Source organism: Phycicoccus sp. Soil803 (assembly GCF_001429685.1).
GTDB lineage: Bacteria > Actinomycetota > Actinomycetes > Actinomycetales > Dermatophilaceae > Pedococcus.
Genome location: NZ_LMST01000001.1, coordinates 230154 through 343471, shown reverse-complemented (window position 1 = coordinate 343471; position 113318 = coordinate 230154). Strand labels below are relative to the sequence as shown.

Annotated in this window: 106 protein-coding genes and 2 pseudogenes (1 of these 108 only partly in view); 56 read left to right on the top strand and 52 right to left on the bottom strand. The window is 72.2% G+C overall.

Annotated elements, in window-relative coordinates:
* Window positions 1-65: 65 nt before the first annotated feature.
* Complete coding sequence (locus ASG95_RS01570) at window positions 66-443, top strand: hypothetical protein (RefSeq protein ID WP_157581678.1); 378 nt, start codon at window positions 66-68, stop codon at window positions 441-443.
* An 88-nt stretch (window positions 444-531) separates the two neighbouring features.
* On the opposite strand, the gene ASG95_RS01565 is transcribed toward ASG95_RS01570, so the two are convergent.
* From ASG95_RS01565 to paaN, 8 genes are all read right to left on the bottom strand, one after another.
* The gene (locus tag ASG95_RS01565; protein WP_057376311.1) at window positions 532-1977 is read right to left on the bottom strand and encodes a dihydrolipoamide acetyltransferase family protein; all 1446 of its coding nucleotides are present in this window, start codon (window positions 1975-1977) and stop codon (window positions 532-534) included.
* Window positions 1978-1994: 17 nt separating this feature from the next.
* On the bottom strand, window positions 1995-2969 hold the full coding sequence (locus tag ASG95_RS01560; RefSeq protein WP_056921883.1) for an alpha-ketoacid dehydrogenase subunit beta: 975 nt from the start codon (window positions 2967-2969) through the stop codon (window positions 1995-1997).
* Window positions 2969-4168: a pyruvate dehydrogenase (acetyl-transferring) E1 component subunit alpha gene (pdhA, locus tag ASG95_RS01555; RefSeq protein ID WP_057376310.1), complete on the bottom strand. Its 1200-nt coding sequence runs from the start codon at window positions 4166-4168 to the stop codon at window positions 2969-2971. The genes ASG95_RS01560 and pdhA overlap by 1 nt, the downstream gene beginning before the upstream one ends.
* 316 nt (window positions 4169-4484) lie before the next feature.
* Entirely contained in the window at window positions 4485-5531 is a 1047-nt protein-coding gene (gene mgrA, locus ASG95_RS01550) for an L-glyceraldehyde 3-phosphate reductase (protein WP_057376309.1), read from the bottom strand.
* A gap of 79 nt (window positions 5532-5610) precedes the next feature.
* Window positions 5611-6996, bottom strand: a complete 1386-nt coding sequence (locus ASG95_RS01545; protein WP_057376308.1) for an FAD-binding oxidoreductase — start codon at window positions 6994-6996, stop codon at window positions 5611-5613.
* 87 nt (window positions 6997-7083) lie between these two features.
* On the bottom strand, window positions 7084-8229 hold the full coding sequence (hisC, locus tag ASG95_RS01540) for a histidinol-phosphate transaminase (protein ID WP_369820346.1): 1146 nt from the start codon (window positions 8227-8229) through the stop codon (window positions 7084-7086).
* 19 nt (window positions 8230-8248) lie between these two features.
* The gene (locus ASG95_RS01535) at window positions 8249-8632 is read right to left on the bottom strand and encodes a phage holin family protein (protein ID WP_057376306.1); all 384 of its coding nucleotides are present in this window, start codon (window positions 8630-8632) and stop codon (window positions 8249-8251) included.
* Between the two features lie 54 nt (window positions 8633-8686).
* On the bottom strand, window positions 8687-10426 hold the full coding sequence (gene paaN, locus ASG95_RS01530) for a phenylacetic acid degradation protein PaaN (protein ID WP_235543242.1): 1740 nt from the start codon (window positions 10424-10426) through the stop codon (window positions 8687-8689).
* Window positions 10427-10488: 62 nt separating this feature from the next.
* Here paaN and ASG95_RS01525 point away from each other — a divergent pair, with 62 nt between their 5' ends.
* The 15 genes from ASG95_RS01525 to ASG95_RS01455 all read left to right on the top strand — a co-directional run bounded on the left by ASG95_RS01525 (window position 10489) and on the right by ASG95_RS01455 (window position 24689).
* A complete protein-coding gene (locus ASG95_RS01525; RefSeq protein ID WP_057376305.1) occupies window positions 10489-10821 on the top strand; it encodes a helix-turn-helix transcriptional regulator in 333 nt (110 codons plus the stop codon).
* Complete coding sequence (locus ASG95_RS20645; protein WP_200961855.1) at window positions 10818-11609, top strand: SRPBCC domain-containing protein; 792 nt, start codon at window positions 10818-10820, stop codon at window positions 11607-11609. Before ASG95_RS01525 ends, ASG95_RS20645 begins: the two co-directional genes overlap by 4 nt.
* A gap of 24 nt (window positions 11610-11633) precedes the next feature.
* Window positions 11634-12095 (top strand): hydroxyphenylacetyl-CoA thioesterase PaaI, encoded by a 462-nt coding sequence (gene paaI / locus ASG95_RS01515; protein ID WP_369820345.1) that lies wholly within the window; start codon window positions 11634-11636, stop codon window positions 12093-12095.
* Window positions 12096-12174: 79 nt separating this feature from the next.
* Window positions 12175-12942 (top strand): peptidylprolyl isomerase, encoded by a 768-nt coding sequence (locus ASG95_RS01510; RefSeq protein ID WP_057376304.1) that lies wholly within the window; start codon window positions 12175-12177, stop codon window positions 12940-12942.
* Window positions 12943-13032: 90 nt separating this feature from the next.
* Complete coding sequence (gene galE / locus ASG95_RS01505; RefSeq protein ID WP_057376303.1) at window positions 13033-14049, top strand: UDP-glucose 4-epimerase GalE; 1017 nt, start codon at window positions 13033-13035, stop codon at window positions 14047-14049.
* 99 nt (window positions 14050-14148) lie between these two features.
* Complete coding sequence (locus ASG95_RS01500) at window positions 14149-15582, top strand: cytochrome ubiquinol oxidase subunit I (RefSeq protein ID WP_057376302.1); 1434 nt, start codon at window positions 14149-14151, stop codon at window positions 15580-15582.
* A gap of 43 nt (window positions 15583-15625) precedes the next feature.
* Window positions 15626-16651: a cytochrome d ubiquinol oxidase subunit II gene (gene cydB, locus ASG95_RS01495; RefSeq protein ID WP_057376301.1), complete on the top strand. Its 1026-nt coding sequence runs from the start codon at window positions 15626-15628 to the stop codon at window positions 16649-16651.
* Window positions 16651-18297 carry a thiol reductant ABC exporter subunit CydD gene (gene cydD / locus ASG95_RS01490; protein ID WP_057376300.1) on the top strand — a complete coding sequence of 549 codons (1647 nt, stop codon included), beginning with the start codon at window positions 16651-16653 and terminating at the stop codon, window positions 18295-18297. Before cydB ends, cydD begins: the two co-directional genes overlap by 1 nt.
* The gene (gene cydC, locus ASG95_RS01485; RefSeq protein WP_057376299.1) at window positions 18294-19976 is read left to right on the top strand and encodes a thiol reductant ABC exporter subunit CydC; all 1683 of its coding nucleotides are present in this window, start codon (window positions 18294-18296) and stop codon (window positions 19974-19976) included. The genes cydD and cydC overlap by 4 nt, the downstream gene beginning before the upstream one ends.
* 16 nt (window positions 19977-19992) lie before the next feature.
* Complete coding sequence (locus ASG95_RS01480; protein WP_200961854.1) at window positions 19993-20415, top strand: BlaI/MecI/CopY family transcriptional regulator; 423 nt, start codon at window positions 19993-19995, stop codon at window positions 20413-20415.
* Between the two features lie 116 nt (window positions 20416-20531).
* The gene (locus ASG95_RS01475; RefSeq protein WP_235543233.1) at window positions 20532-21260 is read left to right on the top strand and encodes a M56 family metallopeptidase; all 729 of its coding nucleotides are present in this window, start codon (window positions 20532-20534) and stop codon (window positions 21258-21260) included.
* Between the two features lie 8 nt (window positions 21261-21268).
* Window positions 21269-21802, top strand: a complete 534-nt coding sequence (locus tag ASG95_RS01470) for a low molecular weight protein-tyrosine-phosphatase (RefSeq protein WP_057376297.1) — start codon at window positions 21269-21271, stop codon at window positions 21800-21802.
* 24 nt (window positions 21803-21826) lie between these two features.
* Window positions 21827-22204 carry a tetratricopeptide repeat protein gene (locus tag ASG95_RS01465; RefSeq protein WP_057376296.1) on the top strand — a complete coding sequence of 126 codons (378 nt, stop codon included), beginning with the start codon at window positions 21827-21829 and terminating at the stop codon, window positions 22202-22204.
* Entirely contained in the window at window positions 22201-23715 is a 1515-nt protein-coding gene (locus ASG95_RS01460) for an LLM class flavin-dependent oxidoreductase (protein WP_057376295.1), read from the top strand. Before ASG95_RS01465 ends, ASG95_RS01460 begins: the two co-directional genes overlap by 4 nt.
* 125 nt (window positions 23716-23840) lie before the next feature.
* Entirely contained in the window at window positions 23841-24689 is an 849-nt protein-coding gene (locus ASG95_RS01455; RefSeq protein WP_057376294.1) for a VOC family protein, read from the top strand.
* Here ASG95_RS01455 and ASG95_RS01450 read toward each other — a convergent pair.
* Window positions 24686-25729, bottom strand: a complete 1044-nt coding sequence (locus ASG95_RS01450) for an aldo/keto reductase (protein WP_057376293.1) — start codon at window positions 25727-25729, stop codon at window positions 24686-24688. The genes ASG95_RS01455 and ASG95_RS01450 overlap by 4 nt on opposite strands.
* 147 nt (window positions 25730-25876) lie before the next feature.
* Between ASG95_RS01450 and purB the strand changes: the two genes are divergently transcribed.
* The 6 genes from purB to ASG95_RS01420 all read left to right on the top strand — a co-directional run bounded on the left by purB (window position 25877) and on the right by ASG95_RS01420 (window position 33502).
* Window positions 25877-27286, top strand: a complete 1410-nt coding sequence (purB, locus tag ASG95_RS01445) for an adenylosuccinate lyase (protein WP_057376292.1) — start codon at window positions 25877-25879, stop codon at window positions 27284-27286.
* A gap of 45 nt (window positions 27287-27331) precedes the next feature.
* On the top strand, window positions 27332-27796 hold the full coding sequence (locus ASG95_RS01440; RefSeq protein WP_082592251.1) for a DUF2568 domain-containing protein: 465 nt from the start codon (window positions 27332-27334) through the stop codon (window positions 27794-27796).
* A 10-nt stretch (window positions 27797-27806) separates the two neighbouring features.
* Window positions 27807-28205: an MmcQ/YjbR family DNA-binding protein gene (locus tag ASG95_RS01435; RefSeq protein WP_056921862.1), complete on the top strand. Its 399-nt coding sequence runs from the start codon at window positions 27807-27809 to the stop codon at window positions 28203-28205.
* A gap of 106 nt (window positions 28206-28311) precedes the next feature.
* Window positions 28312-30549: an FG-GAP-like repeat-containing protein gene (locus tag ASG95_RS01430; RefSeq protein WP_162259340.1), complete on the top strand. Its 2238-nt coding sequence runs from the start codon at window positions 28312-28314 to the stop codon at window positions 30547-30549.
* A 229-nt stretch (window positions 30550-30778) separates the two neighbouring features.
* Window positions 30779-32383, top strand: coding sequence for a DUF222 domain-containing protein (locus tag ASG95_RS01425; protein WP_057376289.1), 1605 nt, complete (start codon window positions 30779-30781; stop codon window positions 32381-32383).
* A 306-nt stretch (window positions 32384-32689) separates the two neighbouring features.
* Window positions 32690-33502: a hypothetical protein gene (locus tag ASG95_RS01420; RefSeq protein WP_157581677.1), complete on the top strand. Its 813-nt coding sequence runs from the start codon at window positions 32690-32692 to the stop codon at window positions 33500-33502.
* A gap of 65 nt (window positions 33503-33567) precedes the next feature.
* Here the strand turns inward: ASG95_RS01420 and ASG95_RS01415 are convergent, their stop codons facing one another.
* Window positions 33568-34203 carry a VOC family protein gene (locus ASG95_RS01415; protein WP_056921858.1) on the bottom strand — a complete coding sequence of 212 codons (636 nt, stop codon included), beginning with the start codon at window positions 34201-34203 and terminating at the stop codon, window positions 33568-33570.
* Window positions 34204-34262: 59 nt separating this feature from the next.
* Window positions 34263-35090: an RNA methyltransferase gene (locus ASG95_RS01410; RefSeq protein WP_057376287.1), complete on the bottom strand. Its 828-nt coding sequence runs from the start codon at window positions 35088-35090 to the stop codon at window positions 34263-34265.
* A 51-nt stretch (window positions 35091-35141) separates the two neighbouring features.
* Between ASG95_RS01410 and ASG95_RS01405 the strand changes: the two genes are divergently transcribed.
* On the top strand, window positions 35142-35750 hold the full coding sequence (locus tag ASG95_RS01405) for a hypothetical protein (protein ID WP_056921856.1): 609 nt from the start codon (window positions 35142-35144) through the stop codon (window positions 35748-35750).
* Here ASG95_RS01405 and ASG95_RS01400 read toward each other — a convergent pair.
* Window positions 35742-36203 carry a MarR family winged helix-turn-helix transcriptional regulator gene (locus tag ASG95_RS01400; RefSeq protein ID WP_056921855.1) on the bottom strand — a complete coding sequence of 154 codons (462 nt, stop codon included), beginning with the start codon at window positions 36201-36203 and terminating at the stop codon, window positions 35742-35744. The two genes, ASG95_RS01405 and ASG95_RS01400, sit on opposite strands and share 9 nt — an antisense overlap.
* A gap of 56 nt (window positions 36204-36259) precedes the next feature.
* On the opposite strand from ASG95_RS01400, the gene ASG95_RS01395 reads away from it, so the two are divergent.
* Window positions 36260-37525, top strand: a complete 1266-nt coding sequence (locus ASG95_RS01395) for an NAD(P)/FAD-dependent oxidoreductase (RefSeq protein ID WP_082592250.1) — start codon at window positions 36260-36262, stop codon at window positions 37523-37525.
* Here ASG95_RS01395 and ASG95_RS01390 read toward each other — a convergent pair.
* From ASG95_RS01390 to serS, 3 genes are read right to left on the bottom strand one after another with little or no spacing between them, the layout of a single operon-like run.
* Entirely contained in the window at window positions 37476-38300 is an 825-nt protein-coding gene (locus ASG95_RS01390; RefSeq protein ID WP_057376286.1) for an HAD family hydrolase, read from the bottom strand. The genes ASG95_RS01395 and ASG95_RS01390 overlap by 50 nt on opposite strands.
* A gap of 29 nt (window positions 38301-38329) precedes the next feature.
* Window positions 38330-39541, bottom strand: a complete 1212-nt coding sequence (locus ASG95_RS01385) for an alpha-hydroxy acid oxidase (RefSeq protein WP_057376285.1) — start codon at window positions 39539-39541, stop codon at window positions 38330-38332.
* A 24-nt stretch (window positions 39542-39565) separates the two neighbouring features.
* A complete protein-coding gene (gene serS / locus ASG95_RS01380; protein WP_057376284.1) occupies window positions 39566-40828 on the bottom strand; it encodes a serine--tRNA ligase in 1263 nt (420 codons plus the stop codon).
* Between the two features lie 61 nt (window positions 40829-40889).
* Between serS and ASG95_RS01375 the strand changes: the two genes are divergently transcribed.
* Together ASG95_RS01375 and ASG95_RS01370 are read left to right on the top strand one after the other, a co-directional pair.
* On the top strand, window positions 40890-41846 hold the full coding sequence (locus ASG95_RS01375; protein ID WP_057376283.1) for a hypothetical protein: 957 nt from the start codon (window positions 40890-40892) through the stop codon (window positions 41844-41846).
* Window positions 41847-41911: 65 nt separating this feature from the next.
* Window positions 41912-42550 (top strand): LysE family translocator, encoded by a 639-nt coding sequence (locus ASG95_RS01370; protein WP_057376282.1) that lies wholly within the window; start codon window positions 41912-41914, stop codon window positions 42548-42550.
* Between the two features lie 28 nt (window positions 42551-42578).
* Here ASG95_RS01370 and ASG95_RS01365 read toward each other — a convergent pair whose 3' ends face one another.
* Window positions 42579-43121: a DinB family protein gene (locus ASG95_RS01365; RefSeq protein WP_057376281.1), complete on the bottom strand. Its 543-nt coding sequence runs from the start codon at window positions 43119-43121 to the stop codon at window positions 42579-42581.
* Window positions 43122-43323: 202 nt separating this feature from the next.
* Between ASG95_RS01365 and ASG95_RS01360 the strand changes: the two genes are divergently transcribed.
* Genes ASG95_RS01360 through ASG95_RS01350 form a run of 3 tightly spaced genes read left to right on the top strand, consistent with a single transcriptional unit; the run spans window position 43324 to window position 45742 of the window.
* Complete coding sequence (locus tag ASG95_RS01360) at window positions 43324-44436, top strand: diacylglycerol kinase family protein (RefSeq protein ID WP_235543231.1); 1113 nt, start codon at window positions 43324-43326, stop codon at window positions 44434-44436.
* Entirely contained in the window at window positions 44436-45134 is a 699-nt protein-coding gene (locus tag ASG95_RS01355) for a phosphatase PAP2 family protein (RefSeq protein ID WP_057376280.1), read from the top strand. The genes ASG95_RS01360 and ASG95_RS01355 overlap by 1 nt, the downstream gene beginning before the upstream one ends.
* A complete protein-coding gene (locus ASG95_RS01350; RefSeq protein ID WP_057376279.1) occupies window positions 45071-45742 on the top strand; it encodes a phosphatase PAP2 family protein in 672 nt (223 codons plus the stop codon). Before ASG95_RS01355 ends, ASG95_RS01350 begins: the two co-directional genes overlap by 64 nt.
* On the opposite strand, the gene efeB is transcribed toward ASG95_RS01350, so the two are convergent.
* From efeB to efeU, 3 genes and pseudogenes are all read right to left on the bottom strand, one after another.
* On the bottom strand, window positions 45724-47025 hold the full coding sequence (gene efeB, locus ASG95_RS01345; RefSeq protein ID WP_057376278.1) for an iron uptake transporter deferrochelatase/peroxidase subunit: 1302 nt from the start codon (window positions 47023-47025) through the stop codon (window positions 45724-45726). The genes ASG95_RS01350 and efeB overlap by 19 nt on opposite strands.
* Complete coding sequence (gene efeO, locus ASG95_RS01340) at window positions 47022-48155, bottom strand: iron uptake system protein EfeO (RefSeq protein WP_057376277.1); 1134 nt, start codon at window positions 48153-48155, stop codon at window positions 47022-47024. The genes efeB and efeO overlap by 4 nt, the downstream gene beginning before the upstream one ends.
* A gap of 30 nt (window positions 48156-48185) precedes the next feature.
* Window positions 48186-49040 (bottom strand): annotated as a pseudogene (efeU, locus tag ASG95_RS01335) (iron uptake transporter permease EfeU).
* A 268-nt stretch (window positions 49041-49308) separates the two neighbouring features.
* Here efeU and zwf point away from each other — a divergent pair.
* The gene (zwf, locus tag ASG95_RS01330) at window positions 49309-50739 is read left to right on the top strand and encodes a glucose-6-phosphate dehydrogenase (protein ID WP_235544106.1); all 1431 of its coding nucleotides are present in this window, start codon (window positions 49309-49311) and stop codon (window positions 50737-50739) included.
* Between the two features lie 54 nt (window positions 50740-50793).
* On the opposite strand, the gene pheA is transcribed toward zwf, so the two are convergent.
* Entirely contained in the window at window positions 50794-51732 is a 939-nt protein-coding gene (gene pheA, locus ASG95_RS01325; protein WP_057376276.1) for a prephenate dehydratase, read from the bottom strand.
* Window positions 51729-52145 carry a DUF4446 family protein gene (locus ASG95_RS01320; RefSeq protein WP_057376275.1) on the bottom strand — a complete coding sequence of 139 codons (417 nt, stop codon included), beginning with the start codon at window positions 52143-52145 and terminating at the stop codon, window positions 51729-51731. Before ASG95_RS01320 ends, pheA begins: the two co-directional genes overlap by 4 nt.
* A gap of 42 nt (window positions 52146-52187) precedes the next feature.
* Between ASG95_RS01320 and ASG95_RS01315 the strand changes: the two genes are divergently transcribed.
* The 6 genes from ASG95_RS01315 (at window position 52188) to ASG95_RS01290 (ending at window position 59196) form a co-directional block, all read left to right on the top strand.
* The gene (locus ASG95_RS01315) at window positions 52188-52808 is read left to right on the top strand and encodes a TMEM165/GDT1 family protein (protein ID WP_057376274.1); all 621 of its coding nucleotides are present in this window, start codon (window positions 52188-52190) and stop codon (window positions 52806-52808) included.
* A 214-nt stretch (window positions 52809-53022) separates the two neighbouring features.
* Window positions 53023-54225 (top strand): DUF1611 domain-containing protein, encoded by a 1203-nt coding sequence (locus ASG95_RS21545; protein WP_162259339.1) that lies wholly within the window; start codon window positions 53023-53025, stop codon window positions 54223-54225.
* Between the two features lie 2 nt (window positions 54226-54227).
* Window positions 54228-56024 carry an ABC transporter ATP-binding protein gene (locus tag ASG95_RS01305; protein ID WP_057376272.1) on the top strand — a complete coding sequence of 599 codons (1797 nt, stop codon included), beginning with the start codon at window positions 54228-54230 and terminating at the stop codon, window positions 56022-56024.
* Complete coding sequence (locus ASG95_RS01300; RefSeq protein WP_057376271.1) at window positions 56006-57109, top strand: CapA family protein; 1104 nt, start codon at window positions 56006-56008, stop codon at window positions 57107-57109. The genes ASG95_RS01305 and ASG95_RS01300 overlap by 19 nt, the downstream gene beginning before the upstream one ends.
* A gap of 38 nt (window positions 57110-57147) precedes the next feature.
* Window positions 57148-57996, top strand: coding sequence for a hypothetical protein (locus ASG95_RS01295; protein WP_157581675.1), 849 nt, complete (start codon window positions 57148-57150; stop codon window positions 57994-57996).
* A 114-nt stretch (window positions 57997-58110) separates the two neighbouring features.
* Window positions 58111-59196: an alpha/beta hydrolase gene (locus ASG95_RS01290; protein ID WP_157581674.1), complete on the top strand. Its 1086-nt coding sequence runs from the start codon at window positions 58111-58113 to the stop codon at window positions 59194-59196.
* An 18-nt stretch (window positions 59197-59214) separates the two neighbouring features.
* Here ASG95_RS01290 and ASG95_RS01285 read toward each other — a convergent pair whose 3' ends face one another.
* From ASG95_RS01285 to ASG95_RS01270, 4 genes are all read right to left on the bottom strand, one after another.
* Window positions 59215-60630, bottom strand: a complete 1416-nt coding sequence (locus ASG95_RS01285) for an ATP-binding protein (protein WP_057376268.1) — start codon at window positions 60628-60630, stop codon at window positions 59215-59217.
* The gene (locus ASG95_RS01280) at window positions 60627-62285 is read right to left on the bottom strand and encodes an FAD-dependent oxidoreductase (RefSeq protein WP_057376267.1); all 1659 of its coding nucleotides are present in this window, start codon (window positions 62283-62285) and stop codon (window positions 60627-60629) included. Before ASG95_RS01280 ends, ASG95_RS01285 begins: the two co-directional genes overlap by 4 nt.
* Before the next feature lie 116 nt (window positions 62286-62401).
* Entirely contained in the window at window positions 62402-63349 is a 948-nt protein-coding gene (locus tag ASG95_RS01275) for a D-2-hydroxyacid dehydrogenase family protein (RefSeq protein ID WP_057376266.1), read from the bottom strand.
* Window positions 63346-64590 (bottom strand): glycosyltransferase 87 family protein, encoded by a 1245-nt coding sequence (locus tag ASG95_RS01270; protein WP_082592247.1) that lies wholly within the window; start codon window positions 64588-64590, stop codon window positions 63346-63348. Before ASG95_RS01270 ends, ASG95_RS01275 begins: the two co-directional genes overlap by 4 nt.
* A 41-nt stretch (window positions 64591-64631) precedes the next feature.
* Between ASG95_RS01270 and ASG95_RS01265 the strand changes: the two genes are divergently transcribed.
* Window positions 64632-66830: a hypothetical protein gene (locus ASG95_RS01265; protein ID WP_082592246.1), complete on the top strand. Its 2199-nt coding sequence runs from the start codon at window positions 64632-64634 to the stop codon at window positions 66828-66830.
* Here the strand turns inward: ASG95_RS01265 and ASG95_RS01260 are convergent.
* Genes ASG95_RS01260 through ASG95_RS01240 form a run of 5 tightly spaced genes read right to left on the bottom strand, consistent with a single transcriptional unit; the run spans window position 66763 to window position 71341 of the window.
* Window positions 66763-68271: a DUF2029 domain-containing protein gene (locus ASG95_RS01260; RefSeq protein ID WP_057376265.1), complete on the bottom strand. Its 1509-nt coding sequence runs from the start codon at window positions 68269-68271 to the stop codon at window positions 66763-66765. The two genes, ASG95_RS01265 and ASG95_RS01260, sit on opposite strands and share 68 nt — an antisense overlap.
* A 7-nt stretch (window positions 68272-68278) precedes the next feature.
* Complete coding sequence (locus tag ASG95_RS01255; protein ID WP_057376264.1) at window positions 68279-69019, bottom strand: glycosyltransferase; 741 nt, start codon at window positions 69017-69019, stop codon at window positions 68279-68281.
* A 29-nt stretch (window positions 69020-69048) separates the two neighbouring features.
* Window positions 69049-69939: a DUF5926 family protein gene (locus tag ASG95_RS01250; protein WP_057376263.1), complete on the bottom strand. Its 891-nt coding sequence runs from the start codon at window positions 69937-69939 to the stop codon at window positions 69049-69051.
* A gap of 36 nt (window positions 69940-69975) precedes the next feature.
* A complete protein-coding gene (locus ASG95_RS01245; protein WP_056921756.1) occupies window positions 69976-70449 on the bottom strand; it encodes an ATP-binding protein in 474 nt (157 codons plus the stop codon).
* 40 nt (window positions 70450-70489) lie between these two features.
* Complete coding sequence (locus ASG95_RS01240; RefSeq protein WP_235543229.1) at window positions 70490-71341, bottom strand: glycerophosphodiester phosphodiesterase family protein; 852 nt, start codon at window positions 71339-71341, stop codon at window positions 70490-70492.
* A gap of 146 nt (window positions 71342-71487) precedes the next feature.
* Between ASG95_RS01240 and ASG95_RS01235 the strand changes: the two genes are divergently transcribed.
* The 4 genes from ASG95_RS01235 (at window position 71488) to ASG95_RS01220 (ending at window position 74283) form a co-directional block, all read left to right on the top strand.
* Window positions 71488-71973 carry an RNA polymerase sigma factor gene (locus ASG95_RS01235; RefSeq protein ID WP_057376262.1) on the top strand — a complete coding sequence of 162 codons (486 nt, stop codon included), beginning with the start codon at window positions 71488-71490 and terminating at the stop codon, window positions 71971-71973.
* Window positions 71970-72560, top strand: a complete 591-nt coding sequence (locus ASG95_RS01230; protein ID WP_057376261.1) for a methylated-DNA--[protein]-cysteine S-methyltransferase — start codon at window positions 71970-71972, stop codon at window positions 72558-72560. Before ASG95_RS01235 ends, ASG95_RS01230 begins: the two co-directional genes overlap by 4 nt.
* 4 nt (window positions 72561-72564) lie before the next feature.
* Window positions 72565-73056, top strand: coding sequence for a nucleoside deaminase (locus ASG95_RS01225; protein WP_057376260.1), 492 nt, complete (start codon window positions 72565-72567; stop codon window positions 73054-73056).
* A gap of 81 nt (window positions 73057-73137) precedes the next feature.
* Complete coding sequence (locus ASG95_RS01220; RefSeq protein WP_057376259.1) at window positions 73138-74283, top strand: N(5)-(carboxyethyl)ornithine synthase; 1146 nt, start codon at window positions 73138-73140, stop codon at window positions 74281-74283.
* Here ASG95_RS01220 and ASG95_RS01215 read toward each other — a convergent pair.
* The 4 genes from ASG95_RS01215 to ASG95_RS01200 all read right to left on the bottom strand — a co-directional run bounded on the left by ASG95_RS01215 (window position 74280) and on the right by ASG95_RS01200 (window position 79207).
* Window positions 74280-74885, bottom strand: coding sequence for a DUF421 domain-containing protein (locus ASG95_RS01215; protein WP_082592245.1), 606 nt, complete (start codon window positions 74883-74885; stop codon window positions 74280-74282). The genes ASG95_RS01220 and ASG95_RS01215 overlap by 4 nt on opposite strands.
* A gap of 69 nt (window positions 74886-74954) precedes the next feature.
* Window positions 74955-76025 (bottom strand): aldo/keto reductase, encoded by a 1071-nt coding sequence (locus ASG95_RS01210; RefSeq protein ID WP_255358306.1) that lies wholly within the window; start codon window positions 76023-76025, stop codon window positions 74955-74957.
* Window positions 76022-76591 (bottom strand): dihydrofolate reductase family protein, encoded by a 570-nt coding sequence (locus ASG95_RS01205; RefSeq protein WP_057376258.1) that lies wholly within the window; start codon window positions 76589-76591, stop codon window positions 76022-76024. Before ASG95_RS01205 ends, ASG95_RS01210 begins: the two co-directional genes overlap by 4 nt.
* A 21-nt stretch (window positions 76592-76612) precedes the next feature.
* A complete protein-coding gene (locus ASG95_RS01200; protein ID WP_157581673.1) occupies window positions 76613-79207 on the bottom strand; it encodes a glycogen debranching protein in 2595 nt (864 codons plus the stop codon).
* Window positions 79208-79471: 264 nt separating this feature from the next.
* On the opposite strand from ASG95_RS01200, the gene ASG95_RS01195 reads away from it, so the two are divergent.
* From ASG95_RS01195 to ASG95_RS01185, 3 genes are read left to right on the top strand one after another with little or no spacing between them, the layout of a single operon-like run.
* The gene (locus tag ASG95_RS01195; protein WP_057376257.1) at window positions 79472-80020 is read left to right on the top strand and encodes a dihydrofolate reductase family protein; all 549 of its coding nucleotides are present in this window, start codon (window positions 79472-79474) and stop codon (window positions 80018-80020) included.
* A 48-nt stretch (window positions 80021-80068) separates the two neighbouring features.
* On the top strand, window positions 80069-80434 hold the full coding sequence (locus tag ASG95_RS01190) for a YciI family protein (protein ID WP_235544104.1): 366 nt from the start codon (window positions 80069-80071) through the stop codon (window positions 80432-80434).
* Window positions 80435-80459: 25 nt separating this feature from the next.
* Window positions 80460-81722: an RNA polymerase sigma factor gene (locus ASG95_RS01185; RefSeq protein ID WP_057376256.1), complete on the top strand. Its 1263-nt coding sequence runs from the start codon at window positions 80460-80462 to the stop codon at window positions 81720-81722.
* 88 nt (window positions 81723-81810) lie between these two features.
* Here the strand turns inward: ASG95_RS01185 and ASG95_RS01180 are convergent, their stop codons facing one another.
* Window positions 81811-82215 (bottom strand): helix-turn-helix domain-containing protein, encoded by a 405-nt coding sequence (locus ASG95_RS01180; RefSeq protein WP_235543227.1) that lies wholly within the window; start codon window positions 82213-82215, stop codon window positions 81811-81813.
* Window positions 82216-82242: 27 nt separating this feature from the next.
* Between ASG95_RS01180 and ASG95_RS01175 the strand changes: the two genes are divergently transcribed.
* Window positions 82243-82755, top strand: coding sequence for a hypothetical protein (locus tag ASG95_RS01175; protein WP_057376254.1), 513 nt, complete (start codon window positions 82243-82245; stop codon window positions 82753-82755).
* Between the two features lie 7 nt (window positions 82756-82762).
* On the opposite strand, the gene ASG95_RS01170 is transcribed toward ASG95_RS01175, so the two are convergent.
* The 4 genes from ASG95_RS01170 to ASG95_RS01155 all read right to left on the bottom strand — a co-directional run bounded on the left by ASG95_RS01170 (window position 82763) and on the right by ASG95_RS01155 (window position 85452).
* Complete coding sequence (locus tag ASG95_RS01170; protein WP_056921294.1) at window positions 82763-83200, bottom strand: VOC family protein; 438 nt, start codon at window positions 83198-83200, stop codon at window positions 82763-82765.
* Between the two features lie 49 nt (window positions 83201-83249).
* Window positions 83250-84461, bottom strand: coding sequence for an ATP-binding protein (locus ASG95_RS01165; RefSeq protein WP_057376253.1), 1212 nt, complete (start codon window positions 84459-84461; stop codon window positions 83250-83252).
* A 138-nt stretch (window positions 84462-84599) separates the two neighbouring features.
* On the bottom strand, window positions 84600-85115 hold the full coding sequence (locus ASG95_RS01160; RefSeq protein WP_057376252.1) for a DUF3806 domain-containing protein: 516 nt from the start codon (window positions 85113-85115) through the stop codon (window positions 84600-84602).
* A gap of 10 nt (window positions 85116-85125) precedes the next feature.
* Window positions 85126-85452, bottom strand: coding sequence for a rhodanese-like domain-containing protein (locus tag ASG95_RS01155; protein WP_056921297.1), 327 nt, complete (start codon window positions 85450-85452; stop codon window positions 85126-85128).
* Window positions 85453-85534: 82 nt separating this feature from the next.
* Between ASG95_RS01155 and ASG95_RS01150 the strand changes: the two genes are divergently transcribed.
* The 4 genes from ASG95_RS01150 (at window position 85535) to ASG95_RS01135 (ending at window position 90128) form a co-directional block, all read left to right on the top strand.
* Entirely contained in the window at window positions 85535-86476 is a 942-nt protein-coding gene (locus ASG95_RS01150) for an aminoglycoside phosphotransferase family protein (RefSeq protein ID WP_057376251.1), read from the top strand.
* A gap of 56 nt (window positions 86477-86532) precedes the next feature.
* Window positions 86533-86766, top strand: coding sequence for a YlcI/YnfO family protein (locus ASG95_RS01145; protein WP_057378658.1), 234 nt, complete (start codon window positions 86533-86535; stop codon window positions 86764-86766).
* A gap of 4 nt (window positions 86767-86770) precedes the next feature.
* Window positions 86771-87085, top strand: coding sequence for a type II toxin-antitoxin system PemK/MazF family toxin (locus tag ASG95_RS01140; protein ID WP_056921300.1), 315 nt, complete (start codon window positions 86771-86773; stop codon window positions 87083-87085).
* 70 nt (window positions 87086-87155) lie between these two features.
* On the top strand, window positions 87156-90128 hold the full coding sequence (locus ASG95_RS01135) for a helix-turn-helix transcriptional regulator (protein ID WP_082592242.1): 2973 nt from the start codon (window positions 87156-87158) through the stop codon (window positions 90126-90128).
* Here ASG95_RS01135 and ASG95_RS01130 read toward each other — a convergent pair.
* Window positions 90121-90981, bottom strand: a complete 861-nt coding sequence (locus ASG95_RS01130; RefSeq protein ID WP_057376249.1) for an Fpg/Nei family DNA glycosylase — start codon at window positions 90979-90981, stop codon at window positions 90121-90123. The genes ASG95_RS01135 and ASG95_RS01130 overlap by 8 nt on opposite strands.
* A gap of 82 nt (window positions 90982-91063) precedes the next feature.
* Between ASG95_RS01130 and ASG95_RS01125 the strand changes: the two genes are divergently transcribed.
* Window positions 91064-92509: an MFS transporter gene (locus ASG95_RS01125; protein ID WP_057376248.1), complete on the top strand. Its 1446-nt coding sequence runs from the start codon at window positions 91064-91066 to the stop codon at window positions 92507-92509.
* Window positions 92510-92528: 19 nt separating this feature from the next.
* On the opposite strand, the gene ASG95_RS01120 is transcribed toward ASG95_RS01125, so the two are convergent.
* From ASG95_RS01120 to ASG95_RS20635, 4 genes and pseudogenes are all read right to left on the bottom strand, one after another.
* Complete coding sequence (locus tag ASG95_RS01120) at window positions 92529-93617, bottom strand: App1 family protein (protein ID WP_056921304.1); 1089 nt, start codon at window positions 93615-93617, stop codon at window positions 92529-92531.
* Window positions 93618-93626: 9 nt separating this feature from the next.
* Window positions 93627-94277: a hypothetical protein gene (locus ASG95_RS01115; RefSeq protein ID WP_057376247.1), complete on the bottom strand. Its 651-nt coding sequence runs from the start codon at window positions 94275-94277 to the stop codon at window positions 93627-93629.
* A gap of 81 nt (window positions 94278-94358) precedes the next feature.
* The gene (locus ASG95_RS01110) at window positions 94359-95138 is read right to left on the bottom strand and encodes a GAF and ANTAR domain-containing protein (protein WP_057376246.1); all 780 of its coding nucleotides are present in this window, start codon (window positions 95136-95138) and stop codon (window positions 94359-94361) included.
* Window positions 95139-95214: 76 nt separating this feature from the next.
* Window positions 95215-96384, bottom strand: a pseudogene (locus ASG95_RS20635) (endonuclease).
* A 160-nt stretch (window positions 96385-96544) separates the two neighbouring features.
* On the opposite strand from ASG95_RS20635, the gene ASG95_RS01100 reads away from it, so the two are divergent.
* Window positions 96545-97330, top strand: a complete 786-nt coding sequence (locus ASG95_RS01100) for a fructosamine kinase family protein (RefSeq protein ID WP_057376245.1) — start codon at window positions 96545-96547, stop codon at window positions 97328-97330.
* A 50-nt stretch (window positions 97331-97380) separates the two neighbouring features.
* Here the strand turns inward: ASG95_RS01100 and ASG95_RS01095 are convergent, their stop codons facing one another.
* The 3 genes from ASG95_RS01095 to ASG95_RS01085 are packed head-to-tail and all read right to left on the bottom strand — an operon-like array spanning window position 97381 to window position 99788.
* Entirely contained in the window at window positions 97381-97884 is a 504-nt protein-coding gene (locus tag ASG95_RS01095; RefSeq protein ID WP_057376244.1) for a DUF664 domain-containing protein, read from the bottom strand.
* Between the two features lie 45 nt (window positions 97885-97929).
* A complete protein-coding gene (locus ASG95_RS01090) occupies window positions 97930-99024 on the bottom strand; it encodes an S-adenosylmethionine:tRNA ribosyltransferase-isomerase (RefSeq protein ID WP_057376243.1) in 1095 nt (364 codons plus the stop codon).
* On the bottom strand, window positions 99021-99788 hold the full coding sequence (locus ASG95_RS01085; RefSeq protein ID WP_082592240.1) for an SDR family NAD(P)-dependent oxidoreductase: 768 nt from the start codon (window positions 99786-99788) through the stop codon (window positions 99021-99023). Before ASG95_RS01085 ends, ASG95_RS01090 begins: the two co-directional genes overlap by 4 nt.
* Before the next feature lie 68 nt (window positions 99789-99856).
* Between ASG95_RS01085 and soxR the strand changes: the two genes are divergently transcribed.
* The 4 genes from soxR (at window position 99857) to ASG95_RS01065 (ending at window position 104186) form a co-directional block, all read left to right on the top strand.
* Window positions 99857-100324: a redox-sensitive transcriptional activator SoxR gene (soxR, locus tag ASG95_RS01080; protein ID WP_057376242.1), complete on the top strand. Its 468-nt coding sequence runs from the start codon at window positions 99857-99859 to the stop codon at window positions 100322-100324.
* 7 nt (window positions 100325-100331) lie between these two features.
* Window positions 100332-101054, top strand: a complete 723-nt coding sequence (locus ASG95_RS01075; protein ID WP_057376241.1) for an endonuclease/exonuclease/phosphatase family protein — start codon at window positions 100332-100334, stop codon at window positions 101052-101054.
* A 104-nt stretch (window positions 101055-101158) separates the two neighbouring features.
* Entirely contained in the window at window positions 101159-103408 is a 2250-nt protein-coding gene (locus ASG95_RS01070) for an MMPL family transporter (RefSeq protein WP_057376240.1), read from the top strand.
* 52 nt (window positions 103409-103460) lie between these two features.
* Window positions 103461-104186, top strand: a complete 726-nt coding sequence (locus ASG95_RS01065) for a hemerythrin domain-containing protein (protein ID WP_056921313.1) — start codon at window positions 103461-103463, stop codon at window positions 104184-104186.
* 30 nt (window positions 104187-104216) lie between these two features.
* On the opposite strand, the gene ASG95_RS01060 is transcribed toward ASG95_RS01065, so the two are convergent.
* The 3 genes from ASG95_RS01060 to ASG95_RS01050 all read right to left on the bottom strand — a co-directional run bounded on the left by ASG95_RS01060 (window position 104217) and on the right by ASG95_RS01050 (window position 109940).
* On the bottom strand, window positions 104217-107561 hold the full coding sequence (locus ASG95_RS01060; protein WP_157581671.1) for an AfsR/SARP family transcriptional regulator: 3345 nt from the start codon (window positions 107559-107561) through the stop codon (window positions 104217-104219).
* Window positions 107562-107694: 133 nt separating this feature from the next.
* Complete coding sequence (locus ASG95_RS01055) at window positions 107695-109125, bottom strand: FAD-binding oxidoreductase (RefSeq protein WP_057376238.1); 1431 nt, start codon at window positions 109123-109125, stop codon at window positions 107695-107697.
* Window positions 109126-109241: 116 nt separating this feature from the next.
* Window positions 109242-109940 (bottom strand): hypothetical protein, encoded by a 699-nt coding sequence (locus ASG95_RS01050; RefSeq protein WP_057376237.1) that lies wholly within the window; start codon window positions 109938-109940, stop codon window positions 109242-109244.
* 371 nt (window positions 109941-110311) lie between these two features.
* Between ASG95_RS01050 and ASG95_RS01045 the strand changes: the two genes are divergently transcribed.
* Window positions 110312-110818 carry a hypothetical protein gene (locus ASG95_RS01045; RefSeq protein WP_056921317.1) on the top strand — a complete coding sequence of 169 codons (507 nt, stop codon included), beginning with the start codon at window positions 110312-110314 and terminating at the stop codon, window positions 110816-110818.
* Between the two features lie 22 nt (window positions 110819-110840).
* Here ASG95_RS01045 and ASG95_RS01040 read toward each other — a convergent pair whose 3' ends face one another.
* The gene (locus ASG95_RS01040) at window positions 110841-111212 is read right to left on the bottom strand and encodes an MmcQ/YjbR family DNA-binding protein (RefSeq protein ID WP_057378657.1); all 372 of its coding nucleotides are present in this window, start codon (window positions 111210-111212) and stop codon (window positions 110841-110843) included.
* Window positions 111213-111270: 58 nt separating this feature from the next.
* Window positions 111271-113318, bottom strand: the 3' portion of a protein-coding gene (locus ASG95_RS01035) for an NAD(+) synthase (RefSeq protein ID WP_057376236.1). It continues 58 nt past the right edge of the window; the window shows 2048 of its 2106 coding nt (coding positions 59-2106); its start codon lies beyond the right edge, outside the window; it ends in the stop codon at window positions 111271-111273.

Below are 113318 nucleotides of genomic sequence, written 5' to 3'. Positions count from 1 at the left end.
ACCATCTCGCTGCATACTCCGAATGCCCCGAGGCCTCGGGGCTGACCACCAGCGAAGGGATGACCATGTCGACGAGACGCAAGGTGTGGGGGGCAGCCGTGGGTGCAGTCGCGCTGGCTGTGCTGACCACGACCCCTGCCTACGCCAGCAACCCCGTCCTGACCCACTCGTGGGCCACCGGCAAGTACCTCGACCTCACTGACCAGCTGTGCGCGAAGGTCGACAGCGGTTTCAACACCTCGGCGACGTGGGCGACGGCCGAGATCCGGCTCAACGGGGTCACGCAGTGGTCGAAGACCGACTACGGCAACGGGGACAACCAGTTCGTCTGCACGGCGAACCTCAGCATCCCCGAGGACAAGGCCTACGTCCTGGTGGTGTCGGCCTGCACGGTGTACGCCAACCCGCACTGCACCTCGGCGAAGACGGACTTCTTCAGCTGACCCGCAGCCGCCCGTCGAGAGGCGAGCTCGCGACGCCATGCCTTGCCCCAGCCGTCTGGGGCAAGGCATGGCGTCGGAAGGTGCTCGCTCAGCCCCAGACGAGGCCGCGGGCCGGGTCGGCGAGGATCGCACCGACGTCGGCGATGAACTTGCTGCCGAGCTCGCCGTCCACCAGCCGGTGGTCGAACGACAATGCCAGCTGGGTGACCCAGCGCGGCTCGATCGTCTCGGTGCCGTCTGCGGCGGTGACCACCCACGGCTGGCGACGGATCGCGCCGAACGCGAGGATCGCCGCCTCACCCGGGTTGATGATCGGGGTGCCGGTGTCGACGCCGAAGACGCCCACGTTGGTGATCGTGATCGTGCCGCCCGACATCTCGGCCGGCTGGGTGCGACCGTCGCGGGCCGTGGCGGTCAGCGCACCGATGGCCTCGGCCAGCTGCCGCATCGACATCTGGTCGGCGTCCTTGATGTTCGGGACGATCAGGCCACGCGGGGTGGCGGCGGCGATGCCGAGGTTCACGTAGTGCTTGACCACGATCTCCTGGGCGGCCTCGTCCCACGTCGCGTTGATCTCGGGGTGACGACGGATCGCGACGGCCATCGCCTTGGCCAGCACCAGCAGCGGCGTGACCTTGACGTCCTTGAACTCCCGGTCCTTCTTGAGCCGTTCGACGAGCTCCATGGTCGCCGTCGCGTCGATGGTCACCCACTCGGTGACGTGCGGCGCCGTGAACGCGCTGCCGACCATCGCCTGCGCGGTCATCTTGCGCACACCCTTGATCGGGATGCGCGTCTCGCGCTCCCCTCCGCCGATCGCTGCGTGGCCGGCAGCGCTGCCCGCATCTCCCGCCGCGTGGGCGTCGACGTCGGCGCGGCTGATGATGCCGCCCTCGCCGGAGCCGGCGACGGTGGCCAGGTCGATGCCGAGGTCCTTGGCGTACTTGCGCACCGGCGGCTTGGCCAGCGCGCGGGCGCCACCCTCACGGGCGACGGGGGCCGACGCGGCCGGCAGGGTCGCCACCGGCATTTCGGCGAGGGGGCTGGCCGACTGGACGGCAGGTGCCACGTCGCCCTTGCGGGGACGTCGCTTGGCCTCGGTCTGCTTGACGCCGTAGCCGACGAGGACGGCCGTGCGACCGGTCGACGTGGTGCCGCCGATCTTGCCCTCCTCGATCTCCTCCTCGTCCGAAGCAGCGGCGGCCGCCGCCGCCATCTTGGGAGCGGGCGAGCCCTCGATGCCGGGCTCGACGGCACCGGCAGCCGGCGCGTCCTGCACGGGAGCCGGTCCACCCGCGGTGTCGACGGAGATGATCGGCGTGCCGACCTCGACCGTGTCGCCCTCGGAGACGTGCAGCGCGGTGACGGTGCCGGCGAACGGCACCGGCAGCTCGACCAGCGACTTGGCGGTCTCGATCTCGACGATGATGTCGTTGACCTTGACCGTGTCGCCGACCTTGACGTTCCAGGTGACGATCTCGGCCTCGGTCAGGCCCTCACCGGGGTCCGGGAGCTTGAACTCTTTGACTGCCATGGGTTTTCGCGCCCCTCTCAGAAGGCCAGCGAGCGGTCGACGGCGTCGAGCACCCTGTCGAGGTCGGGGAGGAACTCCTCCTCGAGCTTGCTCGGTGGGTAGGGCAGGTTGTACCCGCCGACCCGGAGCACAGGCGCCTCGAGGTGGTAGAAGCAGCGCTGCTGGAGGGCGGCCGCGATCTCGGCACCCATGCCCAGGAACGTGGACGCCTCGTGGACGATGACGGCCCGACCGGTCTTCTCGACCGACGCGGCGACCGTGTCGAGGTCCAGCGGGCTGAGCGACCGCAGGTCGATGACCTCGAGGTCCTTGCCCTCGGCAGCGGCGGCCTCGGCCGCCTGCAGGCAGGTCTTGACCATGGGGCCGTAGGCGACCAGCGTCGCAGCGGTGCCCTCGCGGCATACCTGCGCCTTGAGCAGCTCGCGCGGGGCGGCGGACTCATCGACCTCGCCCTTGTCCCAGTAGCGACGCTTGGGTTCGTAGAAGAGCACCGGGTCGTCGGACTCGATCGCCTGCTGGATCATCCAGTAGGCGTCCTCGGCGTTGGAGCAGCAGACCACCTTGAGGCCGGCGGTGTGCGCGAAGTAGGCCTCGTTGGACTCGGAGTGGTGCTCGACCGCGCCGATGCCACCGCCGACGGGGATGCGGATGACCATCGGCAGCTTGATCTTGCCGAGCGAGCGGGCCCGCATCTTGGCGACCTGGCTGACGATGTGGTCGAACGCGGGGTAGATGAACCCGTCGAACTGGATCTCGACGACGGGCCGGTAGCCGCGCAGTGCCATGCCGATCGCGGTGCCGACGATGCCGGCCTCCGCGAGCGGGGTATCGATGACGCGGTCCTCGCCGAAGTCCTTCTGGAGGCCGTCGGTCACGCGGAAGACGCCACCGAGCTTGCCGATGTCCTCACCCATGAGGACGACCTTCGGGTCGCGCTCCATGGCGGCGCGCAGGCCGTTGTTGATGCCCTTGGCAATCGTCATGGTGCCCATCAGTGGCTCCCCTCGCCCTCGAAGCCGGCGTGGTAGGCGGCGAACTCCCGGCGCTCGGCCTCGACGACCGGGTGCTCCTCGACGTAGATGTGGTCGAACATCGAGTCGGGGGTCGGGTCGGGCATGGACAGGCAGCCCTCACGGACGGTGACGGCCAGCTCGTCGGCCTCGATCTCGATCGCGTCGAAGAACTCCTGGTCGGCCTTCTGGGTGTGCACGAGGTAGGACTTCAGCCGCTCGATGGGGTCGCGGTGCTTCCACACCTCGACCTCGGCCGAGACGCGGTACTTGGTGGGGTCGTCCGAGGTGGTGTGCGCGCCCATCCGGTAGGTGTAGGCCTCGATGAAGGTCGGGCCGTTGCCGGAGCGCGCCGCGTTGAGCGCCTGCTGGGTCACGGCGTACACGGCCAGGACGTCGTTGCCGTCGACCCGCACGCCGGGGAAGCCGAAGCCGCGGGCCCGCTGGTAGAGCGGGATGCGGGTCTGGCGCTCGTTGGGCTCGGAGATGGCCCACTGGTTGTTCTGGCAGAAGAACACGACCGGGGCGTTGTTGACCGCCGCGTAGACGAACGACTCGTTGACGTCGCCCTGGGCGGTCGCGCCGTCACCGAAGTAGGCGATCACGGCGGCGTCCCGCTCGTCGTCGCCGGTGCCGACGTCGCCGTCGCGCTGGATGCCCATCGCATAGCCGGTCGCGTGCAGCGTCTGGGCGCCGATGACGATCGTGTAGAGGTGGAAGTTCTTCTCGTTCGGGTCCCAGCCACCGTGGTTGACGCCCCGGAACAGGCCGAGCAGGTTGAGCGGGTTGACCCCGCGGCACCAGGCGACGCCGTGCTCGCGGTAGGTCGGGAAGGCGTAGTCCTGCGGGCGCATCGCGCGACCGGAGCCGACCTGGGCCGCCTCCTGGCCGAGCAGGCTGGCCCAGATGCCGAGCTCACCCTGGCGCTGGAGTGCGGTGGCCTCGGCGTCGACGCGGCGGATCAGCACGAGGTCGCGGTAGAAGCCGCGCAGGTCCTCGTCGGTGAGGTCCTTGACGTACTCGTCGTACTCGGTGTTCTCGACGCGCTGGCCCTCGGGCGTGAGCAGCTGGACCATCTCGGGCCCACCGTCACCGACCTCGGGGACCGGGGCGGTCAGCTCGGCGAGCACCTCTTCCTCATGCTCGACGCTCGTGGCGCCGGCGACTGCGTTGTCGCTCACTGGAACTCCTTCTTCACCCGGGCGGGGTCTCCGCCGTCGTGGGGCGGCTGGTGTGGGGCGCGCTTGTGGCGGCGCTCACAGGGGGCCTTACCCGGCCAAGATATCGGGACGGCGGAAAATCTCAGAATCCGGACTCCGGCATGCTCCCCACCAGCGTGTTTGCCTGCCGGACGACTCCGCGTATGCCGCGCGCCCAGGTGCCGCACGCCTCACCTTTATCGGGTGACCCGATAAAGGGTGGCTTCACCCCGGAACGGTTCCGGGGTGAAGCCGGCGTTTGTCCCTAAACCCGATAAAGGTGGGACTCAGTGCTGGCTCAGGTGAGGCGGGACTGGGTGCGCCAGAGGTCGATGCCCGCCTCGACGGCGTCGCGGTCGATCTCCTCGAGCTCCGCGTCGCTGAACCTGAGGTTGCCGACCGCTGCGGCGGAGTCCTCGAGCTGGCCGACCGACGAGGCCCCGATCAGCACCGAGGTCACCCGGTCGTCGCGCAGGGCCCAGGCCAGCGCCAGCTGGGCCAGCGACTGGCCCCGCTCGGAGGCCAGGTCGTTGAGCTTGCGGACGTGGGCCAGCCGCTCGTCGGTGAGCAGGTCAGGGGACAGGGACTTGCCCTGGCTGGCCCGCGACCCCTCGGGGATCCCGCCGAGGTACTTGTCGGTCAGCATCCCCTGCGCCAGTGGGCTGAACGCGATGCAGCCGATGCCACGCTCGCCGAGGGTGTCGAGCAGGCCGCCCTCGACCCAGCGGTTCACCATCGAGTAGGACGGCTGGTGGATGAGCAGCGGCACGCCCATCTCGTCGAGGAGGTCGGCCGCGCGCGCGGTGAGCTCGGGCCCGTAGCTGGAGATGCCGGCATACAGGGCCTTGCCCTGCTTGACGATGCTCGCCAGCGCACCCATCGTCTCCTCGAGCGGGGTGTCGGGGTCGGGGCGGTGCGAGTAGAAGATGTCGACGTAGTCGAGCCCGGTGCGCTGGAGGGTCTGGTCGAGGCTGGCGACGAGGTACTTGCGCGAGCCGCCGTCGCCGTAGGGTCCCGGCCACATGTCCCAGCCGGCCTTGGAGCTGATGATCAGCTCGTCTCGGTAGGGGCGGAAGTCGGCGGCGAAGTGGCGCCCGAAGTTCTGCTCGGCACTGCCGTAGGGCGGGCCGTAGTTGTTCGCCAGGTCGAAGTGGGTGATGCCGATGTCGAAGGCCCGCCGCAGGATCGCGCGCTGCACGTCGAACGGCTTGTCGTCGCCGAAGTTGTGCCACATGCCGAGGCTGACGGCCGGCAGCCGCAGCCCGCTCTGCCCGACCTTGCGGTAGGGCATCGGACCGTAGCGGTCGGGGCGGGCGAGATAGGGCGGGAGCCAGGTGTCGACCATGGCCCCAGTCTGTCGCGCCGAGGCTTCGCCGACTACTTGGGGCGGCGCGGCCCCAAGCAGTCGTCGAGCTCCGCGGCGCTCAGCCGGCGGGGGGAATGTTCTGGTTGTGCCGGAACACGTTGTCCGGGTCCCAGGTGGCCTTGATCTCCCGCAGCCGGGCGAGCTTGGTCTCGCCGAAGGAGCTCTCGATCCGGTCCTGGCCCTCGTCGCCGATGAAGTTGAGGTAGACCGCTCCCGTCGTCCACGGCTTCAGCGCCGCCGCCAGGGCGCGGGTGTGCGCGATGTTGGCCTCGGAGTCGGCCGGGTCCGGCCACATCGACAGGTAGTGGATGTTGAACCGCGCCTGCCGCTCCCCGAACGCCGTGGCGTCCTCGGGCACCCGCGCGATCGCACCGCCACCCGGCACGATGATGACCTGGCTGAGCGGCGACACCGGCGCGGTCGCCAGCGGCACGAGGGTCTCGACCGCCTCGTCCGGCAGCTCGTCGAAGAAGTCGGCCGTCCAGTAGTTCTGCATGCCGTGCGGGTTGGCGTCGTCGAGCATCCGCTGGAGGGCGACGTAGGGCATCGGCCCCACGTGAGCGAAGACGGGCGGCCCGAACGTCAGCAGTGGGGCCAACACCGCCTCAGCCTGCTCGAGCGGTCCGGTCCAGGCCACGATCACGCCCACCGCCGGCTTGCCCCGAGCCGGCTCCGGCACCATCTCGATCGGCGGCGCGGTGATGAAGGCGACGCCGCCGCCCACCTCGTCGGGGGCGTCGGCGATGAAGTCGCGGAAGTTGCGCAGCACGTCGGCACCCATCGGCGCCGGGTACATGAGCATGCCGCCGAAGACGATCGGCCCGACCGGGTGCAGCCGCAGCGTGAAGCGGGTGACGACGCCGAAGTTGCCACCCCCGCCGCGCAGCGCCCAGAACAGGTCGGGGTGCTCGGTCTCCGAGGCGGTCACGATCTGCCCGTCCGCCGTCACCACCTGCGCCTCGATGAGGTTGTCGCAGGTGAACCCCAGCCGGCGTTCCAGCCACCCGCTCCCGCTGCCGAGGGCGAGGCCGCCGACGCCGGTCGTCGACACCCGCCCACCGGTGACCGCGAGGCCATGCTCCTGGGTGGCCGCGTCGAGCTCGCCCCAGGTGCAGCCGCCCCCCACCTGGGCCGTCGCTGCCTCGGGGTCGACCACCACGTCGCGCAGCCCGCGCAGGTCGACGCACAGACCGCCGTCGAGCACCGCCGAGCCTTGGACCGAGTGACCTCCGCCGTAGACGGAGATCGGCAGGTCGGACGCCCGCGCCCACGCGATGGCCGCCGCGACGTCCTTCGCGCTGCGGCAGGTCGCGATCAGGCTCGGCGACCGGTCGATCATCCCGTTGAACACGCTGCGGGACCGGTCGTAGCCGTCGTCGCCCGGGGCCAGCTGCTGGCCCGAGAAGTCCGGGATCGTGGGACGTACGTCAGTCAGGTCGGTCATGGCGAGCCTCCGGGAGTGTGCTGCCGACTCTCCTCCCGACCCCGGCCGACGCGCCTCCCCCAAAGGGACGACGCAGCCTGGCTCAGGTCAGGAGGGCAGCTCAGGCGGGGTTGGCCGGGTGCTCGGTGAGGCTGGGTGTTCGGAAAGGAAGTCGCCCGCGACCCTGATCAGCACGTCGTTGGCCGCGGTCTCGCCGATCGTCGCCCGCACCCCGTCGGTGCCGTACTGGCGCAGCGTCAGACCGGCCTCCTGCGCGGCGGCGGCGAAGTCGCCCGAGCGCTCGCCGAGCCCGAACCAGACGAAGTTGGCCTGCGTCTCGGGGATGAACCAGCCCTGGCCACGCAGCGCCGCCACCACGCGGGTGCGTTCGGCGACCAGCGCGTCGACCCGTTCCTTGAGCTCGTCGAAGGCCTTGAGCGACGCCACGGCGGCCGCCTGGGCGATCGAGTTCACGCCGAACGGCGTCGCCGTCTTGCGCAGGGCAGATGCGACCGGCGGGTGCGCCACGGCATACCCGATGCGCAGGCCGGCCAGGCCGTACGCCTTGGAGAAGGTGCGCAGCACCATGACGTTGGGGCGGTCGCGGTAGAGCTCGAGGCTGCGCGGCGCCTCGGGGTCGGTGACGAACTCGAGGTACGCCTCGTCGATCACCACGAGCACCCGGCTCGGCACGGCGTCGAGGAACCGCTCCAGCTCGGTGTGCGTGACCATCGGGCCGGTGGGGTTGTTGGGGGTGCAGACGATGACGACCTTGGTGCGGTCGGTGATCGCGGCGTGCATCGCGTCGAGGCGGTGCCGCGCGTGGTCGTCGAGCCCGACCTGCACCGAGCTGGCGCCGGCCAGGGCGGTGACGATCGGGTAGGCCTCGAAGGAGCGCCAGGCATAGACCACCTCGTCGCCGGGGTCGCAGGTGGCGGCGATGACCTGCCCGAGGACGCCGACCGAGCCGGTGCCCGTGGCGACGTGCTCGGCGGGCACCCCGAGCGAGTCGGCGAGCGCCTGGGTCAGCTCGGTGACCGCCATGTCGGGGTAGCGGTTGATGGTGCCGGCAGCCTCGCGGACCACCTCGAGCACCGAGGGCAGCGGCGGGTACGGGTTCTCGTTGGAGGAGACCTTGTAGGCCGTCACTCCCTCGGGCGCGGCTGCGGGCTTGCCGGGGACGTAGGCCGGCACCTGGTCGAGGGCCGCGCGAAGTCGGACGTCGGTGTCCTTGGAGGGGGCGCCGTCACTCACGGTGGAACCATCCCCCATGTCAGTCGTCGTCGCCGTCGGGAAGGACCCAGCCGAGGATCATCGAGACGATCGTGATGACGATCGCGCCGAGCACGGCGTCCCAGAAGAAGTGGTTGATCGTGAAGCTCAGCCCGAGGGGGTCGGCGATCCACTCGGTGAGCTGCAGCATGAAGGCGTTGACGATGAAGGTGAACAGCCCGAGCGTCAGGATGATGAACGGGAAGCTGAGGAACTTCGCGATCGGCTTGACGACGGCGTTGACGACTCCGAAGACGAGCGCGACGAGCAGGACGGTCGCGAACTTGGAGCCGAACTTGCCGTCCCCGAAGCTGATTCCGGGGAGGAGCCACGCCGCCACCCACAGTGCCACCGCGTTGACCGCGACCTTGATCAGGAAGTTCATGCTCCCGATCGTGCCAGATCCGCGGGGGCTGGCGTTGCAGTGGTGCCGACGAGCTCAGACGTGGCGGCGGGAGGTGACGACCCGGAACCGGTTGGCCACGAACGCCGCGTCGACGTAGGCCGAGTTCGCGGCGGGGTTGGCGCCGGTGCCGTGGAAGTCGGAGAACGCCGCGGTCTGGTTGACGAACACCGGGCCGGTGAGGTTCTCGGACAGCGCGACCCCCGCGTCGGCGGCGGCGTCGCGGGCCGCGTCGAGGACGTCCTCGGAGGTCGAGTAGACCCCGGCCGTCATGGCGCCGTGCTCGCGCACCGTGTCGCGGAACTGGGCCAGCGACTGGTCGGTGCCGCTGGTGCCGATGAGGAAGGTGACCGGCCCGAAGCACTCCTGGGTATACACGTCCTCGCGGATCGCGTCCATGCTCACCAGACCCGGGGCCCGGACGATGGCGTCGGGGTATGCCGGGTGGCTGACCTCGCGCGAATCCAGCACCACCGTGCCGCCCGCCTCCTCGGCGAGCGCGGCAAGACCGGCTGCGTTGGCGCGGACCCCGTCGTTGACGGTCGCGCCGAGCAGCTCGACGGCGCGGGCGTCGTCACCGGTGAGCTTGCCCACCGCCGCCGCCAGGCGACCACCGAAGTCCTCGAAGGACACGTGGCCCTCGTCGGTCTCGATGCCGTCGCGGGGGACGTAGAGGTTCTGGGGGGTGGTGCACATCTGGCCGGAGTAGAGGCTCAGTGAGAACGCGAGGTTGCCCAGCACGCCGCGCAGGTTGTCGGTCGAGTCGACCACGATGGTGTTGACGCCGGCCTTCTCGGTGTAGACCAGCTGGCCACGCGCTGCACCGGTCTCCTCGAGCCACGCGCCGAAGGCGGGCCCACCGGTGTAGTCGATGATCCGCACCTCGTCGCGCTCCGCGAGCACCTTGGCCAGCCCCTCCCCCTCGGCCTCGGGGGCGAGCTGCACGAGGTCGGCGCTGAAGCCGGCCGCGTACAGCACCTCACGGCACACCGCCACGGAGATGGCGAGGGGCAGCACGGCGCGCGGGTGCGGCTTGACCACCACGGGGTTGCCGGTGACCAGCGAGGCGAACAGCCCGGGGTAGCCGTTCCAGGTCGGGAAGGTGTTGCAGCCGATGACGAGGGCGACGCCGCGCGGCACGACGCGGTAGTCCTTCTGCATCCGCAGCGGAGCCGGGTTGCCCTCCTTGTCGCGGCCGGGCTTCTCCCACACGACCGAGCTCGGCACCCGCTCCTGCTCGACCAGGCCGGCGACGATGGACTCGAGCGCCCGGTCCTGGGCGTGCGGCCCGGCGGCCTGGAACGCCATCACGAACGGCTGGCCGGTCGTGTGCATGACCGAGTGCGCGATCTCGAACGACCGCGCGTTGATCTGCTCGACGATCTCGGCGCACACGGCGGCCCGGGTGCGCGCGCCGGCGTCCCGCCAGGCCGGCATCGCCTCGGTCGCGGCGGCCAGCGCCGCGTCGACGTCGAGGTGGGGGTAGGTGATCCCCAGCGCGGGGCCGTACGGCGAGACCTCGTCGCCGACCCAGCCGCCGTCGGTGCGCACGTCACCCAGGCCGCCGAAGGCGTTGTCGCGCAGCGCCTCGTATGCCGCCTGGCCGGCCTCCGCGGACCCCTCGCCGTAGACGCGGGGAGACGGCGACTCGGGGAACCGGCTGAAGTACGACCGCTCCGCGAGAGCCGTGGTCGCCTGCGCGAGCAGCTCCGCGTGCTTGTCGACGAGCGGGTGGGTGCTGGGCGCCGTTGCCGTGGTCATGCCGTCCTCGATCATGCCTTTCATCGTAAGGGGGTCTGGACAAGACCTTAACCGTCGCTCTAGAGTAACCGTTGCCCATGAGTAACCAATCAGCCCTTGCCCTCGACGCCCTCGGCGACCCCAGCCGGCGGCAGATCCTCGAGCTCCTCGCCGAGCGCCCTCGGGCGGTCGGTGAGATCGCCGCGGCGATGCCGATCGGCCGCCCCGCGGTGAGCAAGCACCTCAAGGTGCTCGAGGGCGCCGGCCTCGTGGACCACGAGAGCCGTGGCACCCGCAACCTCTATGCGCTCGCCCCCGACGGCCTGGCCGACCTCCAGCAGTGGTTGGTGACGACCTGGGACACCGCGCTCAACGCGTTCCAGGGGTATGTGGAGGAGCACAGGGTGGAGTCGGAAGGACGACGTCGATGACTGCCGAGACCGTGCCCAGCACCTCCCACCCGATCGCACCCGTCCGACGCGAGGTCCGGGTGCGGTGCGACGCCGACACCGCCTTCGAGCTGTTCACCGCCCATCTCGGGGCCTGGTGGCCGCTGGGCACCCACAGCGTGTTCGGCGCCGAGGGCAGCGTCGCCTTCGAGGACGGCACGGTCGTGGAGCGGCGCGGTGCGGACACCGCGGTCTGGGGGACGGTGCTGCGCTGGGAGCGACCGGTCGGCTTCGCGATGACCTGGCACCCGGGTCAGGGCCCTGAACGGGCCACCGAGGTCGCCGTCGAGTTCACCCCGGACGGCGAGGGCACGCTGGTCACGCTGACGCACACGGGCTGGGAGCGGCTCGCGGAGCCGGAGGCCGCACGGGCGGACTACGACCGCGGCTGGCCGCTCGTGCTGGGACGGCTCGAGCAGTGGGTCGAGCGGGCTGGTGCTGGAGCCGGCGCTGGCGCGGAGCCGACCGGGGAATGGTTCGCGCTGCACCACCGTCCCGGACCCGGGCTCGCCGACGGTGGCTCGGTGTTCGCGCACCCGCTGTTCCGCGAGCACGTCGCCTTCCTGCACCGACTCCAGGAGCGCGGCTGGCTGGTCGCCGCAGGGCCGGTGGACGCGGCGAACGGAGCCGGGATGGCCGTGGTGCACATCCCTGTCGGGGCGGGCCCCGAGCTTGACGAGCTGGCCCGCACCGACGACCGGTCGGTGACCGGCGGGGTGCTGTCGGTGACCGTGCAGCCCTGGGACGTGCGGTTCACCGCTGCTGACTGACCGACTGTTTGCCACGATGGGGTGGTGACCGACGACCCGAGCGACGACCCGAGCGACGACCTGAGCGACGACCTGAGCCATGTCCGGACCATGTGGGACGACGACCGGGCCTCACGCGGGCTCGGCATGGAGGCGCTGGTCGTCGAGGTCGACCACGCGGTGGTGCGGATGACGGTCACCGACGCCATGGTCAACGGGCACGACATCGCGCACGGCGGCTTCATCTTCGCCCTGGCCGACTCGGCCTTCGCGCTGGCCTGCAACTCCCGCGGGCGGCTCACGGTCGCAGCCGGGGCGGACATCTCGTTCGTCACCGTGGCGCACCGAGGCGACGTCCTCGTGGCGGACGGACGGGTGCGCGCGGCATACGGGCGCAGCGGCATCACCGACGTGACCGTGACCCGCGAGTCCGACGGTGCCCTCGTCGCGGAGTTCCGCGGCCGGTCGCGCAGCCTCCCGCCCCGCGCGGGCGACGCCCCGACCTAGGTGTCGGCGCGCGGAATGCGGCCTTTGTCCCTAGGGTCCGAGATGGCCGAGACCCGGCCCGGACATCCTTGGAGGACCCATGCGCACCGTGAGCACCCTGAGAACACTGAGCACCCTGAGAACCCTCGCCGTCGTGGTTGGCGTCGCCGCACTCGCCGCCCTGAACCCGAGCGTCGCCACGGCGGGCGAGACGCCGGCGGACGGACCGACCCGGGGGGCCTGCGGCTACGCCCCGCTGGCGGACCAGACCTACTCCACCTGGACGGGGCTGCCGCAGGACCCGGCGCGCACGCCCGCGCGGGGCAGCCAGGACTTCACCCTCCAGACCAACCACGGCGACATCCCGATCGTGCTCGACCGCGCCCTCGCGCCGTGCACCGTGCAGAACTTCGCCTTCCTCACCCACCAGAAGTACTTCGACGGCACGAGCTGCCACCGCCTGACCGCGTACCAGACACCGCCGTTCGCGCTCTCTGTGCTGCAGTGCGGCGACCCGCTCGGGACCGGCTGGGGTGACCCCGGCTACTCGTTCAAGGACGAGCTCGACTCGGCCAGGGCGCTGGAGAACTGGCCCGGCTTCCCCGACGGCAGCCGCAAGAACTACCCCCGTGGCACCCTCGCGATGGCCAACGGCGGCCCCGACACCAACGGCAGCCAGTTCTTCCTCGTCTACCGGGACTCCCGGCTGCGGCCCGACTACACCGTCTTCGGCCACGTGACCGAGGCGGGCCTGCGAGTGCTCGACGAGATCGCCGCGGCCGGCATCGACCCCGGCACGGAGGGCACGCCCGAGGACGGCGCCCCCGCCAGCCCCGTCACCATCGAGCGCGCCAAGAGCGGCCGCTGAGCCCGCGCCGGCGACGCCGGTGACCCGGCTCCCTGCCCACGTGGTGGTGGCGCGTGGCTGGGAGCCGGGGCCGCGGCATACGGTGTGCGCATGCGCGTCTTGGTCACCGGCGGTGCCGGGTACATCGGGTCCCACACCGTCGTCCAGCTGAGGGCCGCCGGCCACGAGGTCGTCGTCGTCGACAACTTCTCCAACGCCAAGCCCACCGTGGTGCCGCGGCTGGAGGCGCTGACCGGTGGGCCGCTGGAGGTGCACGCGTTCGACCTCACCGACCGCGACAAGGTCGAGTCGCTGTTCGCCGAGCGCAGGTTCGACGCGGTCGTGCACTTCGCCGGGCTCAAGGCCGTCGGCGAGAGCGTGGACGTGCCGCTGGAGTACTACCAGACCAACCTCGACTCGACCTTCGCCCTGGTGCGCGCGATGCAGCGGCACGGCTGTTTCCGGCTGGTCTTCTCGTCGTCCGCGACGGTCTACGGCGAGAGCGCGACCCCGCCGTTCACCGAGGACCTGCCGACCTCGGCGACCAACCCCTACGGCTGGACCAAGGTGATGATCGAGCAGGTGCTGCGCGACGTCGCCCGCACGGACGACCGGTGGCGGATCGCGTTGCTGCGCTACTTCAACCCGGTCGGCGCGCACGAGTCGGGCAGCATCGGCGAGGACCCCTCGGGGATCCCCAACAACCTGATGCCGTTCATCGCCCAGGTGGCGGTCGGCAAGCTCGAGAAGCTCGAGGTCTACGGCGACGACTACGACACCCCCGACGGCACCGCGCTGCGCGACTACATCCACGTCGAGGACCTCGCCGCGGGCCACCTGGCCGCGCTGACCAAGCTGGGCTCGACCGACGAGCGGGTGTCGACGTGGAACCTCGGCACCGGGCACGGCACGTCGGTGCTCGAGGTGCTGCGGGCGTTCGAGAAGGCGTGTGGCCACGACCTCCCACACGAGGTGGTGGGGCGCCGGGCCGGCGACATCGCCGCCTCGTTCGCCGACCCGTCCCGTGCCGAGCGCGAGCTCGGCTGGAAGGCGACGCGCACCATCGACGACATGTGCGCCGACCAGTGGCGCTGGCAGCGCGGCAACCCGCTCGGCTACCCGGACTGAGCGAGCGCACCCCCGGGACCTTCGGCCCTGACGGGACGTCTACTACATGGCGTAGTATCTACTACGACATGTAGTAGTCCCGTCGACCGCGGAGCCAGGATGGACAACCTCGACCTCGCCCGGTGGCAGTTCGCCATCACCACCGTCTACCACTTCCTGTTCGTCCCGGTGACGATCGGGATGTCGGCGCTCGTGGCCTGGTACCACTCCGCGTGGGTCCGCCGACGGCGGGAGGACGACCTGCGGCTGGCGAAGTTCTTCGGCAAGCTCTTCACGATCAACTTCGCCCTCGGACTGGTGACCGGCATCGTCCAGGAGTTCCAGTTCGGGATGAACTGGTCCGACTACAGCCGGTTCGTGGGCGACATCTTCGGGGCACCGCTGGCCATCGAGGCACTGTTGGCGTTCTTCCTCGAGTCGACCTTCCTCGGGCTCTGGATCTTCGGCTGGGGCCGGATCCCCGAGAAGCTGCACGCCGCGTGCATGTGGATCGTCCACGTCGGCACGCTGCTGTCGGCCTACTTCATCCTCGCCGCCAACTCGTTCATGCAGAATCCCGTCGGCTACCGCTACAACCCGCAGACCAAGCGGGCCGAGCTGACCGACTTCGTCGCGGTGCTCACCAACAAGGTGCAGCTCGTGACCTTCCCGCACGTGGTGACCGCCGCCTATATGGTCGGCGGGGCGATGGTGATGGCCGTGGCGCTGTGGCACCTGCGGCGTCGGGAGGTCGGCGGGGACGCGGGGATGTACCGCAGGGCCACCCGCCTCGGCGCGGTCGTGGTCCTCGTCGCCGGGCTCGGCGTGGCCGTCACAGGCGACCTCCAGGGCAAGATCATGACCGAGGTCCAGCCGATGAAGATGGCCGCGGCCGAGGCCCTCTACGAGAGCTCGGACGGCAACGCGCCGTTCAGCCTGTTGACCATCGGATCGCTCGACGGCTCCGAGGAGAAGTTCGCGGTCACCGTGCCGGGGGTGCTCAGCTTCCTCGCGACCGGGCACTTCGACGGCAGCGTGCAGGGGATCAACGAGCTGAAGGCCGAGTACGCGCAGAAGTACGGCACCGGCAGCCCGCTCACCGCCGACGCGACCTACACACCGAACATCCCCCTGTCCTACTGGAGCTTCCGCTTGATGATCGGCGTCGGCGTGCTGGCTGCCCTCATCGCACTGCTGGCCCTGTGGACCACCCGCGGCGAGCGCGTCCCCCGGGCGCGCTGGTGGCACTGGGCGATCATGGCCGCCCCCCTGCTGCCGATCTTCGGCAACAGCTTCGGCTGGATCTTCACCGAGGTCGGCCGACAGCCCTGGCTGGTCTTCGGGGTGATGGCGACCAGGACCGGGGTGTCGCCCTCGGTGTCCGCCGGCGAGGTCGTCACGTCGATGGTCGTCTACACGCTGCTCTACGGGCTGCTCGCCGTCGTCGAGGTCAAGCTCTTCCTCACCTACCTGCGGGCCGGCGCGCTGCCCTTCGAGGAGCCCGCGACCCCGGCGACCCACGACGACGACGCTCCCCTCGCGTTCGCCTACTGACCCCCCCGACCTGCCCGCGTCACTCGGAAGGACCTGCACCGCAATGGAACTCAGCACCGTCTGGTTCGTCATCATCGCCGTCCTGTGGACCGGCTACTTCGTCCTCGAGGGTTTCGACTTCGGCGTGGGCATGCTGCTGCCCGTGCTCGGGAGGGGCGGCGACGCCGAGACCACCGAGAAGCGCCGCCGGGTGCTGATCAACACCATCGGGCCGGTCTGGGACGGCAACGAGGTGTGGGTCCTGACCGCCGGTGGCGCCACCTTCGCGGCGTTCCCGCACTGGTACGCCACGATGTTCAGCGCGTTCTACCTGCCACTGCTGCTGATCCTCGTCGCCCTCATCGTCCGCAACCTCGGGTTCGACTACCGCGGCAAGCGCGACGACCTGCGCTGGCGGGCGCGCTGGGACAAGGCCATCGTCGTCGGGTCGTTCCTCCCCGCGCTGCTGTGGGGTGTCGCGCTCACCAACGTCGTGCGGGGCCTGCCGATCGACGGCGACAAGGAGTTCACCGGCAACCTCGTCACCCTGCTCAACCCGGTCGCGCTGCTGGGCGGGCTGGTGACCCTCGGGCTGTTCCTGACCCACGGCGCGCTGTTCGTGGCGCTCAAGACCGACGGCCCGATCCGCGGCGACGCCCGCCGCATCGCAACCCGCACCGGTGCCGTCACCGCGGTCCTCGCCGTGGCGCTCTTGGGGATCCTCGGCGCCGACGGTGGCCGCCTCGCCTCGTGGGTGACCACCGTCGTGGCAGCCGCCGCGCTGGTGGGGGCCCTCGCCGCCAACCTCCGCGGGCGCGAGGGCTGGGCGTTCGTCGGCACCTTCGTGACGATCGCGATGGCGGTGGCCACCTACTTCCTGCTGCTCTTCCCCGACGTCATGCCGAGCAGCACCGCCGCGGCCTGGTCGCTGACCACCGCGAACGCGTCCAGCACCCCCTACACGCTGAAGATCATGACCTGGGTCGCCCTCGTCTTCACGCCGATCGTCCTGCTCTACCAGTCGTGGACCTACTGGGTCTTCCGCAAGCGGATCGGCACCCAGCACATCCCCGCGGTGGCGAGCCACTGATGCGTCCGTTCGACCCGGCCCTGCTGCGCGCGGTCCCGCAGGCTCGTCGGCCGCTGGGGGTGCTCGCGGCGGTCGGGGTGGCCCAAGGCGTGGCGACGATCGGCACCGCCTTCGCACTCTCGTCGCTCGTGGTCGCGGTCGTGCGGGGCGCGCCCGTGGCGCCCGCCGCGGCATACCTCGTCGTCGTGATGGTGGCGCGCGCGGTGCTGTCGTTCGTCGGGGAGACGGTCGCGGCGGCGGCGGGGACCACGGTGAGCAGCGCCCTGCGCGCGCGGCTGCTCGACCGGTGGCTGTCGGCACCGGCCGAGGACCGCCCCGGATCGGCGGAAGCCGTCACGCTCGCCGCCCAGGGCGCCGCCAGCGTGGAGCCGTATGTCGCCCGCTTCCTTCCAGCCCTCGTCACCGCGGCAGTCGTGCCGACCCTTGCGGTGGTGACGCTGGCGTTCGTCGACTGGGTGAGTGCGCTCGTGGTCGTGCTGACGCTGCCACTGCTGCCCGTGTTCGCGGCGCTGATCGGGGCGACCACCCGCGATGCCACCGAACGCCGTTGGGGGGCGCTCGCCGACCTCTCCGGCCACTTCCTCGACGTGGTGCGCGGGCTGCCGACCCTGGTGGCGTACGGACGGGGCGAGCGCCAGGTGCGGACGATCACCGACGTGAGCCAGCGGCACCGGCGCGCCACGATGGCGACGCTGCGACTGGCCTTCCTCAGCTCGGCGGCGCTCGAGCTGCTCGCCACCATCTGCGTGGCCATCGTGGCGGTGACCGTCGGGCTGCGGCTGTCGCACGGGTCGGTCGAGCTCGGCACCGGTTTGCTCGCGATCCTGCTCGCGCCCGAGGCCTACTGGCCGATCCGACGCGTGGGGGCCGAGTTCCACAGCGCCGCCGACGGCGCAGCGGCCCTTGCGTCGGCGCTCCCCCAGGTCTCGCGTGCTCAGCCGGCCGGGCGTGAAGAACCGGCCAATCGCCCGGTTTCCGACGCGGCCGAGCCGCCCAGCCCCGGGAAACCGGGCAATTGGCCGAAAACCGTGGTGGTGCAGGGACTCGCCTACAGCTACCCGGGGTCGAGCGATCGGGTGCTGGACGGTGTCGACCTCACCGCTTCGACCGGGCTCACCGTCGTCACCGGACCCTCGGGCTGCGGCAAGTCCACCCTCCTCGAGCTCGTCGCCGGGCTGCGCACGCCGACCGCCGGTGCGGTTCGCGCGCAGTCGACCCACCTGGTGACCCAGCGACCGTTCCTCACGGTCGGCAGCCTCCGCGAGAACCTGACCCTCGGCACCGGCCCGGTCTCCGACGCCACCATCTGGGCGGCCCTGCGCGAGGTGGGTCTCGACGGGGTGGTCGCCGCCCAGCCGGACGGGCTGCAGACCCCGCTCGGCGATGACGGACGGGGGTTCTCCGCAGGGCAGCGCGCGCGGCTGGTGCTCGCCCGCGCCCGCCTCGCGGACGCCGACGTGCTCCTGCTCGACGAGCCGACGGCCCACCTCGACGACGAGTCGGCCGCTGTCGCCCACCGCGTCATCCTCGACCTGGCGCGGCACCGCTGCGTCGTCGCCGTCACCCACCGCCGGGAGCTGCTGTCCCTGGCCGACCACCACGTCGCCCTGCGCGCGACCGCCGCCGCGCCCGGAGTCCCCGCGTGAACCGCCGCTCGCCCCGCATCCTGGCCGCCGGCGCCCTGGGCGCGACCGCGCTCGGCTCCGGCGTGGCGCTCACCGCGACGTCCGGCTGGCTCGTCGTCCGCGCCAGCGAGCGCCCGGTGATCCTCACGCTGCTCACGGCGATCGTGGCCGTCCGCACGTTCGGCATGGCCCGACCGGTCTTCCGCTACTGGGAGCGGTTGCGTTCGCACGACGCCGCCCTCGACGACCTCGCGACCGCCCGCGCCGACCTGTATGCCGCGTTGGTGCCCCTCACGCCCGCGCGGCTCCCGCGGCGCGGCCGGGCCGCCATGCTGGCGGGGGTCGTGGACGACCTGACCGAGCGGGTGGAGGCGCAGGTGCGGGTCACCGTGCCGTTCGTGACGACGGCCCTGGCTGGGCTCGCGACGGTGGTGCTCTGCGCGTGGGTCGAGCCCGCGGCCGGGCTCGTCGTGAGTGGCCTCGTCGTCGTCGCGGCGCTGACCACCCTGCTCGCATGGCAGCTGGAAACCCGGTCGATGGACGCCCTCGTGGCCGCCCGCGACGACGTCGCCCGCGTCACCGAGCTGGTCGCCAGCCAGTCCCTCGACCTGCAGGCCGTCGGCGCCGGAGGCCAGGCGATCGAGTGGGTGCGGGACGCGCAGCGGCGGGTCGCTCGGGCCACCCGGGTGCAGAGTCGCGGGCGCGCCGTGGCCACGGCCACGCTCCCGCTCGCGACGGCCGTGGCGACCGTGGGATGCGCCCTCGTGGCTACGCGGACCGACCACAGCGCAGCGGTGTCCGCCCTCCTCGTGCTGGCGCCGTTCGCGCTGGCGGAGGTGTTCGGGACCCTGCCCGAGGCAGCCCGCGCGTGGGCTCGCGCGTCAGCGGCCGGGCGCCGGTTGAACCAGCTGCTCGACGAACGGTCCGCCGTCGCCGCCCTGCGCCACGCCGCCGCCGTGTCGGCTGCACCGGTGATCACCCCCGCCGACCGGAAGGCCGGCACCCACGTCCCGCACCTCCGACTCCGAGGTGTGGGCGCCTCCTGGGACGGCCGACGGACCGCGTTGCAGGGCGCCGACCTGGCCGTCGCGCCTGGTCAGGTGGTCGCGGTCACCGGTCCGAGCGGCTGCGGCAAGTCGACCCTGCTCGCCGTCCTCGCCCGACAGCTCGACCCGACGACGGGGAGCTACCTCGTCGACGGCCAGGACGCCCTGGGCCTCCCTCTGGAGCGGGTGCGCGCGCTGTTCGCCGTCGTGGACGACGAGCCGCACGTCTTCGCCACCACGGTGCGCGAGAACCTGCGCCTGGCCCGGCCGGCCGCGCTGGACCAGGACCTCGTCGAGGCGGTCGGGGCGGCCGGGCTGGGGGCCTGGCTCGCGGGACTGCCCGACGGGCTGGACACCCGGCTCGGGGCCAGCGGACGCGGGCTGAGCGGTGGGGAGCGGGCCCGCCTGTCCATCGCGCGGGCGTTGCTCTCGCAGCGGCCGGTGCTGCTGCTCGACGAACCAGTCGCCCACCTCGACCACCCGACGGCACTGGCTGTGATGGCCGACCTGCTGGCCGCCCGCGGCGAGCGCAGTGTCGTGGTGGTGAGCCACCGACCCGAGGGGCTGGGCGAGGCACACGGCATCATGGACCTGACCCGGACCGCCGTGGCGCCTCGTGACACGGTCCCCGATGCCGTGCCGACCCTGCCGTGAGTGGAACGAGGTGCCGATGCCCCGCAAGGCGATGAACACGCTGGGCGACCTCGAACGCGCCGTGATGGAACAGGTCTGGCGCGCTGCCGAGGAGCACCGCGCGCCGGTGTCGGTGCGCGAGGTCCACGAGGCGCTGGGCACGAGTCGCAACCTCGCCTACACGACGGTGATGACGGTGATGGGTCGGCTGGCCGAGGCCGGGCTGCTGACCCAGGAGCGCACCGGGCGGGCGTACCGCTACGCGGCCGCCGGCTCCCGCGAGGAGCTGACCGCCACGACCATGCTCGACCAGCTGCACGGCATGGACACCACCGACAGACGTTCGGCGATGCTGCACTTCCTCGGGGACGCCTCGCCCGAGGAGATCGCCGACCTCAAGGCCGCGCTCGCCGAGGTGGAGGCGCGGCACGGCGACGGCTCGGGGACGAAGGCGCCCTGAGCAGCGCCCTCGCCACGGCGGGACTCGCGGTCCTCGCGCTCGGCCTGACCGGCCCGGCGCCACGGGTCATGGCTCGGCTCAATGGATTTCGCCGCGCGCCACGAGAAGCACTCCTGGTGTGGCAGGCCGTGTCGCTCGCCGGAGTCGTCGCGGCACTGGCCGTGGCTCCCGCAGCGGCCCTGTCGACCACGCTCCCTCGCGGCGGGCTGGTCCTCGCCCTCCTCTTCAGCGCGGCCATGCTCGCGCGGCTGCTCTGGTCGGGGCACACCATCGGCACACGGCTGCGCGCCCAGCGTCGGGAGCACCGCACCCTCGTCGACGCGTTGGGGACCGACACCGGCGACCACGTGCGCGTGCTCGCCCACCCCACGCCCACGGCATACTGCCTGCCCGGCCTGCGGCGCCGGGTGGTGCTCACCGAGGGCACCCTCGCGACGCTCCCACCCGACGAGCTGGCCGCCGTGATGGCGCACGAGCGCGCCCACCTGCGGGCCCGGCACGACCTCGTCCTGGAGTTCTTCACGGTGCTGCACCGTGCGGTGCCAGCTCGGCTGCGGGCGGCCGAGGCGCTGCGCGAGGTGCACCTCCTCATAGAGGTGCTGGCCGACCGCGCCGCCCGCCGCGCCGTCGGTCCGGTGCCACTCGCCCGGGCCCTGGTGGCGCTCGCCGCGGGCAGCCACCCGGAGACCACCCTGGGGGCGACCGAGGACCGGGCCACCACCGCGGCGCGGATGCGGCTGCTCACCGAACCGGTCGCCCGACCCTGGCTGCGCACGGCGATGGTGCTGTTTGCACTGGGCGTGCTCGCTGCCCCCGTGGCGCTGCTGGTCGTCACGGTGGGTTGAATGGGGCCATGGCACCCGAGCTCCACGAGAAGCGGCCCTACCGTGTGACCGTCGTGTGCACCGGCAACATCTGCCGGTCACCGATGGGCGAGTTCGTCCTGCGCGAGCGCTTCGAGGAGGCCGGCCTCGGCGACCAGGTGGTCGTCGACTCCGCAGGCACCCACTCGTGGGAGGTGGGCAACCCCGCCGACCCGCGGACCCTGGCGGTGCTGGCCCGCAACGGGCACGACGACTTCGGCGGACGCGACCACGTGGCCCGCCGGTTCGAGCGGTCGTGGCTCGACGAGGTGGACCTCGTCCTGGCCGCCGACGCCGGCCACCTGCGCGAGCTGACCAAGCTGGCCCGCACCGACACGCAGCGCGCCAAGGTACGGATGTTCCGGTCCTTCGACCCCGATGCGGAGCGCTCGGGCGAGCTCGACATGGACGACCCCTGGTACGGCGACGACTCCGCTTTCGACCAGACCTACGCCGAGGTCGTGGCCGCCGCTGACGGCGTCGTGGACCACGTGCGCCGCGCCCTCGCTGACCGGAATAGTTGAATATCGAACTATTGTTGAGGGGTCATGACGACGAACAGCACGCCCTTCGCCCTGCGGCTCGACTGGGCCCGGAGCCTCTTCGACCACGGCGACTTCAGCGCCGCTGCCACCGCTCTGCGTGAGCTCGTCGACGAGTCCGGCAGCGGCGAGCACCTGCACGGCACGGCCGACCTGCGGCTGCTGCTGGCTCGTGCCTACTTCGGGTCGGCCCAGCTCGGGCGGGCCGAGACCGAGCTGCGACAGCTGGTCGAGGACGCCCCCGACGACGGCTACCTGCACCTGCTGCTCGGACGCACGCTCCAGCGCCAGCGTCGCCATGCCGATGCCCAGCGGCACCTCGCGCTGGCCGAGGTCCTCGGTGACTACGAGCGGCCGGCTGCCTACGGCGCTCCCACGTCATGACCGACTACGGACAGGACCTGCAGTTCGGGATCTTCCCCAGCCCCGACGCCGCGTCCGCCGACCTCGTGCTCGAGCTCAGCGAGGCGGCGGACGTCGCCGGGCTCGACCTCGTGACCATCCAGGACCACCCCTACCAGGCCAAGCACCTCGACACCTGGACGCTGCTGTCGGTGATCGCGGCCCGCACCACGTCGGTGCGGGTGGCCCCCAACGTCGCGAACCTCCCCCTGCGCCCGCCGGTCGTCCTGGCCCGCAGCGTCGCCACCCTCGACCTGCTCAGCGGCGGTCGGGTGGAGCTGGGGCTGGGCACGGGTGCGTTCTTCGACGCGATCGTCGCGGCCGGCGGCACCCGGCTCACGCCCGGCGAGTCCATCGAGTCGCTCACCGAGGCGATCGAGGTCATCCGCGCGGTGTGGGCCGGCGAGGGCGGACCGACCGTGCGCGTCGAGGGCAAGCACCACCGCGTCGTCGGCCTGCACCCCGGCCCGGCACCCGCACACCCCGTCGAGATCTGGCTGGGTGCGTACAAGCCGCGTATGCTGCGCCTCACCGGCCGGTCCGCGGACGGCTGGCTCCCGAGCATGGGGTATGCCGCGCCGGACACCCTGGGTGGGCTGAACCGGACCATCGACGACGCGGCCGCCAAGGCGGGCCGTGACCCGGCGTCGATCCGCCGGCTCTACAACATCCACGGGCGGTTCGGCTCGGGCGGCGGGATGCTGCAGGGGTCACCGCGCGAGTGGGCCGAGCAGCTCGCCGAGCTCACCCTCACCGAGGGGATGAGCACCTACATCCTCGCCGTCAAGAGCCTTGACCAGGTCCAGCGCTTCGCCCACGAGGTCGCGCCAGCGGTGCGCGAGCTGGTCGACGACGAGCGCGCGAGGCGCGCCGCGGGTCCTTCGCAGACCGCCGCAGTCGAGGTGCGCGAGCAGGATGCAGGCGCCCCGGATGCCGCCACGCGGCATACCACTGGGTCCTTGACCGCTGAGCCCTTGACCGCTGAGCCATTCACCGAAGCCGTTGCACCGCGGGCGCATTCGGGAGCGGGAGCGCACCTCGTCGAGGTGCACGACGGCCTGCGGGCCGAGCTGACCCGGCTGCGCGACATCGTCGAGCAGGTGGTCGCCGGCGAGGAGCAGGCCCATCGGGCACGCAACGCCATCAACGAGCTGACCATGCGCCAGAACAACTGGACGCTGGGCGCCTACTGCGCGCAGTACTGCCGGTTCGTCACCGGTCACCACGGCCTCGAGGACCGGTCGGTGTTCCCGCACCTGCGCCGCAGCGACCCGGCGCTCACGCCGGTGCTCGACCGGTTGGAGTCGGAGCACCTGGTGATCCACGACGTGCTCGAGCAGCTCGACGAGGCCCTGGTCGGGCTGGTTTCTGGAGCCTCGGGGACCACGGAGCTCAAGCGCGTCGTCGACGTCCTGTCGTCGACCCTCCTCGAGCACCTCGCCTACGAGGAGGCCGAGCTCGTCACCGCGCTCGACCGCCACGGCTTCTACTGAGCCGGTCGCCGGCGGGGTCCGGTCGGTCTCGCACCTGCTCGCGCTGGGAGCCGATCCCCCACTGTCGGTCCGCCGTCCTAGCGTGGACGGACAGGCTGTGCGCACGACCGACCGAAGGGGACCCGATGACCATGGCACGCACCTACCCGGCGGGGGTGACCTCCTGGGTCGACCTCGAGGTGGCCGACCTCGGGGCGCTCGACGTCGCCACCCGGTTCTACGGCGACCTGCTCGGCTGGACCTTCCAGCCGGCCACCCGTGATGAGGCACCGTTCCGCTACCTCATCGCCCGGCTGGGCGGCCAGGACGCAGCCGGCCTGGGTGGACCGGCGTCACCCGACCGACCGGGTGGCACGGAGTGGACGACCTACATCGCCGTCGACGACACCGCCGCGACGGCCGCGGCCGTCGCGCGCGCAGGCGGGCAGGTGCTGCTGCCCCCGGCCGACGCCGGCGAGGGCGGCCGCTCGGCCCTGTGCGCCGACCCCGATGGCCTGCGGTTCGGGCTCTTCCAGGCCAGGCGCAGGCTCGGCGCCCAGGTGACCAACCAGCCGGGCGCCTGGAACTTCAGCGACCTGCACACCGCCGACCCCGAGGGTGCCCCTGCCTTCTACACCGCGCTGTTCGGCTGGGAGGTCTCGGACCTCGGGTTCGCCCGGATGATCCGGCGCCCCGGCTACGGCGACCACCTCGAGGCGACCGTCGACCCGGGCATCCGCGAGCGCCAGTCGGGCGCGATGGTGCCGCCGGGGTTCGCCGATGCGATCGGCTGGGTCGCCCCGCTCGCGCCCGACGAGGCGGCGCACTGGCACGTCACCTTCTCCGTGGCGGACCGGGACGACGCGGCGGCGACGGCAGAGCGCCTCGGCGGCACGGTCATCCGCAGCTCGACCTCCGACTGGACCCGGGAGGCCGTCGTGGCCGACCCGCTCGGGGCGCAGTTCACCGTCAGCCAGTTCACCCCGCCCGGCTAGGCCTTGGTCAGACCTCGCGGCTGGACGTCGCGGTGCCGCTGGTCCACGCCGCCGGCGCCGTAGGGGTAGTCGTCCGCGTGCGGCGCGCTCACCTCGCCCAGCCGGTGGACCTGCTCGGCGGACAGGTCGAGGTCGGCGGCGGCGAGGTTGTCGGTGAGCTGCTCGACGGAGCGGGCGCCGAGGATGACCGAGGTGACGGCTGGCTGGGCACCGACCCACGCGAGCGCGACCTGGGCCGATGTCACCCCCGCTTCGGACGCCACCTCGCCGACCGCGTCGATCACGGCCCAGGTGCGGTCCTGCTTGTTGCGCGGACCCCACGCCTCCATGCCGCGCTCGGGGTCCTCCCCCAGCCGGGATGCGCCGGTGGGAGTGGTGTCGCGCTGGTACTTGCCGGTCAGCCAGCCGCCGGCGAGCGGCGACCACGGGAGCAGTCCGAGGCCGCCGTCGAGGCAGGCCGGGACGACCTCGTGCTCGATGTCGCGGACCAGCAGGTTGTACTGCGGCTGCAGCGTCACCGGCGGGGTCCAGCCGTGCTCGCGGGCCAGGTGGACGGCCTTGGTGACCTGCCAGCCGAGGTAGTTGGAGAAGCCGTAGTAGGAGATCTTGCCGGCGCTGACGGCGTCGTCGAGGAAGCGCAGCGTCTCCTCCAGCGGCGTCACCGCGTCCCACGCGTGCATCTGGTAGAGGTCGATGTGCTCGACCCCGAGCCGCCGCAACGAGTCGTCGAGGGCGCGGCGCAGGTGGCGGCGCGACAGGCCCAGGTCGTTCGCGCCGTCACCCATGGCGAAGCGGCCCTTGGTGGCGATCACGAGATCCTTGGCGTCGTCCGGGTGGGACGCCAGCCACCGGCCGATGATCTCCTCGGAGACCCCCTTCGAGTAGACGTCGGCGGTGTCGACGAACGTGCCACCGGCCTCGACGTACGCCTCGAGGATCGCGCCGGACGTCGCCTCGTCCGCCTCCGCGCCGAAGGTCATCGTGCCGAGGCACTGGGTGGAGACGACGGTGCCGCTGGAGCCGAGCGTGGTGTATCGCATGGCTCCCACGGTATGCCGCGCGCTGACCCAGCGCGCGGCCGTGCCACGGCCGCCGGTGCCGGCGCCTCGGGCGCCCCGCGTCGGGGAGGTGGGCACCCGGCATACCGGTGTCCGGAGGTGGCCCCGCTCTCTGGGAGACTGTGGGTCATGGCTTCGCTTGCTGACGCGACCCCTCCCATTGCGCTGGGCGCCCTCGACGGTCGCTACCGCGGTGCGGTGGCTCCCCTCGTCGACCACCTGTCCGAGCCGGCGCTCAACCGCGAGCGGATCCGGGTCGAGGTGGAGTGGCTGATCTTCCTCACCACCCACCAGGTCGTGCCGGGCGTGCGCGCACTCACCGACGACGAGCAGCGGCAGCTGCGCCAGGTGGTCGACGACTTCGGCGCCGCCGAGATCGAGGAGCTCGCGACGATCGAGCGCGAGACGCAGCACGACGTCAAGGCGGTCGAGTACTTCCTCAAGCGCCGCCTCACCGCCATCGCCCCCGGCGACGAGGACCGCGGGCTGGCCGAGCTGATCCACTTCTGCTGCACCAGCGAGGACATCAACAACCTGTCCTACGCCCTCATGGTCAAGGGCGCGGTCACCGAGGTCTGGCTCCCGCGCGCCACCGCGCTCGTCGAGACCGTGGCGACGATGGCGTCCGACCTGCGCGAGGTGCCGCTGCTGGCGCACACCCACGGGCAGCCGGCCACACCGACCACGATGGGCAAGGAGCTGGCCGTGCTGGCGCACCGGCTCGGCCGCCAGCTGCGGCGGATCGGGGCGGCCGAGTTCCTCGGCAAGCTCAACGGCGCCACCGGCACCTACGGCGCCCACCTCGCCGCAGTGCCGGAGGCCGACTGGCCCGCGCTCAGCCGCGAGTTCGTCGAATCCCTTGGGCTGCAGTGGAATCCGCTCACCACCCAGATCGAGTCACACGACTGGCAGGCTGAGCTCTACGCTGACCTCGCGCGGTTCAACCGGATCCTGCACAACCTCTGCACCGACGTCTGGACCTACATCTCGCTCGGCTACTTCGCCCAGGTGCGCGGTCAGGGCACGGTGGGGTCGTCGACGATGCCGCACAAGGTGAACCCGATCAGGTTCGAGAACGCCGAGGCCAACCTCGAGGTCAGCAACGCGCTCTTCGACGTGCTCTCCTCGACGCTGGTCAACAGCCGGCTCCAGCGTGACCTCACCGACTCCTCGATGCAGCGCAACATCGGCGTCGCGTTCGGGCACTCGCTGCTGGCGATCGACAACGCCGCCCGCGGCCTGGCCGGCCTGGACGCCGTGCCGTCCGCGATGGCCGCCGACCTCGACGCCAACTGGGAGGTCCTCGGTGAGCCGGTGCAGTCGGCCATGCGCGCGCTCGGCGCCCAGGGCGTCGCCGGGATGGAGAACCCCTACGAGCGGCTCAAGGAGCTCACCCGCGGCCGCCGGATCACCGGCGACGACCTGCGCGAGTTCGTCGCCGGGCTCGGACTGCCCGACGACGTCGCCAAGCGACTGGCCGAGCTGACGCCGCAGACCTACATCGGCGTCGCCCCCGAGCTGGTCGACTTCCTGGACTGAGCGGCTGGGCTGGGCCCGCTGGACTGGGCGGCCCGACTGACGCGTATGCCGCGTGGTGACCACGCGGCATACCTCGCGGGTCACGACGGGGGCACGTGCGACGCTTGGCCCATGGTGGCGTTGGGCTGGGTGGTGTTGGCCTTGGTGTTCCTGGACGAGCTGTTGGCTGCTGCGGCGGCGGCCGTCTGGGGAAACCACGAGAGCGGCGTGCTGCTCGCGGTCGTGATGGTGGTCGTCGTGGTCGGGGTCTGGTGGGCGTTCGCGTCGCCGAAAGCGCCACTCGGCGGTCCAGTGATCCGGCCGGTCGCCAAGGTGCTGGTCTTCGGACTGGCCGGACTCGGCCTCTGGGCCGCGGGGCACCACGGGTGGGCGGTGGCGTTCCTGGTCTTCTCGGTGGTGGTGAACGGGCTGGCCCTGCTGCCCTCGATCCAGGCACTGGTGGCCGAGTCGGAGGCAGCCGGCGCCGGGGACGCCGGCGGGCGGGGCGCGCGCGGACGGGGCTCGGCGTAGCGTCGCCGCCATGGCCGCACGCAAGGCGAAGCTGTCGGACCTCGCGGAGATCGCGCTGTCGCTCCCGGAGGTGGAAGAGGGCACGTCGTGGGGCAACCCCGCCTACGTGGTGCGGAAGAAGTCGTTCCTGCACTTCCGCGAGCCACGGCCCGACGCCATCGACCCGGAGACCGGGGAGCGGATGCAGGACGTCATCATGTTCGCGGTGGGCGACCAGGACGACAAGGAAGCCCTCCTCGGAAGCGGGGGTCCGTGGTTCACGACGCCGCACTTCGACGGCTACAACGCGGTGCTGCTGCGCCAGCGCGACCTGGGACGGCTGACGCGCGCCGAGCTCGCCGAGGTCATCACCGACGCGTGGGCCACGAAGGCGCCGAAGCGGCTGGTCGCGGACTACTTCGGCGACTGAAGGTCTCTCCGCGATCGCCCTCCGCGGGGGCTTTGCCCTGTTTCGCCGCGCCCCGTCGGTCCGCACACCTATGCTGCTCCGGTCATCGAACATCCGGGGGGACGACGTGCACCAGATCCTGACGCGACGCGCGAGCACCGCGCTCCTGACCGTCCTGGCCGTGGTGGGTGGCGTGCTTGCCGGCTCACCGGCCCAGGCGGCCGACCCGCCGAGCCTCACGTCGGTGACCGTCGCTCCCACCACGGTGGCCGCGCCGGGCACCGCGCAGGTCACCTACACCGCGGAGGGTCCGCCGGTGGCGCTGGCCGACGCGGTCTTCGTCGACGACCGTGGGGTCCAGCACAAGGTGGTCCTGACGCCGGGTTCGACCGGCGCCGGCACGCTGACCGTGCCGACGGGTACGGAGACCAGCACGTGGCGGCTCGGCTCGGTGCGCCTGCGCAGCGAGCCCGACCTGATCACCAAGGTCTGCGGCACGTTCTGGGCACTACGCGTCTCAGACTGCACAGTCACCCGCGACCTGTCCGCGGGTGACGTCAACGTGCGGGGGATGACACCGGAGTACGACGCACCGCAGCTCGCCTCGGTCACGGCGTCCCCGGCGGCGCCACTGGTCGTCGGGCCCGAGCGCCAGGCAAACCTCGCATGGACCCTACGGTCCCCGGCTCCCGACCTCGCCTACGTATCGGCCCGCTTCACCAACCGCAGTACCGGGCAGGTGGGCGTCATTCTCGACTCCCGCGATCCGGTGGCACTTGCTGCCGGCAGGTTCGGGGGATGGGTCGCCGGCGGCACCCCGAACGGTCTCTACGACCTGACCAGCTTCATGCTGTGCGACAAGTCCTTCAACTGTGCGGAGTACCACCCCGATGGTTCGGTCACCTTGGCCAGGGGGGCCCGGACGCCGACCGGCGCCCAGCCGACCTTCTCCGGGACCTTCGACGTGAATTCGGACCCGCCGGTGCTGACCTCCATCCGGCTTGCGGCACCCACCGTCCTCGTCGGCAAGCCCGTGGTCGTCTCGTACGCCGTGCAGAATCGGCAGGCGACCCTGGACGGGGTGCGGCTCCTGTACACCTACCAAGGCGACGGTCTGCGCGACGTCGAAGTCCGACGGCTTGACGCACCCCGCACGGGGACCATCAGCCAGGTGATGGACCGGATCGGGCTGTATCACCTGGACTCGATCGTCGTCCACAACGGCTACACCCCCGCCCTTGAGTACCGCTCCGACGGCACGGTGGTGAACCTGAGGTTCAACCAGGTCGTCGGCACGCACCAGTTCGACCTCCGCAGCCTCGACATCCGGGTGATCCCGAAGCCGCCCAAGCTCACCGCGAGGGCGTGGGCGCGCGGCGCCAGGATCGACTTCAACCCCGGCATGGACGACGACATCGGCAACATCACCGGCTACGAGATGGTCGCCGAGCCCGGACACCACGTCTCGCGGGTCACCGGCACCAACCTCTACACGGCATACGTCAAGGGCCTCACGGCCGGCACCAAGTACACCGTGAAGGTCACCTCCCTGAGCGCTGCCGGCCCCGGCCCGGCCACGACGTTCACCGTCACGCCGATGCTGACGTCCAACGTCGTGGGCATCGGCGACCTGAACCGCGACCGGCACGGCGACCTCGTGGCCCTGAGGCGTGACTGGACCCACACCTTCGGCTACTGGGGGAACGGCAAGGGCGGCTTCAGCGGCGGCGTCCGCAACATCGCGGACGTCGTCCCGGGCACTCGCATCCTGCCCGCCGGCGACCTCACCGGTGACGGACAGCCCGACCTGATCGCCGAGCACGTCGGTCGGCTCGAGCTCTATCAGGGCACCAACGGCGGCTTCCTCACCGATCCCACCATCGCGAGCACCGGCTGGTCGTCGATGCGGTTCATCACCGGCGGCGGCGACTTCTCCGGCGACGGGCGGGCTGACGTGCTGGGCGTGACCCCCACCGGGGTGCTCAACCTCTATGCCGGCAACGGTCGCGGCAAGGTGGCCACGGGGCGCCAGATCGGGTCCGGGTGGCAGACCATGACGTCGGTGTTCATGACCGCGGACTTCAACGGCGACCGCACCCGCGACATCCTGGCCGTCGACCAGGCCGGGGTGCTGTGGCTCTACCCCGGCAACGGCAAGGGCGGGTTCCGCGGCGCCCGGTCGAAGGTCGGCACCGGCTGGAACACGCTCGGGTCGGTCGGCCCGCTCGGCGACTTCACCGGTGATGGGAAGGCCGACGTCGTCGGCATCACCATGGCCGGTGAGTTCCGGCTTTATGCCGGTAACGGCACCGGGCGCGTGTATGCCGGGCGCGTGATCGGGACGGGTTGGCAGCGCTACTTCTGAGCCAGTGACCGGCTCGGGTCCCGCGGGCGGCGCGGGACATGGGGGTGGCGCACGGGTGTGGGCGGCACGGCGCGTGTGAGTGGCGGGCGGCGTGCCCGCCCCACTGTGCCCGCCGCGGGCCAGCACGAGCGCACTGCACTTCTTCGCTGAGAGCGAAATCCGTTGTCCCACAACTGATTTCAGCTGTGGATTACTGGCCACAGCATTCGAACAGGTGTACGATCGAGGTATGTCAGTCAGCCCGGCAGCCGTGCAGCGCGACGAGGAGCAGCGAGCCCTCTGGACGCGCACGGCCGAGGTCGCGGGGCGGCTCAACCGGGCGCAAGGCGAGCTGGTCGACCTGGCTGCTGAGCTCATCGACGGCGAGCACTGGGGTGACGGCGGGTTCCGTTCGCCGGAGCACTACCTGGTCGTGCGGGCCGGGCTGTCGCCGGCGCACGCGCGGGACGTGGTCGCGATCGCGAGGCGCCGCCACGAGCTGCCCGCGGCCTCCGAGGCCCTGCGTGACGGGCTGCTGTCCCTCGACCAGACCGCGGTGGTCGCCCACCACGCGCCGGCGTCCCACCAGCGGTCGGCGGCAGAGTTCGCCAGGCACGCCACGGTGCCGCAGCTGCGTCGCGCGCTGAGCCGGCACGCCTTCACCGCTGCGCCAGCGACGCCCGCCGAGACCGCCGACCCTTCCGCAGACGCCACGGCCGACACCGCTGCGACCGACACCGCCCCGACCGACCCCGCTCCGGCGCCTGGGCTGCCCGGGCAGGACGAGTCGGAGCGTCGGGCCTGCGCCCGGCCTGACCTGTCGATGCACTACGACGTCGACGGCCGGTTCCAGCTGCGCTACAGCGCGCCGGCGCCCGTCGGGGCCCTGGTCGAGCAGGCACTCAAGGAAGCCAAGGACGCCCTGTTCCTCGCCGCCGCAGACACCACCGCCCCCGACACCACCGCCTCCGACACCACCGACGGCGAGCTCGACGGAACGCCCGGCACCACACCCGGCGCCACCCGCAACGCCACCTCCGTGTCGGTGGGGGACCCGCGTGCGCACGGCATCACCGCGACGGACCGGCCGACCTACGCGGACGCGCTCGAGGAGCTGGCGCGGCGGTCGTTCTCCTCGGTCACCTCGTCGGGTCGGGCCAGCCACTACCGGGTCTACCTGCACCTGTCCACCGACGGCGCCTGGGTCAACGGCGGCGGAGCCATCCCGCGGCGGCTGCTCGACCGGTTCATCTCCGACGGGGTGGTCCAGCCGGTCTGGGAGACCGAAGGACGACCGGTCAGCGTCGGGCGCTCGATGCGGATCCTGCCGCAGCGGTCCCGTCGGCTGATCGAGGACCGCGACCGCGGCTGCCGGTTCCCCGGCTGCACCGCCAGCCGGTTCGTGGAGATCCACCACCTGCACGACTGGGCCGACGGCGGGCCGACCGACGACGACAACCAGGTCAGCCTCTGCCCGTTCCACCACGACGCGGTCGGCCGCGGCGACTACCAGATGACCGGTGACCCGACCCGGCTCGACGGGCTGGTCGTCACCACCCGGCACGGCCTCCCGGTCCGACCCCCGACCGCGGTCGAGCTCGCCGCGCCACCGGGCGGCGACCCACCCCAGCCACGCACGGCCGCGGCATACCAACCACCCACCGGCGAACCCGCCCGCTGGAACGACATCGAGATCCTCCCCGACCATCTAGCCCACTGGGACCGACAGCTCCACCTCGTCAAACCACCCGGCCATGACGCGGGCGCACCCACCGACGCAGATGACCCCCGGTGGCCAATGAGGGACGCGGACGAAGAAGAGGTACTCGCCTGCTACCGCACCTGGGACGACTAGCCGGGAAGGCGAGGGGCAGACCGCCGATCGGCTACCTTCCCTGTCGTGGACCTACCCGAGCAGGCCTGGCAGCGAGTCGACTGGCCTTCGGTCCAGGTTGACGGAGTGACCAACGCGGGAGCCAGCTGCACAGCGGTGTGGGGGCACCTCGATGACGGTCGCGTAGTGCTCGCTCTGATGGAGGACGGTGCGTTCGTCCGCGTCGTGGATGTCCCACAGGAGGCGGCCGCCCAGGGTGCGGTCCGAACGGTGCGGTGGGGACGGGCGCCGGTCGGCTCAAGTGAAGTCGAATATCGACTGGTGGGCGTGTGCGGTGCGACAGGGCTCTGGCACTGCGACTGGGGCGGGGAGATCAGGGCAGTCTCCGCCCCACCTGACGAGGTGGGCCACCAGGCCACCCGCCTGTGGCCGGTGGCCGGTGACGAAGACGTCCGGGTGGTCGCCACGTATGGCCCGAACCAGGAGGTTCGCGTGTTGGGCGGCGGCTTTCCCCTTCGGCTCCTGCCGCAGGTCAATCGGCTCGAAGTGCGTGGCAGCGTCGACGACGTGATGTGCGGCTCGCACTCGGGTGTGGTCGCAGTGGCCGGGGACCTGCGGGTCGACGGGGAGCCGGCCACGGCGTCCTTCGCGTGGGCGTGGTCAGGATTCCTCGACCATGGAGAGGAAGGTCGCTACTCGCGCGAGTGGCATGCCCTCCCTGAGCCGTCCGCGGCGGTGCATCTCACCGACATGGGTGACTGGCCGGGCGACGTTCGCTTCGCTGGGTTCCAAGACGGGCATCCGCAGTTCTGGGGCATCGAGGACTTCCCCAACGAGCCAGATGACTTCGACTGCCCCACCGGCAACTGGACCAGCGTCCTGCTCCCGGACTCGACCCAGGAAGTGAGGTCGGTGGTCGTGGCGACCCCCGGCACGTCGTTGCTCGTCGTCGACGAAGGGGCCGATCCACTCCCGCTACCCGCCGGCCAGGTGCAGTCCGTCGCCTTCAACGAGGGATATTGGGGCAGCCCGCAGCTCCACCACGCGGTGGTGGACGGCGTCCTGTACACGCTGGCCACGCCACAGTCGACACCCCACCCGCTCCAGGCGCTGCTCCGGGACCACTTCGACATGCCCTAGACCGGGGACGACGACGCCCCGCGAGCGACCGAGGTCGGGCGGGGCGTACGTCGGGGAGTGCAGGGTCAGATGGTGACCTTGCCGTCGGGGGTGTCGAAGGTGACCGCGAGCAGACCGGGGGTGCCGCGCGGGGCGACGAAGGTGAAGTCGATGACCGACGAGGTCTCGTCGGGCGGCAGACCCAGCCAGTCACGAACCCGGGCCGGGTCGCCGGCGATCTGCAGGCTGTCGATCGTGACCGTCGTCATGGCCGCGGTCGACGGGTGCAGCGAGGCGTCCTCCCACTGCACGAAGTAGGGCAGCTGCGGGTCGGACATCAGCCCCTTGATGCCCAGCTGGCGCCAGCGCAGCTCGACGCCGTCGGGACGGTACCGGTTGCCGGGGACGGCCTCCCGACCGATGCGGGTCTCGAGGGGCGTGAGGTCGTCGACGGCGACGCACCAGCCGAGCCAGCCGCCGCCGGCCTCGGACCGGGCGCGGACGGCCTGGCCGAACGGCGCCTTGTCGGACGCGGGGTGGTCGAGCACCTCGACGACCTCGACGTAGCGCTCGTGCGCCAACGGGAGGATCACGTTGCGCGTGCCGAACCGCGGGTGGATGCCCCCATCGACCGGGTCGACCCCGATCAGCTTGGCGAGGCGCTCCGCGGTCGCCTGCAGTCCGTCGTGCTCTGCCGCATACGAAACGTGGTCAACTCGCATACCCGACATCGTGACATACGTCAGGGAGTGCTCCTGACACGGGTGTGGTCAGTGAGGCTTCAGTGAGCCGGGGCGGGCGCGGCGGCTCCCCGCTGACGCACCGCCTCGTAGATCACGATGGCGGCGGAGGTGGCCACGTTGAGCGAGTTCGCCTTGCCCACCATCGGGATCCGCACCTTGTATGCCGCGTGCGCCAGCACCTCGTCCGTCAGCCCGTACTTCTCGGCCCCCACCGCGATGGCCACCGGGCCGGTGTAGTCGACGTCGGTGTGCAGCAGGTCGGTGTCCGGGGTGGTGGCGACGAGGGCGATGCCGTGCGCATCCAGCCAGGCGAGGGTGTCGGCCGTCGAGTCGCTCGCGACCGGCACGCTGAAGACGGTCCCCTTGGAGGCGCGGACGAGGTTCGGGTTGCCCCAGTCGGTGACCGGGTCGGCCGCGACCACCGCCTCGGCACCGGCCGCATCGGCGGTGCGCAGCATGGCCCCGAGGTTGCCCGGCTTCTCCACGCCCTGGCAGAGGACGGTCAGGGCGCTCGGCCCGACGGTCAGCTCGCTGCACGACCGCACGACCGAGGGCACCACGGCGATGAACCCGTCCGGCCCCTCGCGGTACGCGGCCCGCTCGAACGCGGTCCGCGACACCTGCACGGTCTCCACCCCGTCGCGACGCACCTCGTCGACCACCCGCTCCTGGCTCGTCGGGTCGAGCATCAGCTCGGGGCAGTAGTAGAGCGCCTCGGGGAGCACCCCGGCCCCCAGCGCGAGGCTGAGCTCCTCGAACCCCTCGATCAGCGTGCGGCCGGTCTCCTCACGGGTACGCCGCCGGCGCAGCGCGGCGAGCGCCTTGAGGCGCGGGTTCGACGGCGAGGTGATGATCAGGTCAGCCATGGCGTGGCCAGTCTGTCAGTCACTGCTGGGCCATGCGGCACACTGACCGCCATGAGCCAACCCGCTGTCACCGAGCGCTACTCGCTGAGCCAGAAGATCACGATGATGGTCAACCGCTACGAGATCCGGGCGGTCGACGCGTCCGGGGTCGAGGGGCCGGTGATCGCGGTCGCCCAGCAGAAGCGGATGGCGTTCAAGGAGCAGGTCACGTTCTACGCGGACGAGGCGCGCACCCAGCCGGTCTTCTCGTTCAAGGCCCGCACCCGGATGGACCTCGGCGCCACCTACGACGTCTTCGACGCGACCGGGGCGCCGATCGGGTGGTTCCGCAAGGACTTCGGCAAGTCGCTGCTGCGCTCGTCCTGGCACCTGGGCACCCCGGACGGGCTTGAGGCGTTCGGCACCGAGCGCAACCAGAACATCGCGATCCTGCGCCGGGTCTGGGACTTCATCCCGGTCGTCGGAGACATCCCGCTGCCGTTCCTCTTCCACTTCGACTTCACCACCGCGGACGGCAGCATCGTCCTGTCGTCGGAGCGCAAGCGGAGCCTGCGCGACCGCTACGACATCCACATGCCCCAGGCGAGCAACGGGTGGCAGCTCGACTGGCGGGTCGGTCTGGGCATGGCGGTCGCGCTGGACGCGCTCCAGTCACGCTGACCCTTCGACGCGCGCGCGGTGCCGCGCGGTCAGCTCGGTGAACCCGTCGAGCAGGTCGCGCAGCCGGTCCAGCTCGGCGATGGTGAACGACGCGAAGGCCTGCTGACCCTCGGTGACCATCGGACCGTACGCCTCCCAGGTGCGTCGGGCCCCCTCCTCGGTCATCGCCACCAGGACCTGCCGCCGGTCGGTCTCGCTCGGCTGCCGCTGGACGAACCCCTTGACCACGAGCCGGTCGATGAGCGCCGTGGTGGCTGCCGGCCGCAGCCCGGTCGCGGCGCTCAGCTCACCGGCCGTGCGGGGGCCTTCGCTGAGGATGTCGAGGCACCGCATGTCGGCCGGACCGAGCCCGAGCGCCCGGCCCACCGCGTCGTCGAACGACTGGACGCTGCGCTGGTAGCGCTGCATCGCCCTGCCGGCCTGCTCGATGGCTGCTTGACGGGTCCGTGCCACGCGTGCAATCCTTTCGATTATCGAACTATCCGATTGTCGTAAGAAAGGTTAGCACCGTGAAGGCTGTCGTCGTCGGAGGTGGAGTGGCCGGACCCGCCACCGCCATGGCCCTCCAGCAAGTGGGCATCGAGGCCGTCGTCCTCGAGGCCCGGGACCGCGCCGCCACGGAGGCGGGCTCCTACCTCACCATCGCGCCCAACGGCCTCGACGCCCTGGCCGCGATCGGCTGCCTCGACCTCGTGCGGGACCTCGGCTTCCCCTCGCGCCGCAACACCATGCTGGGGGCGACGGGGCGGCGGCTCGGCTCGATCACTCTCGGCACCCCCTTGGCCGACGGCACGCCCGCGCTCACGATGAAGCGGCCCCACCTCACCCGCGCTCTGATGGACGAGGCCGCGCGGCGCGGCATCGAGGTCAGGTATGCCGCCAAGGTCACCTCCGTGCGCACCGAAGGGCAGCGTGCGGTCGCCGTCCTCGAGGACGGGAACACGGTCGAGGGCGACCTGCTCGTGGGGGCATCAGGCGTGCACTCGGCGGTCCGGACCGCGGTCGACCCAGGGGCCCCTGCGGCGCGCTACGTCGGGCTGACCAACTTCGGCGGCATCACCCGCAACACCGACCTCGCGCAGGACCTGCCCGGCGACGGCTGGCAGTTCACCTTCGGCCGGCACGCCTTCGTCGGGCTCCACCGCACCCCGACCGACGACGTGGTGTGGTTCGTGAACGTGCCCGAGGCGCAGATCAGCCGGACGCAGCGCGCCGACACCTCGCTGGACCAGTGGCGAGCCCGGCTCGCGGGCCTGGTCGCCGATGACGCGGGACCGGCCCGGGCGCTGATCGAGTCGGGAGAGCTGGAGCTGGCCGGCGACAACACCTACGACCTCGGCCACGTGGCGACCTGGCACCGCGGCCGCCTCGTGCTGGTCGGGGACGCCGCGCACGCGCCGTCGCCCAGCTCGGGCCAAGGGGTGTCGCTCGCCCTGGAGGACGCCGTCGTGCTCGCCGGCTGCCTCGCCGGCTGCCTCCCCACGGCCGCGTCCCACGGCACTGGGGTGCCCGCGGCATACGACTCCTTCGTCGCCGCTCGCCGCGGGAGAGTGGAGAAGGTGGTCGCCGTCGGCGCCCGCTCGAGCAGCTCCAAGATCCCGGGCCGGATCGGTCGGGTGCCGATGGAGGCGATGCTGCGGGTCGTCTTCCGGCATCTGGTGACCGACCGGGCGCAGGACTGGATCACCGGCTACCGGGTCAGCCAGAGCCCTGCCGGCCGCGTGGTCACAGCAGCGAGCGGAGCACCGGCACCAGGCCGTCCTCGTCGACCGTGAGGGTCACCTCGTCGGCGACCTCCTTCACCGAGTCGGGCGCGTTGCCCATCGCCACTCCGCGAGCCGCCCAGTGCAACATCTCCACGTCGTTGCGCTGGTCGCCGACGGCGAGGGTGTACTGCGGCTCGACCTCCAGCCGGCGGCGCAGGAGCTCCAGGGCCGAGCCCTTGGACACGCCTTCGGGGTTGAGGTCGAGCCAGGCCGAGAAGCCGACCGCGTAGTTCACGCCGTGCAGGCCGATCCGTTCGGTGAGCGCGAGGAAGTCCTCCGCGGTGCCGTTCGGCGCGCGGAAGGTCACGCGCGTCACCGGGTCGGCGACCAGCTCGTCCCACGGCACGACCCGCAGCTCGCCCTGGAGCTCGCCGTCGGGGAACGGCGCGCTCAGCTTGAACCCGACCCCCAGCTCCTCCACCGCGACGACGGCATCCGGCCACTCGTGGCGGAGCAGGTTGAGGGCGGGAGCAGGGTCGAACGTGACTGCGTCGATGATGCGGAAACCGTTGTCCTCCCTGGCGTCCAGCTCGATCGTCACCGCCCCGTTGGAGCACACGGCATACCCGCTATCGATGCCGAGCTCGGCCATGATGGTGGTCGTCGCCACGATCGACCGTCCGGTGGCGATGATCACGTGGTGACCGGCCGCGAGCACGTCGTGCACGACGTCGCGCACGGCGGGTGACAGCTCGCCGGCGTGGTTGATCGTCGTGCCGTCGACGTCGAGCGCGACGAGGTGGGGCGTACCCGCCTGGGACCACGCCTTCTGGGGACGTGTCATGCCGCGAGCCTGGGGTTCATGGGACGAGCCTAGGGAAGGCGGACGTGCTGTGGACCGAGGTCCGCGATGCGACGCGCGCCGAGCAGTGCCATCGTGCGGCGGACCTCGGTGCTGAGGATCTGGGCGGCGCGCTCGACCCCGGCTTCGCCACCGGCCATCAGGCCGTAGAGGTAGGCGCGACCGACGAGCACCGAGCTGGCGCCGAGGGCCATGGCGGCGACGACGTCCGACCCCGACATCACCCCGGTGTCGACCATCACCTCCGGCCCGTCGCCGAGCGCGTCGCGCACGTCGGGCACCAGGCGGACCGGCACCGGCGCCTTGTCGAGCTGCCGTCCGCCGTGGTTCGACAGCACGATCGCGTCGGCGCCGGCATCGAACATCCGCCGTGCGTCGTCGACGGTCTGGATGCCCTTGACGATGAGTGGACCGTCCCAGGTGGTGCGCACCCAGTCGAGGTCCTTCAGTGTCATGGTCGGGTCGAAGAGCGCGTTCATCATCTCGGCGACGGTGCCGTCCCAGCGGTCGAGGCTGGCGAACCGCAGTGGCTCGGTGGTGAGGAAGTTGACCCACCAGCTCGGGTGCATCGCCCCGTCGAGCACGGTCCGGGCCGAGAGCGCGGGCGGGATGTTGAAGCCGTTGCGCACATCGCGCAGCCGCACGCCCGCCACCGGCACGTCGACGGTGAGGATGAGTGCCTCGAAGCCGGCCGCCTTCGCCCGGGCCATCAGGTCCTCGGCCGGACCGTGGTCGCGCCAGACGTAGAGCTGGAACCACTTGCGGGCACCCGGCGACGCCGCCGCCACGCCCTCGACGTCGGTGGTGCCGAGGGTCGAGAGGCCGTAGGGGATGCCAACCCGCTCGGCCACGCGGACCACGGCGCGCTCGCCCTCGTGGTGCATCATCCGGGTGAAGCCGGTCGGCCCGAACCCGAACGGCTGGGCCGACGGCTTCCCCAGGACGGTCGTGGTGGTGTCGATGTCGCCGACGTCCTGCAGCACCGACGGCTGGAAGGTCAGGTCGCGGAAGGTCGCCCGGGCGCGCTGGAGGCTCAGCTCCGACTCGGCCGCGCCGTCGGTGTAGTCGAACACCGACCGCGGGGTGCGGCGCCTGGCCACCTCCCGCAGGTCGGCGATCGTGAGCGCCGCCGCCAGCCGTCGCTTCTTCGCGTTGAGCTCGACCGGCTTGGGTCGCAGCAGCGGCTTGAGCTCGGACCACTTGGGCAGCTGGCGATCGCTCACCTCACCGACGCTACCCGTGTTCGGTCAGACCGGCTTGAGGACCTCGAGGCCCAGGAACGGCTGCAGTGCCTTGGGCACGATGACCGAGCCGTCGGCCTGCTGGTGGTTCTCGAGGATGGCCACCATCCACCGGGTCGTCGCAAGGGTGCCGTTGAGCGTGGCGACGGCGCGGGTGCCCTGGCCGTTCGGGTCGCGCTCGCGGGTGTTGAGCCGCCGGGCCTGGTAGGTCGTGCAGTTGGAGGTGGAGGTGAGCTCGCGGTAGCGGCCCTGGGTCGGGACCCACGCCTCGCAGTCGAACTTGCGCGCCGCCGGGCCACCGAGGTCGCCGGCCGCCGTGTCGATGACGCGGTAGGGCACCTCGATCTTGGCCAGCATCTCCTTCTCCCAGCCCAGCAGCCGCTGGTGCTCGGCAGCCGCGTCCTCGACCCGGCAGTAGGTGAACATCTCGACCTTGTGGAACTGGTGGACCCGGATGATGCCGCGGGTGTCCTTGCCGTGCGACCCGGCCTCGCGGCGGTAGCAGGCCGACCACCCGGCATACCGCTTCGGTCCCGCGGACAGGTCGAGGATCTCGTCGGCGTGGTAGCCCGCGAGCGCCACCTCGGAGGTGCCGGTGAGGAACAGGTCGTCGGCCTCGAGGCGGTAGACCTCGTCGGCGTGCTTGTCGATGAACCCGGCCCCGGCCATGACGTCGGTCTTGACCAGCGTGGGCGTGATCATCGGGATGAACCCGTGCTCGACCGCCTGCGCGATGCCCATGTTGAGCAGCGCGAGCTCGAGCCGGGCACCGACCCCGGTGAGGAAGTAGAAGCGCGAGCCGCCGACCTTGGCGCCGCGCTCCATGTCGATGGCGGCCAGCGACTCCCCGAGCGCGAGGTGGTCGCGCGGCTCGAAGTCGAACTCCGGCACCGACCCCACCGTCTCGAGCACCGTGTAGTCGTCCTCGCCGCCGACGGGGACACCCTCCTCGACGATGTTGCCGATCTGGCGGATCAGCCCGCCGAGCTCGGCCTGCGCGGTGTCGGCACCGGCCTGCAGCTGCTTGACCCGGGCGGACAGGTCCTTGGTCTGGGCGAGCAGCGCCTGCTTCTGGTCACCCTGGGCCTGCGCGACCTGCTTACCCATCGACTTCTGCTGCGCCCGCAGCTGCTCGAACTCGGTGAGGGAGGAGCGGTGCGTCTGCTCGGCAGCGAGGATCGCGTCGACGATCCCCTCGTCCTCACCACGGGCGCGCTGGCTGGCGCGGACGCGGTCGGGGTCCTCACGCAGGAGCTTGATGTCGATCACCGGGCCAGCCTATCGAGCGATGAAGCGGCCACTGGGCGCGGTCGCAGGTCACAATGCCTGCATGCTCACGCGGCGGTACCTGCTGACGGTGGCGCCCCTCGGCGTCGCCGCGGCCTGCGCCGGGGAGCCGGCCGCCGGGACCCAGCCGGCGACGACCGGGGCGGTCCTCTCCGGCACCACGACGCCGACGAGCACCACCCCCACGACGGCTACCACCACCGCGAGCGTCACCCCCACGACCGCGGCCACCACCACGACCAGGGCCCCCACCAAGCCAACCCGCGCCGCGGCCAGCCTCGACGACCTGCGCGAGGAGCTGTCGGCCTTGTCCCGCAGGTACGGCGTCGACCTCGGCGTCGCCGCCACCGAGCGACGGTCGGGACGCAGCTTCACGTGGGGCGCCGACACCACGATCGAGACGGCGAGCATCGCCAAGGCCGACATCCTGGCCACCCTGCTGCTCCAGCTGCAGGACCGGGGCGCGCGTCCGTCGTCGAGCCAGCTGGCCGTCGCCGACGCGATGATCCGGCGCAGCGACCACGAGTCGGCGTGGACCCTCTTCCGCCAGGTCGGCCTGGCGTCGGGGATGGCAGCCGCCAACCAGCGCTTCGGGCTGCGCAGCACGCAGTGCTTCGACTACAGCTGGGGGCTGACCCGCACCTCGGCCCGCGACCAGCTGCGGTTGGTGGGTGCGATCAGCGGGGCCGGGACGAGCTCCTCGCCGCTCGACGCCCACTCGGGGACCGTGCTGCTCGACCTCATGGAGGACGTGGTCGCCGAGCAGAAATGGGGTGTCAGCGCGGCGGCCCACGGCACCGAGCGGGTCTGCCTCAAGAACGGCTGGCTGCCCCGGACGACCCTCGGCAAGCGCTGGATCATCAACAGCATCGGCCGGATCACCAGCAGCTCGCTCGACCTGCGGCTGGCGATCCTCAGCCAGCGGCACCCCAGCCAGGGACAGGGCATCGACGTCGTGGAGCAGGCGGCCGCCCTCACCCGCCGCCACCTCGCAGTCTGACCAGCCCGCTGACCAGCCCCTGAAACACGTTGCCCGGGAGGGTTTCGGGACGCGATCCTTGCGGTATGCCGTCCACGCCCACCCTCGCGTCGTTCGCCCTCGCGGCGACCGCCCTCATCCTGCTGCCCGGTCCGGCGATGCTGTTCCTCATCTCGCGGGGCATCGGCCAGGGCAGCCGCCGGCTGGCCGTCGCCTCGATGGCCGGCATCGAGACCGCGACCGCGGTGATGGTGGTCGCGACGGCGTTCGGCCTGTCCGCGGTGATCAGCTCCTCGGTCCTGGCCTTCTCGATCGTGAAGTACGCCGGCGCGGCATACCTCGTCTGGTTGGCGATCAGGGAGTTCCGCAGCAAGGGGCACTTCGCCCTCGACCGCGCGCCCGTCACGCACTCCCGGCGCGCCTTCGGTGACGCCTTCCTCGTGGGCATCTCCAACCCCAAGACGGCGGTCTTCTTCGTCGCGTTCTTCCCGCAGTTCCTGCACCGCGAGTCCGGGCCGATCTGGTCGCAGGTGCTGGTACTGGGTGCGATCTTCGTCGCGATCGGCGCGGTCTTCGACAGCGTCTACGCGCTCAGTGCGGGGTCGATCGGCCAGTGGCTGGCCCGGCACCCGCGCGAGGTCCGGCGGCAGAAGTACGTGTCGGGGAGCATCTTCCTCGTCATGGGCGGCGCCGCGGCGCTGACGGGACACCCCCACAAAGCCTGACCGGCCTCGGGTATGCCGCGTGCACCAGTCAGGCGCGGACGTCCACCAGGTGGTGGGCGAGGTCGTGCAGGAAGTACTGCCCCAGCGACAGCACGGTGAACTCGGACCCGTCGCTGCGCAGACCCGTGCGGCCCCACTGGTCGGCGCGCACCCCGGCGAACCGGTCCGCCACCACGGCGGCCGCCTCCTCCAGCTGGGGGCCGACCACCGCCGGGTCCTGCTCGCCGTAGCGGTCCGCCACCGCCGTCTCGTCCTGGTCCCAGTTGGCGAACCGCGGTCCGTCCTCGTCGAGCATCAGCCTGAGCCGGCCGTCGAAGACGCGGCAGACGTCGCGCACGTGGCAGGCGTACTCGAGGGGTGACCACACGTCCGGCGCCGGGCGCTGCGCGGCGTCCGGCCTGGCGAGCACCGCAGCCCAGGGCGCCGTCGATGCGAGGGTGGTCGGCGCGATCTCCGCCGCTGCCACCGTGCGGGCGTCGAACCCGCAGTCGGGGCACGGGCGCTGGAGGGTCCAGGTCCAGTCCTTGGTGTCCGGGACGATCGCGTCGGCATCGTTGAGCTGGTCGGCCATGGCGACCACGGTAGGTGGCGACGCCCCGCCCGCCGAGGGGCAGCGGCGCCACTCACCCACAACTTTCGGCCAATTGCCCGAAAGCCAGCGGCCGAAGCGGCCGAGCGACCCACGGAATCGGCCAGTTGGCCGGGAGCCTGGGCACCGGGCAGGCGCTCTGACCTGTGCGGATGCCACCGCCGCCGTGGGGTAGCGTCGGCCCGTGCTTCGCGAACATTCCGGCTGGGTCGCCCTCGGGGCGATCGTGCTCGTCGTCATCCTCGCCCTCGGCATCGCCGGGTGGGCCGGGATGCGCGTGCGCACCGTCGGAGGTGCCCACCGTGGCCGCCGGTGGGGGCGCCGCCCGCACCGCAACGACTTCCGCCCGGAGGGCACCGTGTCCGACTCCCCCACGCGTCGCGCCGCGATCATCGTCAACCCCACCAAGTTCGACGACGTGGCCGCGGTGCGCCGGCGGATCACCGAGCAGTCGGCCAAGCACGGCTGGGCCGAGCCCCTCTTCATCCTCACCACCGAGCGCGACCCCGGCACCGGCCAGGCCAAGCAGGCCCTCGACAAGGGCGTCGACCTGGTCTGCCCCCTCGGCGGTGACGGCACGGTGCGGGCGGTCGCCGAGGCGATGGTCGGCAGCGAGGTGCCGATGGGGCTGCTGCCCGGTGGCACCGGCAACCTGCTCGCCCGCAACCTCGACCTCCCGGTCGACGACCTGGACGACGCGCTCCGGGTGGCCCTGACCGGGCAGAACAAGCGCGTCGACGTCGGGCGCCTGACCATGGACACCTCCGGGGAGGACCAGACCCCCGCCGAGCACGTCTTCCTCGTCATGGCCGGGCTCGGCTTCGACGCGGCGATCATGGCCGACGCCCCGGAGAAGCTGAAGGCCAAGGTCGGCCCCGCGGCATACGTCGTCTCGGGCACCCGCAACCTGCGCGGCCCGCAGTTCAAGGTGCGCGTCAAGGTCGAGGAGCAGGAGGAGTTCAGCCGCCGCGCGCGCACCGTGGTCATCGGCAACTGCGGCAAGCTGCTCGGCGGCCTGGTCCTCATGCCCGAGGCCGAGGTCGACGACGGCCAGCTCGACATGGTCATCCTCTCCCCCAAGGGCGTCGCCGGCTGGGCCGCCGTCGCGGCCCGCCTGGCCACGCGCAAGCGCAAGGGGCACCAGATCGTCGACCACTACACGAGCCCCTCGATGAAGATCCGCGCCGACCGCCCGCAGGAGGTCCAGATCGACGGCGACACCCTCGGCAAGGCCCGGGCCATCTCCGCCGAGGTGGTCCCCGGAGCCCTCGTCGTGCGGGTGGGGTCGGTCGACTGATGGCCGTCGGGACCGCGTCACCCGCGGTGTCCCGCGCCGCGCGGCTGGCGCGTGGGGCGGTGGCGATGGTGCTGTTCGTGGTGCCGGTGCTGCTGCTCGGGTTCGCGGTGCGGCAGAAGTTCGACCCGCTCATCCGGCTCGACAACGACCTGATCCGGAGCGCGACGGACTTCACCCGCGAGCACGGCATCGGCGACACGCTCGTCGCGCTCCAGGGGATCAGCCAGCCGTTCCTGCTCTACCTCCTGGCCACCGGGCTGTGCCTGTGGGCCTGGCTCGCCAAGGACCTGCGCAGCCGGGCGCTGTGGGCGTTCGTCACCATGATGGTCGCGTGGAACGTCGGCCTGCTGGCCAAGGTGCTGGTCCACCGGGCCCGGCCGGTGGTCGAGGACCCGATCTCGCACTCACCCGGTTTCTCGTTCCCGTCGGGGCACGCGTTCAACGTCGCGGTCGTCGCCACCGTGGTCGTCTTCCTGCTCTGGCCGCTGCTGTCCACCCTCGGCCACCGGGTCTCGGTGGCGCTCGCGGCGGTGTTTGCGCTGGTCGTGGGCCTGGACCGAATCTTTCTGGGTGTGCACTTTCCGTCCGACGTGTTGGCGGGCTATGTCCTCGGCGTGGGCATTACGTTCTCCTCATGGCTCGGATTCATCGGCAAGACGTCAGCGACCTCCTCGTCAGGGCCGTCGCACCCGGCGTAGTCCTCTTCGGGGTGCTCGCCGGCCTCGGCCTGCTCCTCAACGGTCCGCTCGACGCCGTGGACGACGCGGAGGACAAGGTCACCGACGCGTTCAACCGCAACCGCACCGACTTCTGGGACCCGATCAGCTGGGTCTTCTCGCGGTTCGGCAACACCGAGGTCGTGATCGGGGTCTGCCTCATCGCCGTCGCGATCATCTGGTGGCGCACCCGAGAGTGGCGCTGGTCCGTGGTGCCGCTCATCGCGATCTCGTTGCAGGCGACCATCTTCCTGTTCCTGACCCTGGTGGTCGGGCGACAGCGCCCGCCGGCGATCCCGATGGACGCCTCACCCCCGACCTCGAGCTACCCGAGTGGGCACACGGGCGCGGCGACGGCCCTCTACTTCTCGCTGTTGATGATGGCGTCGGCCAGCATCGAGCGGCCGTGGCTGCGGCGGCTGCTCATGACCGCGTGCGCCGTCATCCCGTTCCTCGTGGGGATCGCCCGGCTCTACCGCGGCGCCCACCACATCTCCGACGTGCTGGCCGGCATGCTCAACGGCCTGGTCTGCGCCGTCCTCGCCTACCAGTGGTACCGCCACCGCGCGGCTCAGGAGAAGAGGGTCTGACCCCAGTGCTCGTCGGGCCCCAGTCCCGGCGGGCAGGCGAAGATCGCCGAGCCGGTGTGCTCGATGTACTCGTTGAGGCCGTCCTTGGCCGCCAGTGACCGCTGCATCGGCACGAACTGCTGGTGCGCGTCGCGCATGAAGCCGATGAAGAACAGCCCGGCGTCGAGGTGCCCGACACCGTCGGAGCCGTCGGTGAAGTTGTAGCCACGGCGCAGGATGCGTATGCCGTTCAGCCGGCTCTCGTGCGCGAGCGCCACGTGGGCGTCGACCGGGATCGCAGGCTTGCCGTCGGCACCCAGCTTCCCGAAGTCGAGGGGGTCGAACTCGGCCTGCTGGCCCAGCGGGGCGCCCTCGCCCTTGTCGCGGCCGATGATGTCCTGCTGCTCCTGCAGCGGGGTGCGGTCCCAGATCTCGATGTGCATCCGGATCCGGCGGGCCACCAGGTAGGAGCCACCGGACATCCAGGCGCTGGCCCCGGGCACGTCCGCGGGCTGCACCCACACGTGCTCGTCGAGCGCGTCGGCATCCTCGGCCTTGAGGTTGTTGGTGCCGTCCTTGAAGCCGAACATGTTGCGCGGCGTGACCTGGTTGCGGGTGGTGGACGACGTGCGCCCGAAGCCGAGCTGGCTCCACCGCACCGCGACCACGCCGAAGCCCATCCGCACCAGGTTGCGCACCGCGTGCACGGCGACCTGCGGGTCGTTGGCGCAGGCCTGGATGCAGAGGTCGCCGCCGCTGCGAGCCGGGTCGAGGTCGTCGCCGACGAACCCGGGCAGGTCCTCGAGCGCGGCCGGCTTGCGGTCGGCGAGGCCGAACCGGTCGTCGAACAGGGAGGGGCCGTAGCCGATGGTGATGGTGAGGTCGGAGGCGTCCAGGTCGTAGGCCTCTCCGGTGTCCTCGGGGGCGCGGTAGGGACCGCCACCCACGACCCCGCCCGGAGCCGCCTCGGCGCCCGCGGTCATCCGCTCGGCCGCGCGGGTCCAGGCCTTGAGCATGGCCGCGAGGGCGGCGCGGTCCTGGGTGACCACGTCGAGCGCGACGAAGTGCATCCGGTCCTGGGCCGGCGTGACGATGCCGGCCTGTCGCTCACCACGGAACGCCACCATGTCGTTGGTGGACTCAGTGTCGGTGCCGGTGGGGTCACCCCCGGACCGGGCGTCGGCACGGTCGTGCGACACGGCATACGCACCTCCGACACCGGCCACGGCGCCGGCCACGGCTGCCCCCGCGCCGACGCCGAGGAGGCGGCGGCGCGAGACCTGGCTGGTCGTCTCGTCGCTCACGAGGAGGCGACCACGCCGGCGACCTGCGAGATCGGCTCGCTCAGGGCGTCGAGGGCCACGGTCAGGGACCGGACCTGGTCCTTCGACAGGGCGGTGTAGAGCACGAAGCCGCCGTCGCTGCGGTGCCGGTCGAGCTCGGCGTCGAGCGCCGCGAAGCGGGCGTCGATGTCGGTGAGGAGCGCGGCGTCCCGGGCCTTGAGGACCGGGCGGAGGGCGTCGATCGCGGCCTTCGAGCCCTTGACGTTCTCGTCGAAGTCGTAGAGGTCGGTGTGGCTGTAGCGGTCCTCCTCACCGGTGATCTTGCCGGTGGCCACCTCGTCGAGCAGTGCCTTGGAGCCGTTGGCGAGCTGGAGCGGGTTGAGCTGCACGGCCTTCGCCTTGGCGACGATCTCCTTGACGTCGACGAGGAGCTTGTCGGCGATCGCCGCGGAGTCGGGCTGGAGGCCGTCGACCCACAGGTCCTTCTCGAGGCGGTGGAAGCCGGTGAACTCCATGCCCTCCTCGACGACGTCCGCGCGGCCGTCGATCATCGGGTCGAGGTCGCCGAACGACTCGGCCACGGGTTCGATCCGCTCCCACGGGCCACGGGCCACGGGGAACGCCCGCTTCGCCTCGGCGACCTTGCCGGCCTTCACGAGGTCCACGAACTCGGTCGTGCGGGCCAGCAGCTCGTCCGACTGGGCCGACACGAAGGACTGGTACTCGGTGACGGCCGCGGCCATCGCGGCGTCGGGTGCCTGGCTGGCCGCGGTACCGGTGACGGTGAAGGCGGCGCGGATCCCCTTGCCCTTCATGCCCGGCTTGCAGGCGGTCTGGTAGGTGCCGGGCGTCGACACGTCCACGTGGAAGGTGCGGGTCAGGCCGGGGGTGATGTTCTCGACCTCACCCATGATCTGGTCGCCCTCGCCGTAGACGTAGAACTCGTTGACCTGGGAGCCGGTGTTGCGGACGGTGAACTGGATCGTGCCCGCGGCCGCCTCGGTGCGCTCGACCTTGCACGCCGTGTCCGTGGCCTCGACCGCGATCGGGCCCTTCGCGCTCGTCGTGGCGGTCTGGTCGGCGCCGCTGCAGGCCGCGGTGGCGAGGAGGACGGCCAGGCCGAGGCCGGCGTGGACGGGGGTGATGCGCATGAGGCTCCTTGGTGGGGCGGCTGGGGACGTTCAGCGGGAGGTGCCGGCGGTCGCGGCGGCGGGGCTGGCCGGGGCGGGTGCGGTCCGCGCCGGCCGGAGGAAGAGGGTCATCACGACGACGAGGTAGAGCGTCCAGGCGATGGCCTGGAGCCAGGTCGTGTTGGGGGTGAAGTTCACCGTGCCCTTGAGGAGGGTGCCGTACCAGGAGTCGGGCGGGATCGCGCTGCTGACGTCGAACGCGAGGGTGTTCAGCCCGGGCAGGAAGGCCGCCTCCTGCAGGTCGTGGAGGCCGTAGGACAGGATCCCCGCCGCCACGACGATCAGCGCGACCCCGGTGTAGCGGAAGAACTTCGAGAGGTTGATCCGCACCGCCCCGCGGTAGATCAGGACGCCGAGGACGACGGCCACGGCGATCCCGACGACGAAGCCGACCAGCGGCTGCGAGGTGCCGGCCCCCGCGGTCTGCACGCTCGCGTAGAAGAACAGCGCGGTCTCCAGGCCCTCCCGGCCGACGCCGAGGAAGCCGACCAGGGCGACCGCCCAGCCGCCCACCGACAGGGCCTGGTCGAGCTTGCCCTTGAGCTCGCCGGAGATGGTGCGAGCCGCGGTGCGCATCCAGAACACCATCGCGGTGACGAAGGCGACGGCGAGGATCGAGGCGGACCCGCCGATCAGCTCCTACGTCTCGAAGGAGAGCTGGCGGGTGCCGAAGGTGAGCACGGCGCCGATCGCCACGGAGAGCAGGACGGCCGCGGCCACCCCGGTCCAGACCTGCCTGAGCGCCCAGCGCCGGTCGGTCCTGACGAGGAAGGCGACGAGGATGACGACGACGAGAGCAGCTTCGAGACCCTCACGGAGTCCGATGAGCGCATTGCTGACGAGCACGATGACCTGATTTCCGGCATACGGATCTTGCGTATTGGAACCAAGGTAAGCCTCACCTAAGCCCCCGCGTCAAGTCTGTGGTCCGGCTGTGCACCCGGCGCCGAGCCGGAGCGACCCGCGGCCGCGCTGCACGGCATACCGGCTGGACACACAGGTGCGGCCATGCACGCCCGGTGCCATGATCGGGATCGTGCCCGAAGCCACGCCCCAGCGGCCCGCCCAGACGATCTCGTATCCCGCGGCTGACGCGCGCAGCTCGCGGGGCGCCATCGAGAAGGCGGACCCGCACGTCATCGTGCTGTTCGGGGCCACCGGCGACCTGGCTCGTCGCAAGCTGCTCCCGGGCCTGGCGCACCTCGCGGCGTCCGAGCTGGCGCCGGCGATCCGGGTCGTGGGCACCTCGCTCGAGGAGATGACCGACGAGCAGTTCCGGGAGTTCGCCCGCAAGGCCTGCGCAGAGTTCGGTGCCCACTCGCTGACGCCCGAGCAGTGGGACAAGTTCGACGACAACCTCGTCTACATCCCGCAGTCCGCCGGTCCCGAACCCCTCGCAGCCGCGGTGAAGAGCGCCGAGGAGTCACTCGGGCCGGACACCCTGCGGCTGCACTACCTCTCGGTGCCGCCGAAGGCCGCGGTCGCCGTGATCCAGATGCTGCGCGACGCCGACCTGGTCGCGCGCTCGCGGGTGGTCATGGAGAAGCCGTTCGGCACCGACCTCGAGAGCGCGATCGCGCTCAACAACACCGTCCACGAGACCTTCGACGAGAGCCAGGTCTTCCGGATCGACCACTTCCTCGGCAAGGAGGCGGCCCAGAACATCCTCGCGTTCCGGTTCGCCAACGGGCTGTTCGAGCCGATCTGGAACCGCAACTTCATCGACCACATCCAGATCGACATCCCCGAGACCCTCGGCCTGGACGAGCGGGCCAACTTCTACGAGGCCACCGGCGCCTACAAGGACATGGTCGTCACCCACCTGTTCCAGGTGCTGGCCTTCGTCGCGATGGAGCCCCCGACCGCCCTCGAGCCCCGGGCCATCTCCGAGGAGAAGAACAAGGTCTTCCGGTCGCTGCTGCCGATCGACCCCTCCGACGTCGTGCGCGGCCAGTTCGCCGGCTACACCGACCTCGACGGCGTCCCGAACGACTCCGACACCGAGACCTTCATCGCGCTCAAGGTCGGGCTGGACAACTGGCGCTGGGCCGGCGTCCCGTTCTACCTGCGCACCGGCAAGAAGATGGCCGAGGGCGCGCGGATCATCTCGATCGCCTTCAAGGAGGCACCGCGGTCGATGTTCCCGACCCACTCGGGCGTCGGCAACGCCGGTCCCGACCACCTCACCTTCGACCTGGCCGACGAGTCGAAGGTGTCGCTGTCGTTCTACGGCAAGCGGCCCGGCCCCGGCATGCGGCTGGAGAAGCTGTCGATGCAGTTCTCCACCCGCGAGACCGAGCGGGTCGGCGACGTCCTCGAGGCCTACGAGCGGCTGATCCTCGACGCCATGCGGGGAGACCACACGCTGTTCACGACGGCCGAGGGCATCGAGTCGCTCTGGGAGCGCTCGCAGCCGCTGCTCGACAACCCGCCGGAGGCCAAGCCCTACCCCGCCGGCTCGTGGGGCCCGAACGCGATCCACCAGCTGATCGCGCCGCATGCGTGGCGGCTGCCGTTCGAGCGGGCCTGGCGCGAGAAGAAGTAGCGGTAGGAGCGACAACTTCCGGATATCCGGAAGTTTCGCTTCCAACAGACGGGGTCAGGCTCCGCGCAGGGAGTGCAGCCAGGCCCGGGCCTCGCCGAACGCCGCGTCGCTGGTGTGCGGCGTGACGCGGACCGCGGTGCCGTGCGCGGCGGGGTAGCTGCCGAGGAACCGGACGTCGGCGCACACCCGCTTGAGGCCGAGCAGCGCCTCACCGACCCGCTCGTCGAGCACGTGTCCCTCGATGTCGATCGAGAAGCAGTAGTCGCCCATCGACGACTTGGTCGGCCGTGACTCCAGCCGCGACATGTTGATGCCGCGCACCGCGAACTGCTCCAGGAGCTCGAGCAACCCACCCGCGTGGTCGTCGCGCTGGAACAGCACCAGCGTGGTCTTGTCGGCACCGGTGCGCTCGGGCAGCTGCCCGGGGCGGGCCACCGAGACGAACCGGGTCACCGCCGCGGCGTTGTCGCCGATGCCCTCGGCGAGCACCTCGAGCCCGTGGTTCAGCGCCGCGACCGGTGCACACACCGCCGCCTGGTATGCCGCCTGCGCACCGTCGGGGCCGGCCAGCCCGGCCGCCGCGGCGGCCGTCGACAGCGTGGGGACGTAGGCCGCGTCGGGCAGGTGGGTGCTCATCCAGCCGCGGACCTGGGCCCACGCGTGGCTGTGGGTGCCGACCGCGCGGACCTGGCCGAGCGGCATACCGGCCGGCGCAGCCAGCACGAAGGTGATCGGGACCAGCACCTCACCCACCACGACCAGCGGCTCGCCGCTGGCGAGGGCGTCGAGGGTGGCACTCACGCCACCCTCGACCGAGTTCTCGATCGGCACCATGGCGGCGTCGACGTCGCCCGCGCGCAGGGCGTTGAGGGCGGCCTCCACCGACGGGAGCGGCACGTGCTCCTGCCCCTGGGCAGGCCCCCAGGCCTGCAACGCCATCTGGGTGAAGGTGCCGGCGGGGCCGAAGTAGCCGTGTCTGGTCACGGAGGTCATGCTCCTTGCGATCCGGTGCGGGCAGCGGCGAGTGCCTGCTGCTCCTCGGGGGTCAGGGTCGCGTCGGAGCCGCCACCCACGATCCCCTTGGCGTAGGTGCGGGACTCACCGCGGGCGTGGATCGAGGAGAACACCAGCCCGTCGCCGCGGTCGTCGACGACGGCGGCGCTGAACGAGAGCCGCCCACCCATGTCGCCGAAGGCGTCGTAGCGCACGACCGCGACGTGCCGCAGCGCCTGCGCGATGTCGGCGCGCAGGGCGGCGAGGTCGCCGGCGCCGACCGGACGCTGCCCCTCGAGCAGACGCAGCTGGCCGCGCACCCGGGTGAGGACGACGACGACGAGCAGGGCCACCAGCAGCGCGAGACCGGCCACGGCGAGCGCGGCCACGGCGAGGGTCTGGGGGTCGGGCACCCCGTCAGCGTATTGGGGCGCCGCGGATACAGTCGACGCGATATGGATTTCGACCTCGCGACCATGGCCATCGTCTTCGGGGCGATCTTCCTCGTCGAGCTGCCCGACAAGACGTTCATCGCGACCCTGGTGCTGGCCACCCGGTTCCGGCCGCTGTACGTGTGGATCGGCGTGTGCCTGGCGTTCGCCGTCCAGACGATCGTCGCCGTGACGGTGGGTGGCCTGCTGGCCCAGCTGCCGAAGCGACCGGTGGAGGTCTTCGCGGCCGTGCTGTTCCTCGTCGGCGGAGTCATCCTCATCCGCGGCGCGGGCCACGCCGACGAGGAGGAGGCCGAGACCGAGGAGGAGTTCTCCCACAAGGGGGCTGCGACCGCGGTCGGCCTCCGCGCGGTCGGCGTCTCGTTCGGCGTGCTCTTCCTCGCCGAGTGGGGTGACCTCTCGCAGCTGCTGACCGCCTCGATGGTGCTCCAGTTCAAGGAGCCCGTGTCGGTCTTCATCGGAGCGTTCCTCGCCCTCGCCACGGTCTCGGCGCTCGCGGCGGTGCTCGGCCGGGCGCTCCTCGCCCGGGTCAGGCTGGCCACGATCCGCCGGATCGGCGGGGGCGTCTGCCTCCTCCTGGCGGCGCTGACCGTCCTGCAGGTCTTCGAGGTCATCTCGATCTGAGGCGGGCGGACGCGGTCCCGCGCTGACCCACCCACGGACAGCCCGGCGTCACTCATTCTCGCTCGACGTCTCTCTATCCCTTGAGCGAGCCGTCGTCACGCGGTCATCAGGACCGGTGACCGCGTCGCTGGTGTCGTCGTGCCTGCTGCGGGCCGACGGGGGGTCCGGAAGGCCTTGGGCCGGCGGGGGCTCGCAGCGAAACCAAGGAGGGGTCATGTCTCGACAACACGTGTGGGTGCGACCGCTGGACGCCGGGACCAGCGCCCGGGCCCGGCAGAGCTTTGCCACCCGGCGGGTGCCTGCCTCGGCGATGCGGACGCTGGTCGGCGGTGCCGTCCGGCCGCGCTCGGGGGACGTCGTGCTCGCGCGGGTCGAGCGGCTGGGCCACCACCGCCGGATCGAGCAGCCGAACGGACGGCGCAGCGCGCTGCACGTGGACGACACGGTGGTCGTGGCGTACGCCGACCGCTACGCCACCGACCAGTTCGAGTCGCACGTGCCCCGCTCGCTCGGGCGGGTCCAGCTCGTGGCCTCCGGCGGGATCGCCTCGCAGGCCCTCTCCCAGAGCAGGTCGGTGCGACGCGCCACCGACATCGTCCCCCTGGGGCTGGTCGGTGACGAGTTCGGCCGACCCCTCAACGTGTGGGACTTCCGGATGCCGGACGTCGTGCCGCCCGCCGAGCGCCCCAGGACCGTCGCCGTCATCGGCACCTCGATGAACGCCGGCAAGACGACGACCATGCACTACCTGCTGCACGGCCTGAGCAAGATCGGGGTCAACCCCGGCTCGGTCAAGGTCACCGGCACGGGGTCGGGCAACGACTACTGGGTGATGCTGGATGCCGGCGCGCACCGGATGCTCGACTTCACCGACGCCGGACTCGCCTCGACGTTCCGCCAGCCGATCCCCGTGCTCGAGTCGGTGATGACCCAGCTCGTCGCCCAGCTGACGACGGCCGGTTGTGGGGTGAACTTCGTCGAGATCGCGGACGGTGTCTTCCAGGACGACAACCGGATGCTGCTGACGTCGCCGGTCGTCCACGACCTGCTCGACGTGGTGGTGCTGGCCGCCTCCGACGCGATGGGTGCCGCCTACGGGGTCGCCCACCTGCGCGAGCTCGGGTTCGAGGTGGCGGCGGTCTCCGGCATGCTCACGCGCTCTCCGCTCGCGATCCGCGAGACCCAGGAGGCCACCGGCCTGCCGGTGTGGGGAATCCCCGAGCTCCAGGCACCCGAGCTGGTCATCCCGGTCCTGGGCATCGACCCGGCGCTCGCCAGGCGGCCCGAGCCGCCGCCCCCGGCTGCCTGGCCGATCGAGCTGGAGGGCCTCGACCCCGAGCTCATCGAGCTGGCGGACGCCGAGCTGGTGGGCCCGCGCAGGCACGAGTCCGGCTCCCTGCTCCACCGGGCGGGCTGACCGTGGACGCACCACCGCCCCACGCGCCGCCCACCGGCACCCCTCGCCGCGCCGACCTGAAGGTCCAGGGCGGCGGAGCCACCGCCGACCGGGACCGCTTCCGGGTCTCCCGCGTGGCGATCTGGGGGGTCGTGGCCCTCGGCCTGGCCCAGGGCGCCTGCCTGCTCTCCTTCATCCTGCTGCTGTCGAAGGTCGTCGAGCTGCTCGAGCCGACCGGCGTGGGGTTCGCCGCCGAGCGCGAGTACCGCCAGTCGCTGGCGGCGTGTGCGGTCCTCGCCGGCCTCGGCGTCGCCCTGGGCGTCCTCCGGGCGGTCGAGTTCTCGGTCACCGAGCGGGCTGGCTACGCGGTGGTGCGCCGCCTCCGGATGGAGATGTACGCCCACCTCCAGCGGATGCTGCCCGCCCACCTGCTCCACCGCGCTCGCGGTGGGTTGCTGCTCCGCCTCACCGGCGACCTGAGCATGCTGCGGATGTGGCTGAGCCGCGGTCAGCTGCAGGGGTGCTCGGCTGCCATCACCCTGGCGGCCGGGCTCGTCGCGGCGTTCATCCTCAGCTGGCCGATGGCCTGCTCGTTGCTGGCGGTCCTGTCGCTCGGGGCGGTGGCCTCGCTCTCCAGCGGCCAGGCGATGCGCTCGGCCACCCGCACGATGCGGCGCCGGCGTTCGCTGGTCATCGGCAACATCACCGAGCAGATCAACGCCCTGGCCGTGACGCAGGTGGCCGGTCGCACCGGGGGCGAGTTCGCGCGGCTGTCGCGGCAGAACGACTCCCTCAACCGCGCGCTCGTGCGGGTCGCGAACCTCCGGGGTCGGCTCCGTGGCCTGGCCACCGGCACGAGCATGGTCGCCACCGCCGCCGTGGTGGCCACCGGCGTCGTCGAGGCCCGGCGCGGCGAAGTCCTGCCGGCCACCGTGCTCCTCGAGGTCCTGGTCGCCCGGTTCCTCACCCGCTCGGTGCGCACCCTCGGGCTGATGCACGACTACTGGCACCGGGGCACCGTCTCCCGACAGAAGATCCTCGACTTCCTCGCCAGCTCGAGCCGCGGCATCGAGAGCTCGCTGCTTGCGCCCCTGCGGGTCCGGCGCGGCGAGATCCGGTTCAACGACGTGACCGTCGAGGGAGCGCTGGACGGGCTGACCGTCCTGGCGGAGCCCGGGACGGTCGTGGCGATCACCGGCGGGGCCGGCTCGGGGGCGACCGCCGTCCTCGACGTGGTCGCCCGGCTCGTGGACCCTGACGGTGGCGCGGTCATCATCGACGACCAGGACCTGGCCGAGACGTCTCCCAGCTCCATCGGACGCGCCGTCGGGATGGTCGGCCCCGACCTTCCCCTGATGCGCGGGACGGTCACCCGCAACCTCACCTACTCGGCCAGGTCGTCGACGCCGGCGGAGGTCCAGCGCGTCGCCTTCGGGCTGGGTCTGCACCAGACCCTCGGCCGGGTGGGTGCCGCCGGGGTGGACGAGTGGCTCGTCGAGGGCGGGCAGAACGTCTCGCCGGCCGACCGGCAGCTCATCGCGGTGGGTCGGGCCCTCATGGGCAACCCGCCGATCCTGCTCCTCAACCGGCCCTTCGAAGGCCTCGACCCGGCCAGCCGGATCCTCGCGCGCGCCATGGTGCTGCGCCACCGCGGCACGGTGCTGTGGTGCACGGAGGACCCGGAGGACCTCGCCGAGGCCGACGTCATCTGGGTGCTCGAGGGCGGCGTCCTCACCGAGGTGAAGGCGGGCAGCGCCTACCGCGCAGAGCAGTGGACCACCCGAAACCACGAGGAGAGCCGATGGCCCGCCACCACCTGACCCGCGACCGACGCCTGATGGCCTGGTTCACCGCCCTCACCACCCTGTGCCTCGGGGCGGTCGGGTGGCAGCTGGCGGTGGCCGCCCCGGCCGAGCCGGAGGTCATCACGCGCACCGTCTCCGCAGGCGCGGACGGCCGCCTCGACCTGACCTTCACGGGCGACACGATGCTCGGCGACGGCGCCAAGCGGCTCATCGCGACGGCGGGCTACGACGCCCCGCTCAAGGGGGTCCGGCCGCTGCTGGGCGGCGACGTCACCATCGTCAACGCCGAAGGACCCATCACGACCGTGGCCGAACCGGCCAACCCCGGCGCCAAATACTCCTACGCCGTCCCGCCCGAGGGGGCGAACGCCCTGGCGCGCGCAGGCGTCGACGTCCTGGGGCTGGGCAACAACCACGCCATGGACCGCGGCGCGGCGGGGCTGAGCCAGACCCAGCAGTTCGCGCAGGCCGCGGGGTTGTCCACGTTCGGGGCCGGCGCGGACCTCGCGCAGGCCATGCGGCCCCTGGTCCTCACCTCTCCGCAGGAGACCATTGCCGTAATCGCCTTCGGTGAGAACTTCGGGCCACTGCACCGCAGCACCCAGACCACGCCGGGGATGGTGCCGCTGAGCATCGACCGGGTCGAGCGCGGCGTGCTCACGGCCCGGGCGGCCGGGGCGACGAAGATCGTGGCGTTCGTCCACTGGGGCGACAACTACGCCGACGTCAACGCCCAGCAGCGCTACTGGGCCGGCGTCCTCGTCGATGCCGGGTACGACGCGGTCATCGGCACCGGCGCGCACGTCCTCCAGCCGGTCGAGCTGGTGCGGGGCACCCCGGTCGCCTACGGCCTGGGCAACCTCGCCTTCGGTGCACCCGGCCGGTTCGCGAGCTACGGCAAGGTGGGGGTCGGCGCGGTCGCCCACCTCCGGTGGGACGCGACCGGGCGCGGCACGCTGCGCCTCGACTGCGTGCAGACCGACAACCTCCTCGACGGCTACGTCGCCCGACCCTGCCCGCCCGCCACCCGGGCTGCCGCACAACGCGTGCTCGGCACGACCGTCACGTGGACCAAGAACCAGGCGTCCGTCACGTTCTGATGCGACCCAGCCTGATGCGACGCCCCCGACTGACCTGGATGGTGCTCCTCGTGACGTTCGCCGTGAGCGCGGCCTGTGGCCACCCGACTGACGACCCGTGGGAGCCGGGCGACACGGGGTCGTTCGTGTTCGCGCCGCCCGGCCGCACCCCCATCAAGGTCTGGTATGCCGTGGGCTCGGGTGACGTGGCCAGTGGCCGTGTCGTCGTGGTCATGCACGGCACCAACCGCAACGCCGCCGACTACCGGGACTCGTGGGTCCCGCTGGTCCGGCACCGCCCGTGGGCCGTCGTCGCACCGGAGTTCGACCGCGACGACTTCCCGGGGGTGGCCGCCTACAACCTCGGTGGCATGGTCGACGACTCCGGGGAGCCGGTGCCGCAGTCCGCGTGGACCTTCTCGTACCTCGAGCCGCTGGTCGAGCAGGCCCGCGCGATGAGTGGGGTCCGGGAGCGCAGCTTCGACCTGTTCGGCCACTCCGCCGGCGCGCAGTTCGTCCACCGCTACCTCGAGTTCGTCCCGACCGCGCCGGTGCGACGGGCGGTCGCCGCGAACGCCGGCTGGTACACCGAGCCGGACCCCGGCGTCGACTTCCCCTACGGCGTGCGGGACGCCCCTCGACCCGTCGACCTGCCCGCCCTCTTCGCCCGTGACCTCACCGTCCTGCTGGGAAGTGACGACGTCGAGGAGGAGAACCTGCGGCAGGACGCCGGTGCGAGCCGTCAGGGACCCACGCGGATCGACCGCGGCGAACGGTTCCACCAGGTGGCCAGGGACGAGGCTCGCGACCTCGACACCCCGTTCCGCTGGACCCTGCAGGTCGTCCCCGGGGTGGCCCACGACCACTCGCCCATGTCGGCCGCCGCCGCCGAGATCCTCGCCCGGTAGTCGCCCGGCGGTCGTCCGCCAGCCGCTCGCCAGCCGCTCGGGACGGCTTCGTAAGGCGAGCCGACCCCGCACCGTCTTTCGGGCACTCCCCCGATGAGAAAGCAGGCGGTCGCCATGAGCACCACCCAGACCCCGAGAGTCCACGACGCAGCCCACTCCGGGCACCACCGGGCCGGCCCCTCCGTAGCCGGGTCGCGCCGCAGGTGCCACACCCTCGCGCCCGCGCAGCGGCGGAAGCGGCCGGCGGCAGGTGTGCCGAGAGTGGGTGTGGCTCTGTGCCTCGTCGTCGGAGCCGGCCTGTCGGCGGACCAGGCCGACGCCGGCGTCGGCGCGACCCCGGCCAGCCGGACCTTCCGGATCGGCACCGCGCTCCTGGACTACTGCGGCAACGGCTCGGTGACGCACAAGGTCGGCTCGGTGCGTCGGGTCGTGTTCGTCGTCCACGGCAGCTCCGGCAACTACTGCGACCACGCCCGGTACGCGATGGACGCCGCCGAGGCGGCCGGCGTCCTCGGCAGCACCCTCGTCGTCGCGCCGTTCTTCCGGACCGACCCAGCGGCGAGCGGCGACCCCCACCTGACCTGGGGCTCGGGGTGGCGGGAGGGAGACCTGAGCACCAACGTCGAGGGCCCTCGGGTCTCGAGCTTCGCCGCCGTCGACCAGCTCGCCGGCGCGGTGCGCCAGACCTTCGGCCCGGGCGTGCGCCTGGTGATCGCCGGCCACTCCGCGGGCGGCCAGCTCGTGCAGCGCTACGCCGAGGGCAGCGACGCGCCCTTCGCCGCCTTCGTGCCGATGAACCCGTCCAGCTACGCCTACCTCGGCGCGCAGCGGTGGCCCGGGACGACGGCCCTCGACACCGTGGCGGGGTGCCCGGGCTACAACAGCTGGAAGTACGGTCTCGAGGACCTCAACACCTACATGAGCGGCCAGGGCGGCATCCGGGCGCGGTATGCCGGACACCGCGTCGCCCTCCTGCTCGGCAGCGCGGACACGGAGCGGGACGCCGACCTCGACACCGGGTGTTCAGCCGAGGCCCAGGGGCGCAACCGGCTGGACCGCGGGCAGCGGTTCCACGACCACCTCGCGGCCCAGCTGGGCTCCCAGCCGGCGGGCCACACCCTGGCGGTGGTGCCGGGAGTGGGCCACGACGGCCGGTCCATGATCGGCTCCGCCGCAGCCAGGGCCGTCCTCTTCCAGTAGGCGGACGGGGGCCCGGGGTCAGCCCTCGGCGGCTCGCAACGGCACGCGCACCCGCACCCGCACGCCACCGCCAGCCCTCGGCTCGAGCGAGATCTCCCCACCGTGCCGCTCGACGATGATCCGGCGGGAGATGTCGAGCCCGAGCCCGGTGCCCTTGCCCACCTCCTTGGTCGTGAAGAACGGTTCGAACGCGTGCGCTGCCACGTCCTCGGGCACCCCCGGTCCGTCGTCGGCGACCTCGACCACGACGCCCGACGCCTCGCCCGCCGGCCCCGGCTCGGCGGTGCGGACGGTGAGCCACAGGGTGCCGGAGCCCTCCATGGCGTCGACAGCGTTGTCGATCAGGTTGGTCCACACCTGGTTGAGCTCGCCCGGGATGGCCTCGACCCGGGGCAGGTCCGGCGCGTAGTCGCGCACCACGGAGATGCCGCCGCGCAGCTTGTGGCCGAGCATGACCAGGGTGCTCTCCAGGCCCTCGGTGACCTCGGTCTGCTGCACCAGGGCTCGGTCGAGCTGGGAGTAGGACCGCACTGCCCCGATCAGCTCGGAGACGCGGTGGGTCGCCTCGCGGATCTCGCCCAGGAGGCCGTCGACGGCCAGCGAGCTGGCCATCCACTCCAGGGCCGGCGCCAGCTGGCCGGGCTCGAGCCCCGAGGCGGCCCGGTCGAGCATGGCCACGTCGGCCCCGGCCGCCGCGAACGGTGGGGCGATGACCCAGTCGCGGTCGACGTCGTGCCGCACCAGCCAGTCGGACAGCTCCTCCTCCCGGTCGGCCGCAGCCACCGGATCGAGCTCGGCCCCTGCCTCGGCGAGCGACCGGCGCAGGATGTCGAGGGCCACGAACTGCTCAGGCGTCGCGCCGCTCTCGGCCAGCCGCCGCAACGACGTCCCGAGCGTCTCGCTGGCCCGGTCGAGGGCGTCGACCGCCCGGGTCGCCGCCGACGCGGGGTTGTTGATCTCGTGCGCGAGGCCGGCGGCCAGGGTGCCGAGCGCCACCAGGGACTCGCGCTGGCGGGCCTTGGCCTCGATGCTGCGCACCGTGTTGACCAGCCCGGCGATCAGGTGGACGCCGAACGGGAACCACGCGCGGGCGGCCTCGCCCAGGGCCTCCGCAGGCACCTTGAGCATCCGGCCGGGGAGCACCCCGCGGGCGGTCGCCATGTAGACGCCGTGCGCGTCCCAGGCCTGGAAGCCCCCGGCCCACTGACCGGGGTTGCTCATCACGCCCAGCTCGGTCTCCTGGTGGCCCACCCGGCGCCCGAGACTGAGCGACCCCTCGAGCAGCACCCACCAGAAGTCGGCCGGGGTCCCCTCGCGGAACGCGACGTCACCGGTGTCGAACGACCACTCGGTCCCAGCCGTCCAGAGCCGCTCGCGCTGCTCGGCGGAGAGCCCGTCGAACAACGCGATCCGCGCCAGCTCCTCAGCGCTCACGTCGTGGCCAGGAAGCGGTGCACGAGGTGGACGGCCATGCCACCCTCACCCACGGCCGAGGCGACCCGCTTCATCGAGTCGAGCCGCACGTCACCCGCCGCGAAGACACCCGGGACGCTCGTCTCCAGCGCGAAGGGGACCCGGTCCTCCGGCCACGACGACCGACCGGGTCGCTGCAGCAGCTCCGGCCCGGTGAGGACGAACCCGTGGTCGTCGCGCAGGACGTCGTCGCCCAGCCAGTCGGTGCGGGGCATCGCACCGATGAAGATGAACAGCCACGAGGTGTCGACCTCCTCCGTCGCGCCGGTGGCGCGGTCGCGCAGGGTCAGCGACTCGAGGTGCTCTTCCCCCCGGGCGGCAGCGACCTCGCACCCGACACGGACCTCGATGTTCGTGGCGGCCTCGATGCGGGCGACGAGGTACTGCGACATGGTGAGCTCGAGGCCGGCGCCGCGGACCAGCATCACCACCCGCTTGGCGTAGCGGGCGAGGTTGAGGGCCGCCTGTCCGGCGGAGTTGGCCGCCCCGACCAGGTAGACCTCCTCGCCCTCGCACTGGGCCGCCTCGCTGGCGGAGGCGCCGTAGTGCACTCCCCTCGCGCCCAGCTCGTCGAGCCCGGCGGCCTCGAGCCGCCGGTAGGAGACCCCCGTCGCGATGAGCACCGACCGGGCCTCCAGCTCGTCCGCCCCGTCGATGACGACCGAGCGCACCGGCCCCTTCACCCGCAGCCCCACGGCCTCCCTGGCGACCACCATCTCGGCCCCGAACCGCGCCACCTGCGCGACCGCCCGGTGCGTCAGGTCGGCCCCGGACAGCCCCTTGGGGAAGCCGAGGTAGTTCTCGATCGAGGCGCTCTGTCCGGCCTGGCCGCCGGGGGCGTCGCGTTCGACCACGACGGTCCGCAGCCCCTCCGAGGACGCGTAGACCGCGGCCGCGAGGCCGGCCGGACCACCACCCACGATGCACAGGTCGTAGAGGGGCGCGTCGGCGAGCGTGTGCAGACCCAGGGCCGCCGCCACCTCGCGGTTCGTGGGGCTGCGCAGCGGCTCACCCTCGGGCACCAGCACGAGCGGCAGGTCGTCCGGTCGCGCCCCGGCCAGCTCCACGAGCTCGACCGCGCCGTCGTCCCGCTCGACGTCGAGCCACGCGTAGGGCACGTGGTTGCGGGTCAGGAAGGTCTTGACCTCCTGGCTCCGGTCGGACCAGCGGTGGCCGACCACCCGCACCTGGTCGACGCTGTCGCGATGACCCTCCTGCCAGTCGCCGAGCAGGTCCTCCACGACCGGGTAGAGCTTGTCCTGCGGCGGGTCCCAGGGCTTGAGCATGTAGTAGTCGAGCCCGATGTCGTTGATGGCCTTGATGGCGACGTCGGTGTCGGCGTAGGCGGTGAGCAGCAGCAGCTTGGTGTCGGCACTGATGGTGCGCACCCGCTCGAGCAGCTCGATCCCGGTCATCCCGGGCATCCGCTGGTCCGACACCACGAGGGCGACGGCCCGGCCCCGCAGGGTGAACTCGGTCAGCAGCTCCAGCGCCCCCGGGCCCGAGGTGGCACCGGCGACCCGGAAGTCCGCGCCGAACCGGTCGCGCAGGTCACGGGTGATCGCCTTGGACACCACGGGGTCGTCGTCGACGGCCAGGATCGTCGGCTTCGCCACGCTCGGAGGCTACCGGCAGCCCCCGTCGTGCGCCATGGTCCGGATGAGCCCTCGGGCGGACGTGGGTCGCGGCCATCGCTGGGGAATCCACGGCTCCAGCCCGGCGCACGCCTCGGTCAGACCACGTTGACCGGTGCTCCGGCGGCGAAGGCCAGGACCTGGTCGACGGCTGCGTCGTAGAGCCCCGCGATGACGTCGCGCTCGACGTAGCCGAGGTGGGGGGTCGCGGTGACCCCCGGAAGGGCCAGGAGCGGGTCGGCGGCGTCCAGCACCGGCTCGTGCTCGAAGACGTCCACCGCCGCTCGGCCGGGGCGCCCGGCCTCCAGCGCAGCCACCAGGGCGCCGGGCGCGACCACCCCGGCCCGCGAGGTGTTCACGAACAGCGCGTCGGGCTTCATCAGGGCGAGGTCCTCGGCGGTGACCAGGCCGGTGGTGTCGGCGTTGAGCGGCAGGTGCACCGCCAGCACGTCGCACTCGCGGAAGAAGGCCTCGCGACTGGCCGCCGCGGCATACCCGGCCTGGGTCGCGCGCGTGCGCGAGCCCTCCCGCCCCCACACCACGACCCGCATGCCGAACGCTCGCCCGACCTCGGCGACGAGGGCGCCGATGCGGCCGAGGCCATAGACACCAAGGGTCTTGGCATGCAGGCCGACGCCGACCGTCGACTGCCACCGACCCTCGCGCAGCGCGGCGACCTCCTGCGGGAGCTGCCGCTGGGCGGCGAGGATGAGCGCCCAGGTCAGCTCGGCCGTCGCATGCGGGCCGCCCACCCCGCCGGCGCTCACGACGATGCCCCGCGCGGCGAGCGCGGTGAGGTCGAGGTGGCTGGTGTTGCGACCGGTCTGGCTCACCAGCCGCACCGTCGACAGCCGCTCGACCACCTCGCGGGGCAGCCCCGTGCGTTGCTGCAGCAGCACCACGGCGTCGAACCCGTCGAGCCGCTGCACGAGCGCGTCTCCGGCCACCGAGTCGGTGAAGGCGACCACCTCGTGACCGGCCAGCCGCTGGGCGCACGGCAACGAGCCGAACGCGTCGGCATAGTCGTCGAGCACCGCGACCCTCATGCCGGCTGCTCGGCGTGGTCCGGCACCACGGACGGGGTATGCCGTGCGGGCGGCACCCGATGGAGCGCCCACCAGAGCAGGGCGAGGGCGAGCAGCGACCCGAAGGTGTCGGCGTTCTGGAGCACGCGGCCGATCCAGCGCGGCCAGTCGGGGTGGCTCAGCCAGGTGATGCCCCACCACGGCATCCGGCAGAGGAAGAACGCCGTGACGACCCCCGCCGCGAGCAGCCGTCGGCGGTCGTGCAGCGGGTCGGCGCCGAGCACGGCGAAGATCACCACGACCATCCAGTGCAGGTGGTGGATCCACGCGACGGGTGACAGCAGCACCGCCATCAGGCCCACGGCGGCGACCTCGCTGATCGAGTCACCGGCCCGGTAGGCGCGGCGGGCGAGCTGGAACCCGACGAAGCCGACCACGGCGACCAGCACCAGCCAGAGCGCGTCGCCGACCAGCCCGTCGGGTCCGACCCGCAGGAGGAAGCCGCGGATGCTCTGGTTCGAGGTGCCCGCGTTCGGACCCAGGCGGGCCGGGTCCTGCAGCGCGCCACCCCAGAACGCGAACGACGCCTCCGGGAGCAGCAGCCAGGACCCCACGGTGACGGCGACGGCGGTCCCGACCGCGGTCGCCGCCTCCTTCCACCGGCGGTTCAGGAGGTAGTGCACGACGAAGACGCCGGGCGTGAGCTTGATCGACATGGCCAGCCCGACCAGCACGCCGGGTGGGATGCGCCGGAGCAGACCGGGGCGCGGGCGGCGCAGGTCCATCAGGCAGGCCAGCACCATGAAGGCGTTCACCTGCCCGAACCTGATCCCGTCCGACACCGGGTGCAGCCACAGCATCGGCACGGTGAGCAGGGCCAAGGTGATCGGCGCGCGGGCGCCGGTGCGGTGGATCAGGCGCCACCCGGCATACCAGACGATCGCGGCCGTGGCCGCGATCTGGGCGAGCGTCCACAGCCAGCCGACCGCGCCGAAGGGCAACAACGCCAAGGGAACCGCGAGGACGGCGGCGAACGGCGGGTAGGTGAACGGCAGCAGCTGGGGCGCCTCGGTCATCGCCGAGTAGATGGGTCGACCGGTGAGGATCGAGACGCCCGCCTCGCGGTAGACCTCGACGTCGACCTGCCACTGGTCGAGCGGCCAGAAGACCAGGTACCGCAGCACGGGGATGGCCGCCCCTGCGAGGACCACGACCACCGCGAGCGCCCACCGGGCACGGGTGGGTGGGATCGTGGTGGTCACGCCTCCATTCTGTCCTGCTGGCCGACCCGTAGCCTGTACGGGTGACCCGCCGCGCCAAGCACTCCCTCGTCGGCCTGTTCGCAACCCTCTTCGTCACAGTGCTGGCAGCGTTGCTGCCGGGGGCCAGCGCGAGCGCGGCGCCGAGCGCGGTCGACCCGAACCCCATCATCATCCTCGGCACCGGCGGGCTCACCTGGAGCGATGTCAGCGCCAAGGGCACGCCGTCGTTGTGGACGTTCCTGCGCGACGGGTCGACGGCCGCGGTCTCGGTGCGGTCGGTCTTCACCAACACCTGCCCGGTCGACGGCTGGCTCAGCCTGTCGGCCGGCAACCGCGCGGCTGCCCCGGGCCCGGGCAAGAACGGCTCCCGCAAGACCACCGACCCGTGCCCGCCGATCCCGGTCGTGGACAGCGGGGTCGTGCCCGGCTGGAACGACTACGTCGCGGCCGCGGACGCCCTGAAGTTCGACTCGACGCTGGGCACCCTGGGCGAGCAGCTCGCCAGCAACAAGCAGTGCATCCAGGCGGTGGGCCCGGGGGCCGGACTCGGCGCCGCCTACCAGTCCGGCGCGGTCCCCCGGTATGCCGCGTACGACGCCTCCGCCCTCACCGGCCTCCTCACGGGGTGCCGGGTGACGCTGGTGGACGTCGGCTCGCTGCGCGACCCGGACGACCTCCCCGCCAGCGAGGCCAGGTCCACGGCGGGGAGCCGGGCCGAGCAGGCCGCGGCGATCGACCAGCGCATCGGCGAGGTGCTGGCGGCCGCCCCGAGCGGCTCGGACCTCGTGGTGGCGAGCCTGTCCGACGCCGGGAGCAGCGAGCGGCTGCGGCTGGTCGCCGCCAAGGGCCCGCGCTTCGGCTCCGGCACGCTCTACTCCCCCTCGACCCGGCAGGACGGACTGGTGCAGTCGGCCGACCTGACGGTCACCGCCCTGACCGCCGCGGGCGTGCCGATCCCCGACTCGCTCGGCGGGACCGCGCTGCGGCGGGGCGACGCCGACGGCGGGGAGGCCAGCAACTCCGACGCCGCCGCACAGGACCGCCTGCGCCAGCTGCTCGACTTCGACGAGGCCAGCCACGAGGTGCACCCGCTGGTGCCGCCGTTCTTCAACGGAGTGGTCTACACCCAGATCGCGATCTACCTGTTGGCCGCGGTGGTCTGGCGGCGCGACTTCGGGTCGACCGACCTGCGGCTGCGGATGCTGCGGATCACCCGCCGGGTCGCGGTCGTGGCCTCGACGGTCCCCGCGTCCACCTTCCTGGCGAACCTCATCCCGTGGTGGCGCTTCCCCATCCCGATGATCGCGGTCGTGCTCAGCGTCGGGCTGTTCGTGGCGATCATCTCGGCGGTCGCCCTGCTGGGCCCCTGGAGCCGCCGGCTGACCGGGCCGCTGGTCGTCGTGGCCCTCGCCACCCTGCTCGTGCTCGGCGGCGACGTGATGCTCGGGTCGCACCTGCAGATCTCGTCGCTGATGGGGCTGCAGCCCGTCGTCGGCGGGCGGTTCTACGGCATGGGCAACGTGACCTTCGCGCTCTTCGCGACCGCCGCCCTGCTGCTCTGCATCGCCGTCTCGAGCTACTACGTCAAGCGCGGCCAGCCCAAGCTCGCCGCCGTCGCCGCACTGGTGATCGGGCTGGCCGCGGTGGTCGTCGACGGCTACCCCGGGTGGGGCGCCGACGGCGGTGGCCCGCCCGCGCTGCTGCCCGGCCTGGCCTACCTCGTCCTGGCCATCCTCGGCATCAAGATGACGTGGAAGCGTGGCGCCATCCTGGCCGCCGCGACCGTCGGGCTGTTCCTGCTGGTCGGCTTCCTCGACTCGCTGCGTGGCGTCGAGAACCAGTCGCACCTGGGCCGGTTCTTCCGCTCGATCTTCGACGGTGGGGCGCTCGACATCATCACCCGCAAGCTGCAGCAGAACATCGACATCCTGTTCGGCAACTACCGGCTGTCGCTGCTCGTGCCGATCGCCCTGGCGTTCGTCATCTACATCCTGGCCCGGCCCACGTCGTGGGGCTCGCGGTCGCTGCAGCGGTCCTACGAGGCGTGCCCGACCCTGCGGCCGGGGCTCATCGCGCTGCTGGTCACGCTCACGATCGGCTTCGCCATCAACGACTCCGGGGTCGCGATCCCGGCCAATGGCGCCATCATCGCGGTGCCGCTGATCATCGCCGTCAGCGTCCGGGTGCTGGAGGACGAGGCTCGCTCGTCCGCGACGACCCGCGCGTCGCGGCGAGGGTGAGCCACCCCCAGACCAGCAGCCCGGCATACGGGACGGGGGTGCGCCGCACCCACAGCGACACCCGCTCGACCGTCGGGGTCATGCCCACCACCCGACCCGGCACGTAGGCGACGGCCATCGCCGCGAGGCGCACCAGGAGGATCGTGTCGAGCACGCTCGCGGCGAGCACCGGCAGGGTCGCCCAGGTGAGCAGGTCGTACCACGGCAGGGAGTAGGGGGCCGCGAGCGTGTAGGCCGTGCTGAGGACGAGCGTCCACCGGACCGCCGCGCCGGTCGCGGTCCCGGGCGCCAGGCCACGGGTGAGGCGGGCGAGCAGGACGACGAGCAGCAGCGCCACGGCAACGGCCAGCCAGGTGACCACGGTCCGGGCATCGCCGGAGGTGAGTGGCCCGGTGAGCAGCTCGTAGAGCAGCCGCCACGGGGTGGCGAACGAGATCGACCGGCGGGCCCGGTCGAGCTGGTCGAACACGTGCGGTCCCGCCCACAGGTGCAGGGGCGCGACCACGACGACCGCCGCGGCGACGAACGTCAGGGCGCGACGGGTGAAGCTCGCCCGCTCGTGGGCCCACCACCCGACGAGGACGGCCAGGCCGACCACGCCGTAGGTGACCTTGCACGAGACCGCCAGCCCGGCGAGCAGGCCGGCCGCGAGGGGGTTGCGGGCCGCCAGCACGAGGGCGACCACGCCCAGCGCGGCAGCGACGAGGTCGACGTGGGCGCCCAGCACCCCGATGCCGAAGACGAGGGGGTTGAGGGTCCAGAGGGTGTCGACCCGACGCGCGGTCGCGCCCGAGCGCAGGAGCAGGAACCGCACCCCCAGCCAGGCCAGGACGATCAGGACCTGCCAGCACCAGACCGTCTCGCGCACGTTCGACCCGCCGAGGTGGGAGGTCAGGGTCTGCAGCAGTGTGGCGAACGGGCCGTAGACGCTGACCGTGTCGGTCCACGGCGGCTCGACCCCGGAGACCACGGGATCGGCGGGTGACCAGGCGCTCGGCGGGGTGAGGTAGGGGTCGCCGCCGAGCGCCGAGATCCGGCCGTAGGCGGCGTAGTTGGTGTGGTCGGCGGACCCGAACGGCCCGGTGAGCAGGGCCAGCACCCCGAGCGCGACCGGCACGGCCCAGCCACCAGGGGCGAGGCGGCGACGCGACCGCGCCGCGACCGCGCCGAGCATCCCGACCCCCGACACCACGGAGGGCTCTCCCTGGAGGCGGAGCCAGACCGCGACCGCGCCGAGCAGGTAGGCCGCCCACAGCAGGCCGGTGACCAGCGCCGGTGCCGGCGCCCACACGAGGTCGCCCGGCGCCCAGCCACGCGGCCCGAGCCCGGGCTTGGCGGCGCTCTCCCCGGCCACCCCGACGAGGAGCAGCAGCCCGAACGACACGACCAGGGCGGGCGTCGCCACGCGGTCGCGGACGACGACCAGCCGGGGGGTGGTCATGACCCGGTCAGCGCAGCCCGCGACGGACCCGGCGGCGGGCCAGGGCGAGGGCGACGTCGCGGTACTGCTTGGCGCGGTGCACCTGCCCGCGCCAGTCGGCGCCGCTGACCCGGTGGTGCAGCTCGCACGGCACCTCCTCCACGCGCAGCCCCGCCATCAGGACGTCGACGGTGAGGCCGACCTCCACGCCCCACCCACGGGCCAGCGGGCTGGCGGCGTCGAACGCCGGGCGGGAGATGCAACGCATGCCCGACAACGGCTGCTGGGGGACGAACCCGGTGAGGTCCTCGATGCCCTTGCGGGCCAGCCGCACCACGAACCCGTGTCCGCCGCCCGCCGTCTTCTGGGGCGGCAGGGTGGCGATCGTCATGTCGGCGCGGCCCTCGAGCACGGGTGGCACGAGCACCCCGAGGTTCGCGGCGGTGCCCTCGAGGTCGCCGTCGACGAAGAGCAGCGGGCGTCGGCCGTCGGAGCCCCCGACCCGGCCCTCGACCCCTTCGTGGCGGGCGACGTAGCCGGCACCCGTGGTCATCGCGGCCGCCTTGCCCCGGTTGCGGGCGTGCCGCACCACCTCGGCGCCCGCTGCACGGGCGATCTCGGCGGTGTCGTCGGAGCTCCCGTCGTCGACGACGACGACCAGGTCCACGCCCGGTATGCCGCGCACCGCCCGGACCGTCGCGGCGATCCGGTCGGCCTCGTCCTTGGCCGGGATCACCGCGGCGACGGCCGGGGTCGGGTGCGCGGTCATGTCGGGTTCGCGGTCATGGGAGCGGCTGGTCAGCGCAGCGTGACCTGGCGGCTGAGCAGGCCGGACCGGGCCCGGCGCTCCTCCGCGGTGAGGGGCGCCTCGGACGCCGCGGCGGCCGCATACCGGGTGATGAACTCGCCCAGCGCGGTCTCGTAGTCATCGGCGGACTTGGCGGCATCGAGGTCCCACACCGGGACCAGCAGCCCACAGGCGCGGAACGCGCCGAGCAGGCGGGTCTGGTCACCGAGGCCACTGCCACCTGCGGCGTGCAGCCGGGCGAGCGCGTCGGTGGCGACGTCCTCGTCCTGCGGCAGGACCAGGCGGATGTGGGTGCGCTCGCCGATGCGGCACCAGTAGGCCGAGTCGGTGGCGGACATCTTGACCGTGGGGATGACGGACTCGTTCGCGCGGTCCAGCGAGGCCTTGGCGTCGTCGTCGAGCTCGCTGTCGCCGACCCAGAAGTCGAAGCCCTCGTGGACGGTCACCTCGAACGGCGCCGAGGTGTCGAGCAGGTCCTGCAGCCGCGGGGTGTCGGCGGTGGCCGCCGGGGTGCCGGTGATCGGCGTGCCCTGCTCGGCGGAAGCGGCGGCCAGCAGCGAGGTTGCCAGGTCGCGCGAGGCGTCGCCGGAGATCGAGCCCGACTGGGAGCCGACGAAGACGGTGCCGTCGGCGCGGTGCAGGCCGGGCCAGGCGAGCGGCAGCACGGTCGCGATGGTCACCTCGCTCGGCGCGCCCTCGGGCGCCTGACCTTTGGCGAAGGCCACCGTCGCGGTGGCCGACGGCAGGATCTCGCGCATCGCGACCCAGTCGGTCTCACCCGGCAGGCCCTCGAACGGACGAGCGACGAACGGTGCGGGCTCGACGCGCGCGGTGGCGGAGCCGTGGTCTGCGCCCTTGCGGCGACGTGTTGCCTTACCCATGCCGCAAACCCTATTGCCTGCCGCAGGCAGCAGCCCTCAGTGGCTGCGGCGGCGGGAGGGGCCGCCGAGCGAGGCCCACACGGTCGAGCCACTGCGGTCCTCGGTCACGCCCCACTCGTGGGCGAGGCTGCGGACGATCCGCAGGCCCCGGCCCGACGGGGCCCAGATCGTGCGCGGCGCCGGGCGCGGGGTGCTCTCGCTGCCGCCGTCGGTCACCTCGACCTCGACGACCCCGGCCTTGACCTTCCAGTGCACGCGCAGGTTGCCGTCGGCGAGGGGCCGGGCGTGGCGGATCGAGTTGGAGACCAGCTCGGAGACGACGATCTCGGCCTCGTCGACCACGGCGGCGGACACGTCCCTGGCCTCGAGGTCGTCGACGAGGGCCTTGCGCACCTGGGCCACGGAAGTGGCCCGCCACGGGACGCGGACGGTGCGGGAGGAGTCCCGAAGCCGACCACCCGAGGGCGGTTCGGAGCGCGGGGAGCGTTCTCCCAGCGGTGCAGCTGCCATGCGCGGGCCCATGTCCGATCTATCCGTGTCCGGTCGGAGACTACCGACTGGCTTCGAGAGCGTCGAGAACCGCGCGGGGGCGGTTGGTGATGATGGCGTCGACGCCGAGGTCGAGACAGAGGTCGATGTCCTCCGGCTCGTCGACGGTCCAGACGTAGACCTCGTGCCCGTGACGATGCTGTCTGGCCACCGTCTGGGGGTAGCGACGGACGATCTTGACGTCCAGCCCGACCGTGTGGATCCCCTTCGGCAGCGACCCGTCGCGGAACCGCAGGGGCATCGAGTCCTCGACCAGGTAGACCGCCGGGACGTCGGGGCAGAGCTGGCGCATCCGCTGGACCGCCAGCTGCGAGAACGACATGACCCTGACCCAGTGCCGGCCCTCGCGCCGCGGGCCGGTGAGGTCGAACTCCTGCAGCACCCGGGCCAGCTGCCGCTCCACCAGCCCGGCATAGCGCGTGGGGTGCTTGGTCTCGATCACCAGGCCCACCGGGCGCTCGGACTCCAGCACGTTGGTCAGCAGGTTGCGCAACGTGAGCAGCCGGTTGCGGTCGCGGTCCGGCAGCTCGAGGTCGCGCGGGTGGTCCTGCTTCCACGATCCCCAGTCGAGGCCCTCGAGCTCGGCCAGCTCGAGGGTCGAGACGATGCCGCGCCCGTTCGACGTGCGGTTGACCCGCCGGTCGTGCACGCAGACCAGGTGGGAGTCGGCGGTGAGCCGGACGTCGCACTCGAGCGCGTCCGCGCCCTCCTCGATCGCGCGGACGTAGGCGCGCAGCGTGTGCTCGGGCTCCGCGAGGCTCGACCCCCGGTGCGCGATGACGAGCGGACCGTGCCGCGCGGGATCAGGGCGGGCGGGTCCGGCCACAGGCGCTGGGACGCCGTCGTCGAGCACCCGACCATGGTTCCACACGACGAGCCGAAGCACCCGTGACCGGGCCGGTGCCGCGAGGTGCCCGGATGCGGCACGATGGCCACCGCCCGGCGGCGCGGCCGGGGGCTCGACCAGGCGGCTCACAGGACCGGGAGGTGCGGCGTTCCATGGGTGTGAAACTGCCCGCCTTCCAGACCCTCGTCGACACCCACTGGCGCGACGTCGCCCGCCTCGCCCACGCCCTCGCCGGTCCGGTCGACGGGGACGACGTGGCCCAGCAGGCGTGGACGCAGGCGCTCGCGGCCTACCCGTCGCTGCGCTCGGCCACGAACCTGCGGGGCTGGCTGCTCACGATCACGCACCGGTGCGCCATGGACGTGCACCGGGGACGGGCCCGCCGCGCGGTGCCCCACGACGACCCGGCCTCCTTGTCCGAGGGGCCGGCCGCACCACCCGCTGACGCGGGGCTGCCCGACGGCCCGCTCTGGGCCTCAGTCGCGGCCCTGCCCCCACGACAACGCGAGGCCGTCGTCCTCAAGTACGTCGCCGACCTCGACCACCCCACCATCGCCGCCGCGCTGGGCACCTCGCCCGCGATGAGCCGGCGCCTCGTGAGCGATGCGCTCGCGACCTTGCGCAAGGAGCTGCCATGACCGACCCCACCACCCGCCTCGCGGAGTTCGCGCCCAGCCCGTCCCACCTCCGCCCGCCGGTGCTCCCCCCGAGCGACGTGTCCTACGTCGTGGAGGACACCGTGATCGGCCGAATGCTGCTGGCCCGCAATGACTCTGGCGCGATGGTCGCCTCCGCGTTCGTGCCCACGGCGGAGGACGAGGAGCACGTGCTCACCCGCCTGAGCGAGCGCATCTCGCCCCGCGTCCTGCGGCAGCCGCGCGAGCTCGACGAGGCCCGCACCGAGCTCGAGTCGTTCCTCGCCGGCCGCACCCGGGCGTTCTCGCTGCGCACCGACCTGGCCCTCGCCTCCGACTTCCAGCGGTCGGTGCTCCCCCGCCTCGCGGCGACCGTCGGCTACGGCGACCGCGCCACCTACGGCGAGCTCGCCGCCCGCGTCGACCGACCGAAGGCCGCGCGCGCGGTCGGGGCCGCGCTGGGCGCGAACCCGTTGTGCGTCGTGCTGCCCTGTCACCGGATCGTGGCGTCCAATGGCGCGCTCACCGGGTATGCCGGGGGGCTGGACGCCAAGCGCTACCTGCTCGAGCTCGAGGCCGGGGTTAAATGACTCCATGGCTCTCTCCGACGTCGACCTGACCCACCTGCGCCAGTGCGTCGCCCTGGCCCGCGAAGGCCTCGACGCCGGTGACGAACCGTTCGGCTCGGTGCTGGTCGACGGCGCCGGGCAGGTCCGCTTCGCCGACCGCAACCGGGTGCAGGACGGTGACCAGACCCGGCACCCGGAGTTCGAGGCGGCCAAGTGGGCCGCCCTGAACCTGCCGGCCGACGAGCGGGGCGCGTGCACCGTCTACACCTCCGGCGAGCACTGTGCGATGTGCTCCGCCGCGCACGCGTGGGTCGGTCTGGGCCGCATCGTGTATGCCGTGTCGACCGAGCAGCTCGTCGGCTGGCTCCGCGCGTGGGGCGTGCCGCCGGGACCGGTGAACCCCCTTCCCGTCCAGGCCGTCGCGCCGGGACTGCCCGTGGACGGGCCGGCACCCGAGCTCGAGCAGGAGGTGCGGGAGCTGCACCGGCGACTGCACGGCATACCCGAGGGGCGGTAGCCGCCGTCGCAGGGTCGCGCGCGGGCCGGCCGGTGGTGGCGCGGAACTGTGTTAGACAGGGCAGAAACCAAGGAGCCCTCGATGGACCAGCTCAGCGTCGGACTCGTCGGCACCTCGCGCAAGGAGAACGAGCGTCGGCTGCCGATCCACCCGCTCCACTTCGGCCGGATCGGGGCGGACCTGCGCCCGCGGATCTTCCTCGAGGAGGGCTACGGCCGGCAGTTCGGGGTCAGCGATGCCGAGCTGGCGCCCCAGGTCGGCGGCATCCTGACGCGGGCCGAGCTGGTGGCGCGGTGCGACGTCGTCATGATGCCCAAGCCGACCCCTGCCGACGTCGCGGAGCTGCGGGACGGCCAGGTCCTGTGGGGCTGGCCGCACTGTGTCCAGGACGGTGCGATCACCCAGCTCGCGATCGACAAGCGGCTGACGATGATCGCCTTCGAGGCGATGAACCTCTGGGGCAGCGACGGCTCCTTCAAGCTGCACGTGCTGCACAAGAACAACGAGATCGCCGGCTACGCCTCGGTGCTGCACGCGCTGGCGCTGGTGGGCTCCACGGGTGACTACGGCCGCCGGCTCAGCGCGGCCGTGATCGGCTTCGGGGCCACCGCCCGGGGCGCCGTGACCGCCTTGAGCGCGTTGGGGGTCAACCAGGTCGACATCCTCACCCAGCGTGACACCACTGCTGTCGCGTCGCCGATCCACTCGGCCCGGATCGTGCAGTTCGACCGGGGCGAGGCGGACGTGCGGCCGCTGGAGGTCTTCCTCGAAGAGGGCAACGAGACGATGCCCGGTTTCCTCGCGTCGCACGACATCATCGTCAACTGCGTGCTCCAGGACCCACTGCGGCCGATGATGTTCCTCGAGGACGAGGACCTGCCCGCCCTGGCCCCGGGGACCTTGGTCATCGACGTGTCCTGCGACGAGGGCATGGGGTTTGCCTGGGCTCGGCCGACGACGTTCGAGGCACCGATGTTCGTCGTGGGGGACAACGTGCAGTACTACGGCGTCGACCACAGCCCGTCCTACCTCTGGAACTCCGCCACGTGGGAGATCAGTGAGTCCCTGCTCCCGCACCTGGCCACGGTGATGGGAGGACCCGAGTCCTGGGCGGCCGACGACACGGTCCGCCGGGCGATCGAGATCCAGGACGGGATGGTCCGCAACGAGGACATCCTGGCCTTCCAGTCGCGCGAGCCGGAGTACCCCTACGCCGTCAGGGCCTAGCCACGGGCGGGGCCGCTGCCCTGCGCCTCGAGGCGCGCGGTGAGAACCTCGACCGCGCGACGCAGGTCGCCGATCGTGGCGGTGCGGGCGTCGGGCTGGAGCTCGACCGTGACCGAGCCACCGGGCTCGACGGCCACCCGGCGCACCTGGCTCAGCGAGTCGGCGCCCTGGGCCTGGATGGCGTTGTCGAGCTCCTCCGGCGTCATCCCGAGGTGCAGCAGCGCGCGGTGGTCGAGGAGCCCGTCCGTGACCACCACGGTGGGACGACCGTCGAGCAGCCAGGCGAGCCACGGGATGCGCAGGGTCAGGTGGTCCAGGCCGGCGTTGACGAGGACGAGCACTGCCGCGCCGAGCAGCCCGCCGACCAGCGAGTTGTCCTCACCGATGATGGCGTTCTGGACCACGTTGGACAGCAGCAGCACCACGACGAGGTCCTGCGAGTTCATCTGTCCCATCAGGCGTTTGCCTGCGATCCGGATGACGATCAGGATCCCGAGGTAGACCGCGACCGTGCGGATGACCTTCTCGGCCGGGGGCATCGGCAGGTGGAGGAGGTCGTCGACGACCCCCTGCTGTGCCGCGGCGACGACGTGCTGGACCATGGCTGGCTCCTCGGGCTGGTGGCTTCCCGGGCAGGTGGCTGCTCGGGCTGGTGGCCGCTCGGGTGGTGGCTACTCGCGCCCGGAGGAGATCCAGGCCGGGTCCTTGCTCAGGTTGCGGTCGCCCTCGGCGAGCGCTGCGGCCGCGTCGAGCCGGGCCAGGTGGTCGGCGCCGAGCCGGACGTCGAGGGCACCGAGGTTCTCGTCGACGCGCTCCGCTCGGCGGGTGCCGGGGATCGGGACGACGGGTAGGCCGAGCCGCTCGCCCTGGGCGTAGAGCCAGGCCAGCGCCACCTGCGCGGGGGTGGCCCCGACCTCGGTGGCCACCTCGGTCACGACCTGCACGACCCGCTGGTTGGCGTCGAAGCCGGCGTCGAACCTCGGGTGGCCCTTGAGCATCGACCCGGCGACGGCCTCCTTGGTCATCGCACCGGTGAGGAACCCCCGGCCCAGCGGCGAGTACGGCACGAACCCGGCGCCCACCTCGACGGCGGCCGGGACGACCTGCGCCTCGACGTCCCGCGACCAGATGCTCCACTCGCTCTGCACCGCGCTGATCGGGTGCACCGCGGCCGCCGCGCGCAGCTCCGTCGCCGTGACCTCGGAGAGGCCGAGGTGTCGCACCTTGCCCGCTGCGACGAGCTCGGCCATCGCCCCGACCGTCTCCTCGATCGGCACGCTGACGTCGCGGCGGTGCAGGTAGTACAGGTCGATGACGTCGGTGCCGAGCCGCCGCAGCGACGCCTCCGCCGCACTGCGCACGTAGGCCGCGTCGCCCCGGACCCCGGTCGCGCCGGGCCCCTGGTTGGGGACACCGGTGATGCCGAACTTCGTGGCGAGCTGCACCTCGTCGCGGCGGTCGCGCAGCAGCTGGGCCACCAGCTCCTCGTTGGTGCCGGCCGGGCCCTCGACGCCTTCGCGGGGCTGGCCGTAGACGTCGGCGGTGTCGATGAAGGTGACGCCGGCATCCACCGCGTGGTGCAGGGTGCGCAGCCCCTCGGCGGGGTCGGTCTCGCCGTACACGTGGGTGATCGCCATCCCGCCGAACCCGAGTCGGCTGACCTCGAGCCCGTGCCCGAGGTCGACCCGTCGCGCTCCGCCGGTGGCACCCACGTCCTGGCCACCCACGACCTGGCCGCTCACGCCTGGTCCTGGGAGGCTGCGGCCGCGGGGCCGTAGGACAGGTGGACCACGCCGTTGGCGTAGACGTCGCTGTCCAGGAGGGCGAGCCTGGTCGGGCTGCTGCCCTCGGTGAACAGCCGCTCCCCCGCGCCGAGCGCGATCGGGTAGACGAACAGGTGCAGCTCGTCGACCAGCCCGTCGGCGAGCAGCCCGCGCACGAGCTGGCCGCTGCCCGAGACGTAGATGGCGCCGTCGGTGTCGTCCTTCAGCCGTCGGATGGCGTCGGCGTCGTAGCCGCCGAGTCGTTCGCTCGGGCCCCACTCCTCGGTCGGCGCCTCCTTCCCCACGACGTACTTGGTGGTCTCGTTGAAGAACGGTGCACCCGGGTCCTGCTCCACCGTGCGGTCCCGCCAGGCGGGAGCGAACATGTCGAACGTCGTGCGCCCCAGCAGGATCGCGGTGGCACCACCGGTGACGCCGGCGAGGGTCTCCCCCATCGCCGGGTCGAAACCGAACTCGAAGGTCCAGCTCGGCGACTCGAAGACGCCGTCGAGGGAGATGAACTCGTGGACTGCGATCTGACCCATGGAGCCGACCCTGCCACGCCGTCAGGAGGTCGTCACCTCCAGGGTGTGCGTGCCCGCCTTGGTCGGCACGGTCACCTCGAGGCCGCGGTTGGTCGTGCGGCTGGTCCAGCTGGACAGCGCCTGACCGTCGAGCACGACCTGCGTCACGGTGCTGCCGCGCGGGACGGTGTGCCCGATCCAGACCTTGTCGGCGCCGACGGCCGAGCCGACCGTGACCACCGTCGTGTAGCGAAACCCGGCGACCGAGGCCGACACGTCGGCGAAGCCACCGCCGAGCCGGATGTGCGCACCGGAGACCGACGGCTGACCGGCCGGCACCTGCGGGACCACGACCAGCTGGCCGTTGCCGAGGTCGGGCTGCAGGCCGAGCCACTGGTGCACCACCGCCCACGCGGTGCCGTAGTTGCCCCAGGCCTGCATGAACATCGAGCGGCAGGTCCAGCAGCGGTCGATGTTCGCGCCCTGGTCCGGCGACGGGAAGATCTCCGGCATGGCACCGGGCTGCTCGTCCGGCGTCCCGCCGGTGGCGGGCTCGGCGAACATCGGGTCGGCCAGCGCGTGGGTGTAGCGCTGCTGCTGTCCGGCGCCGAGCCGGCCGTAGTTGCCCTCACCGATCGACTGGATCGACGTGGTCAGGCCGAAGACGACCTTCTCGCCCTGGCCGGTCGCGCCACCGCCACACCCGGTGTGGAAGAGGCCCGTGGACAGCGGCGCGGTCCCGCTGTAGCAGGGGTCCTCACGACCGGCGAGCGCCGCCGTCCCGTGGGCGTACGGCGCGAGCCCGGGCGCGGTGCGGTCGTTGACCTGGAGCTCGGCCTCCATCGGGGTCTGTCCGATCCAGTGCTTCTGGAAGGACTGGACGTTGCCGGGATCGGCGAGCGAGTCGGCGTACTGGGACGCCGCGGCATACCACCACGCCGTGTCGAAGCGGTCGTGCACCTGGCGGGCCAGGGCGCTGGCCCAGGCGAAGGTGGTGCCGTCGTGCTTGGCCTTGGCCATGGTGGCCAGGTCGTAGAGCCCGCGGACGTAGTAGACGGTGTTGTCGAGCTTCTCGGTGCCCATCCCGCCGCGCTCGACGTTGCCGAGGCCCTCGGGGAAGCCGTCGTGGTCGGCGTCGAGGGTGCGCGTGACGTACCTGAGGTTGCGCACCGAGAAGTCGTACAGCTCGTCGCGGAACCGGTCGTCCCCGGTCCAGCGCCACAGGAGCGCCACCGTGCTCGGGAACTTCACCGTCTCGTCGGTGTTGAAGTTGTAGGTCGTGGAGCCGTCCGGGTTGGTGCTGCGCGAGTCCTGGCCGTACCAGATCGAGCCGTCCGAGATGACCTCGTGGGTCACGACACCCGAGCGGTTGTTGAGGATGTCGGAGACGTCGCGCAGGGCCCGCAGGTGGTCCTTGATCGCCTCGAACTGCCCGACCGACACCGACGCGAACGCGGTGTACTCGGCATCGGTCCCGAACAGCCACGGGTAGTCGGGGAAGCCGGCCCCGATCCAGGTCGCCTTGGCAACCGTCCCCGACGGTGCCGGGAACTGCTTGCCCTGGTTGGTCCAGCGGATCTGCAGGTCGGTCGCCGTCTGGGTGAGGTCGGCGATGTTCTGCTTGCCCCACTGCACCGCCTCCTGCACCAACGGGTCACCCGGCAGGGACAGCTGGGTCAGCTGCGCGAGCGCCTGGCGCGAGGCCTTCTTGGCGGCCAGCGCGGCAGCCGGGTCGGCCAGCGCCTTGGCGAGCTCGTCGCGGGCGGAGGTCAGCCCCTGGTCGGAGCCGGCGACAGCGAGCCAGATGGTCTTCGAGCCACCCGCCGGCAGGTCGAGGCTGTAGGTCAGCCGGCCGCCGGTGCCCTTGCCGAAGGGCCCGTCGTCACAAGCCGAGGGCTTGGGGTCCGCCGGGGCGCCGGTCTCGGTGCCGGTGCAGCGGTGGCCGGCCTGGGGTCCGTAGAACTGGGTGCCGATCTGTCCCGTGGTGGGCGTGGCCGACGTCCCGACGACGGCGGCGTAGTGGTGGACCGGTGCCCCGGGCAGCGCGCCGTCGTCGGTGAAGACCAGGCTCTTGCCGTCGTAGGCCCCGGTGTCCGGGAGGTTGTCGCTCGCGTTGGGCGTCACCCCGCCGAAGCCCCACGGGTACTGGCCCATCAGCTCGGAGTGGGCGTCGACCGCGAGCGTGGCGGTCCGGGCGGCACCCGGGTTGGTCACGGTCAGGCCGAAGAGTGCGCCGCGGACGCCGTCAGGAACGAAGTCGGTCCGGGCGACCTTGAGGCCCGCGGTGTCGGGCAGGTCGTAGCGGCTGTAGCCCCACCCGCTCGTGAACGTGGTCGCCGGACCCACCCACTGGTCGTCGAGGCCGAACCACACGCCGTCGACCAGCTTCAGCGGCGGGGTCCAGACCCCACCCATCTCACCGGTGATGTGCCAGCCGTTCGCGTAGAACCGACCGTCCTCGAACCCGATCGAGTAGGCCCGGGTCCCCGCTGAGACCTCCCGCCGGTCGGCGAGCCGGGTGCTCACCGACAGCTCGTCGCCGGCCGCGGCGGCGGCTGCCGTGACGGGGAGCTGGGTCGCCATGACGGCCGCTCCGAGGATGAGCGCGGTGGCACCGGCAACGTGAGATCGAGACATCGTCGTCCTCCGACCCGGAAGGTGCAGCGACGTCGGGCGGCGTCGCCTGGGTGGTCGGGACCGTTCGTCCGCGGGTTCACGGACGAATTGTCCGGACCTTCGGACGTTACACCCGCCCCGCCGGTATGCCGCGTGGAAAATTCTCGAGAAATCTTCCGGAGGCTGTCGAAACCGCGGTGCGCCGTTCGGCGAAGGGGGTGAAGGCACCGAGAGGCGGTGCCGCCGGGACGGTCGGGAGACCACCCACTCACCGAGGAGCACACCATGGGATCCATCAAGGCAAGCCTGTTCATCTCCCTCGACGGCGTCATCGAGTCGCCGGAGAGCTGGCACTTCCCCTACTTCAACGACGAGATGGGCGCCGTGGTCGGTGCCCAGATGGCGGCTGCGGACGCGACCCTGCTGGGCCGCACCACCTACGAGGCGTTCGCCGGCTACTGGCCGGGCGCCGACCCGGCCGACCCGTTCACCGCGGCGATGAACGGGGCCCGCAAGTACGTCGTGTCCTCGACCCTCACCGAGGCCACCTGGGAGAACTCCACCGTCGTGAGCGGCGACGTGGCCGCCGAGCTCACCGCGCTCAAGCAGGACACCGACCTCGGCACCACCGGCAGCGCGACGCTCGTGCGGTGGCTGCTCGAGCAGGGGCTGGTCGACGAGCTGCACCTGCTGGTGCACCCCATCGTCGTCGGACACGGGAAGAAGCTCTTCGAGGACGGCGCGACCGTCCCGCTGCAGCTGGTCTCGTCGCAGACCTTCGAGACCGGGGTGGTCTACCTCGTCTACGGCCCGGCTGCCGCAGCCGAGGCCTGAGGAAGAATGCGACGGAAGACCGACCGAGGAGGCACGACCGTGCGCTACATGGTGATGCACTACCAGACCCAGGCGATGGAGGACGGCATCCCGCCGACCGCGCAGGAGCAGGCCGCCATCGGGGAGTACATGAAGGAGGCGGCGATGTCCGGCGTCCTGCTCTCCGGCGAAGGAGTCGCCTCCAGCGCCAAGGGCGCCCGCATCGAGGTGCAGGACGGCGCGACCCGGGTGATCGACGGCCCGTTCGCCGAGGCCAAGGAGCTGATCGCCGGCTTCGCGATCCTCGACGTGGGCTCGCTGGACGAGGCGATCGAGCACGCGCGACGGTTCGCGCTGCTCGTGGGCAGCGACCGGGTGGACGTCCGCAAGGTCATCGAGGTGGAGGACCTCGTCCTCCCCGAGCAGCAGCGCTGACCGCGCCGACACCGGGGACGAGGCGGTGGGCACCGAGGTCGACCGGCGGGTGGCGGCCCTGTGGCGCGTGGAGTCGCCACGGGTGACCGCCCGCCTGGCCCGCCTCGTCGGCGACCTCGACACCGCCGAGGAGCTCGCCCAGGACGCCTTCGTGGCCGCCCTCGAACGGTGGCGCCGCGACGGCATACCGGACAACCCGGCGGCATGGCTCACGAAGACCGCACGCGACCTCGCCGTCGACCGGCTCCGCCGGCGCGACACCGGGCGGGCGAAGTACCGGGTGGTGGCGGCGAGCACGCCCCTGACGGTGGAGCACGACCTCGACGAGGTGGTCGACGGCGACCTCGCGGACGACCTGCTCGGGCTGGTCTTCATGTCGTGCCACCCGATCCTGTCGGCCGACGCGCGCTCGGCCCTGACCCTCAAGCTGGTCTGCGGGCTCCGCACCGAGGACGTCGCCCGCGCGTTCCTCGCCCCCGAGGCGACCATCGCCCAGCGGATCGTGCGGGCCAAGCGGACCCTGGCCGCGGCCAACGTGCGGTTCGAGCTGCCGGGCCCGAAGGAGCGGCCGGCCCGGCTCGACGCCGTGCGCGAGGTCATCTACCTCGTCTTCAACGAGGGGCACACGGCCACGACCGGCGACAGCTGGATCACTCCCGAGCTGTGCGCGGAGGCCCTGCGCCTGGGGCGGATGCTGGCCACCCTCACCCCGGGTGACACCGAGACCCTCGGCCTGCTGGCGCTGATGGAGATCCAGGCCTCCCGGCTCCCTGCCCGCCTCGCCGCGGACGGCTCCCCCGTGCTGCTGATGGACCAGGACCGCAGCCGGTGGGACCAGCTGCTGGTGCGCAGCGGGCTGGCCCATGTCGAGCAGGTCGACGCCCTCGGCGGGACGGTTGGCCCCTATGCGCTCCAGGCTGCGATCGCAGCGTGCCACGCGCGGGCCCGCGTCGCCGAGGACACCGACTGGGAGCGCATCACCGCCCTCTACGACGGGTTGGCCCAGATCAGCCCCTCACCGGTCGTCGAGCTCAACCGGGGCGTGGCGACCGCCCAGGCCTTCGGGCCGGAGGCCGGGCTGGAGATCGTGCTGCCGCTGCTCGAGCGGACCGACCTCCGCGGCTACCACCTCCTGCCGGCAGTCGTCGGAGACCTCTTGTGCCGCAACGGATCCCACGAGGAAGCCCGGGAGCACTTCCTGAGGTCCGCTGCCCTGACGAAGAACACCCGCGAGCGCGCCACCATGCAGGACCGCGCGGCGCAGTGCGCGTCGGGCCACGGAGCCTGAGACGGCGGGCGACCAGGACCGGGTGGTGGGTGGAGACCGCCCGCCGTCCACGTGGAGGACGCTGTCGGCGCGAGTTGGTGACGCGCGGTCAGGCGACCTCGTGGGCGCAGGCCCGGTCCGGGTCCGCCCCGGGAGCCCCGGACCGCTCCAGGTGCGCGGTGCCCCAGAGCCGGACACCCTCGACCAGCGGGAGCGCGGTCTCGCCGTAGGGGGTGAGCCGGTAGACGACCGGCGCAGGCACCGGGCCGGTCTCGACCCGTTCCACGAGCCCGTCGGCCTGGAGCTCGCGCAGCTGCTCGGCCAGCACCTTGGCCGAGATCGGCGCGGCGCGGAGGCGCAGCCCGGCGAAGTGGGTCTCGTCATGCGCGAGCCAGTAGAGCAGGGTCAGCTTCCACTTCCCACCGACCGCGGCGAAGGCCGCAGCCATCGGGCAGCCCGGCAACGGGTTGGGGCGCGCCGCCGAGCGGTTACCTGAAGGTGCCCTCTTGTCCATCCACCTGCTCCTCCGGATAGTCACGGCATGACCACTCACTCGACCACGTCATCGCCTGGCGGGCAAGGCGACTTCGACTGGGAGCTGGGGAGCTGGCACACCAGCGTCACGGTGCTGGCCGACCCACTGTCGGACAGCGAGGAGCGGTGGCTGGAGTTCGAGGGGACCAGCATCGTCCGACCGCTGTTGGAGGGTCGCGCCAACGTCGTCGAGCTCCGGGTGTCCGGTCCGGACGGCCAGATCGACGGCCTCAACCTGAGGCTCTACGAACCGGAGCACCAGCGCTGGAGCGCGACCTTCGCCAGCCTGCGCGACGGGATGCTGACTCCCTCGGTGTTCGGCCGGTTCCGGGACGGCGTCGGCGAGTTCCACGGCGAGGACCAGCTGGCCGGACGTCCGATCCGGGTCCGGTTCGTGATCGAGCGGGACGGGGACGACCGGGCGAGGTTCACCCAGGCGTTCTCGGACGACGACGGGGCGACCTGGGAGACCAACTGGGTCGCCACCGACACCCGCGCCGACACCCGCACCGGCTCCTGATCCGCGCTCAGCCCTTCTGCAGCTCCTCGGCGAGCATCACGATGATGCCGCTGGGCCCGCGGACGTAGGTGAGGCGGTAGATGTCCTCGTACGTCCCGACCCCCCGCAGCGGGTAGCACCCGTGCCGAGCCGCGACCTCCAGCGCCTCGTCGAGGTCGTCGACCGAGAAGGCCACCCGGTGCATGCCGATCTCGTTGGGCAGGGTGGGCTCGGTCTCGATCGCGTCGGGGTGGAGGTACTCGAACAGCTCGAGCCGGCCGGTGCCGTCCGGCGTCTGGAGCATGGCGATCTTGGCGTGGTTGCCGTCGAGGCCCACCGCCGTGTCGGTCCACTCGCCGCTGACCGTGTCGCGGCCCAGGACGGTCAGGCCGAGGTCGGTGAAGAAAGCGATGGTCGCCTCGAGGTCGCGGACGGCGATGGCAACGTTCTCGAGCTTGATGGGCATGCGAAGCACGCTATCGACTCGCCGCCGCCGTGTGGTGGTTCCCGAGCGGTCAGCCCTGGGTGCGCAGGTAGCGGCCGAAGTGGGGGACGGTGAACGCGATCCGACCGCGCTCGCCCGAGTAGATGAGCCCCTTCTTCAGGAGCGCATCCCTTGCGGGAGAGAGGGATTGGGGCTTGCGGTCGAGCACCGTGGCGACGGCCGACGTCGGCACCGACTCGGTCTCGTCGACCCCCTCGCCGCTCTCGGCGAGGCTCTGCGCCGCATCGGCCATCGCCCGCAGGTACTCGCGTTCGGCCGGCGTCGCCCGCTCGAACCGTGAGCCGAAGAACCCCACGGCCAGCTCCGCTTCCGCCTCGGGTGCGGCGACCGCGATGTCCTCGGCGGTGATCGGCGACCGGGGCGCGACGTCCCACGCGACCTTGCCGTAGGCCTGCACGAAGTAGGGGTAGCCGGCGGTCGCGGCATACATGGCATCCAACGCCTCCGGCGTGAACCCGGCGTCCTCGTCACCGGCCGGCGCCACGAGCGCGAGGTCGGCCGCGGCGCGGTCGAGCCGGTCGATGCGTTGGTAGCGGAACAGCCTCTCGGAGTAGGACTTCGAGGCGGACAGGACGGCTGGCAGGTGGGGCAGGCCGGCCCCGACGACGATGACGGGCAGTCCCGACTGGGAGATCTCGTGACAGGCGGCGCAGACGGCCGAGACGTCGTCGGCCGACAGGTCCTGCATCTCGTCGACGAAGACCGCGACTCCGCGGCCGACGTCCGCGGCGAGACCGCCCACGTCGGTGAGCAGCTCGACCAGGTCGATCTCGATGTCGCCCGAGTCCGCGCGCCCGGTGGCGGCCGGTGCGTCGATGCCCGGGTTCCACTTCTCCCGCAGCTTCGCGCCGGGGGCCGCGTCGCGCTGGGCGAAGGCCTTGATCACACCGAGGACGTGGTCGACCTGGTCGCCGGCCGGGTGGCCGAGCTCGCGGACGGCGACGTGGAGGGCCGCGGACAGCGGGCGGCGCAGGCCCTGGTCGGGCCGCGCCTCCAGCTTGCCGGTGCCCCAGTGGGCGCGGACCGCCGCCGAGCGCAGCGCGTTGAGCAGGACGGTCTTGCCGACACCCCGGAGCCCGGTGAGCACGATCGAGCGCTCCGGGCGGCCCCGGGCGATCCGTTCGAGCACGACGTCGAAGGCGTGCAGCTGCTCGTCACGTCCGGCCAGCTCGGGCGGGCGCTGGCCGGCTCCGGGGGCGTACGGGTTGCGTATCGGGTCCACGATCGCAGCGTATGGGTCTCTCTAGTGTTTCCCTGAGATTTGGCGATACGCCGCGATCGTGTCGGCCGTGGACGATCTGGGCGTCTGGGGCTGTCTAGCGAATGCCTGAGAAAGCCCGAGACGGAGCGAGCGGCAGGCTCAGCGGCGGCTGCGGCGCTTGACGATGTGGCCGACGACCGCGGGGACCCAGCCGGTCTCGCCCCGCATCCAGCGACCGGCCACGAGGTTGTGCGGCACCACGACGAACGACCCCTTGGAGCCCTCGGTCAGCGACAAGTCGGTCCCGAAGACGTCGGTCACCACCTGCCAGTCGAGGTCGGTGTTGCGGTCGAGGTACTCGCCGATCCCGATGGCGTAGCGCTCGACGATGGCGGCGTGGTCGGGGCGGTCGTCCTCGGGGGAGGCCGACCACGCGGCATACGCCCGGTCGAGCCCGGCACCGAGGGACGCGAGGTCGTCGACGTCGACGTCGTCCTCCGTCAGGGACTCGAGGGCGGCACGGATCCGTGCCCGCTCCTCGTCGCCGAGCGGGTCGACGAGCGGGCGCAGGGAGGCGTTGGGGTCGAGCGAGTCGCCGGCGCTGGGGAGAGTGCGCTCCTCGACCTGCGGCTCCGGGACCGCGTCGTCGTCACGGCGCCGTCCGAACCACGCCATGTCGGCAGCCCTACTTGACCGTGGCGGAGCCGGAGTCGGCGACGAGCGGCTTGCCCGCGCCCTCCCAGGCCTTCATGCCGCCGTGCAGGTTGGCCACGTCGAAGCCCTGCTGCGAGAGCCACGCGACGGCTCGCGACGAGCGGCCACCACCGCGGCAGGCCACCGCGAGGACGCCGTCGTCGGTGTCGGGCAGCTCGTCGAGCCGCGACGGGAGCTCACCCAGCGGGATGTGCACGGCGCCCGGCGCGTGCCCGGCGTCCCACTCGTCCTGCTCGCGCACGTCGAGCACGAGGGCGTGGTCGTGGACGTCGGTGACGGGCACCTGGGGAATGCTCATGTGCCCATGTAACCACCCACCCGCCGCTACCCCTAAACCAAAACGAGTGGGCAGGAGTCCCGCCAGACGGCACAGTGTCCGCATGACGGGTCCGGACGAGCAGATCGCGCGGGTGGTGGCCACTGCCCGCGCCCAGGTGGGTGACCATCCTGTGCTCACGCCCGTCCTCGACGGCTTGGGCGAGCTGCTCGCCGACCTCGTGCAGCGGTGGTCGCTCACCCTCGGCGAGGTCTATGGCGAGGGTCTCGGGGTGCCCGTGGTGGCCGTGGACGCCGACGGCCGCCCGGCCGTCCTCAAGATCGACCGGGCCGGCCCCGCCTTCGCGGCGCAGGTCGCCACCCTCGAGGCGGCCCGGGGCCGGGGGTATGCCGCGGTGCTGGCTTCCGACGTCCCGCGCGGCGCGGTCCTGATGGAGCGGCTCGGCGCCAGCCTCGCGTCGTCGCGGCTCGCGCCGTCGGCGCAGGTCGACCACCTGACGGCGGCGCTGCGCCTCGCGTGGGAGCTGCCGGTCGACCTGGCCCCGGTCATCGCACCCGGTGACGACAAGGCGGCGCAGCTCGCGGGGATCGTCCGGCGCTTCAGGCGGGGCGACGACGACCGCTGGGGGCCGGCGCTCGACCGGGCCCACGAGCTGGCCCGCCACCTGTCCGCCACTCGCGACCCACGCCGCGACGTGCTCTGCCATGGCGACCCGCACCCGGGCAACGCGTTGCAGGCCAACGGGATCCCGCGCTACAAGCTCGTCGACCCCGACGGCTTCCGGTGCGAGCCCGAGTACGACGTCGGGGTGACCGTGCGTGACTTCAGCCGCGAGGTGCTGGCCAGCCGCGACCACCGGACCGCCCGGGCGAGGCACGACGCGCTCTGCGACCTGGCCGCCGACCTCACCGACACCGATGCCGAGCGGGTGCGGCAGTGGGCCTTCGTGGAGCGCGTCACGACCGGGCTCTACCTGCGGTGGTTCCACGACGAGGAGACCGCCGAGTCCTTCCTCGACGCAGCGACCGTGCTGCTCCCCGACTGAACGAGAGATCGACGCATGCATCCCATTCCGGGATGCACTGCGGTAGACTGGGTCGGGTGAGCATCCAGATCGCCGTGCGCCTCCCCGACCAGATGGTCGCCTTCCTCGACAGCAGCGTCGCTTCGGGCAAGGCACCGAGCAGGGCCGCCCTCGTGGCGTCGGCATTGGAGCGGGAGATGCGCCGACTGGCCGCCGAGCAGGACGCACAGATCCTTCGGACGCACGGCCCGGTAGATGAGCTCGACGTCCTCGTCGAGTGGACCGGCACGCACGCCGTGGTCCAGGACTGATCGGGTGCGGGAAATCTGCCTGGCCCGCCTCGACAAGACCCGACCGGTGCTGGTCCTCACGCGAGAAGCTGCCCGGAGTGCGATGACGAAGGTGACGGTGGCCCCGATCACCACGACGATCAAGGGCCTGTCCAGCGAGGTCGCCGTCGGACCGGACAACGGACTCGAGGCCGACAGCGTGATCTCACTGGACAACGTCCTGACTGTCCCGGTCGCCGTCCTCGGACGAACCGTCGGCTACCTCACCGTCGACCAGGAACGCCGACTGGCACGAGCCGTGGTCCTGGCCTACGACTTGGAGCTCCCCCTGCTCGACTGACTAGGGATCGGCCTCGTGCCGCACCGATCTGCCGACGACGACGGACCAGTCACGGGAGGATGATCGGTGCATGGATCCCCCACGACCACTGGTGGGACGCACAGCCGAGCAGGCGCACCTGCGCGGCGCACTCGACCGAGCGGTCGCCGGGGAGCCGACGGCGACGCTCCTCCACGGCGAGCCCGGCATCGGCAAGACCACCCTGCTCAGGGACATGGTCGACCAGGCGACAGCCCGGGGGTTCCACGTCCTGTTCGGCCAGTGCCTTCGCTTCGGCGCCGAGGTGACCACGCACCTCCCGTTCACCCAGGCGTTCGATCGGTGGGCGCGTGGCGTGGGATCAGAGACCGTTGATCGGGTGTTTCCCGGGGCAGCGTCCGGCCGCGGGTCGCCGCACTCTCTGGGCCACACCCTGGGCCTGGCTGCCGAGACAGGATCGCAGGGCATGTTGTTCCGGCTGTCCGGGGCCGTCGACCAGCTGGCCGACGACGGGCCCACGTTGGTCGTGGTTGACGACCTGCAATGGGCAGACCCGAGCTCCCTCGATGTCCTCTCCTTCATCGTCGCCGGCCTGCACCGGTCGCAGCACCTCGTCCTCGCGCTCGCGTACCGGGACACCGAGCTGGGCGATGGTCACCCGCTGCACTCGTGGCTGGCGGACCTGCGCCGCGTGAAGGGGATCGCCCGCTTCCAGCTTTCGCGCCTCAGCTTCAGCGAGACGGAGCAGCTCGTGGTCGGGCTCTCGGGCGTCCCCTTCGACCTGGCGATGAGCGAGAGGGTGTTCGCGCGGTCGGAGGGAAACCCCTACCTGTCGGAGCTGATGGCAGAGGGAGGCGGTGACGCCGATGGGCGCCAGGGCGGGCTCGCCCAGGCGCTGCTCGCCTCCTGGCACCGTCTCGGCCCCACCGCGAGGGCGGTCACCCAGCTGGTTTCCGTCGCCGGGCGTCCCGTCGCGTTCCGGGTCCTGCAGGACCTGGCCGTTCGGCGAGGTCTGGCCGGCGAGGACGTGGCAGCAGCGGTGAGCGAGTCAGTCGGTGAAGGCATCACGATCCTCCAGGGCCACGGCGACGTCTGGTTCCGCCACCCCCTGCTGGCCGAGGTGATCGTGACGACGCTGCTGCCGTGGCAGCTGCCCGAGGTCCACCGGGCCTTCGCCGCGGTCTGGGAGGAGGCCGAGGATGTCAGCGATGACGAGCGGGCCACCCACCTCGCCCTGCACTACCGCGCGGCCGGGGACGCCGAACCGGCCTTCCGATGGGCCCTTCGGGCTGCGGACGCAGCCCTCCGTCTCCGCGCGATCAGCGAGGAGGCAACGCACCTCGCGACGGCAGCGGAGCTGGTCGAGGCCGTACCGGCCGAGGCGCGGCCAGCCACGCCCGAGCTGCTCACGCGGGCGGGGCGGTGTCTCATCGCAGCGGGTAGGCCGGCTCTCGCCCTGGAGCTCTACGCCCGGGCCCTCTCGGCCGTTGATCCGCAGGAAGAGCCCTTGCGCGCCTGCCGCGTCCTGATGGCGCTGAACTTCGCGCTCGGCACGAACGTCACGGGCACAGCATCGGCGTCAGTCTCTGATTTCCAGCGTGCCGTGGCCCTGACCGAGCTGTTCCCGCACTCGAGGGAGCGTGTCCTGGCCCTGGCCCACCTGGCCAACTTCGAGGTTTTCGAGGGCATCGACTCCGGGATGCACCACGCTGAGGAGGCCGTGCGCCTCGCCGAGGAGCTCGGCGAGGACGATGCCCTCGCCTGGGCCCTGGTGGTGCGAGCGCAGACGCGCTGGGGCACCCGCGCAGGCGTCGTCGACGCAGAACGAGCCTGGGCACGGGCTCGGGCGGTCGACGACACGGAGCTGCTCATCCGGGTGTCGGTCAATGTCTGCAACAGCTACGAGTCGGTGGGACAGCTCGCGGCGTCGGCGGCGCTGTCCCGCGAGGTCCATGCACTCATGCGAGAGCGGGGCAGCGCCCAGGGCATCTCGTGCACGGGGGCGCGGGCAGCCCTGACGCTGGTCCAGCTCGGGAGGTGGGATGAGGCGAGGTCCGTCATCCGCGAGACGCTGGCCCTGCGACTGGACACCCGGTGGGGTGCGGCCGCCCGCTGCGGGGCCGCCGTGCTCAGCGCGCTGGAGGGTGACGTCGCCGCGGCCGAGGCGCACCTGTCCCGGGCCAAGGAGCTGATGCCGGTCAGCAGCATGGGTGACGAGTTCAACCTGTGCGAGATGATCGTCGCCATCGAGCTGGGGCGGCCTCGACGTGCCCTCGAGCTCGTGGAGCGGTGGATGACGCCGTGGGTGGCCCTCGATCCCGCAGCCGCCGATCAGCTCCTCCAGCTCGCAGCGCGGGCCGCCGCCGATCTTGCCGAGGGCGCCGAGGGCGCCTCCGACGCGCCAGGTCCCACGGCGATCGCCTGGCTGCAGCGGATCGTGTCGCTTCGTGGCGACTCGCCACCGCGGTATGTGCCGTCGGGGCCAGACGACGCGCTGCATCCGGCCTGGGGCGCGCTCTTCGCTGCCGACCGCGCGAGGTGCCACGCGGAAGACCGCATGATGGTGCCGCTCTGGCAGGCGGCGGCCGAGGCCACCCATGACGCCGGCCTTCGGCTCGAGCACGCCCGTTCGCTGTACCTCCTTGGTCGGTCGCTGCTGGGGGAGCCGAAGGGCCGCGAGCAGGCCGCCGACGCCTTGGGCCGGGCGATGGCCGTGGCGAAGGAGCTCGGAGCAGCGCCGGTGGTGGCACTGATCGAGCAGCTGGCCCTCCAGGCCCACCTCGTGGTGCTCACGCCGGACGTGGGTGAGCCGTCCGGCGACGGGTCGCGCGACGTGCTGGCGGGCGTCACCCTGACCCGCCGCGAGGCTGAGGTGCTGGACCATCTCGTGGCGGGCGAGACCTACGCGCAGGTGGCGCGCCGACTGTTCATCAGCGAGAAGACGGTGAGCTCCCACGTCTCCAGCCTGCTCCGCAAGACCGGCACGACGAGCCGCATCGCGCTCGCCGCTCTCGCGGTGCAGTCGAGGAGCACGCCGAGCGATCGCCTCGACCGGGCTACTTGAGGAGGCGGGACATCCGCCGGTCGGCGAGCGGCTTGCCGCCGGTCTGGCAGGTGGCGCAGTACTGCAGTGACGAGTCGGCGAAGGACACCTCGCGCACGGTGTCGCCGCAGACCGGGCAGATCTCGCCGGTGCGGCCGTGCACCCGCATGCCGGCGCGCTTGGCGTCCTTGAGCTCCTTGGCCGGCTTTCCGGACGCGGTCGCGACGGCGGCAGCGAGCGTGTCGCGCAACGCGGCATACAGGCGGTCGGTGGCCTCGGCGTCGAGGCTGGACGCCATCGCGAACGGTGACATCTTCGCGACGTGCAGGATCTCGTCGGAGTAGGCGTTGCCGACACCGGCGATGAAGGCCTGGTCACGCAGCAGGCCCTTGATCTGGGAGCGCCGACCGGCGAGCAGCGCTCCGAACGCCTCGCGGGTGAACTCCTCGGCCAGCGGGTCGGGGCCGAGCGAGGCGATGCCGGCCACGTCATGAGGGTCGCGCACGAGGTAGGCGGCCAGCCGCTTCTTGGTGCCGGCCTCGGTGAGGTCGAAGCCCGAGCCGTCGGAGAACCGGGTGCGCAGCGCGATCGGCGACTTGCCCGGTCGCAGCACGGTGTTGGGCACGGCATCGGACCAGCGCAGCCACCCGGCGCGGGCCAGGTGGAAGATCAGGTGGACGCCGTCGCAGTCGATGTCGACGAACTTGCCGTGCCGTGAGACGCCGTCGACCGGGGCGCCGGTGAGCGCCTGCGGTGGGGGGTCGAAGGTCTTGAGCACCGAGAACGACCCGAGCTCGACACCGGTCACGGCCAGCCCGACGGTGCGCTCGGCGAGGAAGTCGACGAGCGCCTGGACCTCGGGCAGCTCCGGCACCCGCCCAAGTCTGGCAGACCGCCGGTCACGGAGCCGGACTTCCGCTGCGGTGCGACGATGTGCCCATGACGACAGCGGCAGCATGACGACAGAAGTGGCCCCGCACGAGCTGCTGCGACTGAAGTCGCACGGTGGACGCCTGGCCCTCGCGACCACGGTCCTCGGCAGCGGGATCGCCCTGCTCGACGGGACGATCGTCAACGTCGCGCTCCCCACGATCGGCCGCGACCTCGACGCCGACCTCGCCGGGCTCCAGTGGGTGGTCAACGCCTACGCCCTGACGCTGGCCGCGTTCATCCTGCTCGGCGGCTCCCTCGGTGACCGGTTCGGGCGACGGTCGATGTATGCCGTGGGCGTGGCCGGCTTCGGCGTCGCCTCCGCGCTCTGCGCGCTGTCACCCAGCGTGGAGGTGCTGGTCGCCGCCCGGGCCGTGCAGGGACTGTGCGCGGCCCTGCTGGTGCCCGGCAGCCTGGCCATCCTCCAGGCCTCGTTCCACCGGGACGACCGGATGGCGGCCATCGGCGCGTGGACCGGTCTGCTCGGGGTGGCGTCGGCGTCGGGCCCCGTCGTCGGCGGCTGGCTCGTCGAGCACGACTGGCGGTGGGCCTTCTGGCTCAACGTGCCGCTCGCCGTGGTGGTGGTCGCGCTGGCGGTGAAGTTCGTGCCCGAGTCGCGGAACCCGTTGGCCAGCAAGCACATCGACCTCATCGGCATCGCCCTCGCGGTGGTCGGGCTGGCTGCGCTCACCTACGGCCTCACCGCCCTGTCGGACGGGGTCAGCCTGCGTGCGGTGGTGGTCGGCGTCCTCGGCCTGCTCGCCCTCGCCGCCTTCGCATGGGCCGAGGTCCACGCCCGGGCGCCGATGGTCCCACCCTCGCTCTTCGCCAACCGCGTCTTCACGACGATCAACCTGGTCACGCTGCTCGTCTACGCGGGGCTGTCGGCCGCGCTGCTCTTCCTCGTGCTCTTCCTGCAGACCGTGGCCGGCTGGTCGGCGCTCGAGGCCGGGGCCGCGACGCTGCCCCTGAGCATCATCATGCTGGTGCTCGCGCGACGGTTCGGCACGATGGCTGCACGGTCCGCCCCGCGCCCCTTCATGATCGGCGGAACCCTCGTCGCCGCAGCGGGATTCGCCCTCCTCGCCGTCGCCCCGCGTGACCCGTCGTTCGTCCTGCACGTGCTGCCCGGCATCTCGCTGGTGGGGCTCGGCCTGTCGATGACGGTGGCACCCCTGACCGGCACCGTGCTGGCCGCTGCGCCCGACGAGCTCGCCGGGACGGCCAGCGGGGTCAACAACGCGGTGGCGCGGACGGCCGGCCTCCTGGCCGTTGCGGCGCTGCCCCCGCTGGTCGGGCTCGGTGGGGCCGACTACGCGTCCGCCGACGCGCTCGCGCCGTCCTACCGCGTCGCGATGCTGGTGTGCGCCGGACTGCTCGTCGGCGGCGCCGCGCTGACCGCGGTCGGTCTGCCCTCGCGCGAGCGCACCCCCTGCGCAGAGACGCCCCACCTCGACCACGCCGCCCGCTGACCCGCGGACCCCGGTGCGGTCAGGCGTCCGGCGCGGTGGTCTGACCCAGAGCCACGCGCAGGAGGCGGACCAGCCCGTAGCCGTCACCGGCGCGGCACACCGGCACTTCCTTCTCGTGCCGCCCGCGGGCCGGCGTGAACTCCTCCAACGACACCGGTATGCCGTGGGACAGCACCTGCTCGCTCGGTGTCAGCTCGCGGATCGCAATGGCCGCAACGGTGTCGGGCCGCTGCTCGACGAAGTCGCCGTAGATCTTGGGGTCGTGCTGGCCGTCGTCGCCGACGAGGACCCAGCGGATGTGGGGGAACTCGTTGGCCAGCCGGTGCAGGCAGGCCCGCTTGTGGTCCTGGCCCGACCGGAACCAGCCGGTGTTGGTCGGGCCCCAGTCGGTGAGCAGCAGCGGGCCGGGCGGGTAGCCGTGCCGGCGCAGGAAGCGAGTCAGGGTCGGCGCGGTGTTCCAGGCGCCGGTCGACACGTAGAACATCGGTGCGTTCGGGTGCTCGGCCAGCAGCTCCCGGTACATCGTCGCCATGCCGGGCACGACGTGGCGGGCGTTCTCGCTCTTCACGAAGGTGTTCCAGGCCGCGATCATCGGGCGCGGCAGCGAGGTCGAGATGACGGTGTCGTCGATGTCGCTGATCAGGCCGAACGTCTCGTCGGTCCCGACCACCATCACCGCGGCGGTCGTCTCCTCGGCGTCCACCGACGTCAGCGTCGCCTCGTGCCAGCCGGGCGTGAGCCCGTGGCCGCGCACCTTGGTGTCGATGTAGCCGCTGCGGTCGGTGCGGGTGTGGACGGTCTTGTGGCCCAGCGTGATCGTGACCGGGACGTTCATCGCCGGTGCCGTGATGAAGGCGCGCCACCCCCGGCGCTCGTCCTCGGCCGACCGCAGCTCGGCGGTCGAGGCACCCGCGTCGGCCCGCTCGCCGCCCTCGCTCCGGTCCGCGCGGCGGGTGAGAAGGACGCGTCCGAGGACACGCGCGAACTCCTCCGAGCCGTAGCCGGTGTGCGCCACGATGCGGGTCTGCCACCCGCGGCTGCGCAGCACCGAGTCGACCTGGCGGTGCCAGGCGTCCTCGACGATGGAGGCGGCGTGGGGTCTGGCCATGAACAGACCCTATGGCCTCGTGAGCACCGTCCTGAACTGGTCGACCAGCCGGTCCCCGGTCGCGCCGGGACCGTCGAACTCGAAGACCTGCTCGCCGCGACTGGCCAGCAGCAGCGGACCGCCGCCCAGAGCGAGGTCGCGAGCCAGCTCGAAGTCGTCCGACGCGAGCTGCCGGGCCCGGGGGCTGCGGGCGAAGATCTCGATGGCCGGACCGTCCAGCCCGAGGTCGTTCGCGATCGAGCCCAGGACACCGGGTGCGTCGAGGGGCAGGCCCCCGACGAAGTACTGGTGCTGCACCGCGCCCAGGACCGTCGACACGGGGAGGTCGGCGGCGGCCAGCAGCGCGATCAGGCAGGCGGCCGGTGAGCCGGCGGCGAACCGTCCGGACTGGACGACCTCGACGTCCACCAGTGAGCAGGCGGCGCTCAGCACAGCGCTCACCGACGGGAGGTAGGCCCACGACGCGGGGTCGTAGATGTCCATGACGTAGACCAGCAGCGTCGACGAGTCAGCGGTCGACGGCGGGGCCAACGGGTTCCCGCCGGCCGTGCGCAGGGACCCTCGTCGGGGCTCGTGGGTGCACCGGGCACCGAGACCCGGAGAGGTCCGCCGGTCGCAGTCGATGACGCCGGCCCGGCAACCGTGGGGGGCACCTCGCATGTCGAATCCTCCTGGGCAACAAAAAAGCAACCGAGTGGCCAGCTGGCCGACCCGGTTGCTTCAGGTGCTTCGGAGACTAGCTCAGATTGCCTCCGAACGGGAAGATCGGGCCTCGGCAACCAGCTGGGCGGCCAGCACGCGCAGCTTGAGGTTCTGCTCCTGCGACTGGCGGCGGAGCAGCTCGAAGGCCACCATCTCGTCGATCTGGTGCCGCCCCATGAGCAGTCCCTTGGCCTGCTCGATGACGGCGCGGCTGGCCATCGCCTGCTCCATCTGGCCGGCCACCTCGCGCGCCCCGGACAGATCGACGGCCGCTGCCAAGGCGTCCGCGGCACGCTGGGCCGCCATCCGCACGAGCGCGAGATCGGTGTGGTCAAAGGCATTTCGCGCATAGCCGTAGAGGTTGAGCGCGCCGAAGCGGCGCCCGTCCGACTCGAGCGGAAGGGCCAGCAGCGTCTGCACGTCGCCCGGGTCGCAACCCTCGATGAAGGCCGGCCAGCGCTCCTCGCCACCGGCGAAGTCGACGAGGTTCTCCCGGCCGTTGCGGAACGCGTCGAGGCACGGTCCGTCGCCCACGGCATACTGCACCGCGTCGATCTCGAGGGTCCCGGCGGTCGTGTAGGCGGCGGTGCGTGGACGGTCCTCCATGACGACGGTGACGCCCACGCAGTCGCACCCGTCGATGTTGGCGTTGACCGACTGGACGAGCCGTTCGAGGTAGGGCGTGAGGTCGTCGAGCCCCTCGAGGTTGCCGGCCAGGTCGTCCATCAGGCGGGCCGCAGCACCGAGTCCGCGCTGACCTGCGTCGTCGTACAAGGCCTCCGCCTCGCGCGCGTCCTCGTCGGTGGTGTCGATACTCACGGATACACGGTACCCGCAGGTCAGCGGCCCAGCTGAGGCTTTGTCGCGAGGTGGTCACGGCCAGGTCGCGAGGTGGTCACGGCCAGATCGAGGAGACCCACTCGGGGTGGTCGACGAACGGGTTCCGGTTGTGCTGCCAGGTGTCGTAGATGACCTGGTTTCGACGCTTCTCGAAGGCGTCCGGCGGGTCGCCCGCGCTCCACGCCTTGAGCACCGTGAGCTTGCCGATGTACGGGGCGGTGCCGTTGGCGACCGAGTTGTTGGGCTCGAGGTCCGGCCAGCCGTCGTCGCCCTCGTAGCGGATCGCCATCTACAGGATCATCCGCGCCACGTCGCCCTTGACCGCGTCGCGCGGCTCGAACGAGTCGGCGTCGCGCCAGCAGTCGGAGCACTGGTTGACCGCGGAGCCGCCGTTGTCGAAGTCGAGGTTGCCGCGGTCGCTGTTGACCGTGACGTCCTCGGGGCGCAGGTGGTGGACGTCGGTGCCCGGACCGTTGGCGGTGCCGAAGTCGCCGTGGCTCTTGGCCCACACGTGCTCGCGGTTCCACTGGTCGACACCGCCGCCGTTGTCGGACTTGGCGATCGAGCGACCGGAGTAGATCTCGATGACGTTGTTGCTGTTGGCCGGGTCCTGGTCGGTGTCCTTGAGCGCGTCCCAGACCTGGTCGTAGGTCAGTACGGTCTGGTTCCTGATGATCGCGTGCAGCGAGCTGCGCAGCGCCGAGCCCGACTTGCCGATGGCGCTGGCGTAGTAGGTGTCCGTCGGCGAGCTGGTCGTGGACGTCGGCGGCGGGGTGGTGGTGGTCGGGTCGGGGTCGGGGGTGCCACCGGTGATCGCGGTGGGCGACTTCTGGCCGGGGTGGGCGAAGTACGCCGTCAGCTGGCCGGTGACCGTCACCTTGGTGCCGAGCTTGGCCGGGTTGGTCTTCAGCCCCCATGCCGAGCGCCACTGCGTCGTCAGCTGCACGTAGAGCATCCGCGAGGTGCCTGTCTCGGAGGCGTTGTCCGCCACCGCGATCGCCAGGTCACCGGTGAAGCCGGAGCGGTTCACGGTGTTCGTGGCGACCGGCTCACCGACGATGTAGCCGGTGACCGCCTGGCTCGAGCCGTCCTGGGTGGCGATGGCCTGGGCCACCGTCAGGGGCGTGGCGGCGAGGGCGCTGCGCGCCGTGGTGGCGAGGAAGGCGACGAGCAGGAGGGCGGCGATGGCCGCCAGACGGGGACGCACCCGGATCGTGAGCTGCATGCAGGCACCGTGCCAGTCGCGCGGCATACAGCGGGCGAACGGTGCGTATGCCGTGCGGCTGGGCTTGGCAAAGATCCGGTATGCCGCGCAAGCGGCTCGGTGCCCCCACGCGGTTAGATGTCGGGATGGCCGGCGTGCGCCCCCGGAGGGGGCTCCCCTCGTGAGCGAGCAGCAGCCCGCCGCCGTCTTCCGCAAGGGCAGCCGCTCGGCGCCCCCCGGCTACTTCCGCTGGGAGGCAGCGGGTCTCGCGTGGCTGGGCGATGCGCCGGGTGGGGCAGCGGTGGTGAAGGTGCTCGGCGTGGGGGACCAGCACCTCGACCTGGAGAAGCTGTCCTTCGCCAACCCGGACCCCGCGATGGCCGAGGCGTTCGGGGCAGCCCTGGCGAAGACGCACGACGCCGGCGCACCGGCCTTCGGCAGCCCGCCGCAGGGGTGGGCGGGCGACGGGTTCCTCGGCCCGGCCACGCAGCTGTTGCCGCTGGGGTTGACGCCAGACGAGTCGTGGGGGTCGTTCTACGCCGAGCAGCGGCTCCTGCCCATGCTGGCGGCAGCCGTGGACCGGGGGCTCTTCCACCGGCACGACCGGGCCGTCTTCGAGCGGGTGGCGCGACGGCTGCACGACGGGGAGTTCGACGACGGGTCTGCGCCGGCGCGGATCCACGGCGACCTCTGGTCGGGCAACATCGCCTGGACGCCGAGCGGCGCCGTCCTCATCGACCCGGCTGCGCACGGTGGGCACCGCGAGACCGACCTGGCGATGCTGGCGTTGTTCGGCTGCCCGCACTGGGACTTCGTGGTGGGCGGCTACCTGGGCCAGCACCGCCTGGATGCGCAGTGGCACGAACGGGTCGCGCTGCACCAGCTGCACCCGTTGCTGGTGCACGCGGTGCTCTTCGGGGCCGACTACCCGCAGCGGGCCCTCGAGCTGGCCCGCCGCTACCGCTGACCACGCGACCCGGGCGCCCCCGGGGGTGCTTGGGTTGCCGGATCAGGCGGCTAGGTGATCAGCCCGCGGACGAAGGCGGCCTGGCCGACGTGCTGCTGGTCGTCGTTGACGACACTCACCAGCCGCACCCCGAGGGTGACCGGCGGGTCCCAGCGCTCGTCGACGACGCGGCCGAGGTCCTCGGGCGTCAGTGGCCGGACGAAGTCCACGGTCACCGCATGCACCGCCTCGAGGTAGCCGACCAGGTCGTCGGGGGTCAGCCCGCGCACCTGCGCGACCTGCTCGCTGGTGTGGCCGTAGCCGGTGTCCTCGGCGTCGAACGGCAACCCGAACCGCTCGTGCCACCCCTCGCCGGTCCAGACCTGCTCGCGGTCCGCCACCGCCGCGACGTGGTCGTCCTGGACCCGCGCGAGGTGCCAGACCAGCCACCCGATCGAGTTGGCCCGGTCGCTGGGACGCTCGGCCAGCTGGTCGGGGGTCAGTCCGTCGACGGCGTCCTGCGCGCCCTCCCGGATCCGGTCGAAGGCGTCGACGAGCAGCTCACCCAGGGTCATGGTCCGGATCCTAGGCAGATCACGCTCCCGGCGCGCCGGGAGCGGTCACCGGGGATCCGGCCCGGGGAGCAGGAGGGCGGAGTCGCCGAACTCGTGCCACAGGTAGCCGCCCCGGGCCGCCCCGTCGTAGGCCCGCTGGGTCAGGTCCGGCCCCGCGACGGCCTCCACGAGGAGCAGGTGCGAGGCCTGCGGGTCGTGCCAGCCGGTGACCAGCCCGGTCACCACCCGGGGCGGGTCGTCGCGCGAGACGACCCGCGCCGTCCAGCCGGTGCGGGGGACGACGCCGGGTTCGTCGGCCGGCGAGAGCTGCACTGCGGACTCGAGCGCCCGCGTGACGGTGGTGCCCACGGCCACGACCCGGCCGCCCTCGGCGCGGGTCGCGTTGACCAGCCGTGCCGTCAGGGCCGAGACCTCGAACCACTCCGGCTGCGGCGCCTCCCCGGCCTCCTGCGACGACACCCCGGTGTGCAGCGTGACGACCGCCACGCCGATGCCGTGCGAGACCAGGTCGGTCACCAGCTCGTGGGTGAACGGCCTTGCGGCACTGGGTATCTCAGCGCTTCCGGGTCGGCTGGCGAAGACCGTCTGGTAGGCGGACAGGGGGTAGGCCCGGTCGAGGTAGCCGTAGGCGATCGGTCGTCCGTACCGGACCAGGTGCTGCTCGAGGGGTCGAGGTCCGCTGACCGCCGCCCTCCAGAGCCTGTTGCCCCGACCGGTCGGGGAGGAGAGTGGCCGGGGATACGGCGCGACGAGGGTGAGCCGTCCACCGCCGGGCAGGTCGAGCTCCGCCCCTGAGTCGGCGTCGAGCACGGAGCGCGCAGCGTCGGGAGCGGACCGCAGCTCGACCACCCAGGTGCCGTCGTCGAGCCTCGTCGCCGCGTGCACGACCACCGGCCCGCGGCCGCGCAGCACGGCGTCGAACTCGGCCGCGAGGGTCGCCGAGTTGTTCACCACCACGAGGTCACCAGGCGTGAGGTATGCCGCGAGGTCGCGGAAGTGGGCGTGCGCCACCCCCTCGTCGGTCGCCACGAGCATCCGCACCCCGTCGCGGGCCACCCCGCGCTCCTCGGGTGGGGCCGGGGCCGTGGTGTCCCCGGGACTCGCGAACCGGGTCGACGGCACGACGGACAGGCGGCTCACGCCGACACCACGCGCGCCGACGAGCCGACCGGGCCGGTTGGGTCGGCCGGGCCGGCTGGACCGGGGGCGAACTCCGCCGCCCGGTAGCGACCGGTGGCCGGACGGGTGCGCAGCAGCGTGCGCAGGGCGGGCACCACGGACTCCGGGAGCGGCCGGTCGCTGATGTCCTCGCCCGGGAAGGCGGCCTGGTGCATGGCGGTGCGCATGTCGCCGGGGTCCACCGCGTAGGCAGCGATCTGGGGGTTCTCCGCCCCGAGCGTGAGGACGACCTGGTCGAGCGCGGCCTTCGACGCGGCATACGCACCCCACCCCTCGTAGTGCTCGACGGCGGCGTCCGAGGAGATCCCCACCAGGATCCCGCCGGCGTCCCGCAGCGCGGGCAGCACCAGCTGGGTCAGGGCGAGCGGGGCCACCACGTTGGTCAGCCACGCGTCGTCGAAGCCGGCCAGGTCGAGGTCCGCGAGCGGCGGCAGCGGCGTGGGGCCGAGCGTGCTGGCGTTGTGGACGAGCAGGTCGAGGCGACCGGTGGCCAGGGCTCGGGCCGCCAGGGCCTCGCGGTGGGCCGGGTCGGTGACGTCGCCCGCGACCGCGGTGACCGTGCCCTGGAGCGGCCCGACCGCGGCGGCCAGCCGATCCGCGTCCCGGGCGTCGACCACGACGTGCCAGCCGTCGGCGGCGAGGTCCCGGGCGAGGGCCAGGCCGAGCCCGGCCGAGCCACCGGTGACGAGTGCGGTGTGCATGTAGGTGCCTTCCGTTGCGATCACGATCCGATTCCCCCATCCTTGAAGTTAAAGTGAAGTTGAAGTCAAGCCCCGGAACAGAGGAGGAGATCGTGGACACCACGGACGTGCTCACGGTGTCGGAGGTCGCCGCCCGCAGCGGCTTCGCCCCGTCCGCGCTGCGCTTCTACGAGCGTGAGGGGCTCGTCGAGGCGTCGCGGACCACCGGGGGACAGCGCCGCTACCAACGCAGCGTGCTGCGCCGGCTGGCCTTCATCCGCGCGGCCAGCAACGTCGGGCTCACCCTGGAGGAGATCCGCCGCGAGCTGGGTTCGCTGCCGGCCAACCGCACCCCCACCAAGTCCGACTGGCACCGCATCTCGGCGCACTGGCGCACCCGCCTCGACGAGCAGGTCGCGGCCCTCGAGGCGCTGCGCGACAAGCTCGACTCGTGCATCGGGTGCGGGTGCCTGTCGCTGAAGCAGTGCGGCATCTCCAACCCCGCCGACACGGCGGCCACCACCGACGACGCCCCGGGCGCGGCCTACCTCCCGCCGCTGCTGCGGCGCCAGGCCCACTGAGGCACCCGTGCACCTGACCTTGCTCAGCTACAACATCCACGGCGGCGTCGGGCTCGACGGCGTCCTCGACCTCGAGCGGATCGCCGAGGTCGTCGACGACAGCGGCGCCGACGTCGTGGCGCTGCAGGAGGTCGACCGGTTCCGTCGCGAGCAGAGCGCGTTCGAGGACCAGCCCGGCCGGCTCGCCCAGCGGCTGGGGATGCACCTCGCGTATGCCGCGAACCTCGACGACGAGCCCCCTCACCCGGGCGCCCCGCGGGCGCAGTACGGGACGGCCCTGCTCAGCCGGCTGCCGCTCGAGTCGTCGACGAACACCCTGCTGCCGTGCTTCGAGGGCAGCGAGCAGCGCGGGCTGCTGGAGAGCACCGTGGTGGTCGACGGCCAGCCGCTCAGGGTGCTGGGCACGCACCTGCAGTGGGACAGCGAGACCGAGCGGACCCGGCAGGCCGAGGCCATCGTCGCCGCCCTCGACGACCGCCCGGTCGTGCTCCTCGGTGACCTGAACACGACACCCGGCTCACCGGCATACCGCTGCCTCGCAGCCCGGCTCGAGGACGCCTGGACCCTCGTCGGGGAAGGCGAGGGGCACACCTTCGACGCCGAGCCGCCGCCCCGCCGCATCGACTACGTGTGGGTGGGTGGGGGAGTGCGGGCGGTCACGGCGCAGGTGCTGCCTTCGGTCGCCTCCGACCACCGCGCCCTGCGGGTGGAGGTCTCCGTCCCCGGCTGAGCCCCCGGCGGGGAGGCACCCCAAGTCAGTCCCAAGTGGCGCACAAGCAGGTGAGCCGACGCTGGTCCCGACCAGTTCACCTCCGCACCACTCGAAGGACCACCATGCCTGCCCTGCTCAGCCGGCCCACGCTGCGGACCGCAGCCCCGCGCCGCCCCCTCCTCTACCGCCTCGGCCACGGTGCCGCCGCCCACCCGTGGCGCACCCTCGGTGCCTGGGTGGTCCTCGCCCTCGTCGTCGTCGGCCTCGCGGCCACGTTCGGCGGCACCCCGCAGGACGACTACGACGTCCCCGGCGCGCGCTCCCAGGTCGGCATCGACCAGCTGCGCGCCCACCTGCCCGGCGCCGGCAACACCGCCGCCCGCGTCGTCGTGCACGACCGCAGCGGCGGACGACCCAGCGACGCCTCGCTCGCGCAGCTGTCGACCCGGCTGCAGGCCATGCCCCACGTCGTCCAGGTCTTCCCGGCCGAGCGGTCGGCCGACGGCGACACCGCGGTCGTCAACGTCAGCTACGACGCCCCGGTCACGGACCCCGACCTGATGGGAAACCTCGACCCGATCGAGGCTGCCGTCGCCCCGTTGCGGGCCACCGGCGTCCAGGTCGAGCTGGGCGGCGAGCTGCCCGAGAGCGCGGCCGCCCCGATGGAGGGTCGCGGGGAGATCATCGGCATCGTCGCCGCCCTCGTCATCCTGGTCTTCGCCTTCGGGTCCGTGGTCAGCGCCGGCCTGCCGATCGGCACCGCGCTGGTCGGGCTCGGCGTCGGCAGCGCAGGCATCACCCTGCTCGCCGCCGCCACCGACGTCAGCACCGCCGCCCCGATGGTCGCGACCATGGTCGGCCTCGGCGTGGGCATCGACTACGCGCTGCTGCTGGTCACCCGGCACGCCGAGTACCTCGCCCAGGGGTTCAGCGTCACCGAGTCGGCCGGTCGCGCTGCCGCGACGGCAGGACGCTCGGTCGTCTTCGCGGCCAGCACCGTGCTGGTCTCGCTGATGGGGCTGCGCCTCGCGGGCCTGCCGGTCTACAGCTCGTTCGGCTTCTCGACCGGCATCGCGGTGCTGAGCGTGATGGCCGCCTCGCTGACGCTGGTGCCGGTGCTGTGCCGGTTCGCCGGTCGCCGTCTCCTGCCCCGCGCAGTCCGTCGGGCCGGCCGTCGCGCAGGCCGCCGCTCCGTCGCTGGCGACGTCGTCGCCAAGTCGCTGCGTATGCCGCTCACGGCCCGGTGGGCGGTCAAGGTCGCCAAGCGTCCGCTCCTGTGGGCGGTGTCGGCCGCGATCGTGATGCTCACCCTGGCGGTGCCGGCGCTCGACATGCGCACCTGGCCGCAGGACCCGAGCAGCCAGTCCACCGAGCTCACCACGCGGCGGGCCTACGACCTGGTCAGCGCCGAGTTCGGCGCCGGCAGCAACGGTCCCCTCACGGTGGTGGTCGACCGCGCCAGGCTCGACGAGTCGGCCGTGGCAGGCCTGGCTCGCGACCTCGGGGCCCGCCCCGACATCGTGGCCGTCACCCCGGCCGTCACGTCGCCGGACTCGGCGATCACCGTGTTCGACGCGATCCCGGCCTTCGGGCCCACCGACGAGCGCACCGCCGGCCTGGTCCGCGCCGTGCGGGCCCAGCTGCCCGCCGGGGCCGAGCTCACCGGTGGCACGGCCTTCTTCGCCGACATCGCCGAGATGCTGGCCGGCCGGCTGTGGATCGTCATCGCCTTCGTGGTGGCCGTCTCGGTGCTGCTGCTGGCCATGGTGTTCCGGTCGGTCGTGATCCCGGTCAAGGCCGCGGTCATGAACCTGCTGAGCATCGGCGCGGCCTACGGCGTCCTCACCGCGGTCTTCCAGTGGGGTTGGGCCACCGACCTGCTCGGCCTCGACCACCCGTTGGCCGTGTCGAGCTGGGTGCCGATCCTGATGTTCGCCATCCTGTTCGGCCTGTCCATGGACTACGAGGTGTTCCTCCTGTCCCGCATCCGCGAGGACTGGGCGCGCACCGGCGACTCGCACGGCAGCGTCGTGCGGGGGCTGTCGGCCACCGGCCGGGTGATCTCGAGTGCGGCGGCGATCATGGTCGCGGTCTTCCTCGGGTTCGCCAGCGAGGTCGACGTCGTGGTCAAGCAGCTCGGCGTCGGCATGGCCGTCGCGATCCTGCTCGACGCCACCGTCGTCCGCATGGTCCTGGTCCCGGCCACCATGTCCCTGCTCGGCGACTGGAACTGGTGGGTGCCGCGCTGGCTCGACCGCGTCCTCCCGCACGTCCGTGCCGAGGTGGAGGACGACGACGTCGAGCTGTGGGACGAGGAGCTGCGCGACGACGAGCTCCGCGACCACGAGACCGAGACCGTCGGCTCGCACTGACGCCACGGCATACCTGGCACCTGAAATCCATTGACCTGAAAGGCAACTCACCATGACAACGACGACCACGACGCTCTGGCCGGAGCAGCTCACCTTCCCCGGCCAGACCGCGGCCCACCCGGGGCCGGTCGACATGACGATGATGTACGTGATGCACCACGGCTTCCGCCGCGACCTGGCGGCCTTCGCCGCGGCGGCCAGCGCCACCCCGACCGAGGCCCGCAGCACCTGGCGAGCCCTGGCGGCCCGGTGGGAGCTGTTCGCGGAGGTGCTGCACCACCACCACTCGGGCGAGGACGCCGGGCTCTGGCCGACGCTCCTCGACCGGGCCGATGAGGCGGAGCGCCGGGTCCTCGAGGCCATGGAGGCCGAGCACGCCGAGATCGACCCGATCCTGACGGCGTGTGCCGCCGGGTTCGAGCGGCTCGCGCACCACGCCGACGAGGACGCCCGGGCCGCGCTCGCCGTGCGGCTGTGTGCCGCACGGGAGAGCCTCGGCCGCCACCTGCGGCACGAGGAGACCGAGGCGATCGCCGTCATCCAGCGGGTGATGACGAACGAGGAGTGGGAGCAGGTCGAGGAGGAGCACTTCCGCAAGGACGTGGCCTTCGCGCAGGTCCTCGCGCTGGTGCCGTGGGCCGCCCACGACGTCCCCGGACCGCTGCGCCGTCAGGTGTTCGCGAAGACCGGTCGGCCCAACCACATCCTGTGGCTGCTCACCCGACGCGGCTTCGAGCGGCGCGAGGCGCTCGCCTTCCGCTACCTCGACCGCGACTGATCCCCGCACAACGGCAGCTTTGCGGGTGGGTCAGAAGGAGTGGCGGGTCCGCTCGCCGCGCAGCCACTGCGCGGCGAGCGGGATCTGCCATTGCTCGCACAGCTCGAGCGCGCGATCGGCGTGCGTGCCGGCCAGCTCACGCTCGCCGACCGCCGCGGCCGCGAGCGCGAGGAACGCGTCGACCGGACCCATGGCGTTGCCCGAACCCGCCGTGCACGAGTGCCCGGCGAACGGAGCCAGCCGGTCGTAGGCGGCGGAGGCCAGCGCGTGGTCGTCGAGCCCGAGCGCCACCTCGGCCGCCGCACACCAGTTGAGCATCGAGAACCAGTCGTCGTCGGCCAGGCTGATCGGGTGCGACGCGGCATACGCCGTGGCCCTGTCCACCTCCCCGGCCCGCAGCCAGAACACGAGCATGGTCGAGGTCACGGGGAGCACGCTGTGCTGCGCGAACTGCTCGAGGATCGGGGCCACCTCCGCCGAGCGACCCTGCCACAGCCGCAGCGACATCAACGCCCCGGCGGTCGCGTCCTCGGTCTGGCCCAGGGTCATCTCCTGGTCGAGCCGCACGATGTCGGCCATCCGTCGCTCGCAGTCGTCGAACCGCCCGGCCATCGCGAGCCACGGCAGCTCCAGGCTGTCGAGGACGATCAGGCCGTAGGGCAGTCGCAACCGCTTGGCCCAGTCGCGGGCCACGACAGCGTGCTCCCACATCTCCTCGACGAGGCCCAGCTCACCGGCCACGACCGCCCGCAGCGTCGTGGTGACCACGTAGGCGCGCTCGTCGCCGAGGCGGTGCGCCAGCTCCATCCCCTCGCTCACGAGGTCACGTCGCAGCTCCGCGGTCGCGCTGCGCCACAGGGCGACGTAGGCGAGCTGGCAGGCGTCGAGCAGGAGCGCCTCGTCGCCGATCCGCCGGGCCATCGCGATGCCCTCCTCCACCAGCGCGCTGCGCTCCTCGACGGTGGAGCCGTAGTAGATCTCGAGCGCGAGCGCGAGCATCACCCGGCACCGCAGCGCGCCATCGGTGGTCGGCAGGCCCTGCAGGACCCGGCGCAGGGCACCGACCACGACCTCGTTGACCGACCCGTGCGGCCCGGACTGCCAGAGCGCCCCGACGGAGGTCGCGGTGGCGGCCCGGCCGAGGAGCACGACGTCACCGATCTCGTCGGCGACGGCGATGGCCTGCTCGGCGGTGCCGACCAGCCCCTCCCAGTCACCCGACCACCGCTGCGCGTCCGCGAGGTCCATCAGCACGTCGTAGCGCTCACCGAGGGTGGCGTCAGGGTCACCCGGCAGCGCGTCGAGGGCTGAGCGCAGCAGGTCGGCGGACTCCTCGTAGGCGTGCAGCCGCCGCGCCACGGTCGCGGCCCGCACGCAGGCCAGCCAGGCCCGGGCGGCGTGCGCCGGACCGGCGGACAGCCAGTGCCGCGCCACCTCGTGCTCGCGGCCCGCGATGCCCGACAGTGCCTCCGCGACGCGGGCGTGCGCCCTGGCCCGGCGGGTGGTGGGGATCGCCGCGTAGATGGTGTCGCGCACGAGGGCGTGACCGAACAGGAACCGGTCGATGCCGTCGTCCCGCACCAGGCCTGCCTCGAGCGCCGGGTCGAGGTGGTCGAGCAGGTCGTCCTCGTCGAGGCGCGAGACCGCAGCCAGCGTGGCGAGGTCGAACTGCCGCCCGACCAGCGCGGCCCACCGCAGGGTCGAGACCGCCTCCTCCGGGAGCCGCTGCAGGCGCCGCGCAAGGACGTCATGGACCGCCGCCGGTGGGTGCGCCTCGGCGACCAGCGCCGACAGGTCGCCACCCTCGCGGGCCAGCCGGGCGTACTCGACCAGGAAGAACGGGTTGCCGTCGGTGCGCTGCCGCAGGGCTCGCGCCTCGCCGTCGGACGGGGTCGACTCGCTGACCGCCTCCACCACCCGCGACGCGTCGTCGGCACTGAGGCCCTGCAGGTCGAGGCGCACGGCGTGCCTGCGGGCGAAGGTCTCCACCGCGTCGAGCAGCGCGTCGGTGGGTTCGGGATGGCTGCGCCAGGTGCCGAGCACCAGCAGCCGGCCCTGCTGCACGGTCTCGCCGAGCAGTCGCAGCACCCGCAACGACGCGACGTCGGCCCAGTGCAGGTCGTCGAGCAGCACGACGATGGTGCGCTCCGACGCCGCCTCGGCCACCGCGCCCGCGATCGCCTCCCAGGTCCGGAACCGGCCACCGCCGTCCTCGTCGCCCTCGGTCTCCTCCGGCAGCTCGCGACCGAGCGCCCGCAGCACCTGCTGCCACGGCCACAGCGGTGGGGCCCCGTCGTCCTGCGAGCACCGACCCAGCAGCACCGTGGCGCCGCGCTCGCCGGCCACCTTGGCCAGCTCGCCGGCCAGCCGGCTCTTGCCGATGCCCGGCTCGCCGACCAGCGCCGCCAGGGCGACCGACCCCGACTCGGCCTGCTCGAGGGCGCCGACGAGGTCGGCCAGCTGGTCGTCCCGCCCGACGAGCGGCCAGGGCGGCAGGGTCGGGACGAACGACTGGATGCGGGCCGTGGTCGTCGCGCGGGACGGCTCCGGGGCAGGGGAGGAGGTGCCCGGCTGCCAGTCCAGGGTGGGGTCCTGGCGCAGCACGGCCGACTGGAGGTCGCGCAGCTCCTGACCGGGTTCGAGGCCGAGCTCGTCGGCCAGGACGTCGCGCACCTCGCGCAGCGCGTCGAGGGCCTCGGCCTGGCGACCGGCCCGGGTGAGGGCCAGGGCCCGCAGCCCCCACAACCGCTCGCGCAACGGGTATGCCGTGGTGAGCGATTCGAGCTCGCCCGCCACGGTCGCGTGCTGGCCGAGCTCGAGCGACGCGACCGCGCGGTCCTCCAGGGCGACGACGCGCAGCTCCTCCAGTCGGGCGCGCTCGGCGACCGCCGAGGGGGCGTCCTCCAGCTCGAGGTAGGGCGTGCCCCGCCAGAGCGACAGCGCCTCGTCCAGCTCGGCGACGACCGCCGTGAGCTCCTCGGTCGAGAGGCCGCTCGGCTGGTGGAGCGCGGCCAGCTGGCCGATGCGGCGGTGCGCCCGGCTGACCGCGCGGTCGAAGCGCGCCGCGTCGAGGGCGTCGTCCCCGACCCGCAGGGCGTACCCCGGCGCGACCGTCACGAGCACGTTCGACGGGGCGCGGGCGGCCCGGTCCGGTTCGAGGGAGCGGCGCAACCCCGCGACGTACGCCTGCAGGGTGCCGCTCACCCCGGGTGGCGCACCGTCCGGCCACAGCAGGTCGACAAGGGCGTCGACCGAGACCGGCCGCCCGTGGTTCATGGCGAGGGCAGCGACCAGTGCACGCTGCTTGCGCGTGCCCAGGTCGACGGGGCCGTCGCCCAGGGACGCCTGCACGGCACCGAGGACACCCACTCTCACCCGCCCGAGAGTACGCGCGAGCGGTCACTTCCCACTCGTGCTTTCGGGCGAGACCGGCGCTGCGGTCCAGCACGCGGCCGAGCCGGTATGCCGCGTGGTCACCACGCGGCATACCGGCCCCCCTCAGGACGGGTCACTCGGTGACCCGGCCGTGCTCCACGAGCCGCGGGATGCGGTGGTTGCCCACGAACAGTCCGTGGGGGTCGACCGCAGAGCGAATTCCCTTGAGCTGCAACCACGCCCGCTCGTCGTAGGCGGTGCGCGGGTCGACGGCGTGCTCTGCGAAGTTGAGGTAGCTGCGACCGTTGGCCCACGGCGACAGCACCTTGGTGAGGCGGTGCGCGTCGTGCTCACCCTGCGCTGCCATCTCGGGCGTGAGGGCCATCGCGCCGGCGAAGGTGACGAACGCGGCGTCGAGCTTCTTCAGTGCGCCGCCACCCTCGTGCTCCCGACCCAGGGCCCCACCGAGCTGCCGCAGCTCGGCCATCAGCAACGACGACGACGAGCCCGGCCCGACCTCGGACAGGAACGCGTCGACCGCCTCGTCGGGCAGCCCGCCGAGCATGGCGGAGTCGGACACCACGGGCGTGGGTCCTTCGGGGTCCATGTGCAGCCGCACGAGTGACCGGGCAGGCACCCGCCCGAAGGTGTCGATCTCCGGTGACAGGGCGCGCAGGTCGGCGATGGCCGCTGCGCCGGCCTCGTCCGAGCCGAGGACCGCCCCGTCGATCACGACGACCGACCGGCCACGGAGCAGCTCGGGGATGTCCGGGATCGGGGGCAGGTTGAGGATCCGGAACGAGGTGGTGACGTCGTCGGGTGCACCGGGAGCCCACTGGGCCCAGCGCCGCAGCACCGGCTCCGCGACCTCGCGGTCCCAGATGAGCATGCCGGCGTAGGCCGACTCGATGGCGTAGAGCCGGAACTCGAGGGCCGTGACGACGCCGAAGCTGCCGCCACCGCCGCGCAGCGCCCAGAACAGCTCGGCGTTGCGGTGGGCGTCAGCGCGCAGGTGCTCGCCGTCAGCGGTGACGAGCTCGACCGCGGTGAGGCTGTTGGTGGCCAGGCCGAGGCGACGGGCGTACCAGCCGATGCCTCCGCCGAGGGAGTAGCCGGCGATGCCGACGTCGGGGGAGCTCCCGTGCAGGGCGGCCAGGCCGTGGTCACCGGCGGGCTCGGTCGCGTGCATCCACAGCGCACCGCCCTCCACGCGGGCGATCCGGCGCACCGGGTCGATGGTGACGCCGGTCATCGCCGAGGTGCGCAGCACGACGACGTCGTCGAGACCCTGCGCGACGAGGGGGCCGGCGTTGTGGCCGGTGCTCTGCGGGGCGATCCGCAGGTCCGCCGCGGCGGCCGCACGGACCACCTCCTGCACCTGGGCGACGGTCCGCGGCTGGGCCACGGCGGCCGGGCGCTGGTCGAGGGCGACGTTCCACGGGAGGCGCGCTGCGTCGTACCCCGGGTCGCCCGGAAGGTGGACCCCACCGTCGCAGAGCCCGCGCAGGGCTTCGGCGCGCCGCTGGTCAGGTCGCAGGCTGGTGGGGGTGGTCTGGTTGGTCATGGGTGACTCCTTGTTCCGCTGTCAGATGGTGTGCGGAACACGGTGCAGCCACCCGCTTGGGCACCACTTGGTGCCGACTTGGGGTCAGTCGCACCCGACTTGTTGCGTCGCGGTGGTCACCGACCCGCGGAAACTGCCCCCACCTGCCCACCAGAGGGCAACACGTGGGTGGAGGCTTCGTGCTGCGGGCGCCCGACGCGACCGGCGACATCGGCCACGACGTCCTCGAGGAGGTGGACGAGCCGGTCCGCGACGTCGGGGACGCAGGCCACGGCGATGCCCTCCACGGCATACGCGACGGTGTGCGGGGCGGTCTGGCGGCGGTAGGTGCGCTCGCTCACGACCGCACCGCGGGCATAGCGCTCGGCCCAGGCGTGCGCCTCCGGGGCCGCGGCGAACCCCGCACCACACAGGTCGTCGACGAGCTCGCGGACGCCGGGCCGCCCCGCCGCGAGCCGCTGGGCGGTCAGCAGGCCGACCGCGAGCACGTTCTGGCGGGTGGCCGGAGCCACCGGGAGAGCCGCCGCGGCGGTGCGGGTGGCGATCGCGAGGTCGAGGTCGAGGTCCGACCCGGTCAGCCCCACGACGTCGGGGATCAGCGTGACCAGCCGGCCCCGGTCGGCGTCACCCAGCGAGTCGTTGACCAGCCGGGCCAGCGACGCGAGCAGGGGGTGGGTGCAGGCCGGGTGGTCGCTCCAGCGCTCGCCGGCGAGGAAGGAGGCCAGCTCCATGAAGCAGGCACCCTTGCGCGGGTTGCGGTGCCGTCCCGCGGACAGCACGGGCACCAGCTCTGGCAGGGTCGTCACGCGGCTCATGGCACCTCCCGGCGGGGCAGTCAGGGCCATTGCTCGTCGCGGCAGCGGCCCTGGTTCCACTATGCGCCGGGCGCCGGGCTGGCGCCACCCCTGCCCCACCCTGCCTTCCCTATCTCATCGGCCGACCCGGCCTCAGTGCTTCGGTCTAGTCCAACCGTCCAGAAATCGGGGCACGCTGCCGGGCGTCCTGCTGGACAGCCGCGCCCAAACCACGTCATCCGCAGGGTTCTTCTCGTACCCGTGGTGGAGATCGTCTGCCCCCCACTGTCGGATGTGACGGGGGTCCGACGGCCCCACGATGGTGGCTACCGGGAGGACGTCGCCGCAGATGCCTCCCGGACCACCATCTGGCTCGTGCAAGGGGAACCGCCATGACGGTCATCGAACGGCTCTACGACAACGCGTGGTACGTCGCGAACGCCTCGCCCGGCGCCCGCGACCTGCTCGCCGCCGACGTCACCCGCGCCTGGATGGAGCGGGAGGCGGCTCGGGAGGACGCGGAACGTGCCCGCAGCGTCGCGAGCCTGTCCCCGGCGCGCTCGGCACTCGCCCTCTCGCTGGGCAACTCGCGGCAGGCCGGCTACGACCGGGCGCGGTCCCGGGCCGCCGAGGCCGCCCGGTGCACCGACATCGTGCTCGGCCACGCGTTCAGCGTGAAGCGCGACCTGCACTCGTCGGGCGCGATGGCGGTCGAGATCTCCTCCTGCACCCTCCTGCGCCGCGCGTCGCTGACCGCCGCCGGGCGGGGCGAGCACTGGTCCGGCCTGTTCCACGACCCGCAGAACCGGCACGTCGGCTCGTTCTCGACGACCCTCGGCACGGACCCGTGGGACGCCTTCCACCAGGCCTGCGAGTGGATCGTCACCGGTCAGCTCTGAGTCACCGGTCAGCTCTGAGCCGTCACCGGTCGGCTCCGAGCCCCGCACCGAGCCCTGCGAAGTAGGGCGCGGACACCGACTTGGGCACCACCATCGCCCACGCGTCGAGGACCAGCTCCGGCAGCCGGTCCAGGTCGAGCGCGTCGGTCCAGGCCTCGACCCACTGGTAGCGCAGGTCGACCTGCCCGGGCAGGAAGAACACATCGGGCTCCGACTCGACCAGGGCCGCCCGCTCCTCACGCGGGAAGGCGAAGCCCAGCTCCGTCTCGTCGCGCGAGAAGGCGAGCCACACGATGCTGCCCACCCGCCACTTCACGCGGTCGCGGACCACCACCTCGTAGGCACGCGGGAGCGGCGTCGCGATGCGGCGCACGTCCTCCACGGTGACTGCCACCCCACCACTGTCGCATCGGGCGCCGACACCACCGTCATGCAGGAGCACTAGGCCGGATTCAGTCCTCCGGGACGTTCGACCGCAGCTCGTCCAGCCACGCGCGCCCGGTGACGTCGGACGGCATACGCCAGTCGCCGCGAGGTGAGAGGGACCCTCCCGCAACGACTTTCGGGCCGTTGGGCAGCGCGGAGCGCTTGAACTGGTTGCTGAAGAAGCGCTGCACGAAGACTTCCATCCACCGCCGGATGGTGGCGAGGTCGTATGCCGTGCGGCGGCTCTCGGGGTAGCCCGCCGGCCAGTCGCCCACCTCGGCGTCGGACCACGCGTGGAGGGCGAGGAAGGCGATCTTGCTGGGGCGGTAGCCCCGCCGCAGCACGTGGTAGAGCGTGAAGTCCTGCAGCGCGTAGGGGCCGACGGAGTCCTCGGTGGACTGGATCTTCTCGCCCGCCCTGGCCGGCACCAGCTCGGGGCTGATCTCCTGGTCGAGGATCTCGGTGAGGGTCCCGTTGACCGCACCCTCGAACTGCGCGCTGCTGACGACCCAGCGGATCAGGTGCTGCATCAACGTCTTCGGGACGCCGCTGTTGACGCCGTAGTGCGACATCTGGTCACCCACGCCGTAGGTGCACCACCCGAGCGCGAGCTCCGACAGGTCGCCGGTGCCGAGCACGATGCCGCCGCGCTGGTTGGCGGCCCGGAAGAGGTAGTCGGTGCGCAGCCCGGCCTGGACGTTCTCGAAGGTGACGTCGTAGACCTCCTCGCCGCGGCCGAACGGGTGCCCGAGGTCCTTGAGCAGCTGGGTCGCCGCGGGGCGGATGTCGAGCTCCTCCCACGTGATCCCGAGCGACTCCATGAGGTGGACGGCGTTGGCCTTGGTCCCCTCGGTGGTGGCGAACCCCGGCATGGTGAAGCCGACGATGTCGGTGCGCGGGCGACCGAGCCGGTCCATCGCCTTGGCGGCGACGATCAGCGCGTGCGTCGAGTCGAGCCCACCACTCACCCCGATGACGACCTTGGGCTGCCAGGTGTCGGTGGCGATGGCGCGCAGCCGCTGCTCGAGACCGGAGACCTGGATGTTGTAGGCCTCGTAGCAGTCCAGCGCGAGCCGGGCCTCGTCGTCGGGCACGAACGGGAACCGGTCGACCTTGCGCCGCAACCCGATGTCGCCGGTCGGCGGCTTGAGCCTGAACCCGAGGGTGCGGAAGTCCGCACCGTCGCTGGCGTCGACGCGTTCGGCCCGACGGTTGTCGTCGAAGGACCCCTGCCGGATCCGCTCCTGGCGCAGCCGGTCGAGGTCGACGTCGACGACGGTCGACCGCGGCCCGTCCGGGAACCGCTCGCTCTCGCCGAGCAGGTCGCCGAGCTCGTAGACCATCGTCATGCCGTCCCACGACAGGTCGGTGGTCGACTCCCCGGCGGACGCGGCGGCATACAGGTAGGCGGCGTTGCACCGCGCGCTCGCGGAACGCGCGAGCAGGTGGCGGTCCTCGGCGCGACCGACGGTGATCGGTGAGGCCGACAGGTTGAGCAGCACCGTGGCGCCCGCGAGCGCGGCCTTCGCGCTCGGCGGCACGGGGACCCACATGTCCTCGCAGATCTCGACGTGGACGGCCAGCCCCGGGACGTCGTCGGCGTCGAAGACCAGGTCGGGGCCGAACGGCAGGTCGCCGTCCTCGTCGGCGCCCGGCCAGTGCGGCGCGTGGAACCAGTCGGTGCGGGTGTCGTCGCCGGCCGCGAAGTGCCGCTTCTCGTAGAACTCGCGGTAGTTGGGGAGGTTGGACTTCGGGACGACGCCGAGCACCTCGCCGCGGTGGATCACGACGGCGCAGTTGAACAGCCGGTTGCCGTGCCGGAGCGGGGCACCCACGACCACGACGGGCAGGAGTGACCTCGTGGCCGCGGCGACGGTCAGGACGGCCCGGTCCACCTCGTCGAGCAGCACGTCCTGGAGCAGCAGGTCGTCGATGGCGTAGCCCGACAGGCTCAGCTCGGGGAACAGCGCCACGGCCACGCCGTCCTCGTGCAGCCCCCGCACCTGCTCGACGATCGCCTCGGCGTTGCGCGCAGGGTCGCCGGCGGCCACCGGGACCGTGCACGCGGCGACGC

Excerpts from the sequence above, each read along its gene's own strand:
- ASG95_RS01070 (WP_057376240.1), top strand. The coding sequence starts at position 101,159 with ATGCCTGCCCTGCTCAGCCGGCCCACGCTGCGGACCGCAGCCCCGCGC.
- mgrA (WP_057376309.1), bottom strand. The coding sequence starts at position 5,531 with ATGGTCGACACCTGGCTCCCGCCCTATCTCGCCCGCCCCGACCGCTAC.
- ASG95_RS01410 (WP_057376287.1), bottom strand. The coding sequence starts at position 35,090 with ATGGCTGACCTGATCATCACCTCGCCGTCGAACCCGCGCCTCAAGGCG.
- ASG95_RS01405 (WP_056921856.1), top strand. The coding sequence starts at position 35,142 with ATGAGCCAACCCGCTGTCACCGAGCGCTACTCGCTGAGCCAGAAGATC.
- ASG95_RS01465 (WP_057376296.1), top strand. The coding sequence starts at position 21,827 with ATGACGACGAACAGCACGCCCTTCGCCCTGCGGCTCGACTGGGCCCGG.
- ASG95_RS01175 (WP_057376254.1), top strand. The coding sequence starts at position 82,243 with ATGACCACTCACTCGACCACGTCATCGCCTGGCGGGCAAGGCGACTTC.
- ASG95_RS01470 (WP_057376297.1), top strand. The coding sequence starts at position 21,269 with ATGGCACCCGAGCTCCACGAGAAGCGGCCCTACCGTGTGACCGTCGTG.
- ASG95_RS01500 (WP_057376302.1), top strand. The coding sequence starts at position 14,149 with ATGGACAACCTCGACCTCGCCCGGTGGCAGTTCGCCATCACCACCGTC.
- ASG95_RS01455 (WP_057376294.1), top strand. The coding sequence starts at position 23,841 with ATGACCATGGCACGCACCTACCCGGCGGGGGTGACCTCCTGGGTCGAC.
- ASG95_RS01250 (WP_057376263.1), bottom strand. The coding sequence starts at position 69,939 with ATGGGTAAGGCAACACGTCGCCGCAAGGGCGCAGACCACGGCTCCGCC.
- ASG95_RS01115 (WP_057376247.1), bottom strand. The coding sequence starts at position 94,277 with ATGCGAGGTGCCCCCCACGGTTGCCGGGCCGGCGTCATCGACTGCGAC.
- pheA (WP_057376276.1), bottom strand. The coding sequence starts at position 51,732 with ATGACCTCCGTGACCAGACACGGCTACTTCGGCCCCGCCGGCACCTTC.
- cydD (WP_057376300.1), top strand. The coding sequence starts at position 16,651 with ATGCGTCCGTTCGACCCGGCCCTGCTGCGCGCGGTCCCGCAGGCTCGT.
- ASG95_RS20645 (WP_200961855.1), top strand. The coding sequence starts at position 10,818 with ATGACTGCCGAGACCGTGCCCAGCACCTCCCACCCGATCGCACCCGTC.
- paaN (WP_235543242.1), bottom strand. The coding sequence starts at position 10,426 with ATGATCGAGGACGGCATGACCACGGCAACGGCGCCCAGCACCCACCCG.
- ASG95_RS21545 (WP_162259339.1), top strand. The coding sequence starts at position 53,023 with ATGTCTCGACAACACGTGTGGGTGCGACCGCTGGACGCCGGGACCAGC.
- ASG95_RS01525 (WP_057376305.1), top strand. The coding sequence starts at position 10,489 with ATGAGTAACCAATCAGCCCTTGCCCTCGACGCCCTCGGCGACCCCAGC.
- ASG95_RS01545 (WP_057376308.1), bottom strand. The coding sequence starts at position 6,996 with ATGACCGACCTGACTGACGTACGTCCCACGATCCCGGACTTCTCGGGC.
- ASG95_RS01055 (WP_057376238.1), bottom strand. The coding sequence starts at position 109,125 with ATGACCAACCAGACCACCCCCACCAGCCTGCGACCTGACCAGCGGCGC.
- ASG95_RS01150 (WP_057376251.1), top strand. The coding sequence starts at position 85,535 with ATGACGGGTCCGGACGAGCAGATCGCGCGGGTGGTGGCCACTGCCCGC.
- ASG95_RS01180 (WP_235543227.1), bottom strand. The coding sequence starts at position 82,215 with ATGGACAAGAGGGCACCTTCAGGTAACCGCTCGGCGGCGCGCCCCAAC.
- ASG95_RS01170 (WP_056921294.1), bottom strand. The coding sequence starts at position 83,200 with ATGCCCATCAAGCTCGAGAACGTTGCCATCGCCGTCCGCGACCTCGAG.
- ASG95_RS01135 (WP_082592242.1), top strand. The coding sequence starts at position 87,156 with ATGGATCCCCCACGACCACTGGTGGGACGCACAGCCGAGCAGGCGCAC.
- purB (WP_057376292.1), top strand. The coding sequence starts at position 25,877 with ATGGCTTCGCTTGCTGACGCGACCCCTCCCATTGCGCTGGGCGCCCTC.
- ASG95_RS01230 (WP_057376261.1), top strand. The coding sequence starts at position 71,970 with ATGACCGACCCCACCACCCGCCTCGCGGAGTTCGCGCCCAGCCCGTCC.
- ASG95_RS01260 (WP_057376265.1), bottom strand. The coding sequence starts at position 68,271 with ATGACCACCCCCCGGCTGGTCGTCGTCCGCGACCGCGTGGCGACGCCC.
- ASG95_RS01565 (WP_057376311.1), bottom strand. The coding sequence starts at position 1,977 with ATGGCAGTCAAAGAGTTCAAGCTCCCGGACCCCGGTGAGGGCCTGACC.
- ASG95_RS01275 (WP_057376266.1), bottom strand. The coding sequence starts at position 63,349 with ATGAGGGTCGCGGTGCTCGACGACTATGCCGACGCGTTCGGCTCGTTG.
- ASG95_RS01460 (WP_057376295.1), top strand. The coding sequence starts at position 22,201 with ATGACCGACTACGGACAGGACCTGCAGTTCGGGATCTTCCCCAGCCCC.
- ASG95_RS01300 (WP_057376271.1), top strand. The coding sequence starts at position 56,006 with ATGGCCCGCCACCACCTGACCCGCGACCGACGCCTGATGGCCTGGTTC.
- ASG95_RS01095 (WP_057376244.1), bottom strand. The coding sequence starts at position 97,884 with ATGACCCTGGGTGAGCTGCTCGTCGACGCCTTCGACCGGATCCGGGAG.
- ASG95_RS01355 (WP_057376280.1), top strand. The coding sequence starts at position 44,436 with ATGGCCGTCGGGACCGCGTCACCCGCGGTGTCCCGCGCCGCGCGGCTG.
- ASG95_RS01155 (WP_056921297.1), bottom strand. The coding sequence starts at position 85,452 with ATGAGCATTCCCCAGGTGCCCGTCACCGACGTCCACGACCACGCCCTC.
- ASG95_RS01190 (WP_235544104.1), top strand. The coding sequence starts at position 80,069 with ATGGTGATGCACTACCAGACCCAGGCGATGGAGGACGGCATCCCGCCG.
- ASG95_RS01205 (WP_057376258.1), bottom strand. The coding sequence starts at position 76,591 with ATGGGTCAGATCGCAGTCCACGAGTTCATCTCCCTCGACGGCGTCTTC.
- ASG95_RS01215 (WP_082592245.1), bottom strand. The coding sequence starts at position 74,885 with ATGGTCCAGCACGTCGTCGCCGCGGCACAGCAGGGGGTCGTCGACGAC.
- ASG95_RS01315 (WP_057376274.1), top strand. The coding sequence starts at position 52,188 with ATGGATTTCGACCTCGCGACCATGGCCATCGTCTTCGGGGCGATCTTC.
- ASG95_RS01425 (WP_057376289.1), top strand. The coding sequence starts at position 30,779 with ATGTCAGTCAGCCCGGCAGCCGTGCAGCGCGACGAGGAGCAGCGAGCC.
- ASG95_RS01220 (WP_057376259.1), top strand. The coding sequence starts at position 73,138 with ATGGACCAGCTCAGCGTCGGACTCGTCGGCACCTCGCGCAAGGAGAAC.
- ASG95_RS01535 (WP_057376306.1), bottom strand. The coding sequence starts at position 8,632 with ATGAACTTCCTGATCAAGGTCGCGGTCAACGCGGTGGCACTGTGGGTG.
- ASG95_RS01370 (WP_057376282.1), top strand. The coding sequence starts at position 41,912 with ATGCCGTCCACGCCCACCCTCGCGTCGTTCGCCCTCGCGGCGACCGCC.
- ASG95_RS01045 (WP_056921317.1), top strand. The coding sequence starts at position 110,312 with ATGACGGTCATCGAACGGCTCTACGACAACGCGTGGTACGTCGCGAAC.
- cydB (WP_057376301.1), top strand. The coding sequence starts at position 15,626 with ATGGAACTCAGCACCGTCTGGTTCGTCATCATCGCCGTCCTGTGGACC.
- ASG95_RS01160 (WP_057376252.1), bottom strand. The coding sequence starts at position 85,115 with ATGGCGTGGTTCGGACGGCGCCGTGACGACGACGCGGTCCCGGAGCCG.
- ASG95_RS01225 (WP_057376260.1), top strand. The coding sequence starts at position 72,565 with ATGGCTCTCTCCGACGTCGACCTGACCCACCTGCGCCAGTGCGTCGCC.
- ASG95_RS01415 (WP_056921858.1), bottom strand. The coding sequence starts at position 34,203 with ATGCGAGTTGACCACGTTTCGTATGCGGCAGAGCACGACGGACTGCAG.
- ASG95_RS01560 (WP_056921883.1), bottom strand. The coding sequence starts at position 2,969 with ATGGGCACCATGACGATTGCCAAGGGCATCAACAACGGCCTGCGCGCC.
- galE (WP_057376303.1), top strand. The coding sequence starts at position 13,033 with ATGCGCGTCTTGGTCACCGGCGGTGCCGGGTACATCGGGTCCCACACC.
- ASG95_RS01295 (WP_157581675.1), top strand. The coding sequence starts at position 57,148 with ATGGTGCTCCTCGTGACGTTCGCCGTGAGCGCGGCCTGTGGCCACCCG.
- ASG95_RS01290 (WP_157581674.1), top strand. The coding sequence starts at position 58,111 with ATGAGCACCACCCAGACCCCGAGAGTCCACGACGCAGCCCACTCCGGG.
- ASG95_RS01570 (WP_157581678.1), top strand. The coding sequence starts at position 66 with ATGTCGACGAGACGCAAGGTGTGGGGGGCAGCCGTGGGTGCAGTCGCG.
- ASG95_RS01450 (WP_057376293.1), bottom strand. The coding sequence starts at position 25,729 with ATGCGATACACCACGCTCGGCTCCAGCGGCACCGTCGTCTCCACCCAG.
- ASG95_RS01350 (WP_057376279.1), top strand. The coding sequence starts at position 45,071 with ATGGCTCGGATTCATCGGCAAGACGTCAGCGACCTCCTCGTCAGGGCC.
- ASG95_RS01245 (WP_056921756.1), bottom strand. The coding sequence starts at position 70,449 with ATGGCAGCTGCACCGCTGGGAGAACGCTCCCCGCGCTCCGAACCGCCC.
- ASG95_RS01125 (WP_057376248.1), top strand. The coding sequence starts at position 91,064 with ATGACGACAGAAGTGGCCCCGCACGAGCTGCTGCGACTGAAGTCGCAC.
- ASG95_RS01375 (WP_057376283.1), top strand. The coding sequence starts at position 40,890 with ATGCTCACGCGGCGGTACCTGCTGACGGTGGCGCCCCTCGGCGTCGCC.
- ASG95_RS01200 (WP_157581673.1), bottom strand. The coding sequence starts at position 79,207 with ATGTCTCGATCTCACGTTGCCGGTGCCACCGCGCTCATCCTCGGAGCG.
- ASG95_RS01435 (WP_056921862.1), top strand. The coding sequence starts at position 27,807 with ATGGCCGCACGCAAGGCGAAGCTGTCGGACCTCGCGGAGATCGCGCTG.
- efeO (WP_057376277.1), bottom strand. The coding sequence starts at position 48,155 with ATGCGCATCACCCCCGTCCACGCCGGCCTCGGCCTGGCCGTCCTCCTC.
- ASG95_RS01235 (WP_057376262.1), top strand. The coding sequence starts at position 71,488 with ATGGGTGTGAAACTGCCCGCCTTCCAGACCCTCGTCGACACCCACTGG.
- ASG95_RS01440 (WP_082592251.1), top strand. The coding sequence starts at position 27,332 with ATGCCGCGTGGTGACCACGCGGCATACCTCGCGGGTCACGACGGGGGC.
- ASG95_RS01065 (WP_056921313.1), top strand. The coding sequence starts at position 103,461 with ATGACAACGACGACCACGACGCTCTGGCCGGAGCAGCTCACCTTCCCC.
- ASG95_RS01390 (WP_057376286.1), bottom strand. The coding sequence starts at position 38,300 with ATGACACGTCCCCAGAAGGCGTGGTCCCAGGCGGGTACGCCCCACCTC.
- ASG95_RS01510 (WP_057376304.1), top strand. The coding sequence starts at position 12,175 with ATGCGCACCGTGAGCACCCTGAGAACACTGAGCACCCTGAGAACCCTC.
- ASG95_RS01480 (WP_200961854.1), top strand. The coding sequence starts at position 19,993 with ATGCCCCGCAAGGCGATGAACACGCTGGGCGACCTCGAACGCGCCGTG.
- ASG95_RS01120 (WP_056921304.1), bottom strand. The coding sequence starts at position 93,617 with ATGGCCAGACCCCACGCCGCCTCCATCGTCGAGGACGCCTGGCACCGC.
- ASG95_RS01050 (WP_057376237.1), bottom strand. The coding sequence starts at position 109,940 with ATGAGCCGCGTGACGACCCTGCCAGAGCTGGTGCCCGTGCTGTCCGCG.
- ASG95_RS01255 (WP_057376264.1), bottom strand. The coding sequence starts at position 69,019 with ATGACCGCGCACCCGACCCCGGCCGTCGCCGCGGTGATCCCGGCCAAG.
- ASG95_RS01195 (WP_057376257.1), top strand. The coding sequence starts at position 79,472 with ATGGGATCCATCAAGGCAAGCCTGTTCATCTCCCTCGACGGCGTCATC.
- ASG95_RS01365 (WP_057376281.1), bottom strand. The coding sequence starts at position 43,121 with ATGGCCGACCAGCTCAACGATGCCGACGCGATCGTCCCGGACACCAAG.